Here is a 113,100-nt window from a genome sequence, read left to right as displayed (position 1 = left end):
CCGCCATCGCCAGGATGAAGGCGCGCGCGCGCCACGCGCCACGATCGCTCTTGCGCAACAGCTGGTCGATCTGCGTCAGCGCGAGCTCGCGCTTGCCCGAAATGCCGAGCGACAGCGCATAGCGTCGCTGCGTCTCGTCATTCGCGCCAGCGCGCAGGGCCACGCGGTAGTCGCGCTGCGCGCGCTCCTGCTCGCCGATCAGATCATACGCCAGACCGCGGTCGGCGGCGAAACTGCGCGGATCGGCGCCCAACCGCTCGGCCTCGGCGAAATGGCGCAGCGCGTCGCCGGGCCGCTCGGCTGAGACGAGCAAGCTGCCCTCGCCCGCCTTGACGCGCGCATTGCGGGGATCGATCCGCTCGGCGCGCGCGAAGAAGGCGGCAGCTGCGGTATCATCGTCGAGCCTCAGCGCGAGTTCGCCCGCCCGGATCAGCGCCTGCAAATCCTGCGGATTGGCCGCGAGCAGCCGGATCTGGCTCGCGAGCAGATCGGCATCCGAGAGCGGCTGCACGCTATAAGGCGACGGCGCGTTGGCGTAAGGCGAGCTGCCATAGGGCGAGGGATAGCTCGACTGCGCATTCGCCGCAGACGCGAGCGTCAGCGCAGATACGGAGGCAATAAGACGAACGGCGCGCATGGTCAGTCCTAGAGCGGTTTATCGCGCAGGCGGCAAGCGACCGCCCGGCCGCGCTGCGACCAATCGACACCCAGTGACGGCGAGCGCCCGATCGGGAGCGCTCGCCGTGATCCGCCGCGGATCGTTACTGGTTGTTCTGCCGATGCAGGAAGCGCGGGATATCAAGCGGATCCTTGTCGGCGGCGGGCTCCTCGTCGCGCGCGGCGCCGCGCGAGACGCTCGACATGCGCTCGAACAGCGTGCCGCCAAGCTTGACGCGCGGCGCTGGCGCGGCAGGCGCGGGTTCAGGGGCGGCGGGAGCCGCTTCTGCGGCGGGCGCACCCGGCGACAGCCAGCGGCGGCGCGTCGGCGCTTCCGCGGCCGTGTCGTCGGCAGCGGGTGCCGATGGCGCAGGCACCGTGTCGTCGAAGCTCGTCACCGGTGCGGGCGCAGGGGCCGGAGCGGGTGCCGGCTCGGGGGCGACCACGGTCTCGCTGCCGAGTACCAGCTCGTCGTCCTGCGACGCGGGCTCGGGTGCCGCTTCGTCGGCAGGCGCGGGGTCAGCCGCGGGAGCCGCCGGCGTCTCGGTCTTCTTGGTGCCCGAGAAGCTGAACGCGCGCGACACTGGCGGCGCTGCCGGAACGGGGCGCACTTCGGCCTCGATACCGGTGGCGACCACCGAAACGCGGATCTTGCCCTCGAGATCGGGGTTGAACGCCGAACCCCAGATGATGTTGGCGTCTTCGTCGACCAGCTCACGGATGTGGTTCGCGGCTTCGTCGACTTCGAGCAGGCGCATGTCGTCGCCACCGGTGATCGACACGATAACGCCCTTGGCGCCCTTCATGCTGACGCCGTCGAGCAGCGGGTTGGCGATCGCCTTCGAAGCTGCCTCGATCGCGCGATTGTCGCCCTCGGCTTCGCCGGTGCCCATCATCGCCTTGCCCATTTCCTGCATCACCGAACGGACGTCGGCGAAATCGAGGTTGATGAGGCCGGGCATGACCATCAGATCGGTAATCCCGCGAACGCCCTGCTGCAGGACTTCGTCGGCCATCTGGAACGCTTCCTTGAAGGTCGTGTTCGCATTGGCGACGAGGAACAGGTTCTGGTTGGGGATGACGATCAGCGTGTCGACATACTTCTGCAGTTCCTCGATGCCCGCCTCAGCGCTTTTCGCGCGGCGCGTGCCCTCGAAGGCGAACGGCTTGGTGACGACGCCGACCGTCAGGATGCCCATGTCACGTGCCGCCTTGGCGATGACGGGCGCCGCACCGGTACCAGTACCGCCACCCATGCCGGCGGCGATGAAGCACATGTGCGAGCCTTCGAGCATCTTGGTGACCTGCTCGATCGTCTCTTCGGCCGCCGCACGCCCGATCTCGGGGCGCGAGCCGGCGCCGAGGCCTTGCGTAATCTTCGCGCCGAGCTGGATCTTGTGGCTCGCGGTCGACTGCTTGAGCGCCTGCGAGTCGGTGTTGGCGACGAGGAACTCGACGCCCTGCACGTCGGCCCGCATCATATTGGCGATGGCGTTGCCGCCAGCGCCGCCAACGCCGATCACCGCGATGCGCGGCGTGAGCTCATCGACTTCTGGCGGCAAAAATTCGATGCTCATGTCCGGTCTCCAACGTGCGCCCACACCCCGGCGCCAAACTGATATAGGTGTAGTCTTGCACCATCGCTGGCGGTCCTTCCAGAGCGAACCGCACAATCCAGTAGCAAATCTTTAATAATTCGCGCGGGCTGCCGCCATGAGGCGTCGGAACAGCGCGAAACCCTTCGGGCGATGGACCAATTGCTGCTTGCTCGAGAGCGCGCGCAGATCGACCGGATCGGCCGCCGCGTAGAAAGCGAGCCCGGCGAGCGTCGCGAACGCCGGCCCGGCATGCGCCTCGGGCAACGCGGTCAGCCCGCGCGGACGCCCAATCCGCACCGAGCGGCCGAGGGCCTGCTGCGCATAGTCGGCGATGCCCTTGAGCTCCGCCCCGCCGCCAGTCAGCACGACTTGGCGCCCAACGGGCCCTTCGAACTTCAGCTCGGCAAGCGCCTTGCCGACTTCGCCGATCAGATGGTCGAGCCGCTGGCGGATCACGGCGATCAGCTGCGCCTTGGTGATACGCGTGCCGTCATGCGCGTCGTCCTCGGCCGAGATCGGCGCGACGTCGATCATCTCGTGATTGTCGCGCGGGGACGCATTGGCCGAGCCGTGGACGCACTTCATCCGCTCGGCCTGCGCCCGACGCGTGCCGAAGGCGGAGGCGATGTCGTCGGTGATGTCCTGCGCGCCGATCGGGATCGACATCAGCCCGACGAGCATCCCGCCGGCGAACAGCGAGACGTTGGTGATCCCTGCCCCCAGCTCGACCAGCGCGACGCCGAGCTCGCGCTCCTCGTCGCTAAGGCATGCCATTCCAGTGGCGACCGGCGAGGCAATGATCGACTTCACCTCGAGATGCGCATTCGCGACGCACAGCCCAAGGTTGCGCACCGGCGACCCGTCGGCGGCGACGACATGAATATGGACGCCGAGCCGGTCGGCATGGAGCCCGAGCGGGCGCTTGACCCCAGTCAGCCCGTCGAGCGTGTAGAGCGCAGGCTGCGCGTGCAGTACCATCCGCCCCGCCGGGTCGATCGAATCGCGACCCGCCTGGAGCAGCGCGTCGATGTCGGACTGCTCGACACGGTGGCCGCCGAGCTCGAACTCGATCGACGCGACGTCTGACACGAGGCCACCGGCCGAGAAGCTGACCCACACGTTCTCGATATTGGTGCCCGCAATCCGCTCGGCCTGCTCGACCGCCTCGCGCACCGCGACTTCGGTCGCCGCCGCATCGGCGATATAGCCGCGCTTGACGCCGCGGCTCTCGCGCTGGCCGGTGCCGAGCACGATCAACTCGCCGCCGTCACCCTTCTGCGCGATCATCGCCGACACCTTGGACGACCCGATGTCGAGCGCGGTGATGAGGCCTTCCGGTGCTGTCTTCGCCATCTGCTTGTCCCCTGTTCCGCCCGCTTACGCTATCCTTGGCCTGCTGGCCCCGATTGTTTCGCTTCGATCACGCCCGATTTGTTCGCCGGAGTCGCCTGCCCCGTCACCGGCGTCCCTGCGGGCGTCGTCGCCGTGGGATCGGTGATCGCCTTGTTGTCGACCAACCCAGGCTTGCGCGCCACCAGTCGCGTCGGATCGCGCATGTCGAAGCCGAGCCAGCCCTTGCCGAGCAGCGGCTTGACCCCGTCGAGCTGCGCGAAACGCACCAGCGCCTTGCCCGCCGCCGCGTCGCCCTCGGGCAAAGCGAGCGTCTCGCCGCTTTCGAAGGTCAGCGTCCAGCGGCGGTTGCCGACCCAGGTCGCCGCCTTGACCTGGCCGCGCAACGCCGGCGCGACGTCAAGCAATTGCCGATACGCCGGCTCCTGCTCATTGGCGTGCGCGCCGATCACCAGCGGCAGATCGGGCATCGCCTCGGGATTGACCGGCTCGAGCCACGTTCCGTTCGCCGAGATCAGCGAGAGCTGGCCCTTGTTCTGCCAGATCGCGCTCGGCGTACGCTCGATGACGTTGACCATCAGCGTGTCGGGCAGCCGCCGCGAGACATGCGCATCCTCGATCCAGCCGCTGTGTGCGAGCAGATCCTGGCGGATCTTTTCGAGGCTGACGAGTGGCATCGCCATCGACGGCTGGTTCGCCGCGATCTTGTAGATGACGTTGTGGTCCATCCGCTTGAGACCGGTGATCTGGATATTGGTGACGCGGAACCCCGCATCGCCGATCCCCTCGCCGATCGCGCTGCCGATCGCCGCGGGCACGCCGAGATAGGTCGCGCCGACGAGCACCGCCGCGCCGACCGCGCCCATGATCGACCAGGTCGCGATTCTGTGCAGCGTCGCTTCGCTGACCGGCAGCATCGCGATCAGCTTGTCGATCGTCGACGCCTTGGGCGGCTTGCGCCGCTTGGGCTGGACCGGGCGGCGTGCGGTGCCGCGCTTGATCGTGCCGCTGCTCATGGCGCCTTTTCTTTCAGCGCCCGATCCTTCACCGCCTCGTCGACGATCGCCTGGACGAGCTGCGGATAGGTAATCCCGCAATGCTTGGCTTGCTCAGGCACCAGGCTGAGCGGGGTCATCCCCGGCTGGGTGTTGACCTCGAGCAGGAACAGCCCCTCGACCCCGGCCTCGTCGTCCCAGCGGAAATCGGAGCGCGACGCGCCCTTGCAGCCGAGCAGGCGATGCGCGTCGAGCGCGATCTGCTTGCACGCTTGGGTGATCTCGTCGGGGATCGCGGCGGGGAAGATGTGCTCGGTCTTGCCGTCGGTATATTTCGATTCGTAATCGTACCAGCCGGTGAGCGGCTTGAGCTCGGTGACGCCGAGCGCGGTTTCGCCGAGCACCGCGGTGGTGAGCTCGCGGCCGCGGATATACGGCTCGGCAAGCAATTCGTCGAACTCGCTCCACGGCCCGGGCGTGCTGCGCGCGATCGGGTTGCCATAGTTGCCGTCGGCGGTGACGATCGCTACGCCGACCGACGAGCCTTCGTTGACGGGCTTCAATACATAGGGCCGCGGCAACGGGTCGCCGTCGTACAGCGTCTCGCTCTTGACAATCCGCCCGCCCGGCATCGGGATCCCGGCGGGGACGAGCAGCAGCTTGGTGAGTTGCTTGTCGATCGCGATGACCGAGGCGGCGAGGCCGGAATGCGTATAGGTCAGCCCCATCAGGTCGAGCATGCCTTGCACCGAACCGTCCTCGCCGGGCGTCCCGTGGAGCGCGTTGAAGACGATATCGGGCTTCGCCTCGGCGAGCTTCGCCGCGACGTCGTGCCCCATGTCGATCCGCGTCACGCGGTGCCCGAGCGATTCGAGTGCATCGGCAACGCCAGCGCCCGACATCAGCGACACGTCGCGCTCGGCCGACCAGCCGCCCATCAGGACTGCTACATGAAGTGCGCTCACAGCCCGTCGCCCCGGCGCAGGCCGGGGCCGCCTTGCGATGATAGGGTACGCCCGAAACCGAGCGGCCCCGGCCTGCGCCGGGGCGACGAAAGAGTCCCGTTCACTGCTCGATTCCCACCCGCTGAATTTCCCACTCGAGCGTCACCCCGGACTGTGCCTTCACCCGCGCAATCACATCCTCACCCAAGGCCTCGATATCGGCGCTCGTCGCCGCGCCGAGGTTGAGCAGGAAGTTACAATGCTTCTCGCTGACCTGCGCATCGCCGCGCCGGAGCCCCCGGCAGCCGGCGGCGTCGATCAGCGCCCAGGCCTTGTGGCCAGGCGGATTCTTGAAGGTCGAGCCGCCGGTCTTCGAGCGCAACGGCTGCGACGCCTCGCGCGCGGCGGCGATGCGGTCCATCTCGGCCTGGATGACTGCCGGTTCTTCGGGATGACCGCGGAAGGTCGCGCTCACCACGACCGCGCCCGCAGGTAGCGTCGAATGCCGATAGGTGTAGCCCAGCGCCTCGACCGCGAGCGTCTGCTGCTCGCCCGAGCGCAAAACGATCTCGCACTCGACCAGCACGTCCTTGGTCTCGCGCCCGTACGCGCCGCCATTCATCCGCACGAAGCCGCCGACCGTGCCGGGGATCGAGCGCAGGAACTCGACGCCGCCGATGCCCGCATCGCGCGCGCTCGACGAGACGAGGATCCCGCTCGCACCGCCGCCGCAGCGCAGGGTGGTGGAGTCGAGCGTCTCGACCTTGGCGAAGGGCTTGCCGAGGCGGATCACCACGCCGGGAACGCCGCCGTCACGCACGATCAGGTTCGAGCCGAGACCCAGCGGGAGGACGGGGATGCTGGGGTCGAGCGCGGCGAGGAAGGCGCTGAGGTCGGCGACGTCCTTGGGTTCGAACAGGCACTGCGCCGCGCCGCCGGATTTGAACCAGACCAGCGGGGCGAGTGGCGCATTGTCGGTGACCCTGCCTTCAATCCCCCTCCCGCTTGCGAGTCCGAGGTCGGTCATGCCCCCGGCATGACCTGAACGATGCGGGGCATCGTTCACCTCGGACTGGGTTAGGGGAGGGAATGACCTGGAAGCTTGGGCGACGCCTGAAGAAGAAGGCCCTCCCCCGGCCCCTCCCGCAAGCGGGAGGGGGGAAGAAGAAGCAGGAGAAGACAAAGAAGACTCGCTCACGCTCATCGCGCGCCCTCGATACCAGCCGCCAAACCTGCAGCCCACTTGGTAATATCCCCTGCCCCCAGGCAGACCACCATGTCGCCCGGCTGCACCACCTCCGCCAACCGCGTCGCGAGCGCCTCGGGCCCGGCGATCGTCGCCGCAGAGCGATGCCCGCGCCGCTTCAACCCCTCGACCAACGCCTCGGCATCGACACCCTCGACCGGCGCCTCGCCAGCCGCATAGACCGGCGCCACGAACACCATATCGGCATCGTTGAACGCGCCCTGGAACTCTTCCATCAAATCGCCCAATCGCGAGAAGCGATGCGGCTGCACCACCGCGATCACGCGGTTCTCGACACCCTCGCGCGCTGCCGACAGCACTGCGCGGATCTCGACCGGGTGATGCCCGTAATCGTCGATGATCGTGACGCCACCCGTCTCGCCCACCTTGGTGAAGCGACGCTTCACCCCGCCGAACTTGGCGAACCCCTGCTGGATCGTCGCGTCGTCGATCCCGAGCTCGAGCGCGACACCGATCGCGGCGAGCGCGTTCTGGACGTTGTGGCGCCCCGGCATCGGCATTTCGATCCCCTCGATCGAGCGGGTCGTCCCGTCACGGTGTCGCACGATCACCTCGAAGCGGTTGCCGCCCGGGATCGGCGTCACGTTCACCCCGCGCACGTCGGACTGCGCCGAAAAACCGTAGGTCACGACACGCCGGTCGCGGACACGCGGGATGATGTTCTGCACCTCGGGATGATCGAGGCACAGCAAGGCCGCGCCGTAGAAGGGCACGTTCTCGACGAACTCGACGAACGCGTCCTTGACCGCGTCGAACGAGCCGTAGTGATCGAGATGCTCGGGATCGATATTGGTGACGACCGCGATCGTCCCATCCAAACGCAGGAAGCTGCCGTCGCTCTCGTCGGCCTCGACCACCATCCAGTCGCTCGCGCCCAATCGCGCGTTCGAGCCGTAGGAGTTGATGATCCCGCCATTGATCACGGTCGGATCGACCCCGCCCGCATCGAGCAGCGCCGCGACCATCGACGTCGTCGTCGTCTTGCCGTGCGTTCCCGCGACCGCGACGGTCGATTTCAGCCGCATCAACTCGGCGAGCATCTCCGCGCGCCGCACCACCGGGATGCGCCGTTCGAGCGCGGCCTCGACTTCGGGGTTGCCGCGCTTGATCGCGGTCGACGTCACGATCACCGCGGCGTCGCCGAGATTGTCGGCATGGTGCCCGATCAGCACCTTGATCCCCTTGGCGCGCAGGCCCTCGACGACATAGCCCTCTGCGACGTCCGAGCCCTGCACCGCATAGCCGAGGTTCTTCATCACCTCGGCGATGCCCGACATGCCGATGCCGCCAATGCCGACGAAGTGGATCGTCCCGATGTCGGTTGCGACGCCCCTCATGCGAATGCTGCCTTTACGGGCTGCGGCTTGCCGATCGGCATGTCGCCGAGCGGATCGCCGAGGCTTTCGACGAGGTTGGCAAGGTCGCGCACGGCATCGGGCCGCCCGCACGCGCGCGCACGCCCGGCGGCGTTCTGCAGCGCTTCGGGATCGAGCCCGAGCTTCTGCATCTGCTTGGCAAGCTCGACCGGGGTGAAGTGACGCTGATCGATCGTCCGCGCGCCGCCGGCTTGCGTCATCTCGCGCGCATTGGCGGTCTGGTGGTCGTCGGTCGCCGAGGGGAGCGGCACGAGGATCGCCGGACGCCCGGCACAGGTCAGTTCGGCGAGCGTCGAGGCCCCTGCGCGGGCGATCACGAGATGCGCCCAGGCAAGCTGTTCGGGCATGTCGGGCAGATAGGTGGCAAGGTCAGCGGCAATCGACAGCTCGGCATATTTGGCGCGGCAGGCCTCGATATCCTCGATCCGCGCCTGGTGGGTGACTTGCAGCCGCCGCCGAAAGGCGACGGGCAACATCGAAAGGCCGTCGGGGACGACCTGGCTCAGGACGCTCGCGCCCTGGCTCCCGCCGGTGACGAGGACGCGGAAGATACCGTCCTCCTCGAGCAGCGGATACGGCTTGGAGCGCAAGGCGAGCACCGCGTCGCGCACCGGATTGCCGACGAGATGCGTCTTCGCCAGCAGCTTCGGCTTGAGCCGAGCAACGTCGGCGTAGGAGGTCGCGATCGCATCGACCTTGCCTGCGACGAGCCGGTTGACGCGGCCGAGCACGGCGTTCTGTTCGTGCACCGCAGTCGGGATACCCTGGTTGAACGCACCGAGCAGCGCCGGCAGCGCGGGGTAGCCGCCGAAGCCGATCACCGCATCGGGGCGGAAGCTCTTGTACAGCTCGATCGCCATCGCGCGCCCGTTGAGCATCGCGCGCGCCGCCTTCAGATAGCCGATCGGCCCGCCGGTCAGGCGTCCGGCAGGGAGGATATGCGTCTGGATCCCCTCGAACAGCCCGGGAAAGCGCACGCCGCGCTCATCGCTGACGAGCGCGACATAATGCCCACGCTGGATCAGCTCGGCGGCAAGGGCGGCGGCCGGGACCATGTGCCCGCCGGTGCCGCCTGCTGCCAATACGAAATGCTTTGCCATTATATGCCGCTCCGATGCGCGATATATTTGGATCGCGTAACGAACGGATTGCGCCGGGTAAACGCCAGCAGCAACCCCATCCCGATCGACAGCGCGACAAGCGACGATCCGCCATAGCTGATGAAGGGCAGCGTCATCCCCTTCGACGGCGCGAGCCCGGTGTTGACCGCCATCGAAATCAGCGCCTGCACGCCGAACTGCGTCGCGAGCCCGGCGGCGGCGAACAGGCGGAATTCGTCCTGCTCGTCGAGCAACTTGACGAACACCCGTACGACGATTGCAAGGAACAGAAACGCGATGATCATGCACGCGATCAGCCCGAATTCCTCGCCGATCACCGAGAAGATATAGTCGGTATGCCCCTCGGGCAGCCGGAACTTCATTGCGCCGCCGCCAGGGCCGGTCCCGCGCCAGCCGCCCGCGGTAATCGTGTCGTGCGCGGCATTGGTCTGGAAATGGTCGGCTGCGCCGATGCCGTCTGCATCGGGGAACAGGAATGCGTTGATCCGCGCGCGTGCCGTCCCGTAGAACATATAGGCCGCCCCAAGCCCCAGCGGCACTGCGGCGATCAGCCCGCCGATCACCTTGGGCGACGTGCCCGAGATCATCAGCAACGCCATCCACACCGCGCAGAACACCACGGTCTGCCCGAAATCGGGCTGGAGCATCAGCAACAGCGCGACGAGCGCGGTCATCCCGCCGGTGATCATGACCACCGGCAGCGATTCGTCCTGCGCGCGCATCGACAGCACCCAGGCGGCGGTGACGATGAAGAAGGGTTTGAGGAACTCGGACGGCTGGAGCAGCGACACGCCGAGGTTGAGCCAGCGCGTCGCGCCGTTCTTCTGCACGCCGATCACCGGCACGAGCATCAGCAGTATCAGACACGCGACGGTGCCGATCAGCGCCATCCGTCGCGCGACCGGCACGGGCAGCATCGAGACGACGAGCAGCACCGGCAGCGACACGCCGACCCAGGCGAGCTGCCACCACAGATAGAACAGCGGCGGGACGACATGCTTGCCGTCCGAATAGCGTGTCGCAGCGGCAGGCGACGCCGCACCGACCGCAACGAGCCCGACCGCCACCAGCAGCAGCGTCAGCAGCAGCAGCATCCGGTCGATATCCCAGAACCACATGCCGAGCGCCGAGCGGTCTCCACGACCGCCGCGATGCTTAATGCTCTTCCACAGCTTTGGTGGCGGGGTGCGCTGCTCGGTCACGCCAGCGCCTCGACCGCGGCGCGAAACTGGTCGCCGCGATCCTCGAAATCGCGGAACTGGTCGAACGAGGCGCACGCCGGCGACAGCAGGACGGTGTCGCCCGGCTGCGCGTTGGCGGCGGCCTGCGCGACGGCGGTGGCGAGGTCGCCGCTCACCGTCACGGGGATCTTGCCGTCGAGGATCGCGGCGAACGTCTGTGCGGCGTCGCCGATGGTATAAGCGTGGACGACATGGCTGAACGACGGAGCGCAGGCGTCGAGATCGTCCGACTTGGCCTTGCCGCCGAGGATCCAGTGGATCTGCGTGAACGCCGCGAGCGCGGGCGCGGTCGATTCGGGGTTGGTCGCCTTGCTGTCGTTGACGAACGTGACGCCGCCCCGCACCGCGACGCGCTCCATCCGGTGCGGCAGGCCAGCGAAGCTTTCGAGCCCGCGATCGATCATCGCCTCGGGCACGCCGAGCGCCTGGCATACCGCAATCGCGGCGAGCGCGTTCTGCGCATTGTGCGGCCCCTGCAGGCTCGGCCAGCGCGACTGGTCCATGCACACGCCCGGCGCGATCTTGGTGAGATGCTCGCCACGTCCCGAAAGGCTGCGCGCGATCAGCGCCGAGGGGGTATCGCCGATGCCGATGATGGCGTCGTGTGTCGTGGCCTGCATCGCGAACAGCCCTGCCTTCGACGCGGCGTACGCGGCGAACCCGTCATAACGGTCGAGATGGTCGGGCGTCAGGTTGAGCAGCACCGCGACTTCGCAATCGAGGCTGACGGTAAGGTCGATCTGGTAGCTCGACAGTTCGAGCACATAGACGCCGCCTTCGCGCAACGGCGTCTGTTCGAGGACCGGCAGGCCGATATTGCCGCCCATCAGGCTGGAGATCCCCGCGTTCTGCAGGATGTGGTGGACGAGCGCGGTGGTGGTCGACTTGCCGTTGGTCCCGGTGATGCCGACGACCTTGTGCGCGGGGAGCGCCGGCCGCGCCTGCGCGAACAGTTCGATATCGCCGATGATCGGAATGCCGGCGGCGCGCGCCTTCGCGGCGACGGGATGACGGTTGAGCGGAACGCCGGGGGAGACGATCAACGCGTCGAAATCGGCAAGATCGACCTCGAGCGGGTCGGCCAACACCAGATCTTGCCCGACTGTGCGAGCGCGGATGTGGTCGCGCCGCTGCTCATCCGAATCCCACGCAACGACTCGCGCGCCGCCAGCGAGCAACGCGTGCACGCTCGCTGCGCCCGAGCGTGCGAGCCCCAGCACAGCGAAGCTCTTGCCGCGCCAGAGGGGCGAGACGATCACCGCAATTTCAACGTCGAAAGCCCCGCCAGCGCGAGCACCAGCGCGATGATCCAGAATCGGATCACGACGGTCGGCTCGCTCCAGCCGAGCTGCTCGAAATGATGGTGGATCGGCGCCATCTTGAAGACGCGTTTCCCGGTGCGCTTGTAGAAGAACACCTGGATGATGACCGACATCGCCTCGACGACGAACAACCCGCCGATGATGCCGAGCACGATTTCGTGATGCGCGACGACCGAAATCGCACCGAGCGCGCCGCCGAGCGCAAGGCTCCCGGTATCGCCCATGAAGACCGCGGCAGGCGGCGCATTGAACCACAGGAAGGCAAGCCCCGCCCCGACGATCGCCCCGCAGAAGATCGCGAGGTCGCCGGCGTGCGGCACATGCGGAATGCCGAGATAATGCGCGAAATCGGCGCGCCCGACGAGATAGACGATCGCCATGAAGGCGACGCTCGCGATGATGACGGGCATCGTCGCGAGGCCATCGAGCCCGTCGGTCAAGTTCACCGCATTGCCGAACGCCACGATCGTGAACGCCGCGAACACCACGTAGAAATAGCCGAGATCGATCACCGACCCAGTGTAGAACGGCAGATAGAGATGCGTCCCGTTCTGGTGGACGATCAGCATCGCGGCGATCCCGGCGATGACGAACTCGCCGATCAGCCGCATCCGGCTCGACACGCCCGCCGTGCTCGCCTTGCGGACCTTGTCATAGTCGTCGAGGAACCCGATCGCGCCGAAGCCGAGCGTCACGAAGGTGCACGCCCACACATACGGGCTCGAAAGATCCATCCACAGCAGGATCGAGGCGACCATCGAGGTCAGGATCATCAGCCCGCCCATCGTCGGCGTGCCGCGCTTGGCGAGATGCGATTGCGGGCCGTCGCTGCGAATCGGCTGCCCCTTGCCCTGGCGCAGCCGCAGCCAGCCGATGAAGCGCGGGCCGATCAGCAAGCCGAGGAACAGCGACGTCGCGACCGCGGCGCCGGTACGGAAGCTCTGGTACCGGATGAGATTGAGTAGCCCGGGGAAACCCAAATAATCGGCGATGAAATAGAGCATTAAAGTGTCCCGCCCCGCAGGGTTTCCGGTATCCTGCTTCGCAGGTCGGCGACAATTGCCGAGAGCCCTACGCCGTTCGATCCCTTGATGAGTACCGCATCGCCCGGTGCCAGCAACTTCAAAAGACTGGCGCGCGCCGCGGCGGCGTCGGCGACATGGACGAAATCACCCTTCCCCTCAAGCACGTTTGCCAGCGGCGCCATCGCTTCACCGACAAGAATGCCCGCTTCGACCCCGGCCGCAAGAATCGGCTCGAGCAATGCGGCATGATAGCCGTCCGAACGCTCGCCGAGTTCGCGCATTTCGCCGAGCACGACGATCTTGCGCGTCGCGCGCTCGGCGCCGAGGACGGCGAGCGTCGCGCGCATCGACGACGGATTGGCGTTGTAGCTTTCGTCGATCACCAGCGCGTCACCATCGCCGAGCGGCATCGTGAAACGCGCGCCGCGCCCGGCGAGCCCGCCGAGCTCGGCAAGCGCAAGCCCTGCCGCGGCGAGATCGCCGCCGACCGCGTCGACCGCTGCCAGCACCGCGAGGCTGTTCGACACCCAATGCTGCCCGGGCTGGCTGATCGTGAAGCTCAGCTCGCGCTCGCCCACCACCGCGGTCACGAAGGTCGCGCCGCTTGCCAGCCGCATCGATTCGATCGCGCGGACGTCGGCGCACTTGTCGAGCCCGAAGGTTACGGTCCGCGCGGCATGCGGCGCGGCGGCGGCGACCAGGCGGTCGCGGTGCGGGCTGTCATACGGCACGATCGCGACGCCGCCGGGTTCGAGGCCTTGGAAAATCTCGCCCTTGGCATCGGCGATCGCGGCTTCGTCGCGGAAGAAAGCGGTGTGCGCAGGCGCGATTGTCGTGACGATCGCGACGTGCGGGCGGACGAGCTGGGTGAGTGCGCTGAGTTCGCCAGCGTGGTTCATGCCCATTTCGAACACGCCGAAGCGGGTATCGGCTGGCATCCGCGACAGGCTGAGCGGCACGCCGGTATGGTTGTTGTAGCTCTTGACCGAGCGATGCGCCGCCCCGCGCGCGCCGCGATCGAGCGCTGCGAACAGCGCTTCCTTGGTGCCGGTCTTGCCGACCGATCCGGTAACGCCGATGATTTTTGCGGCGGTGCGGGCGCGGGACGCACGGGCGAGCGCGTCGAGCGCGGCCGTCGTGTCGGCGACGAGCACGTGCGGATGCCCGACCGGGTGCGAGACGATCGCACCCGCCGCGCCTTGGGTGAAGGCTTGCGGCAGGAAACGGTGACCGTCGGTTGCTTCGCCGGTGAGCGCGATGAACAGGTCGCCGGGGCCGACTTCGCGCGAGTCGAAGGTGACGCCGGTGGCGGTGAAGGGTGCCGATGCCTTGCCGCCTGTCGCGGCGGCGATGTCGGCGGAGGTCCAGAGACTCGCGCTCACAACTCCCCTCCCGCTTGCGGGAGGGGCTGGGGGAGGGAAGTGCCGAACATGGAGAGCGCGCCGCTTGAGGCACGCCCCTCCCCTAACCCCTCCCGCAAGCGGGAGGGGGATAAGAAGAAGGAGCCCCTCACGCTGCCATCTCCCGCGCAACACTCACATCGTCGAACGGCAGCACCAGATCGCCGACGATCTGCCCCTGTTCATGCCCCTTGCCCGCGATCAGCACGATGTCCTGCGGCCCCGCCGCGGCGATCGCCGCGGCGATCGCCTCGCGGCGCGAACCGATCTCGGTCGCGCCAGGCGAGCCTTCGAGCACCATCGCGCGGATCGCCGCCGGATCTTCAGAACGTGGATTGTCGTCGGTCACGATCACCTGGTCCGCCATCGCCGCCGCGACCGCACCCATCGCAGAGCGCTTGCCCTGGTCGCGGTCGCCGCCCGCGCCGATCACGACGATCAGCCTGCCCGCCGCGTGCGGCTTGAGCGCCGAGATCGCCGCATCGAGCGCGTCGGGGGTGTGCGCGTAATCGACATAGACCGCCGCCCCGCTCTGCGCGATCACCGCACGCTCGAGCCGTCCGCGCACCGGCTGGAGGCGCGAGAGCGCCGACAGCGTCGTTGCCACATCCCCGCCGGCCGCGATCACCAGCCCGGCGGAGACCAGCGCATTGGCCGCCTGATACGCGCCGATCAGCGGCAGATTGATCTTGTACGTCTTACCCTCGGCTTCGATCGCGAGCCCCTGCCCAAGCAAGGTCGGCACGCGCCCGACGAGCTTGAGCGTCTCGCCCTGCGTCCCGACCGAGATCACCCGGATCCCGCGCGACCGCGCGACCTCGGCGACGCGGGCCGCCATCGGATCATCGGACCACACCACCGCGACGCCGTCCTCGACGAGCACTTCGGAGAACAATCGCAGCTTGGCCTCGAGATACGCCTCCATCGTGCCGTGATAATCGAGATGATCGCGGCTGAGGTTGGTGAACGCCGCCGCCGACACGCGCAGGCCTTCGGTGCGATATTGCGACAAGCCATGCGACGAAGCCTCGAACGCGACATGGCTCACGCCCTCGCGCGCCAGCCCCGCGACGTTCGAGAGGAAGGTCACTACGTCGGGCGTGGTGAGGCCGGTCGAGACCTGGTCGTCGCCCGTCGTCACCCCAAGCGTCCCGATCGAGGCGGCATGGAACCCCGCCATCCGCCACAATTGGCGCACCATCTCGACGGTCGAGGTCTTGCCGTTGGTCCCTGTCACTGCGACCGCCATCCGCGGGAAAGGCGCGAAGAAGCGCGCCGCCAGCTCGGCGAATTTTCGCCGCGGCTCGGCATCGGCGACATGCAGCGCGCCTTCGACCGCCGCCTCGGGCCGCGCCACCACCGCGATCGCGCCACCGGCCACCGCGGCGGGGACGAAATCCTCGCCATTGACGACCGCACCCTGGAACGCACCGAACACCACGCCCGGCGCGACCTTGCGATGGTCGATCGCAAATCCCGTCACCGTCGTATCCGGGGCGCCGGGAACCAGCGCCGAAAGCTTCATTGCTCTTCTCCGCCGGTCGGGGGCTTGGCACCCGCGACGAGGCTCAGCATCGGTTGCAGATCGGCGAGATTCACCTCGCGCCGCGTATCGGGCATCACACCGAGGATCGCCCCCGTGCGCGCGATCACGCGGCCCACCACGGGCGCCGCGTTCCACGCCGCGGTCTTCCAGCCGCCCGTCTCCTTGGTGCCCTGCGGCGAATCGAGCATCGCCAGCACGACGTAGCGCGGCGCATCCATCGGGAAGGCCGCGACGAAGGTCGCGACGTTGCGATGATGGTCGTAACCGCCGTTCGAAGCCGCCTCGGCCGTCCCTGTCTTGCCGCCGACGCGGTAGCCCGGCGCATCGCCCTTGCGCCCGGTGCCGTAAAGGCAGACGAGCCGCAGCAGCTGGCGCATCCGCGCGCTGGTCTGCTCGCTCAACACGCGCCGCCCCGCCGCCGCCTGGCCGGGCGCCACCTTCAGCAAGGTCGTCGGCCGCCAGATGCCGCCATTGACCATCGTCGCATAAGCGTTGGCGAGATGCAGCGGCGTCACCGCGATGCCGTGGCCGTACGCCGTCGTCATCACCGTGGTGCGCCCCCAGTAGCGCGGCCAGATCGGCCCGGCGCGCTCGCGCAGCTCGATCGAGGGGCGCTCGCCAAAGCCCATCGCGGTAAACATCGCCGAAAGCTTGTCCTTGCCGATCTCGTCGGCGATCCGCGCGGTCGCGACGTTTGACGAATAGATCAGCGTCTCGGGGATGTTGAGCCAGCGCTTAGGATCGCCGCGCTCGTCATGGATCGTATAGCTGCCGACCTTGAGCGGCGCGGTCGCATCGAAGCGGCGCGCCATCGAGGTGATCGTGCCGGTCTGGATCGCGGTCGCCATCGTGATCGGCTTGAAGGTCGAGCCGAGCTCGTAGACCGATTGCGTGACGTTGTTGCGCAAAGCGTCGCTGGTGGTGCCGGTCAACTTGTTGGGATTGTACACCGGCAGCGACGCCATCGCGATCACCTCGCCGGTCCGCACGTCGAGCACCAGCCCGGTCGCGGCGCGCGCCTGGAACATCACCATCGCGCGGCTGAGCTCGCTCTCCATCGCGCCCTGCACGCGCGCATCGATCGACAGGTCGATCGCGTCGCCGCGGCGAGTCGGATCGGTGAGGCGCTGCTCGAACGCGCGCTCGACACCGGCGCGACCGAGAATCTTGGGATCGGTGCCGGTCGGCCCGATATAGCCGAGCACGTGCGCCGCCATCGTCGACTGCGGATAGAGCCGCTCGGGCTCGCGCGCAAAGACGATGCCGGGTTCGCCGAGCGCGTGGACCTGGTTCACCATCGCGGGCGACGCGTGCTTGTCGAGATAGGTGAACTTGGCCTTCATCGTCAGCCGGTCGAGATACCAGGCCGAATCATGCTCGGGCATCAGCCCGGCGAGCCGCCCCGCCAGCTCCTGCCGATCGCCGAGCACGTCGCCCGGGCGCACGCCGATCGTCCACGCCTCGATCGTACGCGCGAGCGGCTGGCCGTTGCGGTCGAGAATGTCACCGCGCACCACCGGATTGATCGCGAGCGTCGCCGCACCCGCCGGGCCGCCGAACAGCCCGAGCAACGCGATCCGCCCGATCACCAACAGAAAGCCCGCCGCGATCAGCAGCATCAGCATCATCAACCGCACATGCGCCACCGCGACCAGCGCATGCCGCTGATCGTTCGAGCGACGGGCGGGGACGGGGCGGGCGACCAACGTGCTCATCGAGAGGTCCGTTTTTCAGCGCGCGCGCTGCTGCGCAGATCGCCGATCACGCTATCGTCGAGCAAGGCGCGATCGAGCAAGGCGACCGCGGCACGGGGACGCTCGCGGCTGACCGACGCCATCGCGGTACGGGCCACGGGCGCCGCGACAGCACCCGACACTGGTGCGACCCGCTGCGCCGGCGCGGAGGCGGCGGCGGCGCGTGGCGGGGCCGGTGCAACGGCGGTCGCGACCGCAGGCTGGATCACCGGCTGCTGGCTCATCGCCACGGCAGCGGGAGCGGCTGGAACGAACGAGGCCATTTGCGGCGCCGTGCCACGCTGCGTCGGTTCGATCGACGCCAAAGCGCTCTCGTCGGCGACGAACTGGTCCGCCGCAGGGGCGACCAGCCCCAGCGTCTCGGCATTCCACTTGTCGAGCTGGGCAAGGTTGGCGCGCGTGTCGAACTCAGTCTCGAGCGCGCGGATGTCGCGCTTGGCGCGGACGATGTCGGCGGCGGTGCGGTCGAGTCGCTTGCGCTCGGCGGCAACCTGCAACGGCACCAGCAGGAAGCCGAGCGCCACCGCGACGCCGGCGAGGAACCAACCGAGACTCTTGCCCGCAAGACCCAGCATTACAAACTTCCTTCTGACCATGCGGCGGCACCGGTCCGTCGTGCCGTCCGCAACGTTGCCGACCGCGCGCGGGGGTTGCGCGCGATCTCGTCCTCGCTCGCCTTCACCGGGCGACCGACCTCTTCGAAACTGGGGGCGTGCTTCGCCGCGACCTCGGGCAGATGCCGCGACCCCGACGGCAGCGAGCCCGAGCGTTCGCGCAGGAAGCGCTTGACCATGCGATCTTCCAGGCTGTGGAAGGTCACGATCGCGAGCCGCCCGCCGGGCGCGAGTGCGCGTTCGGCGGCGGCGAGGCCGTCCTCGAGCTCGCCCAGCTCGCGATTGATATGGATGCGGATCGCCTGGAAGGTCCGCGTCGCGGGATCCTTCTTGTCATGCGGCTTGTAGCCGAGCGCCTTGCGCACGATCCGCGCCAGCTCGCCGGTGCGCGCGATCGGGCGGTTGTAGACGATCGCCTGCGCGACGCGGCGCGCGCGCGGCTCCTCGCCATATTCCTTGATGACGTGCGCGATCTCGGCTTCGTCGGCGGTGTTGAGGAAGTCGGCGGCGCTCTCCCCCTCCTGGCTCATCCGCATGTCGAGCGGGCCATCGGACTGGAACGAAAAGCCGCGCTCGGCCTGGTCGAGCTGCATCGACGAAACGCCGATATCCATCGTCACGCCCTGCACCGGCATGGCGTCGCGCACTGCGAGTTCGCTGTCGAGCGCCGAGAAAGTCGCCGGTATCAGCGTCAGCGCGCCGGCGGAGGAATCGACAAGTACGCCCCCCGCCGCGATCGCATCGGGATCGCGGTCGAAGGCGAAGACGCGCGCGCCGCGCGCGAGCATGCCCGACGTGTAGCCGCCCGCACCAAAGGTCGCGTCGACATGGCGTTCACCAGCCTCGATCGCGAGCGCGTCGAGCACTTCGTCGAGCAGCACGGGGATATGCGGGGCATCGGCCTGGATCACGTCGCTCACAGCGCGATCCCCTTGGTCTTGCAATGATAGCGGCACGCCGCCTGCATCGCATCATCGACGCCGACCGCGTCGAGCAGCGTCTTGGGATCCCAGATGTCGATCCAGTCGAACGTACCCCAGAAGAACGCATTCTCGGCGATCCGCGCATAATCGCGCGGGAAGCCGGGCATGATGAAGCGGCCTGATCCATCGAACGGCACGGCTTCACCGCTGGCGTTGCGGCGCTTGAGGTTGAAGTCGGGCTTGCCGTGCTCGGCGATGTGGCGCGCCTGGAGATCCTCGACCTCCGCCTTCAGGATGCGGACATAGCCCGGATCGTACGCGCGCAGGCAGGTCTGCTCGGGATGGACACCGATGATGACGGTGCCGCCGTCCTTGCCGTCGGCGCGTGGGCTGTTGGCGGCGAGCGCCTGACGCAGCGATGCAGGAATCGCGACCCGGCCCTTGTCATCGACAAGTCCCAGTCCCTCCCCCTGATAATCGCTCCGGTCTTCCACGCTTCCCCCGCACACGGCGGACAAGCCTCTCCCGAACCGAAAAGTGCCCAATCGCAAATTTCGGTGCCTGTAGTGTCAGCGCATGACGCGCAGGCGAGATAAGTCTGTCCCTGTAGCGAACAGGTACCATGGGGCCAATCGGGGACACAAGGGGAAATCCGGGGATGTGCCGGGAAATGAGCTCAATCGCTTCGATTCAGCCTCGAAGATTTTTGCGCCATATCAGGTTGTTCTCGCTGTGTTCGAAGATGCGGCGCAAAACGAGGGTGAACACCCGCGCAAAACGCAGGTCGCGGGTGGGTTTCCCGTAAAATCCCCACCTCTCCCACGCTCAATGCTTGGCTGCGGCAGGACGCGTTTCGACGGTATTGCCATCGGGCCTGGCAGCGCTCGGCGCGACGCCGAGTTCGGCAAGCGGCTCCTTGGGCGCGTTGGGATCGACGATGTTCGCCGCGACCATATTGGCGACGACGTCTGGCCGCGCACTGCCGATCGCCGCGACTTGCCGATCGTGGTTGGCAGTCGCGAAAATCGCCGAAGCGAGGCCGATGAGCAGCAAAACGGCGGCGAGACCGATCATGCCGACCTTGGCGCGCTGGCTCGTCTGAGCCGGATCCTGGGCGATGATTTTCATAAGCTGTGGCATAAATGTAACGTGTTAAGGCGCGGTTGTCGATCCCGCGATCAATCGTGCAGTAACCAAGGTGGAACGACCAGCCCCTTGGCCTCTAGCCATGCGCGGTTGTAGAGCGTTGATAGGTAACGGAAACCGCTGTCGCACAGGATCGTCGCGACTCGGCTGCCGGTGCCGATTTGGCGTGCAAGGCGAACCGCGCCGGCGACGTTGATTCCCGAGGAAAGCCCGAGGCACAGCCCTTCTTCGGCGAGCAGCCGTGTGACCCATTCCATCCCCTCGGCATCCGAGATTCGGAACTGCGTGTCGATCGGCGCGCCTTCGAGATTGGCGGTGATTCGCCCCTGCCCGATTCCTTCGGCGACCGACGACCCTTCCGACTTCAATTCGCCATGCGCATAATATTCGTACAGCGCAGCGCCGTGCGGATCACTGAGCGCGATGCAGACCTTCTCGTCCTTGGCCTTCAGGCCAAGGCCAACGCCCGCAATCGTCCCGCCCGTCCCCGCGGCACAGGTAAAGCCGTCGATTCGCCCGTCCATCTGTGCCCAGATCTCTTCGGCGGTGCCGGTGATGTGCGCCTTGCGGTTGGCAATGTTGTCGAACTGGTTGGCCCATACCGCGTTCGGGGTCTCATCGGCGATCCGGCGCGAGGTGTGGACGAAATGGCCAGGGTTCGAATAGGGCGCCGCCGGGACAAGCACGAGCTCGGCGCCGAGCGCGCGCAGCGTGTCCATCTTCTCGCGGCTCTGCGTCTCGGGCATGACGATGATCGTCTTGTAGCCCTTGGCATTGGCGACCAGCGCGAGCCCGATCCCGGTGTTGCCCGCAGTTCCTTCGACGAAGGTGCCACCCGGCGCGATGCTCCCGCGCGCCTCGGCATCCTCGACGATCCCGAGCGCGGCGCGGTCCTTGACCGAGGCGCCAGGGTTGGCGAATTCGCATTTGCCGTAGATTTCGGCACCGGCGGCTTCGCTCGGTCCCTTCAACAGGACGAGCGGGGTGTTGCCGATGAGTGCGAGCGTGTTGGGCGTGGTGTGCATCGCGCAGACATAGCGTGCCTGTCCGCCCCTGCAATGGAGGGCCGCTTTGCTGACGACAAATCCGCCTTTCAGTCCTCGGCCGGACGGAGCGATGACGCGACGCTCCGCTGGAGCGAAAATCTCGCAGACAGAGCAGATAGAAGTGCGCCTACGCCGACATCGTCGCGGCCAGCAACCGCGCTAGGCCACCCCCGCCGCGCGCAGATGCGGCCGCAGCCGTCCACTCAGCCACAGGAAGAACATCCGGTAATCGCTCGCGAGCGACCAGAGCGGATAGGTGAAGGTCGCCGGGCGGTTCTTCTCGACGCCGAAATGCGCGCCCCAGGCAAAACCGTAGCCGGCGATCGGCAGCGCAAGCCACCACCACCCGCCCCATTGCAGCGCAACCGCAAGGAACAGGAACGTCAGCCCAGTACCTGCATAATGCAGCGCGCGCGTCTGCGGCCGCGCATGCTCGCGCAGGTAATACGGCCAGAAGTCGGCGAAGCGGGTGATCGGACGCGCCATGGCGCCGATGCTATCCTTCCTCGCGCCCGTTGCAAGCCCTGCCCGGCGCCCCGTCCGAATTGCTGAACGCGCGATTGTACGAGGAATGGCGCGGCTGATCAGTGAGACCCGCCGCATCAGCGGCAGCCCGCGGTGCGGCTCGGCGGGATCGAGAATGTTGTGGTGGCCATAACGAGAAGACTCTCGCCGATCTCCATGACCGCATCGCCCGGACGATCGCGTGCCTCCCCTGCCCCGTGCGTGCGGGGAGAGCCTATTGCAGCCCCTGTTCCCGGCATGCAGCGCGTGATATGTTCCTGCAATGTTCACAACCGCCCCCGAGTCCGCCGCTCAGCGCGCCGCCGATTCCTACGGAGCGGAAATCGGCCGCGAGCGCGCCGCCGCGCCTCCCTGTGAGGCGCCCCCGGGGCGCGACGCGCACGTTTTTCCGCCGCGGCCGCTGCGCTGGCTGTTCCTCGATCTCAACAGCTATTTCGCCGCAGTCGAGCAACAGCTCGCGCCCGAATTGCGCGGCAAGCCGATCCTCGTCGCGCCCGTCGACAGCGATACCACCGCCGCGATCGCCGCGAGCATCCAGGCCAAGCGCTTCGGCATCCGCACCGGCACGCCCGTCTGGGAAGCGAAGCGGTTGTGCCGCGAGCTGATCGTCGTCCCCGCCCGCCACGACAAATATGTCGAATTCCACGAGGCGATCGTCGCCGAGATCTGGAAGCATTTCCCCGTCACCAAGGTCTGCTCGATCGACGAGGTCGCCTGCCGCCTGCTCGACAATGAAAACAGCGTCGCCGACGCCACCGCGCTCGCACGGCGGATCAAGGCCGGGATCCTAGCGCATGTCGGCGAATGCCTGACGAGCTCGGTCGGCATCGCCCCCAACCGGCTGCTCGCCAAGCTCGCGTCGGACATGCAGAAGCCCGACGGGCTCGTCGTGCTCGAAGCCGCGAGCTTGCCGCAGCGGCTCTACGACCTGCAGCTCCGCGACATCAGCGGCATCGGCGCGAAGATGGAGCGGCGGCTCGCGCAGGATGGGATCAACGACATCCGGCAATATTGCGAACGCCGCCCGCGCGACGCCGGCACCGCGTGCGGCGGCACCAATGGCGATCAGCTGTGGTACCAGCTCCACGGCGTCGACCTACCCGAAAAGGCGACGCAAAGTCGCAGCATCGGCCACAGCCACGTGCTCTCGCCCGGCAAGCGCGGCGTCGTGCCCGTCCGCCTCACCGCACGCCGGCTCGCGTTCAAGGCGACCAGCCGGTTGCGCCGGAAGCAGTGCCGCGCGCGGCTCCTGGTGCTCCACGCGCGCTTCGAGGACGACAAGTCGAGCTGGCGCACTTCGGTCAAACTGCCCGCGACGCAGGACAGCTTCGTCGTGCTGGCAGCGCTCGAGTCGCTGTTCCCGCGGCTGATCGCGGCGGGGCGGACGCGACGCGGCGATTTCCAGATCCGCATGGTCGGTGTGACGCTTGCCGAGATCGAACCTGTCGCTGGCGAACAGGATTCGCTGTTCGGCCTGCTCGACCCCGACGACCCGCTCGCACGCGAAACCCGCACACTCGCGCTCAGCCGCGCGATGGACCGGATCAACGAAAAGTTCGGGCGCAACGCGGTCAGCCTCGGCCCGCAGCACGGCGAGCGAATCGACCGCATCGGAACCAAGATCGCCTTTGGCAGAATCCCGGATCTTGATGAGTTTCATGAATGAAGATGAACCTCGGATGACCGAATTATTGCAACGCAAGAAAGTGTACGTCGCAGTAACACTACCCTCTTGACGCACAATGTTGCGTGCGCGAAGCCGTTGGCATGACCACTCGACTCCTCCCCGCCGCCGCGTTCGCGCTCCTTGCCCTTTCGGCCTGCGACAGCAAGCCGACCGAAGTGACCTCGGTCACGCCCGACCCGATGGCGTCGGTCCTCGCCAACAAGGCGCCGGTCGAGCTGCCGCCCGCGATCAAGTCCGAAGCGACGCTGCGCTGCAAGGACAACAGCCTCGTCTACGTCACCTTCTTCGAAGGCGACAAGCAAGTGCTGGTCAAGTCGAAGCCCGACGCGACCCCGGTCAAGCTCACCGCCGAAAAGGCCGGCGATCCGCTCAAGGCCGATGGCTATGTGCTGACGGGCAACCCCAAGGCCGTCACGCTCACGCAGCCGGGCAAGCCTGCCCAGCTCTGCGACATCTGATCCTTCCTTCTTTCAAAAGCCCCTCCCCTTCAGGGGAGGGGTTGGGGGCGGGGCTTTCCGTCCTCCAAACCTTGCCTCTGCCGCGGCGATTGGCCACGATGGGTCGTTCGATACGATAAGGACCCTTCATGTCGACGATCGCGATCTACAGCCTCAAGGGTGGCGTCGGCAAAACGACGCTGACGGTGAACCTCGCTTGGTGCGCCGCCACGCTGTCGTCGCGCCGGACGCTGTTGTGGGATCTCGACCCGCAAGCCGCTTCGAGCTTTCTCCTGTCGAACCGCGCCGCCGGCACCAAGCCGCGCGAACAGGCGCAATCGGTCTTCGCCAAGGACGTCGAACCCGAAAAGCTGATCGAGCAGACCGCGGTCGCGCGGCTCGACCTGCTCGCCGCCGATGCCTCGCTGCGCGGGCTCGATCTGCTGTTCCACGAACTCGACAAGAAGAAGCGGCTGCAGAAACTGCTCGTCGGCCTGCGCAAGAATTATGACCGCGTGCTGCTCGATTGCCCGCCCGGCCTGACCGAGACGAGCGATCAGGTGATGCGCGCCGCCGATCTGATCGTCGTTCCCGTCATCCCCTCGCCTTTGTCCGAACGCGCGCTTGCCGAAGTGGTCAAGCATCTCGGCGCCAAGGTCGAGGTCATGCCGGTCCATTCGATGGTCGACCGCCGCCGCAAGCTCCACGCCGACGCGATCGCGCGGCATCCCGACTGGCCGGTGATCCCGATGGCGAGCCAGGTCGAGCAAGTCACCGTGCGACGCGAAGCGGTCGGCAGCTTCGCGCCACGTTCGGCGGGGGCGCAGGCGTTTGCCAGTCTGTGGCAGGCGATCGAGCGCCGCCTCGCCGCGTGAGACCGCGCGTCACGCCGCTCGATCCCAATCTCGTGCTCGGCGCCTATTCGGTCGGCGTCTTCCCGATGGCCGATGGGCGCGACATCGACGACGTCTATTGGGTCGAGCCCAACGACCGCGCGATCCTGCCGCTCGACGGTTTCCACCTCTCGAAATCGCTGCGCAAGACGATCGCCGCCGAGCGCTACCGCGTCACCGCCGACCGTGCCTTCCCCGACATCCTGCGCTTGTGCGCCGAATCGGCCGAGGATCGCCCCGACACCTGGATCAACGGGCCGATCGAACAGGTTTTCAACACGCTGCACACGCTCGGCTTCGCGCATTCGATCGAAGTCTGGGACGGCGAGACGCTGGTCGGCGGGCTTTACGGGCTCGCGCTCGGCCACGCGTTCTTCGGCGAGAGCATGGTCAGCCGCGCGCGCGACGCGTCGAAGGTCGCGATCGCGTGGCTCGTCGCGCGGCTGCGCGTCGGCGGGTTCAGCTTGCTCGATTGCCAGTTCATGACCGATCATCTCGCCTCGTTGGGGGCGGTCGAGATCAGCCGCGCGGCCTATCTCGCGTTGCTGTCGCCCGCGGTATCCTCTGCGATCGGCTCATCGGCTTCGTCGGTCTCGGTCGCCGATTTCTTCGCACTCGACCGCGGCTTCGCGCTCGACTCGGCCGGACCGCCGCCGGAAACCGACTCGGGTCCGCCTTCGGGGAAGGTCATCGCGCAGCTCTTGACCCAGACGTCGTAGATCGGGTGCGGCACGACGTTGAGCGCGGGCCGTTCCTTGAACAGCCACCCCGAGAACGGACGGCGCCACACCTTGTCGGTGCCCTGCACGTCGAGCTGGACGAACGCGCCGGTATAATGCTCCTGCTCCCACGGCGCGGTCTGCTCGCACGCGCGCAGCCGGATCACGACATCGCCGACGCGTACTGCAGTACCGGGCTTGAGCGTCACGTCGCGCGCGACGCCGTTGCGCTTGTTGAGCAGTCCGAGCGTCGCGACGCGCTGCGCCATCGGCGTCGCGCCGAAGCTCGGGTCGACGCCGCCACCGACATCGACCGTCACGATATTGGCAGCGCTAGTGTCGGCGTCGAGCGCGGTCTCGGGAGTCGGCTGCTGCGTCGGCGCGGCGGTCTTGGTCGGGCCGCAGGCGGTTACCGCCAGCGACACCAGCACCACGCCCACCAACGCGCGGCGAATCACGCGTCGGGGGTCCAGGCTTCGTAATCGCCCGTCGCGGCGGCGCGCACGCCACCCTTTTCAAGCGCACCGCTCGGCCGATACGCAGCAAGCGTGCCGGTGAGATTGGGCTCGGCGGGGATCTGCCAGGCGCGCGGCGCGGGCAGCGCGCGCGAGGGGACATCGGCGACTTGATGATGCAGCCAGCCAAACCATTCGGGCGGCACGCGGCTGGCATCATTGACGCCGTTATAGATCACCCAGCGCCGCGGGTTGCCCGCGGTGTCGGCGCCGCCCTCGTAATAGACGTTGCCGAGCGCGTCTTCGCCGACACGCGCCTTGCCGCGCAGACCGAATGCCGTGCCCCAGCTCGCGCCGGTCCACCACGTGAAAGGATTGAGATTGATGCCCATGGCGTAGCGCTTAGCGCGGGCTCGCGCCGCCTTCAACCGCGATCACTTCGCCGGGCGCCCTTGCCAGCTGACATGATCGCCCTCGCTGATCCCCAGATCGAGCGCGCGTCCGCCCCGCAACTCGAGCACCGCGCTGACCGGCTCGCCCGAGGGGATCTGCGCTTCGGATTGCGGGACGGTGTTTTCGGCAATCCGCGCGATCGTCCCGTCGGGGCGGATGAACAGGATGTCGAGCGGGCTCGGCGTGTTCTTCATCCAGAAGCTCGCCTCGCGCGGCGGGCCCTTGGGCGGGTACGGCGCGAACAGCATCCCGCCATTGAGCGGAATATCGGTGCGGAACATCAGCCCGCGCTGCTGTGCTTCCTCGGTCTTGGCGAGTTCGACCGCAAAGGCGTGCGTGCCGTTGCTGCTGGCGATCGTCAGCGCGATCGTCCCGGCGGGCGCCTCGGCAGCTTGAGTCGTGGGCGCCGCGCTGCATCCAGCGGTCGCGAGCACCAAAGCGAGCGCCGCCGCGCGCGCGATTGCAACAAACATGGGTACGCTCAGCCTTCCTCTTCGACCGCTACCGCAAGCGGCCCCTTGTCGCCCGCGCTCATCCGCGCGCGCAGCCGTTGGCCGGGCTCGACCTCGGCAAAGCCTGCGCGCCGCAGCGTTTCGACATGGACGAAGATATCGCCCGAATCGCCATCGCGCATCAGGAAACCATAGCCCTTGAGACGATTGAACCATTTCACCGTCACCGGTTCAAACGGCCCGGCCTGATCGAGCAAACCGAGCACATCGTTCCGCAGCGCGTCGCTGCGCGGGCGCTGGAGCGGCTCGATCGCGTTGGAAAGGTCGATCGACAGGATCTCGGTCGCCTGCAAGCCACGGTCGCGCATTCCGGCGAGGCATTCGAGCCGCGCGCCCTCGGGCAGACTGCGGCGGTTATGCGGGCGCAGCAACGAAAAATGGATCAGGATGTCGCCGACCGACGCATCGTCCGCGACGAGAAAGCCGAACCCCCGCGTCATATCGAACCATTTGAGCACGCCAGTATAGACGCGCGCGGAATCCGACGACTCTGCGCCGGAAAACTCCATCTCTTCTTTCCAATCCAGCGCCCCAAGCGCCGGAATCGTTTCGTTGCGCATCGCCACTTCCCCCGGCACAATAATAAGCACGGTCTGAGCGCGAAGCAATATCTTCCGCCCTTCGGTCCGAACCGGTACTTTTATTTGAACTATACAGGATTCATTAGCTGAGCGTATCGAAAACTTCGCCGGGGGCCATCGCGGCAATCCGTCGGGCAAGGGCATAGTCATGGCCGGCGCGAATCATCGCGGCGATATGCTTTTCGCGGAGTGGCCGCTCGGCCTGCGCCAGCGCGAACGGGCCGATCCGCCTGCGGCGCGCAAACGCCAGCGCGGTCTCGAGAGCGCGCTCCTCGACCGCGGGAACGATCGCGGCGCTGTCGGCCTCGTCGATCCCGTCATGGTGGAGCGCGCCGGTCACGCGCCGCTTGCCCAAGCCCCGCCGCCCCATCGCCGCGGCGCGCGCCTCGCCAAAGGCGCGATCGTCGATATAGCCGAGTTCGGCGAGCTTTTCGGCGAGCGCTTCGGGCGCCGCGTGCGCCCCGTCCCAGCCGCGCTCGCGGATCTTGCGGACGAGGTACGCCGTCAACCGGGCACGCGTCGTCGCAAAGCGCTCGACATAGCGTAAAGCGAGCCGTTCGAGCGCCGCCGCATCTAACGGCGGCGCAACGCGTATCTCTTTGCGAGCGGATCGTTTCGGGGCTGGATCGTGCATGACGCCATCATTGTGCCATAGTCGGTCCCGATTTTGAACGCTTGGCATAAGCAGGGGTGCGTGCTGAAGACGAGACATAGAGGCGCGGCCAACGCAGGATGCCGCGATCAAGGGCGCAAAGACCAATGAATTTCAAGACGATAGATACGCAGTCGGACGAGCGGAAGGGTGCAGCCGCTCCGCCTGCCCTGCTCGCGACGCCGACCGAAGACACGCTTTTGCGTCGTTTTGCCGATTTCGAGACGCTGGGGGCAGCGCTCGATTATGCCGCAACCGGCGTCCGCGGCCTGAATTTTCATGATGCCCGCGGCGCGCTCGCGCGGCCCTATCCGTTCGCCGAACTGCGCGAGGATGCGCAGGTGGTCGCGCGTCGCCTTATCGCATCGGGAATCCGGCCCGAGGACCGTATCGCCGTCGTCGCCGAGACCAGCCCCGAATTCGCCGCGCTTTTCTTCGGCGTCATCTATGCTGGCGCGTGGCCCGTCCCGCTGCCGCTGCCGACATCGTTCGGCGGCCGCGATACGTATATCGAGCAATTGCGCGTCCAGCTCACCAGCTGTGATCCCACCCTGCTGATCTACCCGCCCGAGCTCGCGCAGATGGGCGCCGATGCTGCGACGGTCGCGGGCATCACCGGCATCGACTGGTCGGAACTCGCGATGCGCGCCGCGCCCGACGTCGCGCTGCCGCAGGCCAAGGGCGACGACATCGCCTATCTGCAATATTCGAGCGGCTCGACGCGCTTCCCGCACGGCGTCGCGATCACGCACCACGCCTTGCTCAACAATCTCGCGGCGCACGCGCATGGCATGCAGCTCATCGCCGGCGATCGCTGCATCTCGTGGTTGCCCTGGTATCACGACATGGGGCTGGTCGGCTGCTTCCTCTCGCCGGTCGCAAACCAGGTTTCGACCGATTATCTCAAGACCGAGGATTTCGCGCGGCGTCCGCTCGCGTGGCTCGACATGATCAGCCGCAACCCGGGCACCTCGATCAGCTATTCGCCGACCTTCGGCTACGACATTTGCGCACGCCGCATGTCGAGCCAGACCAAGGCGTCCGAGCGCTTCGACCTGTCGCGCTGGCGGCTCGCGGGCAATGGCGCCGACATGATCCGCCCCGACGTGATGCAGAGCTTCGTCGACGCCTTCGCCGATGCCGGCTTCAAGGCGAGCGCTTTCCTGCCGAGCTACGGCCTGGCCGAAGCGACGCTCGCCGTCTCGATCATGCCCCCGACCGAGGGGATCCGCGTCGAGCTGGTCGAGGAAACGCAGCTTTCGGGCGTCGCCGCCGGCGAGGACCGGCCGCAGCGCTACCGCGCGATCGTCAATTGCGGCAAGCCGGTGCGCGACATGAAGGTCGAGATCCGCGAAGAGGACGGCACCCCGCTCCCCGAGCGCGCGATCGGCAAATTGTGGTGCTCGGGCCCCTCGGTGATGGTCGGCTATTTCCGCGACCAGGCTTCGACCGACGCGTGCCTCGTCGACGGCTGGCTCGACACCGGCGACATGGGGTATCTGAGCGACGGCTATGTCTACATCGTGGGTCGCGCCAAGGACATGATCATCATCAACGGCCGCAACCACTGGCCGCAGGACATCGAATGGGCGGTCGAGCAGCTCCCCGGTTTCAAGGCGGGCGACATCGCTGCCTTTGCGATCACCACGCCGGGCGGCGAGGAAACCCCCGCGGTGCTCGTCCAGTGCCGCAGCTCGGACGATGCCGAGCGCGTCCGCCTGCGCGAGGAAATCCGCGAGCGCGTCCGCTCGGTGACGGGCATGAACTGCGTGATCGAACTGATCCCGCCGCGCACGCTGCCGCGCACCAGCTCGGGCAAGCTCAGCCGCGCCAAGGCGCGCAACCTCTATCTCAACGGCGATATCAAGCCGTACGACCTGGCGGCGTAAGCCTCGCTGCTGCGGATAGGGCGCGCGCGGATACGCCGCGCCCCTTCCCCGGCAAACGCCTGCGCCTAACCTTCCGGTAAGGCTCCTTGCGGTATAGCGGGCGCGTGAGCACCGAAAACACATCCCAATTCGCCAAGCCGCATATCGACGCGCGAGCACTGCTTGGGCTGTACGATCCGGCGGACACCACCGATTGGGCGCCGATCCGCGCCGCGCAAGTCCATGCCGGTGGGCAGTTGGCGCTGTTCCTGCTCGCCGCCAACGTGATCGGTGCGGCGATGGTCACGCTGATCCTCCAGCGCAGCGCACCGCTTTGGGCGCTCGCTTGCTGGGGTGCGGTGGTCGCCGCGATTTCGGTCGCGATCACCTTCCGCCGGCTTGCCGCCAAGCAGCGCGGCGCGGCGACGCTCGCCGCCGTGCGCGACACCGTGATCGAGGGCATCGCGCTCGCCACAATCTGGTCGGTCCCGCCGCTCGCGTTCGGGTTCAACCCCGACGTCGGCACGGCGCTCGGGCTGTGGATCGTGCTGTCGGTGCTGATGACCGCATCCGCTGTCGCGATGGCGGCACTTCCGCTCGCGACGTTGAGCTTTCTCGGCATCCTCGGCCTGGCGATTTCGGTCATGGTCCTGCGCATCGCCGGGCCGGTCCTTGCCGCCTCGGTCGCCTTGTTCACCACGCTGCTGATGATCGGCTGCTTCACGCGGGCGCGTTCGCTCGTGCTCATCCGCTCGGGCGAGATCGCGCTTGCCGAGCGCGACGAGACCGTCAGCCTTTTGCTGCGCGAAGCGAAGCAGGACGAGAGCGCCGACTGGCTGTGGGAAACCGATGCTGCGCGCCGCGTCGTGCGCGCATCGCCGCGCTTCGCCTTGTCAGTCGGGCTCGACCCCGTCGGCGTGAACGGCAAGTCGCTGCTCGAAGTGCTCGCCGGGAAGACCTGGGATTCGGGCAGTTTCGCACCCGCGCTGCGCACGCTTGCCGAAAATCTCAAAGGCCGCACGGCGTTTCGCGGGCTCGTGCTGCCGGTCAACGTCGCCGAGCAGGAGCGCTGGTACGAAATCGCCGCCAACCCGCGTTATGACGATCACGGTGCATTCCTCGGCTTTCGCGGCGTCGGCGCCGACGTCACCGAACAGCGCGCCTCGGCCGACAAGATCAACCGCATGGCGCGGTTCGACACGCTCACCGGCTTGCCCAACCGCCTCCACGTCAACGAAGCGCTGTCACACGCGATGGCCGATGCGGAGAAATGGGGCAGTCGCTGCGCCTTCATGATGATCGACCTCGATCGCTTCAAGGCGGTCAACGACACGCTGGGTCACCCGATCGGCGACCGCTTGCTGAGCCGTGTCGCCGAACGCCTCACGACGCTGATGGGCGCGAACGAAGTCATCGGACGGCTCGGCGGCGATGAATTCGCAGTCGTGGTGCGCGACGCGAGCGATACGCAACGACTCGAGACGCTCGCGCAGACGATCGTCGATGCACTCGCCCGCCCCTACGATATCGATCATCACACGCTCTACACCGGCGCGAGCGTCGGCGTCGCGACCGGCCCGCGCGATGGCCGCACCACCGAGATGCTGATTCGCTCGGCCGACCTTGCGCTGTACCGCTCGAAGGACGCCGGCGGCGGCAAATTCCACCATTACGAACCACAGCTCCACGTCGCAGCCGAAGAACGCCGCGTGCTCGAACAAGCGCTGCGCAAGGCGCTGACCAATGACGAGCTGCACCTCACCTACCAGCCGGTCGTCGATGCCGGGAGCGGCCGACTGACGGGGTTCGAGGCGCTGGTGCGCTGGACGCATCCCGAGCTCGGCCCGATCTCGCCGGTCAAGTTCATCCCGCTCGCCGAGGATGCACGACTGATCGCGCCGATCGGCGAATGGGTGCTGCGCTCGGCGTGTGCCGAAGCGGCGAAATGGCCGGGTGACGCGCGCGTCGCGGTCAACGTCTCGCCCGAGCAGCTCCACAATCCGGGGTTCGTCGCGGTGGTCGCCTCGGCGCTGGCGAACAGCGGGCTGCCCGCACGCCGGCTCGAGCTCGAAGTGACCGAAAGCGTGTTCATGCGCGACGATACCGGCGCGGTGAAGTTGCTCGAACGGATCCTCGATCTCGGCGTGCGCTTGAGCCTCGACGATTTCGGGACGGGCTATTCGTCGCTCGGCTATCTCAGCCGTACGCGCTTCTCGACGATCAAGATCGACCGCAGCTTCGTCATCAGCGCATCGAAGAAGGTGCCCGAGGCGATCGCGATCATCCGCGCGGTGGTCGCACTCGCGCAGAGTCTCGGCATGGCGACAACGGCCGAAGGGGTCGAGACCGAGGACGAGCATCTGATGGTCCAGGAATTGGGCTGCACCAAGGTCCAGGGCTATTATTTCGGCCGCCCGCTCCCGGTCGAGGAAGCGCGCGTCCTGGCGGCGCGTGCAGCGCAGAATCGCGAAGCTGCATGAGGGTGCTTGCAGCGGAGGCAACCTCTCGCTAAACGAGCCCACCTGATAGGGGTGTAGCTCAGTTGGTTAGAGCGTCGGTCTCCAAAACCGAAGGCCCTCGGTTCGAGTCCGAGCTCCCCTGCCAGGTTTTCCGCCATTTCTTTAGCCTGTGGCATCCCGCCAAACGCAGCGGATAGCATCAGATAAGCACAGGATAAGCGCCGGGTGACGATTCGCGGTTGTCGTGTCGATCTCGAGCCCAAGTTGCATGGCGTAGCCCTGCCGCCCTCTAAACCGCCCTCTATTTTACTGTAGCAGTCGCGCGCGGGCCGCGGGGCTTTCACCGCGGCGTTGGTCAGCATAGATTTGCTCTCAGGGGTGAGACGCGATGTTTCAGTGGTACATCGACACGATCGGGAAACTCGGCCCCGGGATCATTGCCTTGCTCGTTCTCTTCACGACAAGGGGCCAAAACAGATGGCAGGACACGATCAGCATGCGTGCGGCGATGGTCGAGGATCAGAAGTTCCGCTTGGCACTGCTCGAACGCCGCAACGTGGCGATCGATAAGGTCCGATTTGCGGTACAACACTTCTGGGTTGAAGGTGCTTTGCGTCGGGAGGCCGCTACATCGACGGGGGAGGCGCTTGAGATTGCAGAACTGGTCTTTGACGACGCCGAACGAACAACGATCGAATCTTTTTTGCGGCAAATATGGAAGTGGCAGTCGCTAGACCGCCGTATCACTTCGTTGCAAAACAGCCGCAGCGAGGAAGACGAAGAGCGCTACCTGAAGACCGTCGACGAAATCTCCGATCTCGAGGATACGATTCTTCGTACCGTTGAGCCGTTGATTAAAGGGCTGCGCGAAGCAACGCGCGTAAGCTCAATCCCTGCGCTCTCCCGAAATCCTGTCAGGCTAGGTTGGTCCCTTAGAAGGAAAAAGGGTGATTGATCGTTTCCAGGCACTATGCGCGCGCGCGTATTGGTCGCAAAACCTGCAAGCCTTTTATGACATGACAAAACCCCTGCTGACCTAGTGCCCCCAACAACACGCAAGCGATCGGCAAAAAAACTGCCAGCCGGTTCGACTCGGGTCGGCTAGTGTTCGGGATTGCGCGGAACGCCAAGATTCGAGATATTCGTCGCCCGCATGATCCGGAAATTGTCTATTACGGGCTAGGCAAGGGAGCGTCATGGTTCGAACCGATCTCATCAGACTAATAGCTGCTCAGTGGCCCGATCTACCGGACGGCGACGCTGAAAAGATCGTTAGCGCGTTTTTTGATGCGATTATTCAGCGGTTGGCCGATGGCGGGCGTGTAGAGGTTCGCGGCTTCGGCTCGTTCACGACCCGAGCGCGCGACGCTCGTACTGGTCGCAACCCCCAAACTGGAGATTCCGTCGAATTGGCAGACCGGCGTGTTCCTTGGTTCAAGGCGTACAAAGATTTGTTCGCGGCGATAAACGATGGACGGTCGCCACGGGACACGTCCGCAGGCAACGCGGCTGTAAGCAAGAGGAGCAATCATGGCGGATAATGAGCACACCCAGGCGCTGTATAACGATTGCACGAATTGCGGAGCATCAGGCGAGTATGCGCCACCGCCCGTAGATCGCGGGGGCGGGAGCTGGTCTCAGCAATCTCCGGGGGCTTGCCCGGATTGCAAAGGGGTCGGCGCTATCCCTACATCGGAGGGCAAGAAGATTCTCCATCTTGTTAAGCGTTTCACCAGGGCAGGCAGGATAGAAATTCCTGAATGACTTATGTGCTGAATGGCCAGAAGTAGAAGCCGATCGACGGCTTGCGGATCGACCACAAGGTATTCAGATACGAGGGCTCTGCGCAGCCTATTTTACACCCCACGGGGAGTAGGGCGAGCGTTAGAAACCGCTCGCCCGGACCCTTACCGATGAGTGCCATAGCTGTGGCTACCAACCCGACTGCTGTAGTGTCCGCCACGATGGCTCGACCCACCATAGCTGCCAGAGAAGTGGCCACCGTGGCTTGAAGTGTGATGCCCGCCGCCATAATGCGGCCCACGACTGGCTTGAGCACTACTCGCGGTGAAAAGCGCGACCGCTAGAATTGCTAACTTCATATTTTTTCTCCTGTTCGAGTCGGGCATGTCGCCCGCTCTCAGGAGATCATCGCGTCGCAACGGAAAACGGCAAGTCAGAAGAAGGAGAGAAAGCGCCGGACCGCGGCGGACAAAGCACTACCGACGCAGCCGGGGCCGAACATCTCGCCCTAGCCTCAGAACGAGGGCCGCACGTGCAGCCCGAGCGACACCCTAGACCGCAGTCACTAGGCAGGCCGGGGTGGCAGGCCCATTTGCGCGACGATCTCATAATCCAAGAACACGTCGCTGGCGAAAAAGGCGAGAAGATCAAGATCGTCGTAGGTGAAATGACGAACCTCGGCATGACCGGGATTACCATCGACAGGCGCGTGAACGACCCGGACCGTCTTTTCGTATCCAAGTGCAGCCCGCTTAACCGCGTCGACGCTAGCCCAGGCGAACACGGCTTCGGCGCCCAATTTCTTACTGGCTTGGCTCTCGCGATAGGCGACAGCAGCTTGTCGGCGAGTGTCGGGTGACAGGGGCCCGAAAAACTCCACTTCTGTTACCGAAAGCCCGCCGCCGTCCTCATCACGCATCGCAAACGCCGCAGCCGCCAATCCAAGCGGTAAGGCGGTATCAGGGTCATGAAAGCGCTTTGACTTTGACGCAAAGCGCATGACGTGATGAGCATCCGCTAACGCCCGCCTAGCGACCATCAAACCAACGATCGGCGTTGTATGGCTGCAGAACCTCGCGGAGTCTTTCAATCGGGCTCGTGCCGGTCGCGCGTTCCGGACCGTTAGGGGTAGCGTTCTGAACCAGCCAACGAGTCCGACTGGCCGGTAGGAATTCCACGGTCAATTTGTCTGCATTGTCCTGCCACATTGCCAGCAAATTGCCGTTCGGCATCAGTGCCAGCGCAGGGCGGCTGTTCACCTTGTGGTAGACAACCGCCCGGACAAAGCATTTATAAGATTCGATCGAAACCGGCGCATCGCTGTCGGCCCACTCATCCGCTTCATGTAGGGCATCTATCTGCCGGAAAAGCCTGTCGCGGGTCTCTCGATCGAGGTGCATCGCGACGCGCGACGTCCACACCTTGACCGATGCCGTAGCAGCAAAGAGCACTTCCCCTATCGTTTTGCGCCGCGCCGGAGCGATGCCCAGCCGAACCGCAGGCGGGTCGAAACTGGGCGCTGAAACCGGCTTGAAAGAAAGAGGTAGATCGCTCGTATTCCGAAGGCTTTGCAACACCTTAAGTTTGGACGAGCTGATGCTTGGGCTGGTCTCAAAATTCAGAGCTGCGTGCATTATGCAAATGCCCTTCTAGCGAGCGGAGTTATTCCGGCTTCGAAAATTTCGTTCTTTAGCTGCCGCATTTCGTCCAGCTTCGTTAATATATCGTCATGCTTTTGAGGAACGTCAACATCAGCGCTAACGTCAATGTCGAACGTGAACGCCATGGTCTCAGGTATCTCTGGCTCAATAACGGCAGATTGTACGATCGACACCAAGCCCGCTCGGTCAGCGTGTACTCGCCGCGTTAACCACTGATAGCCATTTTGAGGATCAAGCAGCGGCCCGACCTCCAGCCGGTAATTTAGATAATGCTCGTTATGAAAGAGACTGTCGTCGGAGCGGGGGACATCCAACCGGTTTATGTAACGGAGCCCCAGCCGACTAATCGAGCGAGCGCCCCACCCCTTATGAAGAAGGTCCATTTCGGTGGAGACCCGAGCGCGGATTTCTGCCCAACCCGAGTATGGTGCTAAGCGCGACCAAATGACCGAGCCATTCCTCAAGGCCACAACGTCAACCTGATCAAGCGAGGTGTGCCGGTAAAGCGGGCTAACCTCTCGAAACTCGGCAGACCGCTCTCCGAAATTCATCGTTGCTTCGACTTGTTGCTCTGCGGTCACTGTGTCGTATCGCTTCGCTATCCGATCGCTCGCTTTTGCCACCCGCGATAGATTAGCTTGATCAGCATAACGAATTTCGACCACAGCCTCCAAGATCGGAGGGCGTGAGTAGGCGTGATGTGCCGAATCGGTGGTCATATCGCTCTGTAGGTCGCACCTCGACGGGGATCAATCGTTCGATCGTTCCGCATCCCTGCGTAGTTTTTCACAACTGCGACACCCTGTCATAGCGGGTAGGGCAGTCGCTTCTCGGTTTCAAAACGGCGGCAATGCAAGCTAGGGGTTCACGACCCGAACCTGGCTTCTACTATCCCCTACATCAGCACCCCGCGCGGCACCGGCACAGTCACCACATCGTAGCGCCCATATTTTCCAACCATGAGGCTGACGTCTCATCGCCCAGTATATCGAGTAGGGTTCGATTGCCTTCCCACCCGACCGCCATATCCAGCGATCGATTGCCCCAGCGATCAGCAAATTGTCGAAGCGAACGAAATGCGAATGTCCGCGCGCGCCGCTCGATCTCGTGCGGCTGAACGTCGCCAGTGAGTAGCGCGACGTACATATCGCTAGCAGCGTCATCCGCTATGTCAGGGGCGACCATACGCCCGATCGCACGTCGGATGCGCTGCAAGGTCGGGTCGGTGCGGACATAAGCATGTGGGGGCGGCTCAGGGTTGCGGGGAAGATGATGCTTGGCGCGCCAATTGGATATGCCGCCAACGCTGCGACCGGTCATTTTGGCAATCTGATTGTCGGTCATTCGCTTATCGTAGAGAGCGCGCCTGGCTGTCAGTTCTGCGATCTTTTCGGCGGTCTGGCCGCGGGGGCGATTGGGGAAACGCTCGACGCTGGAAGGCAAATTGTTGGCTTTGCGCCACTCGCCGACTCGCAGACCTTTTTGCCCGACGCGCTCCCCAATCTCCCGATCATTCAAACCCTCGTCGTACGCCTGTTGCCTCGCTGCTCGTCGTTCGGCTGACAGATGCGCGTTCCCATAAGTGCAAGGTATTGCAAGCAGCCCGCGGCATTTACGCCACTGGAAAATGGCAGGCCTTGAGACACCAACGGCCAGAGCTATCTCAACATCGTTTTTTCCGGCTTCGTAAAGCTTCATTCGGTCGTCACGAACCTTCGGCACTCGACGCCTCCACCGAATCGCTCGGTCAGCGCGAACGATGGTAGGCCAAGCAGCGCCAGCGCCGGAGCCTATTCTACTAAGGCGCCCGATAACCCAGCGGATCGGCGATGAAGTCGCTGATGTCGCTCTCGTACCAGGCGACAGCACGGATGCTGAGCTTCTGGCATCGCGGGAATGTGCCTTCTTCCATGCGCCGGTAAACGGTCGAGCTGGCAAGGCTTGTGCGGCGTTTGACCTCGGGAAACCGCAACAAGCAGTCGCGGCGGCGGTCTTTGGCGGGGGTGGCATTGTCGGTCATATCAGTGATCTCCCTTGCGAGGCATCCGGCCGAAGAACAGCGAGAACGACAACCCGAACTCTTCGAACGCGAGACAGTGGCAAGGCCCCTCCCCTTTGGCGTCCCAGCGCTCGAGGCCGTGGGCGTCGTACTGGTAGGAGATAGCCGGGGCCATTTCCTACCAGAACGCGGCGAGCTGCGCACCGATCTGGCGGGCGGTGGCGGCGCTCATGACGGCATCGCCGCGAATGCGAGGGCGCAGATAGGCCAGAAGGCCAGCCCGACTGCCAAGGACGCCGCAGCGCCCCCAACGGTAAGGCCGCTCCCGAGGAACGAGCGGGAAAGCAGCGCCGTCATGCCCTGCCTCCCCGCGCCAAGATCCGTTCGGCATCGGCGCAAATCGTAAGCACCTCGTCAGCTTCGATCTGACAGCCGCGCGACCACACCGCCAAGGCGGCAAGCTTTTCGACGGTCGCGCGCATATCCGGTGCCGGCGTCGCAATCAGCGCGTCGTATGCGTTTCCCGCCGCTTCGGTTGCTGCGTCAAGTTCGTCCTCTCCGCAGCCTGCGGTATCACAGGCACGCACAAAAACGGCATGGGCGCGCTTGAACGCCTCAAGCCGTTCATTGAAGGTTGAGGCCCCCAGGGTCGGCGCGGCATGAACCGAACCGGCAGCGAGCGCGGGGAGTGCGATGGCAGCACCGAGAACGGCGCGGCGCGTGGCGGTGGCGGGATGATTGCCCATCGCTCAACCCTCCATCGCTGCGAGGCGGCGCACGTCGGCCACGTAGGCGGCGATAAAATCCGGGCACCACTGGGGACCGTATTCGCCGTTGTCGGCCGCTTCCCCGAACAGATATTCTGCCTTCCGGCTCAAAGCCGCGTTGTCGGGCGCGGGGGTCGTTACCAGCGCGTGCAGAGCATCGGCGCGCTTGGCGTCGGCGTCATCCCATGCTTCGCTTTCGATAGAGATTGCGTCAACCGTAGCTTGTTCCGCGACGAGCGCGGCAAGGGCGCTATCCCAGGCCGCGCCACCGTTCGCAAGGCGGGCGGCGGTCTTGTCGGTCGCGATGCGCTGTAGATCCTCGATCGCGCCCCAAAGCATGCGGGCGTAAAGGTCAGCCACGCGCAGGCCCTCGGCGAAGGCTGGGGGCCGATCATCAAACACGGCCAAGTCAGACCACGCCTCTTGCGCGCCGCAAGCGAAAGCGCGCCGAAGCTTCATGATCGCGCCCGAAACCGTGCGTGCCGGCTCGGCGTTAAGCGCGTCGTCGGCAACGTCCATCACCGCGAAAAGCTGGTCGCTTTCGCCTTCAGGCAATTTCGCTTCGGGATCGTTCCGCAGCACGCGAGCGGCAGCGCGGTACTGCTCGAAAGCCGCGACCAGAGCAGGGTTTTCGCCGGCCGTGCTGTTCGCGCCAGAGGACGCGAGGCGCAGCACGTCGGCAATGATCGCCGCACAGTCGTCGCCGTCCATATGCTGCCCATCCGGATACTCGGCTTTGACGAGTTCGCACTTCTGCGCGAGCTGCGCGAACGACGCGGCCGGGGTTTTGGTAACAACGGCGAGCGCCGTGCTTGCGCGGTCCACGAGCTTTTCCCATGCGGACTCTTGCGCCGCGTCTTTCCAATCGTTAGGGGCCGCGGCGTCCCGTTCGGATGCTACATTGCGGTATGTCGAAACGGCAGCGTTCCAGTCGTGAGCATTGGCAGAAGCGTGGGGTACGCTAAGAGCGAAATTAGCCATGATTGATCCTTGTTCGATCGTTGTGGTTAGACCGGGCGGAAGGGGCCTAGACCTTCCTCCCGGTCGCCTGCTTTATGGGCAAGACCGTATTAAATTGAGCGCTCTATAGGGTTGCGTCAATACCCAAAGCGTATTAATTCTACGCTATGAGCATGACGCCCCAACAGTCCCGCATGGCACGCGCCGCCCTCGGCATGTCCATTGTTGATCTAGGTAAAGCCGCGAGTGTTCGCGCCGCCACGGTCTCCAATTTCGAAAGCGGCGGGGAAGCTTACGCCTCTACGATCGCGAAGTTACAAACCGCGCTCGAGACGAGGGGCTGCGTCTTTGTCGGCAACGGGGAGGTTTCGCTAAAGGGCGGGCCGGGAGTTCGCCTGCTTTAGAAGGATGGCGCGAACGGAGTCAGCACCGAGTTGAACCCCGTCTGCGATCTGTTCTCACAATGTTCTAGCCGAATCGCGCCGCGATGTGCTTCACCGCGGCCATGGTCGGTCCCATCAAAACCCTGACAGACCTGCGCCGCATCGAAGCCGCGGTGCGCGTGACCTGCAACGAATGCGGCCATGTCCGAATGTGCGATCGCGAGGCGCTAATACATCATCGCACGATGCACCGCGCCGGTCTGGACTGGGCATCGGTGCGCTCGAGCCTGCCGTGCTGGAACGCGCGGTGCGGCAGCGCGAACACCCGCGTCGAGGCCCTGCCTTTCAGCCAGGACCGCGTCGAGCTCCGCCGCAAGCGCGCCGAGACGATCCTGATGAACTTGGCGCTCAGCGTTCTGCACGCGGCGTCCTATCGCGCAAAGGACGCGCCGATCGCCACGCCCGATGTCCGCCTGGCCCTTCGGGTGCTCTATCCATACCTGCGCGACGAGACGCACCTTCGATCCTACTGGGCCGCCGCCGCGGCGCCGCGCGACCATGCGTGGGATAGCTGTCACCGGCCGTACGAGGCAATCGTAGCGGCGCTGCTACAGCGCGGGCTCGCGGTCGAGGCTGAATTGCGCTGATGCCGCCGAGCCGCGCGCTAGGGAGCCTTCATATTTGCTGACACGTTGTTGAAGGTGGTCTTCAGCTTGTTACCTAATCCTTGCATCGCGGCGTCGGCACGGATCAGCATCCTCGTAATCCGGTGCCTGCACTCTGGCGATCCGCACCTTGATGCCGTTGGCGCACAAGAGAGGTCCGTCGCTGTCGTGGACGAATTGACGGCGGTCGTTTGATGTCGACCGATTTGGACGCTTAGGCATTTGGCGACGGCCATTCATGAGTTATGCCCACCGACAGTGGCTGAACCTCGAGGATGAACCCGGATGACGAGCGATGAAGCTGTCCAAATGATTTCAGGTGCCGTCGGCGCCATCTACGACGGCTCCGACACACGTGTGGAGGCCTACAGCCTTCAAGGTCCTCTTGCGAACGCCGTCGGAGCGATTGGTGCTCTTGTCGAGGCGGATCGCCTGACGCTGGGGCCCGACGGAAACTACCATTTCAATCCCATTGGGACCCTTGCCGACCTGGTCAGGTCGACGACCGGGGCGCCACTGGCGCCGGACGCCCATTTCTATGGCCAGCAGCTTGGCCCTGAAGGCACCTGCTTCATCGTTGCCGACGGGGTCTGCGCGACGGCTGCGCACAATCTGTGCGAGCCGGGCACGGATCAGCTGTGGAGCCACAGCAAGTATGCGGTAGTCTTCGACTGGCAACTTGGTCCGGATGGAGAGTTTAGTCTAGTTTTCGACCCCGCCAAGGTGTTCGCGATCTCCGGTGTGTTGGCGTGGTCATATAATTTCGGCCGAACGTCGCCAATCGAGGACTGGGCGATATTCCGTCTTACTCGGTCGACCGGCGCGCGGCCCATTCTTAAGATGGGCGGCCAATTCACAGGACGCTCCGTCAACGTGATTGGGTTTCCGGACAGCTTGCCGATGAAGGGCTGCGGCGGGAATCTTGTAGGTGTGAGCGACATACAGCCCTTGATGACGCTAGCCGTCGACGTTTTCCAGGGAAACTCCGGCAGCCCGGTGCTGAATGCCAATGGCGAGGTGGTAGGCATCATCTCGGATGGACCGGAACGGGAATATGAGGTCGGAAGCGACGGATACGCGCGACCCGCTGAGTTTTCCTCGACGGATGGGCCCTTTATTGGAGCACAGTATGGTGGGACGCCGCCCATCCTGCAGCCAGACGTGGTGGGCAAGGAGGTTCGCTTGAGCTTCGTCCTGGCGGCAGGGGCGTCGATCGAGGATCGTCTGTCATTGGACGTAGTGAACTGGCTCACGAATTATATCCGCATGGATGGGCCATTCCAGGTGGGAGACACCGTATCGTTCTCGCTCACCGGCATCCGGCCGGGCTATCAGATTTGGAGCTTGGACGAAATCGACATCATAGCCCGCACCTTCTGGGCAACAGATGATCTCGTGATCGATGATGTCGCTTTATTCGTCGACGGCGTTCCGATTGAGAAATGGGGAGCAACCAGAGTTAATGTCGGAGACGAGACGAGCCTCACTCTCCCCACTCGCTGGCCGCCTATCAATGCTAGCGGCATCAGACCTGGTTGAATGGCTGCGGGGCGAGATGCGCTGTAGAATGGCGTCCGCTATTGAGCGACTTCTGCCCGACCGCTTTGGCCGGTCACCGCTCCCGACGCGCCGGATGGCTTTGGATAGCTTGGGCAAGCCAACTCACCGGCGTGAGGACAACTATGATCCGCAACATGATGCTCGCAGCTGCCTCGATCGCGCTGCTGTCCACGCCTGCGCTCGCCGCGCCATGCCGCGACGCAAAGGGCAAATTCATCAAGTGCGGCACCGCCGCGCCCGGCAAGTCGAACCGCTGCAAAGCCGCCAACGGCAAGTTCGCGAAATGCGACATGAAGCGTGCGGCGGTGATCGTAACCGGCCCGCCTTTGCGAATGCCGAGCGCTAGGTGACCAGCTTAGAACGCGTGTGCGGTGGGGTCGACCTTCTGGCATTCACCAGAATATGAGCCGACTTTCCCGCCAAGCGACACTGTCCCGGTGCGTCGGTCCAAACGGATGTTGGGGTGATTTATGAGGTTTATCATCACTTTCCCCGTGATGTAATCGTCGCCTACCACCATGTCCTTTACGTTGAACCAACCTCCATCGCCGCCATGGGCAGGCGGCAGAAAGCGACGAGGGACGCGTGCCGTCCCTACTCCGCCGACGAGGTTGAAATCGAATTGATCTTCGAAATCCTTGTGGCTGGTACGCGTGCCGAACGCGCTGAACGTATTACCATTCGAACCGAAGCCGACCGCCGACGCGCCATTGACGACCTTGCGCTCGCCGACCCCCCGGCAAACAAGGTGCAGTTCAAGTCCCGCAACCGGTGGCGAGGCCCCAACGGCGCCAGCCTGTGCTAACAGAAGCATCCAGATCATCATGTCCCCCGAATGTCGCACCAGCCCATGGCTAACGCTATCAGCGTGGAGTGTACGATCACGCACCTGCCACGACAACAGGCGCGCGCTCCTATGATCACCATCGAAACAAAGGGATAAAACGCCCGACCAGACCGATCTCCATCCCTGGGCAAGTTAGGTCGGGCGGCACGGTTGCATCGCGCCACGACGCCGGTCCCCTTTGAATAGGGAAGCTTGCAGGATGGTTGATCAAGCGAGGCACACAGGTACATACGAACCGCACCTGACACTAGCGAAGGCCGCGCTATGTATCTGCTCGCAATGCTTCTTGCAGCCCAAGCGCCAAACGACCCCACGGCTTGGAAACTGGTTTTGCAGTGGGGTAGCAGCGGTGGCGTTACTGTGATCGCCGAGCCAGAACCGTTGCCAGGAGGCCGTCAGGACGCTCGAGGCAGAGGCAGCGCGCCGCATGGAGAACACGCGGCGCAACAATCCACCGGGCGGCATAATCGTCAATTACCACGCCCCGCAGGCGTTCTGCATCCCGGGTTAAGTGGGCACATCTGGCTTAGCCAAGCCGCACGAATCACGCTAAGCGCAACTCATGCGATCTTGGTCTAAAGCATTCTTTGTCGGCCTCGCGCTGTCGTGCGTGCCTCTATCAGTACCCAACGCTATCGACGGAGCTATTGCCGGGTGGAGCCGCTGCGAGCGATGTTGGAATTGAGCCGCTAGCGCCCGAGAAGGCCCCCGAAACGCGCGGGTGCAACTGGATGACCTGAGCGCCCGCTGTCGCCTCTATGCGCGTCAGCCCCGTCAAGCCCTTCTTGACCTCGACCCAGTGGGCGGACGTCGCACGCTTCAACAGCGTGGCAGCAAATTCCGGATCCAAGATCGCCTGGGTAATAAGCCGCTTCACCTCAGCCTCATTGCTCAGCGCCTTAAGCACCTTGCCGAGTAGATGCTTAGCCGCACCCGTCGCGGGCCCCAGTGCCGGCGCCATTTCCATCAGATCGGCGAACGATCGATTGAGCGCCGTCTCAGATCCGGCAGGCTTGGACATCGTTGCAGCGAAATTAGCCGATTGCAGCTCGCGCCCTACCGACTGCAACACAAGCTTTTGCTGCGACGTGAGAGCATCCCCGGCGCGCGCCAGTACGTTGCTGATCGCGGCGCGCGTCTTGTTGATCGAGGGGACCTGATCCCCGCTAGCGGTGAAATTCGGCCCTTTGCCGGCGTCCACGATATAATCCCCCAGCGCACGGCGAAAGCCATTCACCGCGTCGCGATCGATCTTCACTTGCGAATGAAGAAACCGCAGCTGTCGGCCGGCGTCCGATCGCCGTAGAAGCTGCGCGACAAACAAACTTGGATCAACGCTAGGATCTGCCACCTTGGCGAGCGGTGACGCTAGAATCTGATCGTGAAGCGCCGTCCGCTCTTTGAGGCTGGCGGTTTCCTCTGCAGTTGGCCCAGAGCGCGCCGCAGCGGCCTCGCCTACCTTCGCAGCGTCCAAAGCTCCGCTATGCGCCTGTAGGGCCTGCAAATCGGCTTGTACGCGAGGAAAGCGGCGTGCAGCCTCGCCATACTTCACAGCGAGCGCCCTAGCCTGCGCAGCGGTCGTCACGTTGCCTTCATCGACAAGGCGGCGGATTTCCTGTCGCACGATGTTTTCCGCCTGCTCAGGCCCCACCGCAGCCGTAAGCCCTTCGATCGTATCGCCACCCGCAGCGCCAGGCCGAACAAGCTTTGACGAGATCGTATTGTCGCCGGTCACAGGGTTATTGAAACGGTCCCGCGCAAACACCTTTGCCGCGTCGCCAGTTTCGAAGATCCGCCCCTGCTCGAGCCGAGCCGCTCGAGCCGCGGCCAAAGCCTTTGCACGCGCCGGCCCGCCCGCGACAGACGCTTTCGCCCCGATCGCGCGGCCTACCATCTTGATAAATGCAGCCGTCGTGCGATCCGGCGCCCGAGCCGCCATATCATAGGCGCGGCGTTCCCAGCCCTCCAACGTCCGGATTCCCACGGTGTCGGCGTTCATCACGTCATTGAAGAAGGTTTGCGCATCGGGCGGGATGGAGGTTGCGCCATCCCCGAAATACTGATCGCGAATATCTGCCAAGCCCTTTTGGAAAGGCCCCATGACCTTCCCCGGGGTCGGTTCGGTTTCCAGATCCTGCAGCGTGCGGCGCTGGTCGGGCGCTCCCGTCATCGCCTTATGGAAGTCGCGCCAATCCTCATTGGACATTTTCGCAGAGTCGTACCCGTGCTTATCAAGCTCGGATTGCCAATACTCGCGGTTTTTGACGGCGTTGTCATAGTCGTAAGCCGCGTTGGCATCGCGTGGCCGAACCAGCCGGGAAAGCCCCCGGTGTTCCAAGTTAATTTCCTCGGCAAAGTCTGCCAGCGTCGTGCCAGGAGGAACGAACTTTGCTTCAATCGCCGCCTCTAGCTGGCGATCGAGCGGCAACCCGCGCGAATTGATGAAGCCCGGTTCGGCGTTGTGGATCAACCCCGAGTGCCGCAGATCGTCCGCGCCCATGCCATCCGACTTTACGCCCCCGTTGGCGCGGATGAACTGCATCAGGCTTTGAGGCTTTTCCGGCAGCGCCGCGCGCGTCGCCTTTATCGCTTCCTTGCGGAAAGAGCTAAGGCCGGCGTCACCCAACTGCCCGCCCAGGTAATGGTCCACCAGCTCGGCAGGACGCAAAACCACCGGCTCGTTATCGGTAAGATGCGGATGATTATAGGCGTCCGCGGTTTTCTGACGCGCCGCGGCATATCCATTTTCAAAGCGGGTACGCGCCGCCGCGCCCGTAGCATCGCGGTCGGCTTCGGGGCCGATCGTTGAGCGGGCTTGCGTGAGGTTCGTCTCTGCGGCCTGTCGAGCATCGGTGGCGCCGACGTTCTCGAGGCGGATACGGTCGGCAATCGCGGCCTCGCGCATTGCGCGCTGCGCGGCGGTCCCGGTTTCAGCCGCCGAGAGCTGAGCGCCCGCAAAATCCTGCACCGCCTGCGGGTTGCCACCATCGAGAGCGCCCGAGATGGCGCCGGTACGTGCAAGCGCGTTTTCGGCGTGCCGCTCCCCGATCGCGGAAGCGGTCGCGAGGTCGGTGTTGGCGTGCCCGCGCTGAAAGCCCGCAATGCCGGCATCGTTCGCGACTTCTGCCAGGGTCGGACGCGCCCCGCTAAGCGTCGGGGCCGCGTTGTCGATCGCTGACAGAACATCGGCGGTGGAGCCCGTCCCAGCGTTCTGGATAAGGTCCGCTGCACGCGTCTGAGCACCGCGGGTAGTAACCGAGGATACGGCGCCCCGAACGGCGCTGGAGGCCCGCTGTAGCAGGGGATCGAGACGCCTGCCCGCTTCGCCCAGGCCAAACGCCGTACCAGCCCCTAGAAGGGCCTCCACGGGGGCATTTAGAAGCGCTTCTTGCGGCGATCTGGCGTCAAGCGCACCATGCGCGCCGCCATAGATCGCGCCGGCCTTGGTACCCTGATTACGCAGCGCGACCAGCACGGCCGAGCGCGCTTCGGTAGCGGTGGCGCCAGCGGCGAGCGCATTGGCTTCGACCCTAGCGGCCAAGCCTTCAAGTCCGGTCGGAATAGCGAGGCCGGCGATAAGCTGCGCGCCATGATAGAGGACCGGGCTATTATCGGAATTGCTGGCAGCGAGCGACGACAGGTTGTCGCGCGCGGCCTCGTAATCCTGCGAGAGCGTCTGTGTCGAGTTACCCTCGATATGCTTGTCTAGCGCGTCGATCCCCGCAAGGAGCGCGTCACCGCCTGGAATGACGCTGTGCGCACCGTCGAGTGCCGCGACATAGCCGGGTTGCTTGGCAACCTTCGGAAAGTCATAGGTCACGCCGTAATTGATCTGGTTTCCGCGCCCCTCGCGAATTGCCTTGTCCCGAGCGGCGACAAATCCCTGGATACCCTGGCGCGGCGCATATTGGCGGGCGATCAAAAACCCGTTGATTGCTCGAGCGTCGCCAGTCCGCAGCAAATGCCCATAGGCCGCTTCATCTTCGGGCGACAGCTTCGCGCCGGGTTGGTTGAGCTGGTCAGCAAACCCGCCTACCATCTGGTCCGGAGCTTCCGATGGCGCCGCAGCAGCAGCCGGCGCACCGCGCGCTTGGATTGCCGCCTGGATGTCCGGGTGCGACTCGAGCTGTTCGGCGGTCAGACCGGCAGGCGCTTCAATGTCCATGACTTCGCCGCCCCCGGCGTCGATCGTGTAAATCTGGGCTTGCCCGTCTGGCGCTGGCGGGCCGAGATGCTGTTGCTGTGCCGGTGCGATCATTTCGCGCGAACTCCTAGGATTTTGATTTGGAACGGAGCGGCGGAGGCACCGGGTTTGTAATTCCCGCCGACATTGTTGCGCAGATCGTTACGCACATCGCGGGGCGCAGCTCTGGCGGCGGCGATTTCCTTCATCATCTGCTGGACGACGACATGGTAGGAAGCTTGGTCCTGCGCTGTGTTCAGAATCTCGCGCGCGTGATTCTGCGCGTCCACGGTCGGCACGCCGGTGGGGCTGACTGCCCGCGCGTAGGTGTTGACCAGCGCATTGTTGGCCGTGACGAACCGGCGCAACCGCACGTCGTTCGTTCCGCTCTGGACCGACTGAACCGCTCGGGCAACAGGCGTCCAGCCCGCACGCGGGAGCGCGTCAGAAGCCGCCAGCGCCAGAGGGGCCAAGCGTTGCGCCTCGGTGGCGGCAAGCTCGACTTGCGCCGTTCGCGTGCCCGTCGCCCGCTCGCTCGCCACAACGCCGCTGAAATCGGCCATCTGTGCGGCGATGTCGCGGCCTGTCATGCCCTGCGCGAGCGCCTGCTTGGTAATCGCGGCGCGGACTTGAGCGATAGCAGCGCCGCCCTGCTTGCCACGGCCGAGCCCCTGCAGAACGGTCTTGTCCCCAGCAAGATACTGTTGCGCCATCATCTGGGCAGATTCTGGCGTTAGCTGCGTCGCGTCGGACGGCCCACCGGGGATAGGTTCGAGTGTGCCGTTCCCCTTGAAACGATAGCCCGAAGGAGCCGGCCCGCTAGCACCGCCTGGGCGCCCCTTTGACGTGTATAGAACCTTTGTCCCGCTCTCGTTGAAATGCGCCTGCGAGGTCGCAGGAGCGGCGTTCGGGCTCGCACCCTGAATATGGAAATGGTCCCCGGTCGAATGCGGATCACCCGCGTTTTCGTGGATCACTTGGACGCTGGCGCCCTGCTGCGCGTAATAGTCCTTTACCTGTTGCGTCGTGACGCCCTTAGGGAAAACAACGTCGATCGCAGTGCCGGCGACGTGCTGTGAATTAGGGACACCACCAACCGCGGCATTGTGCTGCGCAGAACGAACGCCCGACGTGACAGTGCCGCCGAAAGGGACCGATTGCGCAAGCTGCGCGCTCGTCCAGCGGGGGGAAGGGTTGGCAGACGTTCCGGGGCCGGTGCCCTCCGACACGCCCGAGCTACCGCCTCCGCCGCCGCCTACCTGTACGATCGATTCGGAGCCGTCCCCGTTCGCCACCTTCTCATAGGTCGGCTTTTCAATGCCCCGCGCGACCACGGCGTTATTGCCATCAAAGCGAGTGTCGCCAGCGCCGAGCGTGTAGCCGTCCGGACCAGCCAACGCTTTCTGCGCTTTAGCCAGACTCTCTGCGAACTTGCCGTCAGTGTCGACCGCGGCAAGATGCATCATCATCGTACCTTTGACGGCGTTGATTGCATCTTTGTCGCCCGACTTTAGAGCGGCAATCTCCTGGTCGTAATCGTCGGTTGGCTGTCCCGCCTTAGCGCTCGCATCCCGCAGCCCCTGTAGCGAGGTAATCGCGAGATCCGGCCGATTGTTGTGCAGCGCACTGACGATCGGGGCGACAGCAGCGATGTGGCTTTGCCTGACTTCCGGGTCTTTGATCGCCCAGAATTCCTTTACCGCTTCGGTATGCGACGGATACTTGACCGCGATCTGGGCTAGGCCGTCCGTCGTCGGGTTCTTGAGATACGTCCCCCAATCATTTTGAAAGCTCGCGTCGGCAACGGCCTGCTGTTTCATCTGGTTAAGCTTGGCCGCGTTGAGCGCGATATTCTGGTCGTCAACCTGCTGCTTGCGTGCGTCGTTCTGCCCCTGCTGGAAGAACTGACCAGCAAGGCCCGAGTTAGACGCGAGCATACTCATTAGCTGTGTGGGATCGGTTGCCATGATTACCAGATCCCCGTCTGAGCGGTGTCGCCAAAGCCGCTTGCCTTGAGCTGCGAAGGCAACTGCAACGTAGATTGCGGGTTGAAGTACTTGCCCGCGATCTGGCTGAGACTGTTAAGCGTATTCTGGAAGGAATTTGCCCCACCCAGAATACCGCTAGCAGCGGTGTTGCCGCCTTGCGTCAGGATGGAAGAAACTGCGTTACCAGTATTGGACGCGGCGGCATTCGTGCCAGATGCGCCAGCCTGCCCGACATTCACCAGCGCCCCGAGGTTGCCTAGCTGCTGCTGGATCACGCTGGCGAGAAGGTTCGAGCGGTTATTGTATAGGCTGTTCTGCGTATTACCGCCTCGCAGCCCGCCCGTTGCCGCTGCGTTCTGCAAAATGGCATCGGTCCCGGTCTGATCGAGCGCCGTAAAAGTCGGAGAGGCCTTGAGCGCGTCAATCGCGCCCTGTTGACCTGTCGCACCGCCAGCCCCCAAGCCTAGCAGGTTCAACATGCTGGCAAGGCTCGACGTGCCCGCCTGCGTATACGGCTGGTTGTTCGCCTGGATCGTGTTGAACTCGTTGCGCTGCTCACCGATGGCGGCTTGCTGCGCCTGCGCCTGGGCTTTCGCCGCCGCCTGCGCCCCCTTGCCGCCCGTGATTCCGCCCAAGATCGAACCGGCCGCGCCGATTCCTGCTGCTGCTAACGGCACGCCAATTCCTTCCTGAAACGTTCGACCGGGCCGAACTGATCGCTGTTTGAGATGCCGAGGGACGCCATCCCGAGCTGTCGGCAGAACCAGCGAACGGGAAGATTATTGACCGGGCAGGTTCCGAGCAGGACGCGGGCGCCTGTTGCGCTCGTCAACCAATCGAACATGGCAAGCGCCGCGGTGATAGATTTGCGGCCCCGGCACGATCGGCGGAACATGCTGTGAAATTCCCAGCCTTCCGCGGTGTGATCGAAACAGATCATTGCGCCGCTTCCGTCCGTCACGAACAGGAGCGCCGGATTGTCGATCCGATCGCGCATATCGACGCGCTTAATGCCAGCGGGGAAACCGCAGAACGGCAGAATATCCGGATCGTTCGCAAAGCTGTTGACCAGATCCAGGTCGCGGGTGGCGAAAACATCGACCATCAGCGCGCGAGACCGTCTAGGCGGCATTCGAAGACAATGTCTGTGGCGTCCGAAGACGGCATGACCCGCCCACCGATGAGCCGGCCGAAGATTCCCACCTTGCGGTTAGCTCGGGGGGCGGCGCCCCAAACGATGGTAGCGCCATTGTCGAACATCCACTTGAGCATTGCTCGCGCGGTGTCGATCGCCTTGCGACCGCGGCAGGTTTTCGCGAAGAGCAAATGTGCCTGGAAAATGCTAGGAGCGGTGTAAGTGAACGCCGCGACGGCATCGGCGCCATTCGTCAACACAACCGCGCCGGTCTCTTCAAAAGGACGCGCGATAAGCGGCGTCCAATCCATAAGCCGATCGTCCGCGGCGACGAACTCGCGCACGCCGTCACTGTTCGCGATCCGGTTGATTAGCGCAGCGTCACGGGTGGCGGTGATCGTCATCAGTGCGTGACCACCGGGAACGGCGCTTCGTCGTTAAGCCGCAGATCGTGCGCGAGCTGTTTCCAGCCGGCAGCGCTCAGCACCTGCCCGACAGCGTGCGCGGGATAGTCTAGCAGGATCTCCCAAAACTCGGTTTCAGCGCGGCCAGTATGTGCAGCGGCAGCACGCGCGAATGCACGCCCGCTCATATCCAAGATAAATTCTGCCGCGTTAAACACGTCGCGATCGGTGCGAACCGGGGCGGCGTCCGGAATACTCGGAGGCCCACCGAAGCCTTTGAACACGCTTTCGCCTGGACCGGCAATTAGCCAGTCCATCCCCCCGGCTGTCGGATCATATGTCATTAGCTGTGCAGCTCCCGGCGAATTGCAGCCCGAATGAATTCGGAAAGCGTCATGCCATTCGAGCGTGCCCGGTGTGCGGCCGAATTGATCAGCGCATCATTTACCCGAAACTGGGCAAGTGTGTTGTGGACTTCAACGCGCATACTGCCTCCATGGCTTGTCAAGACAGTATTACGACAAAGCGCGCCGAACGGCTTGTTATGGTTTCACGGGGTTGCCTGATCAGAGGCGTGCCATCCGCGCGCGGAGACATTGCAAAACCCCCGCCGAGCAGGTCCGTAAATCGACCCTATTTTACGGCTCGAGAGCAATGTTGCTTACAAGGTTAGGCTTTGCACGCGCACGCACGCGCGATGTGTCCGGAAATGCGGCCCCACAGATCGCTGCCTAGCTAAATTTCCGCTGACCTCGCGCGCGTGCGCGTACTGGTCGCGAAACTCCCCCCGGCTAAGCCTGTCTCGCACAATGGCGGGGCATCCGTGCCTTTTTGGGGAATCCAATAATTCCGGGTATTTTCTCGGGTCTTCGCGCGCGCGCGCATATTGGTCGCGGAATGCCCAATCACCCCCACCTTTAAGGGGTACGGAAATGCAGGGTTGCCCGCATCAACTTGCCCGCCCCCGGATTCTCTAAATCTCCTGCAGTTTACAGGCTTCGGAACGGCTCAGGCGTCGTCGGGATCGTATCCCCCAGGCGCACGGGTGGCAGCGATGCGCGCGGCACGCTCGACTAGAACCGGATCCAGCTCGATCGCGACCATGAGAACGCGAAATGCCGCCGAGGGCGAGAAGCGCGCTTGCTCTTGATCGCGGATGCTCGAGTGCGAAAGGCCGAAGCGTTCCGCGAATGCCTTTTGCGATAGGCGTAGGCGGCGGAAGCGTAGGCGCAGGAGGTCGCGAGCGTATCCGGTTTTGCCAAAGTCAGGGTCGAACGTCATCGGTCAGCGCCTCTCTGTTGATGGATGCCCAGCAGCGCTGCGGGGGCGCGCGATCGCGGCTTTCGAAGCGATCGGATAAGCTGGCGGCGAGAGCTATTGGCACTGTTGGCACTGTTGGCATGCGGCCATCAGCGCTCCCTCGCTCTTTTCCGAGATAGATAGATATAACCTTTTTTAGCCTACGCCGCGTGAGGGGGCTGGCGGGGGGATTGAGAGCGATAGACCCCGTGCCAATAGTGCCAATAGTGCCAATAGGTCCGATCATCGGCCGAAATCCCACAGCATCACGGGGACAACCACCGGCATACGCCCACGACATGGCCCGCCCCGCTCGAATATGTCCCAAGGCCGAACTTCGCCGGCCAGACAGATCCGCTCATCAAGCGCCACGATGCGCCGCCCGCGCAGCCACGCTGCCAGCCCCTCGAAATCCCAGCTATCGCGCTCGCCGACGCCGTAGAGGTCGGCAACTGTCCACCCCAGCGAAAGAGCGGTTGCGGCCCATCCTTCGCGTGCGATCCGCAGCGCGTCTTGAACCACCTCCCGCCAATTCGAGTCCGCGGAAAGCTTGGCCGGTGGCGATAAATTGGCGAGCCGCGAGAGGTTCCGGTGCAGATCAGCTTCGAGCCCGTACCGATCAACCGCGGGGGCCGCTTCCCCCTGCTCTGCCAGCGCCCTAGCGGCGACTTCGCGCCAGTTACCCACGGCGGGCTCCATGCACCGCAGGATTAACGAGATAGTCCTTACGGGGCTTGCCTGGCGTGCCTCCCTCGCGTTCCTGCAACGGTCGAAGCCACCCCGCTTCCGCTAGCGCCTCGGTGGCGGCGTCCACGTCCTGAGCCTGCTTAAGCGTCGCTATCCCGCTGGTCCGCCGAATATCGCGGGCGTTGATCCGCTGCGCACTCGTTTTGAGGATATAGCGGGCGAGCGCCGCGGCGTTCCGTTCTTCTTCTGGCAATGCCGCGTCGCCGAACACGCGCAGCGCGCTAGGCTTGGCGTAATCGTCCACAAACTTTAGGACCGCGGCGAGCGTGGCGACACTGATCGTATCGGGCTCGGCTCCTCCTTCGGACGCCCAAGCCATCAACTCAGCCACCAGCGCCAGACGTAGGACCATGCCGCGCAGCTTGCCCACGAATCCCTTGTACAGCGAGGATGCTTCGCGCACCGCCTCGTCGTTCTCCTGTACCCATTGTTCGAACACGTCGGCCGCGCTGGACGAGAGCAACAGAACGCGTGGTGCAATCTTGCCGCCGTCTGTTCGATCTGCCTCTAGTTGGTGCAAGCGCCGATAAAGCCGCTCGAGCTGGCTGGCATCTGCCACTTGCCGCGGGCGTCGATATTGGATTGGGTCGGGCCACACCCACAGGAAGCGCGGCACTAGGCCATCGTCCGCGGTCTTAAGCAGGCACTCGCGCAGCTTTTCGGGCTGGATACCGCCAAGCACCGTCACCCCATTAAACGGGATAAGGACAGGCCCCGCCTTATTCCCTTTGCGGTCAATGACATGCTCGCGCCCGCCATTGGCTTCTAGCCAAAACTCGCGACCCCCAGGCGAATAGCGCTCGAAGCTCATAAGCCACGCTGCCAGCTCGTCGCGAAGGTGAAGCACCCCGTTCGGATTCCCCGCCAGAATGTCGCCCATCGCTTCCGGCGTGGCATCTTGCACCACCAACCGCGGACGTTGCGGCTCGTCGGGTTCCTGTGCGGCATCCGGCATATGCGGCGTTGCGAGATTGTCCTTGGTCGCCGTCTTGACCTGAGCCTGCCATTCGGCCTTCTCTTGCCGCGCGCGTTCGGCCACGGTCTGCCAGCTAATCAGCCGCGTTTTGTGATGCTCGGCTAACTCGGTTTCCATTGCTCTTAAAGGGCCGGTGGCGGCGTCGATCGCGGGCGACTTGTTGGACGACGGATCACCCACAGGGGCAACCCAAAGCACACACGGTTCCTGCCACTGCGGCGTTGTCACATACGGCTGCACCCGTCGCTTAGCCCCGATCAAGGACGCACAGACCGCCAGCACGCCCACAGCGACGTAATCGACCGGAGAGCCCGCACCGGCTGCCAGATCGCTGATAAGCGGCCACAGCTTGCCGAACATCCCTTGAGGCATAACCGGGGGCGTGGTGCGGCCACCGGCTAGGATCGACATATCGGGGGCCTCCCAACTCGTCACCGGTTCGGCCGTGTCCATGCGGCTCTTGAATGCTGCGGCGTTCATGCGGCACGCTCCCGCACGATGCCGCGCAGTTCATCGTTCCAATCGGCAAAGGCTGGCGCCGGATACATTGCCCGAACCGACAACCCCCGACTTTCGAAGGCGTGCGTTGCCGCCGCCACGGCGATCCGGCCGGGCTCGTCACTGTCCCCGGCTAGAACGACCGAGCGGACAGCGGTGGGCAGGCTTAGGCGCGGCATCAAGTCTGCCCCGCACGCTACATAGACCAAGGCGTCGGGGAGCCCCTGCGCGAGCGTAAGGCCATTCTCGGGACCCTCGCAAACCACCACCTCGGCACAAGCTGCGCGCGACGCCATGCCGCTCGCCAGGAAGGCGGAACCGATGATTGCGCCATAGCTCAGCTTGGCCTTTGCCTTGGTGCCATCCTGCCGCGGGCGATCGTATTTGCGGCGCCCGCCGTCCGTCAGAAAGACGCATTGCACCCCGACAACCTCCCCGGTGGCGTCGTGGAGCGCGCAGGCCATCGCCGGATAGTCGCGCCCTACTTCGCCGGTCTCAGCGTCCCGCCAGCGCGGCGTCATCACAAAGCGCACGGTATCCGGAAGCGGCGCTACAATGCCCCTCGAGCGCGCATAGACTTCGGCCGGCGTGCCGATCGGATCGACCGAGCGCGCCCAAATCTCCCGCCCGATCGCAATGCGCTGCGCGATAATCGCCGCATCTTCGGCTTTCCGCTTGGCGCGTTCCTCGTCCGAGACGATCGGGAAAGCGTCACCAGTGAGGGCGCGATAGGCTTCCATGAATGACAGGCCATCTGCCCGCATCAGGAACGACATAGCGTCGCCGCCACCGCACCCGCCCCAGCAATGCCACGTCCCCTTGCCGTCGTTCACTTCGAAGCTTGGTGACTTCTCAGCATGGAAGGGACAGAGCCCGACCATTTCACGCGCTCCCCGGCGCTTAAGGGCGGTATGGCGCCCGACAATATCGGACAGATTGTGGCTTGCCTTGGCTTCATCGACCAAGCGGCGGAAGTCGTCGCCCGTCACACGGCTATCACGCCGGCGCGGTTGCTGTGCGGCACTCATTAGAATGCCTCCTGATCTGGGTTCGCGTCTCGAGCGGCGGCGGTGTGTACTTCTACGCCACAGGTCCCCCCGTACTGATCGCGGTTAAGGGCGTGGGCCGCGCCGATCGCTTCGATTGCGGTCGAAAACGGGCCGTCAAAGCTGCCCCAGCTATTGCCCGACGCACTTTCGTGGCCGATTTCAAAGCCGGTGGCGCGCTCGCCCATTACGTGAACGGTCCCGCAGTGGGCGCGACGGTTCGGCAGGAAAAGAATACGCGCGGTCATGCTGCGTTCTCCGCCGGTTCGTTCCGGCCAAAGAGAAAAGGGCGAAGGTGGGTCTCGTCCGAGTAGGACCAGAAAACCGGCAGGCGGTATTGCTGCCAAGCTTGCAGCGTGACGCCGTGCGCTTCATCGAACGGCACCGACTGGCATAGCCATTCGGGCTTCTTCCATTTGCCAAAGCGCCACTCACATACCGCCACGGCCCACGATCCACTTGACGCTTGCCGCATCACGATCGAGCGCCGAACGGCGAGGCGTGGAGCCTTGCCAGTCAGTGCCCGTTGATTGCGAGCGCGCCACCACGACGACGCCGGGAAAATCTGCGCTGTCATCGCAGGCCCTCCCATTCCGAAGGCCCGCTAAGGCCTAGGATCTCATCCAGCGTCGGGCGGCGGTTGAACGGCGCGCGCGCGGTGTAGGGCGCGACGTGTTGCACCTCGCACAAAGCGCGGCGCGGCTCCCCGTAGGCAGCGACCAGCACGGGAAGGCCTGTGACGTCAGCCACCGACAGCGCGCAAGACACAGCTTCCGCGTAATCGCAGACGCCCGAGCCCCGGCTTCCTATCGCGCCCTCTGGCAGTCCCAGGCCTTGCGGCGTGGTGTGCCACTGGTCGGGGTTGAGCTGCTCGACCACAAGCGCGCGGGCAATGCTCGGCTTGAGCATGGCAACGGCGCTCACGACGCACCGTCCGTCACGACCCAGACGATTGCGCTTTTGCCGTTGGCATTGCGCCTGCGTTGGCCGCTATCTGCGATCATGTGCTGCCGCCGAAGCTCAGACGTGCGCGGCTGTACCGTCCCGCGATCGATCCCGAGGCGTTCGGCTAATTCGTTCGTAGTGGCACCGTTCGCGCCCGCGTCCCGAACCGCGCAAAACACGGTACGTTGAAGCCGGCCGAGCGAGGCCGCGACAGTATCGGCGGCGGCGATCGACGTATCTACGCCGCGGTGTCCCGGCGCTTCCGGATAAATGGAGCTGTGCATATTCATGCGCCCTCCCCCTCAAGCCCATGCTTCCGCAGCAGGATCGCAAGCCAGTTCGCTTGCTTTTCCGACAGCGGGTTAGCGTCGAATGCGATGCCGCCAAGGAATTGACCTTCGCGAGGTTTGAGCGCGGCTCCCGACATAAGCAGAGCCATCGCTTGGCGTTGATGCTCAACCATGCTGCAGATCCCCCCAGGCGAGGGCCGCGAGCAAATGAGCGCGCTGCCCGACGATGCCGAGCAACCGAAGACGTTGCATCCGGAGAGCCGAGGCGCTATCTGCGTAATTGCTGTTGTTGATCAAATTCGTGGTAGCCCGTCCCTTTGCCGAGGGGCGGGTTGCTTCGTTATAGGGCCGAAGCGCGACCCGTGCTGTTGTTGCCACCGCCCTTCACGCTGCCGCTTTTTCGGAAGTCGAAGAAACGACGCGGTCGGCAATATATGCCTCGAGGTCGGCGATACGATAGCGCACCACGCGGCCCAGCTTCACGAAGCGCGGGCCATTCCCCTGAGTGCGCATCTTCTCGAGCGTATTCGGCTTTAGGCTAAGGTGCCGTGCGGCTTCCTCTGTATCGACGGTCAAAGCGTTCATTATCTGCCTCCACCATGCCGTCGCACAATTGCAACGCCACTTGAGGAAGCTTGAAGCAGGTTGGACCCCGCTAAATCTCTGACCGGAAATGCCCGGAAATAGCGATTAATTAGGCGACAGGTCGGGGCGCAGCTTTCTGACTTTTTCAGTTATGCGCCTGATCTTGGACGCATCTGCCATAGCCCCCCCCTCAATCTCACGAACGAGGGACGCGGTAGCCTTCCGGACGCGACTAGGACCGACGTAATCATGGCTATCGCAAAGGGCGATGACACGGGCGACAATCGCAGGATCTCCCGCATATTGATCGCTGCCGGAAGGGCGACCGCGGCCACGTTGCGTTAGTTCGCCTTCTTCGCTTGTGGGTGCGGCTTCCGGAACGTCTTTAGGAGCGGTGGCGACGGGACCGACCAGCGTCAGAACTTCCGCTCGCCCAACCATCGCCCCTTGTATTAGCGCATGGTACGGGATCGCCTCGCGCAGATCGGTCCAACGCAATTCGCCTGTCTCCCAGACGATAGAGAGGCCGCGTTGACCATTCGCCCGCAACATTTGCTCGCCGAGCTGCGCTCCAGCATCAGGCCAACGCAATTTCGTAAGGACACCCGTTCCTGCCGGCCGCTCGTAAGTCACAAGCTCCGCCGACACCGGCAATAGGTCTGTAAAAATGCGCCGCGCTAACTCGGTACGGGCCACAGCGTCGCTAAACCCGGCGCCCACCATCGTACGGACAGCTTCGGCTAGAGGCATAAATTGCGCAGCGTCAACCGCGCCAACAGGTGCAACCGGCCACAGCGACTTCACCACGGAAACGGGCGTCGTGCCGCTAAGTATGGAGTCCGCGTCAGGGGGCGGCGGGCGCCTACGCCGAGCGACAAAAAGCGGCTGCTTGCGATCGTCTGTCACGCGCGCTTGCCGATCGGCAGCACATTGGATCCGCCTAGCTCGCCCTCCACAACCGCCATGACGTGACGCGCCCAAGCTTCCAACGCGCTGCGTTTCTCAGCCTCATACCGGTACGTCTGGTACACCCCGACAATCCCCGCCCGCGTGCCGCTGACGTGGTTTATAACGGCCTCTGTAATCTCGGTGGCAAAGCCCAGGCGCTGGCATCCGGTGGCGAGCGTGCGGCGCAGATCGTGCAGCGTCCACGGCGCAACGGCCAATTTCTCAATCTCGGCTTCGCTTTGTCCAGCCTCCCGCGCTTCCTTTCGGATCAGCTCGAGAATGGTTGCATCAAGCCGCGCCTTGACCTTGGAAAATCCCGAAACGGCGGTTTCGCCCGTCGTCGTGAACAATAGACCCGCCTTGCTTTTGATGACGGGAAGGTCAGTCAGCGCCACCAGCGCCGAGGGGGCGAGCGGCACAAGGTTAGGATAGCCGTTCTTCGAGCGCTCCCCCGGCAGGAGCCATTGGCGCTTGTCTTTGTCCAGTTCGCCCCATGCCATGCCAGCAACCTCGTCGCGGCGCTGCCCGGTCAAGATCAGCAAGCGCACGATCGGGCCGAACGGCCAGCCGAGCCCGCCCGCAGCCATCCACACTAGCCGCAACTCTGCGTCGCTTAGCGTGCGCTCGCGCTTGCCAGCCTTCGAGGGGGGCTTGATCCCGAGCATAGGCGATCGGCTAGGCGGAAGGTGCCGGCGTTCCTTGTCGCACGCATAATTGAAGATGCTGCGCAGTGTTTTGTATGCCTTGAGCGCGGCAGAACGGCTGCGCTCCCCGATTTCATCCAGGCGCTCGGCAATGTCTGCGTCTGTGATCTCGGTAAGCGGCGTTTCGCCGAACGCGGGCTTGAGGTCCCGTGCAATGATGCCGTCGGTTTCCTTCCAGCTCCGGGGCTGCTCGATCTGGGCATATTTCTCAACATAGCGCGTCGCGAACGTCGAGAACCCCAGCCGCGCCGCGATATGCTGTTGGGCCGCATCCAGGGCCTTCGCAGTGCCAGCAGCCGCTAGCATGGCCCTATCGGCCTCCACGGGGTCAATCTTGCGGCGTATCTGCTCTAGCAGTTCCTCTGCCCGCTCCCGCGCCCGCTCGGCAGTCCAAGGCGAGCCGTGTTGTCCGATCGTGTAGCGGCGGGTTGGCGCCCCTCTACCGCCAATCCGGTATTGGACGAGATAGGAGCGCGCAGCCTTGTGCGTCACCATCACGCCAAAGCCCTTTAGCGTCTCGTCCCATAGGTACGATCGCGCGCCGATCACCGGCAGCGGGATTGCATCGACTGAGCGTTTTGTAATGCGTCCCGTAGCCATGCCTGGACAATAACCGGATAAGCACGCTCAATCAAGCCCCATACAGTTGGAGCATGTGTCAGGGAAACCAAGCCCCAGGCTTACCGGGCCTTAGCCCAAGCCGGGGTAGCTCAAAGGAAGCTCGGTGCAGGGGGTAGCTTAGAACTCCAAAACCGAAGGCCCTCGGTTCGAGTCCGAGCTCCCCTGCCAGCCACCGCGCGCACGAGATTAGCGAAGCTAATTCCGAGACGCGCAAGGCCGGCCGGCGGGTCGCTACAGCGACCCCGTCCGACGAGTCACCGGATTTACTCCGGTGACCGCCCCCGCCCCCCGCTTGATTTCGTACCGCACACGCGCTACGCCGCTATCATTCCGAAATTGGGAATTCTCGTCATCGGGCCTTGGCAGGTCCGGACGGCGGGCCCATGTCCGTTTCGGCTAAAAAGAACATGAGTGCACAGACCGTGGCGAAGACGACCCCCCTCGAATTCATCCGACAGGTCCAGGCCGAGACCAAGAAGGTCGTGTGGCCGACCCGGCGCGAGACGATCATGACCGGCGTGATGGTCGTCATCATGACGACGCTGCTCGGCCTGTTCTTCTTCATCGTCGACACCGGCTTCGAGGCGATCGTCCACCTGCTGCTCAGCCTCGCCAAATAATCTAGGTAAAAGACACATGGCACGCTGGTACATCATTCACGCGTATTCGGGTTTCGAGGGCAAGGTCCGCGATTCGATCATGGCCGAGGCGACCCGCATGGGCCTCGAGCAGCTCGTCGAGCAGATCGAAGTCCCGACCGAGACGATCACCGAGGCGCGCCGCGGCAAGAAGATCCTCGTCGAGCGCAAGTTCATGCCGGGCTATGTGCTCGCCAAGCTCAACATGAACGACGACGTCTATCACCTCGTCAAGAACACCCCGAAGGTCACCGGCTTCCTCGGGCCGAACGGCAAGCCGCAGGCGATCCCGGAATCGGAAGCTGCGCGGATGCTCAGCACCAAGGACGAAGCCGCCGCTGCTGCGCCCAAGCAGAAGGTCAAGGTCGACTTCGAGATCGGCGATTCGGTCAAGGTGCTCGACGGTCCGTTCGCAAGCTTCAACGGCATCGTCGAAGAGCTCGATTTCGATCGCAGCCGCGTCAAGGTGTCGGTGTCGATCTTCGGGCGTGCGACGCCGGTCGAGCTGGAATTCGAGCAGGTCGAACGTAGCAAGTCGTAAGTCGGAAGGCCGCACGCAGATAGCGCAAGCTATCTGCGAGACGGCCCCGACCGGCCGGCGGGTCGCGGCACGCGAACCCGTCCGACGCCAGACGCGGGATTTACTCCCGCGTCCCTGCCCCCAAGGCTCCCCCTATTCCCAAACTGTCACCCCGGGCTCGTTCCGGGGTCCACCGGGATACGCGCACCACGACCGCAGCACGCGCGGCACGGTAGGCCCCGGCACAAGGCCGGGGTGACGGTGGAGGGTAATTATGGGCCGAGACGCGCGACCCCGGCTCAATCCTCCAGCAAGTTCAAATGCAGATAGGCCGATTGAAAATCGGCCACTGAGCGCAGCCGCACCGCGTCGAGTATCACGATCGTCCGCGCGCGCCGCGCGATCAGCCCGTCCTGCTCGAGCAGCTTGAGCATCCGGTTGACGTGCACCGGGGTCAGCCCGAGCGCATCGCCGATCTGTTCCTGCGTCATTGGCAGCGTGTCGCTGTCGCCGCTTGCCGCATTGACCACTTCGAGCCGCACCGCGCATTCGCACAACAGATGCGCCAGCCGCATCTGCGCGTCGCGCCGTCCGATATTGGCGATCCATTCCCATGCAATCGACCCGTCGACCAGCGTGTCGAGCCAGAAGGCGTGCGCGATGGCGGGGTATCTTGCCGCGATATCAAGCAAGTCGACGCGCGGGATCCGCGCCATCGTGATCGCGGTCAGCGCCTGGACGCTGTGATCGGCGATCTTGAGCAGCGAGTTCTGCAGATCGACCGCGTCGCCCGGCACTTGCAGCGCGATGATCTGCCGCCCGCCGTCGCCGACGATCTTCTGGCGATAGGCGAAGCCCTCGAGCAGCACGCAGGTGAAGTCTGCGCGCTCACCCTGACGGACGAGATAGTGGCCCGGCTCGAGCGTCTTGACGGTGAAGGGCAGCCCCAGCAACGCCGCCTCGTCAGCAGCGTCGAACCGACTGCGTCGCTTCAGCTTGACCAGCAATCGCTGGAGGGTGTCTGTCATGGATCGTTCCCGGTCACGGCGGGAGCGCAAAACTCTCAGTCATCGGACGCCAAGAAGCTCGATGATCGCGCGTCATAACACAGATTGCGGCATCGGCGGCGTACAATTGTCGTGCCGCCACGTCCCGAGCGCGCGCTTCCGATTTGCCTCGGGCACCGCTTTCGGCTATGCGCGCCGCCTTCCCCGGCAGCATGCCAGAGAATCGCGGGAGGCGGAGCTATGGCCCCGCCGTCAGGACCGCTAAACTTGAAAGAGAGTGAGACCGCCACATGGCAAAAAAGATTACCGGCTATATCAAGCTGCAGGTTCCTGCAGGCAAGGCCAACCCCTCCCCGCCGATCGGCCCTGCGCTGGGTCAGCGCGGCGTCAACATCATGGAATTCTGCAAGGCGTTCAACGCATCGACCGGCGACCAGGAAGTCGGCACGCCGCTGCCGACCGTGATCACCGTCTATGCCGACCGTTCGTTCTCGTTCGAGACCAAGACGCCGCCGGCATCGTACCTCATCAAGAAGGCCGCCAACATCAAGTCGGGCTCGAAGGAGCCGGGCAAGGTTTCGGGTGGCAAGATCTCGCGCGCCCAGCTCGCCGACATCGCGACCGCGAAGATGAAGGATCTCAACGCCAACGATCTCGAAGCCGCGACGCGGATCATCGAAGGCAGCGCCCGCGCGATGGGCCTCGAAGTGGTGGAGGGCTGAGCTCATGGCATTCGTAAGCAAGAAGCAGAAGGCCATCACGCTCGATCGTGAGAAGCTCCACGGCATCGACGAAGCGATCGCCCTCGCCAAGTCGGGTGCGACCTCGAAGTTCGACGAGACGATCGAAGTCGCGCTCAACCTCGGCGTCGATCCGCGTCACGCCGACCAGATGGTCCGCGGTGTCGTCACGCTGCCCAAGGGCACCGGCAAGACCGTCCGCGTTGGCGTGTTCGCCAAGGGCGCGAAGGCCGACGAAGCCCGTGCCGCTGGCGCCGACGTCGTCGGTGCGGAAGACCTGATGGAGCTCGTCCAGGGCGGCACGATCGATTTCGATCGCTGCATCGCGACCCCGGACATGATGGGCATCGTCGGTCGTCTCGGTAAGATCCTGGGTCCCAAGGGCCTGATGCCGAACCCGAAGCTCGGCACGGTCACGATGAACGTCGCCGCTGCGGTCGAAGCTGCCAAGGGCGGCCAGATCGAATACCGCGTCGAGAAGGCCGGCATCATCCACTCGGGCATCGGCAAGGCGTCGTTCCCGGCGGAAGACCTGCGCGCGAACTTCGACGCACTGGTCGACGCGATCGTCAAGGCCAAGCCGACCGGCGCCAAGGGCAAGTATGTCAAGAAGGTCGCCGTCAGCTCGACGATGGGCGCCGGCATCAAGGTCGACATCGCCGAGGTTTCGGCGGCGTAAGCCTTCCGACTTTCGGTAAAGAATTGAGGGCCGGGGGAAACCCCGGCCCTTTTTTTATCTAAGCCCCCCGTGCAGGAGGAGGGACGCGCATGATTTCGAGCGCGATTTGCAATTCCCCGCCACCTGCCCTACATAGGCGTTGCTACAGTTCGCAAATCGACGGTCTAGGGCGCTTTGCGGCACCATCTTCCTTCTTTCTCTGCTGATTTCGGCAACCGCTGACGCGGCTCTTCGCGTCGGCCCCACAAGAAGGATCATGTTATGACCATCGGAACCGTAAAGTTTTTCAACGCAGACAAGGGCTATGGCTTCATCGCGCCTGAAGGCGGCGGTGAAGACGCGTTCGTGCACATCACGGCCGTCGAGCGCGCCGGCATGGCGACGCTCGATAAGGACCAGCGCGTCCAGTACGAGCTCGAGCAGGACAAGCGCGGCAAGATGTCGGCTGTGAACCTGCAGCACGCCTAATAGCGTCTGCTAAAAGAAAGGGCGGTCCGGTTCTCCGGGCCGCCCTTTTTTGTGCCTAGCGCAGCGCCGCCGTAACCGCCGCCTGGCAATCGAAGCGCTGCGGCGTCGACCCGCCCGCGCTCGGATCGATCTTGGTGATGCCGAGCGCCTGGCCAAGCGAGCGCCCGAGCACCTTGAACACGCCCCCGGCGCTCGGCTTGTCGCTCGCTCCGACACCGGCGACCGAGATGCTCGGCGCGCTCAGCGTGCCACCGACTTGGATCGGGTCGGCGATCCGCAACAACGCGCGGCTCTTGGTCGTACCCGCAAGCGTGAGCGCGATCCGTTCGCCGTCGAGCACGATCCGCCCCGTCCCGCGCCCGACCGAACTGCCCGTGTCGATCTCGAGCGGGCGCGGCACGAGCACACCGTTCGAACCGCGGAAGTCGGCGATCAGGCATTGCAGCGGGACGGTCTCGCTCGGCCCGCTGATCGCGTGCGCGACGGCGCCGCTCAGGCTTTGCCCGAGCACATCGGCGATCATCCGCTGGACATGCCCCTGCGTCGCGACGATCGCCGCCTTGCCGCTGCCGTGCGCAAGCGCCTCGCGCACCGTCTCGCCCTGCCCGCTGAGCACGATATGCCCGCGGACCTGTCCGCCGATCATGTCGGGCTTGCCGACGAGGCGCTCGAGCGTCAGCCCGGCGAGCCGCAGGTCGATCGCGAGCTTGGGCAAGCCGCTGCGATGATCGACGCGCACCGTGCCCGTCATCCGCCCGTTCGCGAGGGTCGCGACGACTTCGCTGACGGTCAGCATCCGATTGTCGAGGTTGAGCGTGCCCGACAGGCTTTCGAACACCGTGCCGCCCTTCGACAGCACATGATCGGCCGCGAAGCGGATCGTCCCGTCGGTCTTCCACAGCTTCGACAGGTCGATCCGCGTGGGCGGGATCACGCGCGGGCCGATCCGCGCGAGCCGGGCTGCGGCTTCGGCGCGCCCCTGGGTGTCGGCAAGATCGTCGAAATCGAATTGCAACGCGTGGATCCGCGCGTCGATCGCGGTGCGGATGCCGTATTTGTGGACGGTCGCACGCGCAGTGAGGCGCGAGCGGCCGATCGTGCCGGCGAGCCGGTCGATATACCAGTCGCGCGCGTCGTGGCGGATCGTGCCGGCGAGGTCGATCGGCTGCGTCCCGAACAGCCCCGCCTCGATCAGATAATCGAGGTTCTTGAGCGTCGGTGCCTGCGCACGCAGCGTCGCGCTGAAGTGGCGCGTGTCGAGCACGCCCCGCATCGTCCCCTGCGCCGCGAAATCGAGCGCCGACGAGGAAAGCTTCACCGCAAACGGGTATGGCGCGGTCGGGTCGATCCCGGCGATCCGACCGCCGCTCAGCGCGAGCGTCGCGGGGGTCTCGCGGAAGCTGCCCTTCGCCGAAAGCCGCAATCCGTGCGCCGCATCGACCGACAGCGGGCCTGCAACGACGAGCTGGCGCTTGGCATCGCGCAGCACGATCTGCGTGTTGGTGACGCTGAGGTCGGAAAGGCTCGGGCGGCTCGTTCCGCCTTGCTTTGGCTTGCTGCCGTCGGGCTCCCAGTTTGCGCGCCCGCTCGCGTCGCGGACCAGCGCGATCCGCGCGCCGTCGATCGCGATGCGATCGGGCCGGAACCGCCCGGTGAGAAGCGCCAGCACCGGCACGCGCACGCGCAGCGCCGACACGCGGACGAAATCGCCCTGCCCGGCCCAGGCCGGCTGCGCGATCCGCACATCGCGCAGCGCGACGACCGGCGTGTAGGAGAAGACACCGTCGCGCGTGACCGAGCCGACCGCGACCTTGGTGTGGAGCGCGGCAGACACGCGGTTCTCGACCACGCCGCGCAAGAGCCCGACTGGGAACGCGCCGAGCGCGAGCACGAGCACGCCGATCGCAGCAGCCAGGGCGGCGCCGATCGCGAGCGCCGGGCGGTGCCAGCCTTTGGCGGGTTGGATGGATGGCGGCAGGGGGTCTGAAGGTGTCGTCACGCGTCTGAAACCCAGACGCCGCCGGATTGTTGCACGCCCGACATGATTTCGTGGGGCCGGCCTGCGGCGCGCGCAATCGCCGCGCAGACCACCCTCCCCGCGGCCGCAAAATCACGCTAGCGGCGGAGCCGACACCGCCGCAGCACGTTGGCTGCGGAAAGGAGAAACCACCGCGATGCCGCATGCCAGCCAGATCGTCGAATGTACCGGCCCCGAATCCCCGCACGCCTTCGACATCATCCCGCTCCAGCCCCGCAACGGCGCGCTCGATGCGGCGTGCCCGGTGTGCAAGGGGCACGGCCAGTGGAACCTCGAGATCGACCTGGTCAGCTTCCGCAGCAAGCGCGCGATCTGCAACCACTGCCAGGGCGCGGGCTGGGTCGAGACGGGAGACGACCCGCACGGCGTCCCCGATATCGAACGCGACGCGGCGGGCCATCCGCGCTGGTACACGCGGATCGTGTCCGACGTGCCGGAGGAATCGTAGACGCCCCCCAACCGTCACCCCGGCCCCGTGCCGGGGCCCACCGGGATGCACGCACCCCGACCCCAGCGCGCGCGTCACGGTAGACCGCGGGACAAGCCCGGGGGTGACGGTTAGGCGGTCAGATTACGCGATGACCTTGTCGAGCGCAGTGCAGAATGCCTTCATCTCGGCGCTCGAACCGACGGTGACGCGGCTGACCGTCGGCCAGATCGGCCACGACCGCCCGATCTCGACGCTCTGCTTGCGGAACGCCGCCTGCATGTCCTTGGCAGCCCGCGTCTTCCAGTCGATCATGAACATGTTGGCGTTGGTCGGAAACACGCTCACGCCGCGCGCCTTGAGATGATCGAGCGTCAGCACGCGCGCGCCCTGCATCTCGGCGCGGCGTGCGGCGATCAGCGGGGCGGCGGTGAGGCTGGCGGTCGCGCACGCCAGGCTGGTGACGGGCAGCGCGCCCGACTGCATCCCGCCGTCATAGCGCATCATCTTGGTGAGATTGGCGGGGTTGGTGATGACATAGCCCATCCGCAGCCCGGCCATGCCGAACAGCTTGGAGAAGGTGCGCATCACGATCACGTCGGGATGCTTTACCGCGAGCGACGAGGCGACGGGCACGCCGGCGAAGTGCGTATACGCCTCGTCGATCAGCACCATCGATCCCGCCGGCTTGTTGGCGATCAACCACTCGATATCGGCGAGCGGGGTGATCGTGCCGGTCGGGTTGTTGGGCGTACAGATGTAATAGAGCCCGGCATCGGGGTTGGCGGCGAGCATCGCCTTGACGTCGTGCGTATACTCGGCAGTCAGCGGCACCGCCTTGACCGGCGCGCCGAGCCACGCGGCGGTGCGCCCGGCGAGTTCGAAGGTCGGGTCGGCGGTGACGAGGCCCTTGGTCGGCGAACAATAGGTCACGACCGCGCGGCAGAGCGGATCGCTCGAGCCTGGCCAGGGCGCGACATGGTCGAACGGTACACCCTCGACCGACATGACAGCCTTGATGAAATCGCTGCGCTCGTCATGCGGGGAATAGCGGTTGCCCATCGCGATCATTGCAGCGGCAGCCTTTTGGCCGGGGGCAAGCGGGCCGGTCCAGCATTCGTTCGCCCCGATGCGGACCTTGGCGGTTGGCGCCGGATCGGGCACGCCGCCCGAGGCGAACGCCGGTCGCCCGACCGACGCGGCCAGCGCGCCGACGCCGAACACCGCGGCAATCCGCGCCAGATCGCGCCGCGCAAAGCCGCGGGTGAGCAGATCGTCCTGCGCCTCGGCGCCGAGCGTTGCGGTGGTGGTGATGGTAGCTTCGGTCATTGAATCGGCCCCCTGCTTAAAGCGGTTTTCGATTCCGTCCTGCATGGACTCGTGCGGTCCTTGACGCCGAGTGTTCCGCAGTTTCGATGCAAAAGCTACAGGCAGTCGAAGAAAAACCGCAGTCCGCCACCCCGGCGAAAGCGGGTGTGACGATCAACCGGGCGTTGACTTTCCCACGATGTCAGCTAAAGGCCGCGCTCTCCCGTCACGCCTCGGCGCGGCGGGACCGTCCAAGACAGTAGGTGATCGGGATTTGCCCGGTCTTAATTTCCTGCCGAGACGGGGACCAGGATTACAACCGCTCTCGGCCCAGCCGCGACCGGTCTGCCGCCCTCCATCAAACGGGGCGACGCTCCCATTCCCCATCGCTGGACAATTCCGGGTGCAACAGCGCCCGGTTTGTAACCGGTCGTGCCGCGCAAGCGACACGGCCAAACGTGGAGAATGGCATGGATCGCGCTCAAAAGACCGAGCTCGTCGCCGAGCTGAACCACAATTTTGCCGAAGTCGGCGTGGTGGTCGTCACCCGCAACCTCGGCATGACGGTGGCTCAGTCGACCAAGCTGCGTAACGCAATGCGTGACGCAGGGGCGAGCTATAAGGTCTCGAAGAACAAGCTTGCCAAGATCGCACTGGCCGACACCGACTATGCTTCGTTGAGCGAAATGCTCACCGGGCCGGTCGGTCTGGCCACCTCCATCGACCCCGTCGCGGCCGCCAAGGTGGCCGTCGACTTCGCGAAGACGAACGACAAGTTCGAAATCGTTGGTGGTGCGATGGGTGCGACCGTCCTCGACGTAGAAGGTGTCAAGTCCCTCGCGACGATGCCGTCGCTGGATGAACTGCGTGCGAAGATCGTGGGCCTCCTGGTTGCTCCTGCAACCAAGCTCGCGACGATCACGCAGGCGCCAGCTGCCCAGCTCGCGCGCGTGCTTGCCGCCTATGCGGAAAAGGACACGGCGGACGCCTGATTTCAGGCCTTCGAGATTTCAAACCCGAACTGATTTTACTGGAGAATACACATGGCAGACCTGAACGCGCTGGTTGACCAGCTTTCCGCCCTGACCGTCATCGAAGCAGCTGATCTCTCGAAGCTGCTCGAAGAGAAGTGGGGCGTCTCGGCCGCTGCTGCTGTTGCAGCGGCTCCTGCTGCTGGCGGCGGCGCTGCAGCACCGGCTGCTGAAGAGCAGACCGAATTCGACGTCATCCTCACCGGCGACGGCGGCAAGAAGATCAACGTCATCAAGGAAGTCCGTGCGATCACCGCGCTTGGCCTGACCGAAGCCAAGACGCTGGTCGAGTCGGCTCCGAAGGCGATCAAGGAAGGCGTGTCGAAGGACGAAGCCGCCAAGATCAAGGCGCAGCTGGAAGCAGCCGGCGCGACCGTCGAGGTCAAGTAAGCTGAAGCGGGAGAGACGATTTAGCCTCGGCTAAATCGCACTCCCGCGAAGCCGGCCGGCGCGGCTTGCCGCGTCCGACGTCATGGGCTTTGCCCATGACGGCTTGCCCAAGAAAAAGGGGCGACACCATGCGGTGTCGCCCCTTTTTTCGTTCCGACCCGTACCGCACCCCCCAGACGCGGGAGCGGAAATCCTAAGCTGACACGGTGTATTCGATCGCGCTCACCGTATCGTACATCCGCGCAGCGCTATCGATGCGGAACGGCGCGAGCTTGCCCCCTGCCCCGCGATCGATGCCGATGACATAGGAGCGCGCGGTCTGGCCGCTGCCGCCGCCCGCCCAAGCATAGTGCGCGTTGATCGTCAGCACGGGGACGAACAGCGCCTTGCCGCCGACGTCCATCACCTCGAGCGTCGCCTTGGGATGCATCGCCATGCCGCCGAGTTCGACAGAGACGCCAGCCGGCAGATCGAACGGGGTCGTGATCGGCTGCGCGATCGGCGCAGCGAACAGCGCCTCGATCACCGCATCCTGCCGCTGTCCCGCGCTGAGCAAGCGAATGTCGAGACGAACCCCCGTCGCGGCGACATCGCCGGTGTTGCGCAGCACGATCAGATATTCGACCGCGGCGCTCAGCAAATTCGTGCCGGCGCGCTTCGGGGTCAGCTCGAACACAATCGACGCGCGATCGGCCGGGGCGGCATCGGGCACGACCGCGACTGCGGGAGGATCCTCCGCAACCGTGCTTGCTGCTGGCACCGCCGGAGGAACCGCTTGGGGCGCGACGGCTGCGAATTCGACACCCGCTGGCGGAACGACTTCGGCCACGAGCTCGTCCTCATAGGCCACGGCGTCCTGCGGGCCACGCCGGCGCCACCACAGTCCCAGACCAATCGCGACGATCAGCGCGAGCCCGCCCCCGACAGCAGGCCATAGCCACGCGCTTGCGCCGTCCGCTGGCGCGATCGCTGCCGCCGCTGCCGCGCTCGACTGCGGCGTCGTCGCTGGGGTCGGGGCTGGGGTCGGCGGTATCGCGGCGACAGGCGACGGCACGACGGTCGGCACGGCGACCGGAGCCGCCGGAATAATTGGCGTTGGCGTCGCGCTGGCACGCGGTGCTGGCGTTCGCTCGGGCGCTGGCGTCGCGCGCACCGTGGGCGTGGCGCGCGCCGGCGTCGCGGTCGCGCGCGGCGTCGTGGTCGCGCGGACCGTCGGCGCCACGGCGGGCGGCGCGACGGTCTGGGTCTCGACCGGACGCGGGTTGGTCGTCGGCTCGGGCGTCGGCGAGATCCGCGGCGCCGGCCGGTTCGACGGCAGGCTGAACGAATCGAGCCCCTGCAAGGGTTGCGCAGGCACGCTGTTTTGCGCGAGCGCGGGGCTGCCAAACGCCGTCAGGCTGGTGGCGACGAGGAGGGATACAAAGACAAAGGGTTTCACAGCGCCGGGCATAGCGATAAAACCCCGCCTGCCAAGGATTGCTGCGCCGAGCGGTTCGCCGCAGCGCGACCGCCGCCGTGTGACTGCGTTGACACGCTCGCGCCGTCGACCTATATCGCACTCTCAATCCAAACCTTCGGGAAATGATGTGCCGTCGCGCAGTGCATCGATCGTATTGATGGTTAGGGTTTCTCGAGACGCATGAAAGCTGCTGTTTTCCGCTTGCGCGGACAACACGCGGCTTTTTGTCGTTTCCGATTTGCACGCCCGCCCGGTGGATTCCGGGCCGAATTTCAGGCTTGAGGGCAGAAAACTCCATGGCAACCAAGGCAATCGACGGTAGCACGCCCACGCGGCGCGCCGAGAGCGGCACGGCAAAGCGCCGGATCCGCAAGGTGTTCGGCAACATCCACGAAGTGGTGCAGATGCCGAACCTGATCGAGGTTCAGCGCGAATCCTACGAACAGTTCCTCCGCTCCGATCCGTCGATCGGCTATGTCTCGGGTCTCGAGAAGACGCTGCGCAGCGTTTTCCCGATCCGCGATTTCGCCGGCACCGCCGAACTCGACTTCGTCAATTACGAACTCGAGCCCCCCAAGTTCGACACCGACGAGTGCCGTCAGCGCGGCATTACCTATGCAGCCCCGATGCGCGTCACGCTGCGCTTGATCGTGTTCGAGGTCGATGCCGATACCGATTCGCGCTCGGTCCTCGATATCAAGGAGCAGGACGTCTACATGGGCGACATGCCCCTGATGACGGGCAACGGCACCTTCATCATCAACGGCACCGAGCGTGTCATCGTCTCGCAGATGCACCGGTCGCCGGGCGTGCTGTTCGACCATGACCGCGGCAAGACGCACGCATCGGGCAAGTACCTCTTCGCCGCGCGCGTGATCCCGTATCGCGGTTCGTGGCTCGATTTCGAGTTCGACGCTAAGGACATCGTCAACGTCCGCATCGATCGCAAGCGCAAGCTGCCGGTGACGGCGCTGCTCTACGCGCTCGGCATGACCGGCGAGGAAATCCTCAACCAGTTCTACAACCGCGTGACCTTCGTTCGCGGCCAGGGTGGCTGGATCATCCCGTTCCAGGCCGAGAACTGGCGTGGCCAAAAGCCGATGTACGACATCATCGACGCCAAGACCGGCGAAGTGGTGTTCCCCAACGGCCAGAAGATTTCGCCGCGCGCTGCCAACAAGTCGGCCAAGGACGGTCTCACCGACCTGCTGATCCCGACCGAGGAAATCTTCGGCCGCTACAGCGCCTATGATCTCATCAACGAGACCACTGGCCAGATCTACATCGAAGCCGGCGACGAAGTCTCGGCCGAGAATCTCGAACTGCTCGACCAGGCCGGCATCGACCGGATCGAACTGCTCGACATCGATCACATCGCGACCGGCGCGTGGATCCGCAACACGCTCAAGGTCGACAAGGCCGAAGAGCGCGAGCAGGCGCTGTCCGACATCTACCGCGTGATGCGCCCCGGCGAGCCGCCGACGCTCGAGACCGCAGAGTCGCTGTTCAGCGGCCTGTTCTTCGATCCCGACCGCTACGACCTGTCGGCCGTCGGCCGTGTGAAGTTGAACATGCGCCTCGACCTCGACGCCGAGGACACGGTCACCACGCTGCGGACCGAGGACATCCTCGCGGTCATCAAGACGCTGGTCGATCTGAAGGACGGCAAGGGCGACATCGACGATATCGATAACCTCGGTAACCGTCGTGTCCGTTCGGTCGGCGAGCTGCTCGAGAACCAGTATCGCGTCGGCCTGCTTCGCATGGAGCGCGCCGTTAAGGAGCGTATGTCGTCGGTCGACGTGTCGACGGTGATGCCGAACGACCTGATCAACGCCAAGCCGGCGGTTGCCGCGGTCCGCGAATTCTTCGGCTCGTCGCAGCTGTCGCAGTTCATGGATCAGACCAACCCGCTGTCGGAAGTCACCCACAAGCGTCGCGTGTCGGCCCTTGGACCGGGTGGTCTGACGCGTGAGCGCGCCGGCTTCGAAGTCCGCGACGTTCACCCGACGCACTATGGCCGCATCTGCCCGATCGAGACGCCGGAAGGCCCGAACATCGGCCTGATCAACTCGCTCGCGAGCTTCAGCCGTGTGAACAAGTACGGCTTCATCGAAACGCCGTATCGGAAAGTCGTCGATCACAAGGTCACCGACGACGTCGTCTATCTGTCGGCGATGGAAGAGGCCAAGCACACGATCGCGCAGGCCAATGCCGAGCTCGATTCGTCGAACGGCTTCGTCGAGGAACTGGTCTCGTCGCGTCAGGCGGGCGAATTCCTGATGGCGATCCCCAACAACATCACGTTGATGGACGTCAGCCCCAAGCAGCTCGTCTCGGTCGCCGCATCGCTCATTCCGTTCCTGGAAAACGATGACGCCAACCGCGCGCTGATGGGCTCGAACATGCAGCGTCAGGCCGTGCCGCTCGTCCAGGCCGAGGCGCCGTTCGTCGGCACCGGCATGGAAGAGACCGTCGCGCGTGACTCTGGTGCTGCCATCTCCGCACGGCGTGCGGGCGTGGTCGACCAGGTCGACGCGGCGCGTATCGTCATTCGCGCAACCGGCGAGATCGATGCCGGCCAGTCGGGCGTCGACATCTACACGCTGATGAAGTTCCAGCGCTCGAACCAGAACACCTGCATCAACCAGCGTCCGCTGGTGAAGGTGGGCGATGTGGTCACCGCTGGCGACGTGCTCGCCGACGGTCCGTCGACCGAGTTCGGCGAGCTCGCGCTCGGCCGGAACACGCTCGTCGCGTTCATGCCGTGGAACGGCTACAACTATGAGGATTCGATCCTCATCTCCGAGCGCATCGTGAAGGACGACGTGTTCACGTCGATCCACATCGAAGAGTTCGAAGTGATGGCGCGCGACACCAAGCTCGGGCCGGAAGACATCACGCGCGACATTCCCAACGTCGGCGAGGAAGCGCTTCGCAACCTCGACGAAGCGGGCATCGTGTACATTGGTGCCGAGGTCGAGCCGGGCGATATTCTCGCGGGCAAGATCACGCCGAAGGGCGAAAGCCCGATGACGCCGGAGGAAAAGCTCCTGCGCGCCATCTTCGGTGAAAAGGCGTCGGACGTGCGCGATACCTCGCTCCGCCTGCCGCCGGGCGTTGCCGGTACCGTCGTCGAAGTCCGGGTGTTCAACCGCCACGGCATCGACAAGGACGAGCGCGCGATGGCGATCGAGCGCGAGGAAATCGAGCGCCTGAAGAAGGACTCGGACGACGAGCGCACGATCCTCAACCGTGCGACCTGGTCGCGCCTCAAGGAAATGCTGCTCGGCCAGACCGCGACCGCCGTTCCCAAGAACGGCCCGAAGAAGGGCGTGGTCATCGACCAGGACGTGCTCGACTCGGTCGACCGTCATGAGTGGTGGAAGTTCGCTGTCGCCGACGACAAGACCCAGAGCGATCTGGAAGCGGTCAAGGTGCAGTATGACGACGCCGTCAAGGTGATCGTGGACAAGTTCCAGGATCGTCGCGACAAGCTCGAGCGTGGCGACGAGCTGCCGCCAGGCGTACTCAAGATGGTCAAGGTCTTCGTCGCGGTGAAGCGCAAGCTGCAGCCGGGCGACAAGATGGCCGGCCGTCACGGCAACAAGGGCGTGATCTCGCGGATCCTGCCGGCGGAGGACATGCCGTTCCTCGCCGACGGTACCCCGGTCGACATCGTGCTCAACCCGCTGGGCGTGCCGTCGCGCATGAACGTCGGTCAGATCTTCGAGACGCATCTCGGCTGGGCTGCCCGTAACCTCGGTCAGCAGATCTACACGCAGCTCGAAGAGTGGCGTGAGGCCAACCCCGAACCCGCAGCGGGCGACATGCCCGACGCGGTCAAGGCACGGCTGCTCGAAGTGTACGGCGAGCATTACGCCGCGGACATCGAGGCACGCGATGCGAGCCAGATCATCGAACTCGCGCAGAACCTGCGGACCGGCGTGCCGATGGGCACCCCCGTGTTCGACGGCGCGCGCGAAGCCGATGTGTCCGACATGCTCGAGCTGGCGGGTCTGCACTCGTCGGGTCAGTCGGAACTGTTCGACGGTCGCACCGGCGACATGTTCGATCGGCGCGTGACGGTGGGCATCATCTACATGCTCAAGCTCCACCATCTGGTCGACGACAAGATCCACGCCCGGTCGATCGGGCCGTACTCGCTCGTCACGCAGCAGCCGCTGGGTGGTAAGGCGCAGTTCGGTGGTCAGCGCTTCGGCGAGATGGAGGTCTGGGCCCTCCAGGCCTACGGCGCGGCGTACACCTTGCAGGAAATGCTCACGGTGAAGTCGGACGACGTGGTCGGGCGCACCAAGGTCTACGAGGCGATCGTCAAGGGTGACGACACGTTCGAGGCCGGCATCCCTGAGAGCTTCAACGTGCTCGTCAAGGAAATGCGCTCGCTGGGTCTGAACATCGAGCTCACCACCACCGAGCAGTTCGACACCGACGGCGTCGCGATCGCGGCGGAGTAATATGCCGGCCTAGCCCTCTTCCGCCTTCGCGGGAGAGGGTTGGGTGAGGCTTCGACTAGGGCCGCGGGAAGACCGCGACCCAAGTCTGCGCAGCCTCTCCCGCGAAAGCGGGCGAGGGCAAAGAATTTCTAGGAAGGCTGTTCATCCATGAACGAACTGACCAATTTCGCGAACCCGGTCGTCAAGGCCGAGACCTTCGACCAGATCCAGATCGGCATCGCCAGCCCGGACAAGATCCGCAGCTGGTCGTTCGGCGAGATCAAGAAGCCCGAGACCATCAACTATCGCACGTTCAAGCCCGAGCGTGACGGCCTGTTCTGCGCGCGCATCTTCGGTCCGATCAAGGATTACGAGTGCCTGTGCGGCAAGTACAAGCGCATGAAGTATAAGGGCATCGTCTGCGAGAAGTGCGGCGTCGAGGTCACCGTCTCGAAGGTCCGCCGTGAGCGCATGGGCCATATCGAGCTCGCTGCCCCGGTCGCGCACATCTGGTTCCTCAAGTCACTGCCGTCGCGCATCGGCCTGCTGCTCGACATGCAGCTCAAGCAGCTCGAGCGCGTGCTGTACTTCGAAGCGTATATCGTGATCGAGCCGGGCATTACCCCGCTCGAAAAGTATCAGCTGATGACCGAGGACGAGCTCCTCGACGCGCAGGACGAGTATGGCGAAGACGCCTTCTCGGCCGGCATCGGCGCGGAAGCCGTACGCATCATGCTGCAGGACTTGGATCTCGAGGGCGAGCGCAAGGAGCTCCTTGAGGAGCTCGCGGTCACCAAGTCCGAGCTCAAGCCCAAGAAGATCATCAAGCGCCTCAAGGTCGTCGAGAGCTTCATCGATTCGGGCAACCGCCCAGAGTGGATGATCCTCGAAGTCGTTCCGGTCATCCCGCCCGAGCTGCGCCCGCTGGTGCCGCTCGACGGCGGCCGCTTCGCGACGTCGGATCTGAACGATCTGTATCGCCGCGTGATCAACCGCAATAATCGTCTGAAGCGTTTGATGGAGCTCCGCGCGCCGGACATCATCGTCCGCAACGAGAAGCGCATGCTGCAGGAGGCCGTCGACGCATTGTTCGACAATGGTCGCCGCGGTCGCACGATCACGGGCGCCAACAAGCGTCCGCTCAAGTCGCTGTCCGACATGCTCAAGGGCAAGCAAGGCCGCTTCCGCCAGAACCTGCTCGGCAAGCGCGTCGATTATTCGGGTCGTTCGGTCATCGTGACCGGTCCGGAACTCAAGCTGCACCAGTGCGGCCTGCCTAAGAAGATGGCGCTCGAGCTGTTCAAGCCGTTCATCTACGCCCGTCTCGATGCCAAGGGTCTTTCGATGACCCTCAAGCAGGCGAAGAAGTGGGTCGAGAAGGAGCGCAAGGAAGTCTGGGACATCCTCGACGAGGTGATCCGCGAGCATCCGGTCATGCTCAACCGTGCGCCGACGCTTCACCGTCTCGGCATCCAGGCGTTCGAGCCCGTGCTGATCGAGGGCAAGGCGATCCAGCTGCACCCGCTCGTCTGCTCGGCCTTCAACGCCGATTTCGACGGCGATCAGATGGCGGTCCACGTGCCGCTGTCGCTGGAAGCACAGCTCGAAGCGCGCGTGCTGATGATGTCGACCAACAACATCCTCTCGCCCGCCAACGGCAAGCCGATCATCGTGCCGTCGCAGGACATGGTGCTCGGGCTGTATTACCTCTCGATGCTCAAGGAGAATGAGCCGGGCCAGGGCATGATGATTTCCGACATGTCGGAAGTCCATCAGGCGCTCGAAGCCGGCGCAGTGACCTTGCACACCAAGATCATCAGCCGCGTTCCGCAGACCGATGAGAAGGGCAACCAGTACCTCAAGCGCTATGAGACCACCCCTGGTCGCATGCTGCTCGGCGAGTGCCTGCCGCAGTCGTCGAAGGTGCCGTTCGATACCGTCAACCGCCTCCTCACCAAGAAGGACGTGGGCGACGTGATCGACGAGGTCTATCGTCACACCGGCCAGAAGGACACGGTGCTGTTCGCCGACGCGATCATGAGCCTCGGCTTCAAGCACGCGTTCAAGGCCGGCATCTCGTTCGGCATGGACGACATGATCATTCCGGATGCCAAGATCGCATTGGTCGACGAGACCAAAGGCCTGGTGAAGGACTTCGAGCAGCAATATCAGGACGGCCTGATCACGCAGCAGGAGAAGTACAACAAGGTGATCGACGCATGGAGCCGTTGCGGCGACCAGGTGGCGAACGCCATGATGGACGAGATCAAGGCGGTTAAGCACTACGAGGACGGCCCCAACAAGGGTCGCGAGAAGCCGATCAACTCGATTTACATGATGGCCCACTCGGGTGCGCGTGGTTCGCAGGCGCAGATCAAGCAGCTTGCCGGCATGCGCGGCCTGATGGCCAAGCCGTCGGGCGAGATCATCGAGACGCCGATCATCTCGAACTTCAAGGAAGGTCTGACCGTCCTCGAATACTTCAACTCGACCCACGGTGCTCGTAAGGGCCTCGCGGATACGGCGTTGAAGACGGCGAACTCGGGCTACCTCACGCGTCGTCTGGTCGACGTGTCGCAGGATTGCGTGATCATGGAGCTCGACTGCGGCACGACCCGCGCGCTGGAAATGCGCGCGATCGTCCAGGGCGGCTCGACGATCGCGTCGCTCGGCGAGCGCATCCTCGGTCGTACGACCGCGGAGGACATCATCGACAGCAAGACCGGCGAGGTCGTCATCCCCTCGGGCACGCTGCTCGACGAGCCGATGATCCTGCAGATCGAGGCGATCGGCACGCAATCGTGCAAGATCCGCTCGCCGCTCGTCTGCGAGACCAAGATCGGCGTGTGCGGCAAGTGCTACGGGCGCGATCTCGCCCGCGGTACCCCGGTCAACATCGGTGAAGCGGTCGGCGTCATCGCCGCCCAGTCTATCGGTGAGCCGGGCACGCAGCTGACGATGCGTACCTTCCACATCGGTGGTGCGGCACAGCTCAACGAGCAGTCGAACCTCGAGGCGCTCTCGGACGGCACAATGGAATATCGCGACCTGCGCACCATCACCGACCAGCGCGGCCGTCGCGTCGTGCTGTCGCGCTCGGGCGAAGTCGCGATCATGGACATGGATGGCCGCGAGCGCGCGGTGCATCGTCTCCCGTACGGCGCATACGTGCTGTTCGACGACGGTCACATCGTGTCGAAGGGCGATCGTCTGGCCGAGTGGGATCCGTTCACCATGCCGGTGATCACCGAGAATGGCGGCATCGTGAAGTATGTCGATCTGATCGAGGGCAAGACGCTAACCGAGCAGGCCGACGAAGCGACCGGCATCTCGCAGCGGGTCGTGACCGAAAACCGCGGCATCGCCAGCAAGAAGGAGGATCTTCGTCCGCGCCTGACCCTCACGGGTGAAAGCGCCGAGGAATCCGGCCGGTACATGCTGGTCGCGGGCGCAACGCTCTCGGTCGAGGATGGTGCGATGGTTCAGGGCGGCGACGTCCTGGCGCGTGTCAGCCGCGAAAGCGCCAAGACGCGCGACATCACCGGCGGTCTGCCGCGTGTTGCCGAGCTGTTCGAAGCGCGCAAGCCGAAGGAAAATGCGATCATCGCAAAGGTCTCGGGCCGTGTCGTGTTCGGCAAGGACTATAAGGCTAAGCGCAAGATCGGCATTCAGCCCGAGGACGGCAGCGAGGTCGTCGAGTATCTGGTGCCCAAGTCGAAGGTCATCGACGTGCAGGAAGGCGATTACGTCAAGCGCGGCGACAATTTGATCGGCGGTTCGCCCGATCCGCACGACATTCTCGAAGTGCTCGGCATCGAGCCCTTGGCTGAATATCTCGTGTCGGAAATCCAGGAAGTTTACCGACTTCAGGGCGTGAAGATCAACGACAAGCACATCGAGACGATCGTTCGCCAGATGCTGCAGAAGGTCGAGATCACCGACGGTGGCGACACCACGCTGCTCGCCGGCGAGCAGGTCGATCGCGACGAGATGGACGAGATGAACGCCAAGATCGGCAAGAAGGAGCGTCCGGCTCAGGGCAAGCCCGTCCTGCTCGGCATCACCAAGGCGTCGCTGCAGACCCGCAGCTTCATCTCGGCGGCATCGTTCCAGGAAACGACGCGCGTGCTCACCGAGGCTTCGGTGCAGGGCAAGAAGGACACGCTCACGGGTCTCAAGGAGAACGTGATCGTGGGTCGTCTGATCCCGGCCGGCACGGGTGCGGGCATGGGTCGCCTGCGCGTCACCGCCTCGTCGCGCGATGCGGCGATGCGCGTCTCGCAGCGTCGCATGGCCGAAGTCTCGATCGTCGCCCCGAACTCGGCGAAGGAAGAGCATGACGCCGAGCTCGCGCGCTCGACGCGCGATGCTGGCGGCACGGGTGACGATGCGCTCGGCGCGGTCGTGACGAGCGGCACCGGCACCGATGCCGACGCCGGCGAGTATCTGAACAAGGAGTGATCCTCCGGGTTCGGGTTACCACCTGATGCATTGAGAGCCGCCGTCCGGGGAAACCCGGGCGGCGGTTTTCGTTTGGAGCATCGCGTCACCCGGCTTCGGCAGGCCGTGTCACGAGTCTGACGCACGACGGCAATGAAACTGCTGGAAAACTGCCGTCCAACCGTCACAGCCATCCCGTAGGGCGCCCTCAAGTGCAGCGGCACATCAGGGGGCCTTCCATGATCAAATCCTACGTCTCGACCTTCGCGCTTGCCGCGAGCCTGGCCGCTGGCCTGCCACTCACCGCCGCGCACGCCGAGACCGCGCCGCCGGCGCCGGCGGCTCCGATCGCCGACCCCGCGCCCGCCCCCGCTGGAGATGATGCGGCGGAGGCAATCGTCGTCACCGCCAAGGCGACCCGCTCGGCCACCGCGCTGCCGGGCAGCGAAATGCAGAAGATCCTGCCTGGCATCTCGCCACTGAAAGCGATCCAGACGCTGCCGGGCGTGCTCTACATCACCGCCGATCCGTGGGGCTATAACGAGCAGAACGCGCAGATCTTCATCCACGGTTTCAGCGGGCAGCAGCTCGGCTATACGATGGACGGCCTGCCGCTCGGCGACCAGAGCTATGGCAATTACAACGGCCTGTCGCCGCAGCGCGCAGTGATTTCGGAGAATGTCGGCCGCGTCATCGTCTCGACGGGCGCAGGCGATCTCGCGACCGCCTCGAACAGCAACCTCGGCGGCACGGTCGAGACCTATTCGTCGGATCCGCTCAAGACATTCGGCATTCAGGCCGCGCAGACCGTCGGCAGCTATTCGACCTCGCGCAGCTTCGTGCGGATCGACAGCGGCACGTTCGGCAACGGCAACGCGGCCTATGTCTCGGCGGCGCGCCAGGACGCACGCGCGTGGGACTTCAACGGCAAGCAGGGCGGCTATCAGGTCAACGCCAAGTTCGTCCACGACGACGGCATCGGCAAGCTGACCGCCTATTTCGACTATAACGACATGACGCAGCCGAACGAGGATTCGACCGTCTTCTTCAAGCCGTCGGCCGGCGGCACCGCCACCGCGGTGCAGCTCTACACGCCGTACACCAAGCCGTTCTTCTACCCCGACTTCACCACCTATCGGACGTCGTATCTCAGTGCGCAGGGCAATTCGCCGGCGGCGGTCGGCAGCAATTACCGCAATTATTATTCGGATGCGCAGCGCACCGATTTCCTCGGCTATCTACGCTACGACGCGCATCTCTCGTCGAACGTGACTTGGTCGACGACGGGCTATTACCATCACAATGACGGCGCGGGCGTCGTCGCGGGGCCGCTCGGGCAGTCGATCACGACGATCCAGCCCTATCTCGACCCGGGCTATGCCAGCTTGCCGACCAACTGCCGCTTCGGCGCGAACAGCAACGGCGTCGCACCCGCAGCCTGCACCGCACGCACGACCGCACAGCAGAGTGCCGCCGGCGCCGCCTTGGTCGCGGCGACCGGCGGGTCCGGCCTGGTCACGCGCACCACCGAATATCGCATTGATCGCGGCGGCGTGATCTCGGCGATCACCGCCAAGCTCGGCGCGCATACGATCGAGTTCGGCGGCTGGTTCGAACGCAACAGCACGACGCAGTGGCGCCGCTGGTACGGCGTCAGCGTCACCAACCCCGATTCGAGCACGCCCTATATCCGTCCGCTCGACGTGGCGCAGCCGCTCTTCACGCAATATCAGGGCGAGGCGCGGATCAACCAGCTGCAGTTGCATCTGCAGGACACCTGGCAGGCGACCGATCGCCTGCTGCTCCAGGCCGGGTTCAAGACCAGCGCGCAATGGGCCGATGGCCGCTTCCCCGTGCAGCCCGTCCTCGGGTCGCTCTCGGGCCTCACCGGCGGCCTTCCGCAAGGCCGGATCAACACGCTGCGCTGGTTCCTCCCCTCGGCGGGCGCGACCTATGATCTGACGCGCAACGAGCAGCTCTATTTCAACGTCCAGAAGAATTTGCGCCAGTATCAGGCGTATCTCGCGGGCGGTGGCGGGCCGTGGTTCACCGGCAGCCAGGCGGCGTTCGATGCGTTCGCACGCGAAGGCAAGCCCGAGAGCAGCTGGACGTATGAAGGCGGCGTGCGCAGCCATCGCAGCTTCGATGGCGTGCTCAGCGGGTTGGAAGCGCAGGTCAATTACTACCACGTCGTGTTCAACAATCGCCTGCTTGCGATCTCGACCAATCCGGGCGGCATCGCCGGCGGCGGCATCACCGGCGGGACCTCGATCCTGGTCAATGTCGGCGCGGTGCATACCGACGGTGTCGACGCGGCTTTTACGCTGCACTTCGGCCGCGTTTTCTCGCTGTACAATGCGGCGTCGTACAATCTGTCGAAATACCAGAGCGACTATACCTCGACCGCGACTGGAATCGGCGCTGCGACGGGCACGTGCATCGGCGGCTATCTCGTCACGGCGGGCGTCGTGCCGACCTGCGGCAAACAGCTGCCGGGCACGCCGAAATGGATGAACAAGACCGTCGCCACGCTCGATCTGGGGCCGATCGAAGTGCAGATGATCGGCGATTACGTCGGTCGGCGCTTCGCCACCTTCACCAACGACGCGAGCGTGTCGTCCTACTTCCTGACCTCGCTGCGGCTCGCGGCGAAGGTGCCGGACGGCGCCACCCCGCTGCGCAAGCTCGAGGTCTCGCTCAACGTCACCAACCTGTTCGACAAGACGGGCGTCTCGACGCTGTCGATCGGATCGGCGACCAACAGCTACTCGGCCTATCCGATCGCGCCGCGACAGTGGTTCCTGACGGTGTCGGCCGCCTATTGAGCACCTGTCGGAGCGGCGGTGTCACCCGCACAGGGCGACGCCGCCGCCGCGCTGCACGGGTGGGCAGGACGGCGTGGTCTCGCGCTTGCCCCAAAGGCTCCCAAAAAGCCCCCCGCCCCTTGCGCCACCGCTGCGCCACGCCCATTTCCTGAGGGCACGGAAACGACCACGGCGGTGCGGGATATGGGCGAACACGTCCGCCCGGCACGTTCGCCGCGTCCGTGCACTGGATCCGCGATCAGAAAGCAGCCGACATGAAGATTTTGATGGTACTGACGTCGCACGACCAATTGGGCGACACCGGCAAGAAGACGGGCTTCTGGCTCGAAGAGCTCGCCGCGCCGTATTACGTGTTCAAGGATGCGGGTGCGGAGATCACGCTCGCCTCGCCCGCCGGCGGGAAGCCGCCGCTCGACCCCAAGAGCAACGAGCCCGACAGCCAGACCGACGCGACGCGTCGTTTCGAGGCTGATGCCGCCGCAACCGCGCAACTCGCGGACACCGTCCGGCTCGATTCGGTCGACCAGGCCGATTACGACACCGTCTTCTATCCCGGCGGCCACGGGCCGCTCTGGGATCTGGCCGAGGATGCGACGTCGATCGGCTTGATCGAAGCGTTCGTCGCGGCCGACAAGCCCGTCGCCCTGGTCTGCCACGCACCGGGCGCACTGCGCCGGGTAAAGGCCGCCGATGGCACGCCGCTCGTCCAGGGCAAGCGCGTGACCGGCTTCACCAATGGCGAGGAGGAAGCCGTCGGTCTAACCAAGATCGTGCCGTTCCTCGTCGAGGACGAACTCATCGCGCTCGGCGGCAAGTATGAGAAGACGAGCGACTGGGGCGTCCACGTCGTGCAGGACGGCTTGCTGATCACCGGCCAGAACCCGGCCTCGTCGGCGGCTGCAGCGCACAAGCTGCTCGACGCGCTCGCAAAGTAAGCGACACGGGGGAGGCGCGACCAAGGCGCCTCCCCCTCTCTTACAACGTAATCGCGCCCTTCAACCCCAGCACCACGACCTCGTCGGCGCTGCGCACGCCACCGGGGTGGTGGATCCACTGGACGTTGGGCTGCAGTTCGAGCCACGGCAGCGGCGTCACGCTGTAATAGAGCTCGGCGGCATATTCGGCGTCGCGCACCGGCTTCCCGGGGTCAGCCGGTCGGCATCGGCCGCGCGCCCATTGACGTTGGTCCGGCCGAACGCGACGCCGAGCACGTCGCCGGGCAGCCACGTCGCCAGCCCCTTGTAGAACATTCCGACCACCGCCTGATCGTCGGTCACCGCGGTCGCGCGGTCGGTCTGCGTGAAATTGGCGAACACGCCGAGCCCGTCGAGCGACTTGCCGTCCTTCGACGTGCCGGTGATCTGCTGCTGCACGCTGACATAGCCGCCATAGCGCCCCGAATGTTCGAGCGGGGCCAGCCCGGTGATCGCGATCGGCCGCCGGTTGATGTCGCGATATACGTCGGTGCCGTTTGCGGTCGTGTACCAGCCGCCGACCTTGTACGATCCGACATGGCCGCCATCGCCGCCATGCGTCCACCCCGCCTCGAACGGGATCAGCACCCCCGTCGCGCCATGCCAGCGCGCGACGAAGAAGTTGTTCTTCAGGTTGAGCGGATTGACCTCATAGACGCCCGCCTGGACATACACGCCGCGCCGCACATCGACGTGGAGGCGCGCGCCCCACTGCCCGACCGGCCAGTTCTGCCAGTAATCGCCGACCAGATTGCCCGGCTGCGCGCCGCAAAAGGTCAGGTTTTGGAAGTGGCACGAGAAGACCGCGAAATCCGACCCCGGATTGGTGCGGCCAAGCTTCACTTCGACCGCATCGCCGAGCTTCTGTTCGTACCACAATTCGGTGACGCGGACGGTCTGCCCGCGGCCATAGACCTCCTGCACTTGCTGGAGCGTGCCCAGCGCGGCGACATCGGACAGATTGTCGCCGCGCCGCCACGTCAGCGTCGCCTGCAGCGTCCCGCCCTCGAGCCCGACGAGCTTGCCCATGTCGACCTTGGCACCCATGTCGAACTGGCCGGTCTCGGTGATCGCCTGACGCCGCCCGCCGGTCGGGTTGTACGCCGTCTCCGACGCGTAGCGCGCCGATACGTCGACACCGCGCGCACCGAGCCAGGTGCGGCTGTTGCGCCAGTCGCCGAACAGGCCGGGCGGTGCCGCGCTCTGCGTATCGCCGATCTGCGAACCGGGCGAGGTATCGCGCGGGTGCGCAAGATGGTTCGGCCGGTAGCGCGCGGGCGTCGGTGCTGCCGCAGGCGCTTCGGTCGCGGGTTTCTTGGTATCGTTCGCCGCGGGCGCCTCGGGGGCAGTCGGCGGCGGTGCGGGTGCGCCGATATCGACCTGTTGCGCCATCGCGCCCGCCGGCAGCAGCAGCGCGGCGAGCACACCCGCCGCCGCACTTGCTTGGAATGTCCGCACGATCATCGCTTTGCCTTACACCGAACCCGTCACTCGGCGTGCGATGCAACCTGCGGCGCGCGAAGGATAGCGGCCATCGCCTTAAGCTGCGCCAGTTGTTTGATTTCGGTTTAGAATGTCGCGCTTATGTCACAGGCGGATGGGCGCGTTTACCGCGCCTGCACCCGCCCGGTCCGCACCAGCTTGCCCCAGCCGACGCTGCGCCCGCGCAACGCCTGCGTGATCGCCTTCAGCACGACATAATACATGATCTGGCGATAGCCGATCCGCTGCGGGATCAGCAGCCACAGCAAGCGCCACTGCTCGCGCCGCTCGAGCGCGAAGGCGACCGTCGCCGCGAGCAGATCGATCGCGGTGAACACCAGCCAGTAGAGCAGCATCTTGTCTACGTCGTGCTGCGTCTGCGCCCAGCCATGCGCCTGCACCGCGATATAGGTCATCACGAAGCTGACGATCAGCGCCAGATCGATGATCGGCGAGATCGCCGCAAAGACGATCTGGAACAGGATCGCCTGCGGCAAGCCGACGCGCGCGAGGCCCGCCGGGCGGCCGGTCGCCATGATGCTGCCATGCTTCCACAGGCATTGCAGCGTGCCGAATGCCCAGCGGAAGCGCTGCTTGGCGAGGCCCTTGATCGTCTCGGGCGATTCGGTCCAGGCGATGGCGTATTGGTCGTAGGTCACCGCCCAGCCCGCGCGCTGGATCGCGATCGTCAGATCCTGATCCTCGGCGAGTGTATCGTCCGGATAGCCGCCGACCTGCTGGATCGCCGCCAGCCGCCACGCGCCGACCGCGCCCGGCACCACCGTCATCGCGTTCATCCGCGCAAGCGCGCGCCGCTCGAGATTCTGCGCGGTGATATATTCGACCGCCTGGAACTTGGTGAGCAGATTGACGCGATTGCCGACCTTGGCGTTGCCCGCGACCGCGCCGATCTTGGGATCGTCGAACCAGCGCGCAAGCCGTGCGATCGTCGTCGGCTCGAACTGCGTATCGGCGTCGAGCGCAATGACGATCTCGCCCGTCGCAAGCGCCAGCGCCTGGTTGAGCGCGCGCGCCTTGCCGCCATTCTCCAGCGTCAGCAACCGTACGCGCGGATCTCCCGCGAACGCCGAGGTCACGACTTCGCTCGTATCATCGCTCGATCCATCATCGATCACGATCACCTCGATCCGCACGTCGGTCGAAGCGAGCACGCCGCGCACCGCGCGTTCGATCACCAGTTCCTCGTTGAACGCCGGGATCATCACCGTGACGAAGCAGTTCGGGTCGATCGCCGGGAACACCGTCTTGCTCTCGCGCCGCGCCTGGATCAGCGCGAGCAGCGACAGGATCACCGCGCGCGCGATGCCGATGCTGATCGCGAAGAAGAAGATCCAGCCGAGCGCTACGACGCCGCCGCCGAGCACCGAGAAGATGAACAGATCGGTCTCCGCCGCCGCGCGGTCGGACGGCGAGAGCGTCGGCATCGCGACCGACTTGGGAATCCCCGCAAGCGCCGACACCGCCACGAAGGTGTACCCCTTGGCGCGCAGCTGGTCGATGATCTGCGGCAGCGCGGCGACGGTTTCCGAGCGGTCGCCACCGGCATCGTGGAGCAGCACGATGTTGCGGCTGCACTGCGGGTCGGGATTGGCCGCATCGCATTTGCCGTTGGGATCGGTCACTTCGTCGACCGTCGCGTCGATGATCGACTGGACGCCCGGCCGTTTCCAGTCGCCCGGATCGACGTGCAGGCCGACCGAGATGTACCCCCGGTCCTGCGCCATCAGCGCCGGGTCGATTTCGTCTGCGGTGCTTGGCTCGGCATCGCCGAAATAGGGCGCGCGGAACAGCCGCAGCGTGTGCCCGGTGAACGCCTGGAACAGTCGCTGCGTCGTGTTGAGCTGGAAGGTCGTCTCGGACTGCGAGGCGCCCGCCAGATTGGGATGGGTATAGGTATGGCTGCCGATCTCATGCCCCTCGGCGACCATGCGGTTGATCAGGCTGCGCTGCGTCAGCACGTTCTCGCCGATCACGAAGAAGGTGCCGGGCACCTTCTTTTGCTTGAGGATGTCGAGGATCTTGGGCGTCCAGGTCGGATCGGGCCCATCGTCGAAGGTCAGCGCGACGAGCCCCGGCTTGTAGCCGGTCCGCGCGACGACATAGGGCGATGGCAACGTCTGGAAGGTGACGTTGCCGATCGCGCCGTCCTTGGTCACTTGCGCGCGCCGCACGCCTTTGACGGGAACGCCCGCGATCTTGAGGATCTCTCCGCTGCCGTCGATATCGACATCGGTACCCGCCGGAATGTTCTCGATCGCCGAGGCTGCAGGCAAGGTGCGATGCGCCCGCCCGAAGATCGACCACAGCCCTGGATCTTCCGACCCGAGCCGCCACAGCCCGATCCCGCTCAGGCCGACTTTCTGCAGCCAGCGCATCTGGTTGTACGCCGATGGCGCATCGAGCATCCACACGACGTGGCGGCTGCCCGCTTCCTCATAGGCAAAGCCGCTATTGCCGCTCTGCCGGTCGAAGGTCGGCATGGCGCTCGATTCGCGCGCGGCTTCCCAGGCTTCGTCGATCGCGAGCGGTTCGCCCGTGCCGTCGTGCCAGTTATAGGCGTAATTGCCGATCGCGACGACGATCTTGTCGCGCGGCACGTCGCGCACCGCGCGCGACACCGATTGCTCGAACCAGCTTTGCGATGCGATCGGCCCGGCCTCGCCGCTGATCTCGTGCTGGTCGTAGGCCATCAGTACGACGCGATCGACGACCTTGGCGAACGCGCCGATGTTCCAGCCGGGCTCGCCGCCCGCTTCGTCCTCCGCCGCGCCGACCGGCACCGCGATCCCGATCACCCAATTGCGCTTGGCGAAGCGCGCCTTGGTCTCGCGCAGGAAGGCGAGGAAATCCTGCTGTCCCTTGGGCGAAAGCTCCTCGAAATCGAAGAACGCGCCGCCTGCCCCGTTCGCGGCGAGCCACGGCTCGAGCGTATCGAGGAACTTCTTGCGCAGCTTGGGGTCGCGCAGCAGCGCTTCCATGCCGGCCGCATCCCATTTCCCGTCGATCGCATTCTGGATCATCGGCAGGATCAGCGGGCGTGGGCTCGCGCGGTTGATGATCTCGCGGCCCGCGGTGTCGCGGAACACGGTGATGTGATGGTTGGGGCCCGACACCGACACCCAGCCCGGCACGAGCCAGTCGAGCTCGCCGATATGGCGGCGCAGCGACGCGGTCGAGGACGGATCCCACGGCACATGGAAGGCGATCGCAAGCGGCTGATCGACCCCGACGCCGCGCGCGGGTGCACCGAGCAGCCGCGCATAGCCGCTAAGCCCGTGGCGCGCGCGGCGCAGCAGCGGCTCGTGCGGCGGCGGCAATTTGGTGATCGCCGCGTGCTCGGCCTCGACCGGGAGCAAGGGCGCGCGCGGCACCGCACCGATCGAAATCGCGAGCGCTGCCACCGCCATCACCACCAGCAGCACGAACGCCGCGACCGCCATGGCGAACCGCCGGCGCCGCCGTCCCGAAGCATCGTAGAAAACGGGCGAGCGGCTCATGCGATCGGTGTCCTCAGGGTGAAAAGATTAGGCTCGCATCGGTGCTTTGGCATGGCGCAATCGCGACGCCAAGGTGACAAACGCTTCATCTGGCCGAACACGGTTTGCCACGGCGCCCCATTCGGGCGCGCTGACGTTCGACATTGGAGGTGTCTGCGCAGGTGTCTGCCGGAGACGCGCTCACGGCTATTCGGGGCTAATGCTGCAATGGTCGGGGCGATAGGATTCGAACCTACGACCCCTGGACCCCGAGACCAGTGCGCTACCAGACTGCGCCACGCCCCGACACATTGCAGGGCGCAGCGCGTAGACCGCCGCATCGTGACTATCAAGCGGAAAATCGCCGCGCGTGCGCGCAATGCTTGACGCTGGGCTCGACGCTGGCGCGATCGCGCTGCTACGCGGGCGACATGACCACGCTCGAAATCCTGGCGTTCGGGCTCGGGCTCGCCAATGTCGCGCTCGTCGTGCTGCGCAGCATCTGGAACTACGTCTTCGGGCTGGCGATGGTCGCGCTGTATGCAGTCATGTTCGTCCATACCAAGCTTTATAGCGACGCGCTGCTGCAAGTGTTCTTCTTCGTCGTGCAAATCTACGGCTGGTGGAACTGGGCGCGCGTCAAAGCCGAAACCGGCGAGATCGCGGTCGGCACCCTGCCGGACCGCGAGCGCCTCCTGTGGCTGGCGGCGGCGGCGGTGGGCAGCGCGGGCTGGGGCTATGCGATGTTCCGCTTCACCGATGCGTCCTTCCCCTGGCTCGATGCGACGCTCGCGATCGTCAGCGTCGTCGCACAGATCCTGCAGTCGCGGCGCAAGCTCGAAAGCTGGTGGCTGTGGATCGCGGTCGATATCGGCTCGGTCGCGCTTTACGCGGCCAAGGGATTGAAGCTGACGATGCTGCTTTATGCGATCTTCCTCGCGCTCGCGATCTGGGGGCTGATCGATTGGCGCCGCGTCGCGCGACGGACGGCGGTCGTCGCATGAGCACGATCTGCCTGCACGGCCCTGAGAGCACGGGCAAATCGACGCTGATTCCGCAACTGGCGGCGCACTTCGGAACGATCTTCGTGCCCGAATACGGCCGCACCTTCGCCGAGACGCACGGAACCGAGTTCACGATGGCCGATCTGGTCGAGATCGCGCGAACGCACGACGCACAGACTCGCGCGGCGCTGGCGACGGGGGTCGACCCACTGCTGCTCGATACCGATCCGTTGATGACTGCGGTGTGGGCCGACATGCTGTTCGGTCGTCGCGATCCGTGGTTCGACGCGTGGCACGGCAGTGCCGACCTGTATCTGCTGCTCGATATCGATTTGCCGTGGATCGACGACGGTACGCGGATGTTCGGCAGCGTGGCCGAGCGCCAGCTCTTCTTCGATCTGTCGCGCGCCGAGCTCGACCGGCGCGGCCTGCGCTATACGATCGTCGGCGGCCAGGGCCCCGCGCGCCTCGCCGCCGCGCTGGCGGCGATCGCGGCGGCGGGACTGGGCTGACGCCGGGACGGCGATCCGCTTGGGCGCTCCCCAGCGAAGGCCGAGGCCCAGGAGCGGAACGACCGAGGCGCGCGGCCTCGCGAGATCGTCGTGGCCTTCCCGTGGGCCCCGGCCTTCGCCGGGGAGCCCATTTCAATGCTGTGAGGGTAGCCGGATCAGCCCTTCTTGGCTTTCAGCGCCTTCACCGCGGCGAGCGTGCCGGTGATGTGCCCGGCCGGCGCCATGTCGGACAGGACATAGGCGATCTTGCCGTTCTTGCCGATCACGTACGAGGTGCGGTTGGTCCAGCCGACCTTTTGCGGCAGCGCGACGTCATAGCCCGAGATCGTCGCCGGGGTCGCGAGACCGACCGGGAACTTGTCGCGGCATTCGACCGACGAGAATTCCTTGATCCGCTCGGCATTGCCCGCGGTCAGGCCGATCAGCGTCGCGCCCTGCTTGGTGAAGTCGTCGGCGGCCTCGGCAAAGGCATGCGCCTCGGCGGTGCAGCCCGAGGTGAAGGCGGCGGGGAAGAAGTAGAGCACGACCGGCCCCTTCTTGAGCGCTGCCGCCAGCGAGAAGGGATGCGTCTTGCCGGCAAGCGCCGCCTCGGTCGAGAAGTTAGGCGCGGCATCGCCAACCTTGAGCGCAGCGCAGGCGGGCGCGGCGGCGAGGAGGGCGGCAGTGGCAGCGGCGATAAGCGGAACAGCGAACTTCATGGCATCGTCTCCTGGATAGTGCCGCATCCTACCGCGCCGGCTGGCGGTCCGCCAGCACGATCGGCACATCTGCGCCCCCCTCCAACCGTCACCCCGGCCTTGTGCCGGGGTCTACCGGGATGCCCAACGTGCCAGCGCAGAACGCGCGGCACGGTGGCCCCCGGCACCAGGCCGGGGCGACGAAGAAAAGCTCGCCCCCAAACCGTTCGGGCTGAGCCTGTCGAAGCCTCCCCTCGCCCAACGCGCCGTTCGCGTTTGCAGGGCAGCCCTTCGACACGCTCAGGGCGACCAGGGAGAGTAGCGGCGCCCTACCGCGACGGCGCGAGCTTGGAGTTGAGCACCCACCCCACGTTGTCGTTCTCGTCGGCGACCTCCCACCACATGCCGTCCTTGTTGCCGGTCGGGTAAACGATCGCGCCCGGCGGCAGCGTGCGCACCACTTTGCCCGCCGCATTCGCCGCGCTGCGCAGCGCGACCGGGCCTTGCGTCGTGAAGGTCTTGGCGGGCGCGGCCTCGGCCGTCCCGGTGTCGCCGGGGTTGGTATAGCCAAGCCCCGTGACGAGCTTCGCATACGCCTGGATGAAGGCAAGCGTCACGATCCGCCCGATATCGGTATTGTCATACCCCCCGCCGACCACGCCGCCGCCGGCAAAGCCGCCGAACACGCCGCCGCCGCCGCCGAAGCTCAGGCTGTTCTTGGCGGCATAGCCATCCTCGGTCGCGAGCGTCTCGGTCGTGCGGACGTTGGTGATCGACAGCACGACATTGGCTTCCATCTTGCGGCTGCGTAAGCCTCCGACGAGCCCACCGAACGGCCCGCCGATCAGCCCGCCGACGCCCGCCGCGACGCCGCTGCCGCTTGCGTTGCTGTTGGCGCCCTGCACTTCGGCCTGGAGCACGTAATCGGCCGCCTTGATCTGCCCCTGCCCGACATTGGCGCCGCGCTGGAGCCCGAGATCGCCACCGATGTCGCGCTCGCGCTGCGCCGCTTGCAGCCCGCTGCCGCGATCGACGATGTTGAAGCAGCCCGAACGCTGCACGAGCACCTTGAGCAGCTTCTGCGGAGGGGCAAGGCTGTACTGCGTCCAGCCGCGCGGATCGTCGCCATCGACGATCGAGATCGTGCCGTGCTTGCGCGCGCAGCGCGGCACGTCGTTCATCGTCGCCTCCTGCAGCTTCTGCGTGCCCGACGGCTTGGCCATCCGCTGCGTCCCCGCCTGCATCGGTACGCCGCTCAACACCGCCACGATCGCCATTCCGGCCGTCAGTTTCGCCATGCCACCCCCGCTGAGAATCGTTACGCCTCCAATATCGAAAAGAGACCCGACGGCATAGGCGTATTGCGCCCTCGCGCGACGGGCTTTGTGCCCGGCCGCATGCGATGCTATGGGCCGCCTTTCCCTTTCCGCAGCACTCATCCGGGCGAATTCGTGACCCCTCTCCACACCATCCGCAATTTCTCGATCATCGCGCATATCGATCATGGCAAATCGACGCTCGCCGACCGCCTGATCCAGGCGACCGGCGGCCTCACCGACCGCGAAATGTCCGAGCAAGTCCTTGATAACATGGACATCGAGAAAGAACGCGGGATCACCATCAAGGCGCAGACGGTGCGGCTTCGCTACACCGCGAAGGACGGCGTCGACTATACGCTCAACCTGATGGACACGCCGGGGCATGTCGACTTCGCCTATGAAGTCAGCCGCTCGCTCGCCGCATGCGAAGGCGCGCTTCTTGTCGTCGATGCCGCGCAGGGTGTCGAAGCGCAGACGCTCGCCAACGTCTATCAGTCGATCGAGCATGATCACGAGATCATCCCGGTCATCAACAAGATCGATCTCCCCGCCGCCGACGTCGACAAGGTCAAGGCCGAGATCGAGGAAGTGATCGGCCTCGACGCGAGCCAGGCCGTGCTCACCAGCGCCAAGGCCGGGATCGGCATCGCCGAAGTGCTCGAGGCGATCGTCACGCGCATCCCGCCGCCCAAGGGCGATGCCGATGCGCCGCTCAAGGCGATGCTCGTCGACAGCTGGTACGACCCGTATCTCGGCGTCGTCATCCTCGTGCGCGTGGTCGCGGGCGTCCTCAAGAAGGGCCAGCAGATCAAGTTCATGCAGGCGGGCACGCTGCATCTGGTCGACCGCGTGGGCTGCTTCCGCCCCAAGATCGAGCAATTGACCGATCTCGGTCCGGGCGAAATCGGCTTCATTACAGCCCAGATCAAGGAAGTCGCGCAGACCCGCGTCGGCGACACGATCACCGACGCCAAGCGCCCTGCGCAGGAAGCACTGCCGGGCTTCAAGGAAGTCCAGCCGGTGGTCTTCTGCGGCCTGTTCCCGGTCGACGCCGCCGATTTCGAGAAATTGCGCGAGAGCATCAGCAAGCTGCGCCTCAACGACGCGAGCTTCTCGTTCGAGATGGAAACCAGCGCGGCGCTCGGCTTCGGCTTCCGCTGCGGCTTCCTCGGCCTGCTCCACTTGGAAATCATCCAGGAGCGCCTGACGCGCGAATACGATCTCGACCTCATCACCACCGCACCGTCGGTGGTCTATGACATCGAGCTGACGCACAATGGCGGGACGATCGAGCTCCACAACCCCGCCGACATGCCCGATCCCAACAAGATCCTGAGCATTTCCGAGCCGTGGATCCAGGCGGTGATCTACGTCCCCGACGAATATCTCGGCAGCGTGCTGAAGCTTTGCCAGGACCGCCGCGGGATCCAGAAGGACCTCACCTATGTCGGCGGCCGCGCGCAGGCGACCTACGAGCTGCCGCTCAACGAAGTCGTGTTTGATTTCTACGACCGGCTGAAGTCGCTGTCGAAGGGCTATGCCAGCTTCGACTACACCCAGATCGGCAAGCGCGAGGGCGACCTCGTCAAGATGAGCATCCTCGTCAACGAGGAGCCGGTCGACGCGCTGTCGATGATCGTCCACCGCGGCACCGCCGAGACGCGCGGGCGCGGCATGGTCGAGCGGCTCAAGGACCTCATCCCGCGGCATCTGTTCAAGATCCCGATCCAGGCGGCGATCGGCGGCAAGGTGATCGCGCGCGAGACGATCAGCGCGATGCGCAAGGACGTCACCGCGAAATGCTATGGCGGCGATGCTTCGCGCAAGCGCAAGCTGCTCGACAAGCAGAAGAAGGGCAAGTTGAAGATGCGCGAATACGGGAGCGTGAGCATCCCGCAGGAGGCGTTTATTGCCGCGCTGAGGATGGGGGAAGAGTGAGGCCCAAGCCTAACGACCCGATTGCGCAGCAATGGGGTCGTTAGGCGAGGATCAGCCGAACTCCGGCCGGCGGCGCCAGCAGCGCCGTCCGACGACGCGGCTTTGCCGCGGCGCGCTCCACACCCCGCGCTCCAACCGTCACCCCGGGTCCACCGCCCCACATGCGCAACGCCCGCGGCACGGTAGGCCACGCCAGGTCAGCTTGGAATGACTGGGTTTTAGATCAAGTTCCCAAAGCGCTGTGTGACGTACGAACCCCAAGCCATAAATCTGGCTACTCAGTCACCAGCGAAATTGGCCCCTGAAAATCGCATTAGATCTAGCCATATCACGAAAAAGGCCGGACGCTTTCGCGCCCGGCCCCTTAAACTCAACCTACAAAACCAGCCTCAGCTAAGCTTCGCCCGGCTAGCCCGCTTGCGCTCGTTCGCATCGAGGAAGCGCTTGCGCAGCCGGATCGACTTCGGCGTAACCTCGACCATCTCGTCATCGTCGATGTAGGCGATCGCCTGCTCGAGCGTCGCGCGCTTCGGGGGCGACAGGCGAACCTGGTCGTCCTTGCCGCCGCTGGCGCGGAAGTTGGTCAGCGCCTTGGTCTTCATCGGGTTGACTTCGAGATCGTCGGGCTTGGCGTTCTCGCCGACGATCATGCCCTCGTACAGCGCCTCGCCGTGGCCGACGAACAGGATGCCGCGCTCTTCGAGCGGACCGAGCGCGTAGTTATTGGCTTCGCCCGACCCGTTCGAGATCAGCACGCCGTTCTTGCGGCCTTCGATGTTGCCCTTGTGCGGGCCGTACTTCTCGAACAGCCGGTTCATGATGCCGGTGCCGCGCGTGTCCGACAAAAATTCACCATGGTAGCCGATCATGCCGCGCGACGGCGCGGAGAAGGTGATGCGCGTCTTGCCGCCGGTCGAGGGCCGCATGTCGGTCATCTCGGCCTTGCGCAGGTTCATCTTCTCGACGACCGTGCCCGAATATTCCTCGTCGACGTCGATGATGACGGTCTCGTACGGCTCGGTCTTGTTGCCCTGCTCGTCTTCGCTGAACAGCACGCGCGGGCGGCTGATGCCGAGCTCGAAGCCTTCGCGGCGCATCGTCTCGATCAGGACGCCGAGCTGAAGCTCGCCGCGGCCGGCGACTTCGAAGCTGTCCTTGTCCGAGGCTTCGGTCACCTTGACGGCGACGTTCGACTCGGCTTCGCGGAACAGCCGCTCGCGGATCATGCGGCTCGTCACCTTGGTGCCCTCGCGGCCCGCCATCGGCGAATCGTTGACGGCAAAGCGCATCGACAGCGTGGGCGGATCGATCGGCTGCGCGTGGAGCGGCTCGCTGACGCTGACGTCGGCGATCGTATCGGCGACGGTCGCGATCGACAGGCCGGCGAGGCTGATGATGTCGCCAGCCTTGGCTTCGTCGACGGGAACGCGGTCGAGCCCGCGGAACGACATGATCTTCGACGCGCGGCCGGTCTCGACGATCTTGCCGTCGTTATCGAGCGCGTGGATCGGCTGGTTGAGCTTGACGACGCCCGAGTTGACGCGGCCGGTGAGGATGCGGCCGAGGAACGGATCGCGATCGAGCAGCGTGACGAGGAAGGTGAAGGGCACGCCGGCGACTTCGACCTTCGGTGCGGGGACGTGCTTCACGATCGTCTCGAACATCGGGATCAGCGTGCCTTCGCGCGCGTCCATGTCGGTCGAGGCATAGCCGTTGCGGCCCGAGGCATAGAGCACGGGGAAATCGAGCTGCTCGTCGTTGGCGTCGAGCGACACGAAGAGGTCGAACACTTCGTCGAGCACTTCCTGGATGCGCGCGTCGTTACGATCGACCTTGTTGACGACGACGATCGGCTTGAGGCCGAGCGCCAGCGCCTTGCCGGTGACGAACTTGGTCTGCGGCATCGCGCCTTCCGACGAATCGACCAGCAGGACGACGCCGTCGACCATGCTCAGGATCCGCTCGACCTCGCCGCCGAAATCGGCGTGACCGGGGGTGTCGACGATGTTGATGCGGATGCTCTCGGATTCGCCCGGAGGGGTCCAGTCGACCGAGGTCGGCTTGGCGAGAATCGTGATGCCACGCTCTTTTTCGAGGTCGTTCGAATCCATCGCACGCTCTTCGACGCGCTGGTTGTCGCGGAAGGTGCCGGACTGGCGGAACAGCTGGTCGACGAGGGTTGTCTTACCATGATCGACGTGTGCGATGATGGCCACATTGCGGAGGCTCATGAATATAGCTCGATGAAGTGAGGAATGATTGCGTTGGGCCCCTAGCGCAAATGGTGCGTCGCGGAAAGGGGGGGTGGTTTTTCGGGGAGCTCGGGTGGAATGAGGCCGGGCGTAGCACGCGGGGCGCTTGCCGGTTTAAAGCGCATGCCCCCACGCCCCGTCACCCTCGCGAATGCGAGGGCGCCGCTTCTGCTGCTGGCTTTGGCAGAAGAAGCGGGATCCCCGCGTGCGCGGGGATGACGGGCGGTGGGCTAGTCTTGGATCAGAACTTGCCGGCGACTTCGACGCCGTAAACGCGCGGTTCGCCGCGGATGTAGGTCGGGATGCCGAAGCCGCCACCGGTGTTGCCCGCGTCGATCAGATACTTCTTGTCGAACGCGTTGCGGGCAAAGCCGCCGATCCGGTATTTCCCCTGCGCAATCTCGACGCCCGCGCGGACGTTGACGAGCGTGTAGCCGCCCTGGCTGATCGCTTCCGAGTTCGGCAGTTCGAAATACTGCTTGCTCTGATACGTCGCCGACGGCGTCGCATAAAAGGTCAGGTCGCCCGCCGGAACGCGCAGCGTCGCGCCGCCCGAGGCGCTGTATTTCGGCTGCAAGCGGAACTGGTCGCCGGCATAGACGCCGTACGACGCATTGTTGGCGATCTTGCCGTCGACATAGGCGAACGCGCCGAACACCTGAAGGAAGCGGCCGAGCTTGAGATTGCCCTCGAACTCGACGCCCGGGTTTTTCGCCTTGCCGGCACTCTGCGTGGTGGTGACGCCGTTGTTCGTCACCGACACCTGGAAGCCGTTATACGCTTGATAGAACACGCCGAGCGATCCGGTGAACGGCCCGACCTTGCCCTTGATGCCGCCTTCGTAGTTCCACACGACTTCGTCGGGCACGACTTGCAGGTTCGGCACGACCACCCCGCCAACCGTCGTCGCGGCGAGCTGTACCACCGGCGAGCGACGACCCTTGCTGATCGTTGCGTACAGGTTGATCGAATCGCTGACGCGGTAGAGCGCGTTGAAGCGCGGCAGCACCGCGGTGAAGCTGCGCTGCGCGTTGAAGATCGTGCCGTTGGTGTTCGCGGTGCCGAGCAAGCTGCTGCGTACCCCGAGCGAGGCCAGGAGCGTCGAATTGGGCTGGACCGAACTGTAGCCCGACTTGCGCTGCTCGATCAGCAACCGCGCGCCAGCGGTCAGCTCGAGCCGTGGCGTCGGGATATAGGTGCCGTCGGCGAACACCGAATAGGTGTCGTTGGTGCCGTAATTGGTGAACACCGATTGATACGGAATCTGCGTCGCCGCGCCGCGCGTCAGCACCGCGGTCGCGCGCGCGGCGGTCACGGTGCCGTTCGGCGCGACACAGCCCGAAACGCCGCTTGCCGCGAGCGACGCGCGAACGCCGGCATAGGCCGCCGAGACCGAGCAGCCGAGATAGGTCCCCTCTTCGGTCGAGAAGGGCACGCGCTGGAGGTTGTTCTCGAAGAAGCCGTTCCAGCCGAACGAGGCGCGATATTTGTCGCCCGAGAAGTTGAAGCGGCCCTCATGGCTCCACTGGTCGCCGCGCGCATCCTCGGCGAATTCGAGATACCAGGCCGGACCGCCATCGGCATCGAACACTTCGTTGCTGTTGAACTTGCGATAGCCGTTGACGGTGGTGAAGGTGACACCCGGCGCCAGTTCCCAGGCGAGCGTGAAGTTGGCGTCATACACGTCGCGCTTGAGGCCGAGCTTGGCGGCGCCGAGCACCGATGCGCTGTACGGCGAACCCGACAGTTCGGCATAGCTGTAATCGCCGCCGTTGCCGCCGGTCGGCGCCAGGGCGCGCGAGCGGAACGCGGTGCCCGGGTTGCGCTGGCCGTCATAGGTCAGCACCAGGCTTGCGGTGATCGCATCGGTCGGCGTCCAGCGCAGCGAACCGCGAATGCCGCGCTGGTCCTGGCCGTTGAGATCGTCCTGATCGATCTTGCCCTGATTCTGGTTGGCCACCTTGGGGTCGCCCGCGATGTTGCGGACGAAGCCGTCATGATATTTGTACGCGAAGGCGAGCCGCCCCGAGAGCGTGTCGTTGCCGAGGTTGACGAAGCCCGACACCTGGCCGCGATGGTAATTGCCGTACGATCCCTGGAGCCCCGCCGAGGTCCCAGCATGCGGCTGTGCCGAGATCAAATTGACCGCGCCGACCGCCGAGGCAGTGCCGAACAGCGTCGCCTGCGGTCCCTTGACGACTTCGATGCGCTCGAGATCGTACAGATCCTGATAGGCGCCGCGCGTCCGCGAGATGTCGATGCCGTTATAATAGATCGATACGCGCGCGCCCTGCTGCGCCGAGCCGCTGTCCGAGGTGATCCCGCGGATCACGAAGCCGGGATTGTTGTCGCTCTGCTCCTGGATGCGCAGGCCGGGGATGTACATCGCGACTTCGGCGAGCGAATTGACGCCGAGCTCCTGCATCTTCGCGCCGGTCACCGCGGTGACGGTGATCGGCACGTCCTGAATCTTCTGCTCGCGCTTCTGCGCGGTGACGACGATGTCGCCGCCTTCTTCGGGCGCGCTCGGCTGGAGCGTAGATTGCGCAAGCGCGGCGGTGGAAGTGCAGCCGAGCAAAATGCCGGCAAACCCAAAAGAGACGGAACGACGCATCACAGAACCCCTGTTTTTTTATCTTGCTGCAGCGCGGTACGGGCAAGCTGCGTCGGATTCGCGTCAATTTCGTTACGGTTGTGTTACGATGTGCGTATTACCACAATGACACACTTGAACCGCAACGCGATCCCCTTCATCTAGAGAGCGATATTACCTGGAGGGAAGACATGGCGACCGCTGCCGACACCGACGCGACCGCGCTGGTCCTGACGCCGCCCGACCCCGTTCCCGTGGTCGCGCCCGAAAAGGCGATCGGCCTGGTGCCGGTCGACGACGCCGTCCGTACCCAATTGCAGACCAAGGTCGCAGGTTTCGTCGACGATCTGGTCGCGCAGGACGTCAACAGCCCCGAATTCGGCAAGCGCGTCGATGCGATCGCGGCGATGGGCCAGAAGGAAATTCGCGCCGCGGCCGACCAGTCGAACCGCTTTCTCGATCGCCCGGTCAAGGCGATGGACGGCGAGAGCGGCGTTGGCGCCGACCTCACCGAACTGCGCCGCACGATCGAGAAGCTCGATCCGTCGGTGAACAGCAAATTGCTCTCGGGCCGCGGCATGTTGAGCAAGGTGTTCGGCGGCGGGATCAATACCTATTTCGACAAATACCGCTCCTCGCAATCGCACATCTCGGCGATCCTCAAGACGCTCGCGCGCGGCAAGGACGAGTTGCTGATGGACAATGCCGCGATCGACACCGAGCGCGCCAATCTATGGGCGGCGATGGGCCGGCTCGAACAGATGATCGTGCTGTCGAAGGAAATGGACGCCCGGCTCGAAGACAAGGCCAACGACCTCGACCATAGCGATCCGGCCAAGGCCAAGGCGTTGCGGGAAAGCGCGCTGTTCTACGTCCGCCAGCGCACGCAGGATCTGCTGACGCAAATGGCGGTGACGGTGCAGGGCTATCTCGCGCTCGATCTGGTCAAGAAGAACAATGTCGAGCTGGTGAAGGGCGTCGATCGCGCGTCGACCACCACGGTCTCGGCTCTACGCACCGCAGTCACGGTGGCGCAGGCGCTGGCGAACCAAAAGCTCGTGCTCGACCAGATCACCGCTCTCAACTCGACCACCGCCAATATCATCGATGCGACCGGCAAGCTGCTCAAGTCGCAGACCGCGACGATCCACGAACAGGCCGCCGCCGCGACGATCCCGGTCGAGACGCTGCAGCGCGCCTTCCAGAACATCTATGATACGATGGATGCGATCGACACGTTCAAGCTGAAGGCGCTCGATTCGATGAAGAGCACGGTCGGAACGCTGTCGAACGAAGTCGAGAAATCGAAGGGCTATATCGCGCGAGCGCAGGGCGCGATCGAGAATAAGGGCGCCGGGGGCGACGCGTTCAAGCTGGAGGCGCTGTAAGGCCATGACCGACGTCGACCGCCAGATCGCACGCGCCGGAGACTTGCTCGACCGCACCCGCGCCGAGCGCCAGGCGCTCACCGCTCGCCGCCGCCAGGGGGTGAGCGTTACACGCCGCCTCGCGCTGGCGGGCACGGCCGATCTCGCGATCATCGTCGCGGCGATCGCGGTCGGCTGGTTCGTGCCGATCGGCATGGGTGGCGCGCTGCTCGTCGCTGCGCTGCTCGCGGTGGTGACGGCGTTCCTGTTGTTCGCAACGCTGACCCCGGCGGTCCGCGTCGAGCAACTGACGCAAGTCCCGCTCAAGGCGCTGCCGGCCAAGACCGAACAGTGGCTCGACACGCAGCGCAAGCTGCTCCCCGCGCCTGCACAGACGCTGGTCGATGGCATCGGCGTGCGGCTCGAGACGCTGTCGCCGCAACTCGCGAGCCTCGACGAAGGCGAGCCCGTCGCGATCGAAGTGCGCAAGCTGATCGGCGAGCAATTGCCCGAATTGCTCAAGGGCTATGCCAAGGTCCCGGCTCCGCTGCGCGGCGTCGCGCGCAACGGCAAGAGCCCCGACGCCCAGCTCTCCGATGCGCTCAGGCTGATCGATGAAGAGATCGGCCAAATGTCGGCGCAGATTGCGCAAGGCGATCTCGACTCGCTCGAAACGCGCGGGCGCTTCCTCGAGATCAAATATCGCGACGAGGTCTGACGCGCGGACCTAGCCGACGCTTCGGCGCCGCTCCGACGCGGCCGCATTCGGGCCCCGGCACCGGGATCCGCTCACTCCGGCAAAGCCAACCACGCTCGCGCCGGGGCGACCGCCAGGAACACGCGCAACCGCGGGTGGACCAGCGTGCGCTCCGCCTGCGCCTTGTTGAGCTGGCTTCCCACCACGACGGCAGCGCGGCCGGTGGTCATCGCCATCCCGCCCCGCATGATCTGCGTCAGCAGGTCGGCGACATCCATCGCCTGGACGGGAAAATCGAGTGATTCGACACAGACGTTGAAATCGCTGCGGACCGCCTTGGCGGCCAGCACCTTGAGTCCGACGTCGCGCGCAAAGTCGGTAACGTCCTCGGGCTTCCAGAACCCGGCGACGCGCAAGGTAAGACAGTTGGCGTTTCGATCATAGTCTACGTGAAACATGGGCCCTCGATTGGCGGCCCCAACGCACCCGGCACACCGCACTGCGCGCGCCCTACGCCAGCGCGACGCGCACGCAAAGCCTGGCATGAAATCCGCTCTGCCTGCGCGCCGCATGATTGACAGCGTCCCACTCCTCCCGGATTACTCGACCAATACAGCGCACAGCGCGTCAAAGGGGGTCGCATGAAGCGTATCGGTTGGACCATGGTGGCGCTTGCCACGTTGCTCGCAAGCTGTGCAAGCGATGGCGAGCGCCCGGCGAGCGCATCGACCAAGCGGAGCAAGAGCGGCCCCGGCGCTGGTAAGGGCTATGCGCATGATCCCTTCCCCTCGACCTACAAGGCCTATCCCGGCACGCCGACGCTGGTCACGCATGTGACGATCTTCGACGGCGAAGGCGCGCGGATCGATGATGGCTCGGTGCTGTTCGCCGACGGCAAGATCGAGCGCATCGGCCAGAGCATCGCCGCTCCTGCCGGTGCCACGGTGATCGACGGTACCGGCAAGACGCTCACCCCCGGCATCATCGATATCCACAGCCACCTCGGCGATTACCCTTCGCCCGCGGTCGAGGCCAATTCGGACGGCAACGAAGCGACCGGTCCGGTCACCGCCGACGTATGGGCCGAGCATAGCGTCTGGCCGCAGGATCCCGGCTTCAGCCGCGCGCTCGTCAATGGCGGCGTCACCACGCTGCAGATCCTGCCCGGCTCGGCCAATCTGATGGGCGGCCGGTCGGTCGTCCTCAAGAACGTCTATGCGCGCACCGAGCAGGGGATGAAATTCCCCGGCGCGCCCTACGGCCTCAAGATGGCGTGCGGCGAGAACCCCAAGCGCGTCTATGGCAGCAAGGGGCGCGAACCCTCGACGCGAATGGGCAATATCGCGGTCGACCGCCAGACCTGGGCCAAGGCGGTCGAGTACAAGCGCAAATGGGACAAATACGAAAAGGACGGCGGCGATCCCCCCGCCCGCGACATCGCGATGGATACGCTCGCGGGCGTGCTCGGCGGCGAGATCCTCGTCCAGAACCATTGCTACCGCGCCGACGAAATGGCCATCGTCATGGATATGGCCAAGGAGTTTGGCTACCATGTCAGCGCGTTCCACCATGCGGTCGAGGCGTACAAGATCGCCGATCTGCTGAAGGAAAACGGCACCTGCGCGGCCGTGTGGTCCGACTGGTGGGGCTTCAAGATGGAGTCGTACGACGCGATCAGCGAGAATCTCGCGCTGCTGCAGGCAAACGGCGCGTGCGCGATGATCCACTCGGACGATCCCAACGGCATCCAACGCTTGAACCAGGAAGTCGCCAAGGCGCTCGCCGCCGGTCGCCATGCCGGGATCGACATCTCCGATGCAGTCGCGTGGGAGTGGCTGACCTATAACCCCGCCAAGGCGCTCGGCATCGCCGACAAGACCGGCAGCCTCAAGCCCGGCAAGATGGCCGATGTCGTGCTGTGGAACGGCAATCCGTTCAGCGTCTACACCCGCCCCGAAAAGGTGTGGATCGACGGCGCGCTGCTCTACGACGCCAACGATCCGAAACGCCGCCCCGTTTCCGATTTCGAACTCGGCCAGCCCGGTGCGGGAGATACCAAGTGAAGCGCCTCCTGCTCCTCAGCGCGGCCTTCCTCGCCGCGCCCGCCGCGGCGCAAAGCGTCGCGATCACCAACGCCAAGCTCGTCATCGGCGATGGCTCCGCACCGATCGAGGGCGGCACCGTGATCGTCCGCGACGGCCGGGTCGTCGCTGCGGGCCGCTCGGTCGCGGTGCCCGCGGGGACTGCCACGGTCGATGCCGGCGGACGCTGGGTCACGCCGGGGATCGTTGCAGGCTTCACGCGGATGGGGATCGTCGAATCCGACGGAGTCGAGGAAACCAATGACACCGCCGCGCGCGGCAGCCCGTTCCACGCGGCGATCGATGTCGCCCCTGCGGTCAACCCGGCGACCTCCTCGATCCCGCTCAACCGCGCCGAAGGCATCACCCGCGCGATCGTCGCGCCCGACACTGACGGGTCGATCTTCGCCGGCCTGGGCGCAGTGATCGATCTCGGCACGGACCGATCGCCGATCACCAAGCCGCGCGCCTTCCAGTTCATGGAATATGGCGGCGGCGGGTCGCGTCGCGGCAACAGCCGCCCGGCGATGGTCGCGATGTTCCGCAACGCGCTGGCGCAAGTGAAGGACTATGTCCGCGCGCCTGCCGCCTATTCCGATCAGGGCAAGGATGCGTTGCTGACGCGTGCCGATGCGGCCGCGCTGGTCCCCGTCGCGTCGGGGGCGATGCCGTTGCTCGTCCATGTCGAGCGCGCCTCCGACATGCTCGCGCTGATCGATTTGAAACGCGACTATCCTGCGCTCAAACTCGTCTTCGTCGGCGCAGCGGAAGGCTGGCTCGTCGCCAACCAGATCGCCGCTGCGCGCATCCCCGTCATCGCCTCGGCACTGACCGATTTGCCCGCGTCGTTCGATCAGCTCGGCGCGACGCAGTCGAATGTCGGGCGGTTGAAGGCGGCGGGCGTGCTCGTCGGGATCGGCACGATCAATGACGACGAGGCGCGGCAGGCGCGGCTCGAAAAGCAATATGCCGGCAACCTCGTCGCGCTGACCAAGGTGCCGGGCGCGACCGGCCTCGACTGGAACGCCGCGTTCGCCGCGATCAGCTCGGTGCCGGCCGAGGCGATTGGCATGGGCGACGAGATCGGCTCGCTACGCGCCGGACGACGCGGCGACGTGGTGATCTGGGACGGCGATCCACTCGAGCTCGGCAGTGCGGTGGCGGCGGTCTATATCGACGGCGTCAAGCAACCGCTGCGGACGCGACAGGATGCGTTGCGCGAGCGCTACAGGGTGCCACAAGAAGGTACGCTGCCCAAGGCGTATGAGCGCTAACAGAGCTCAACGCTCTATTTAAACAAGCCACGCTTCGAACGTAGGTATATTACTGATAATAAGAGGTTTTCTATCCTGATCCGTTGATTTTTCATCCGAATCGGCCCAATTTCACAACGGGGCGTGAGGGGAAAAGCGATGGGGGTTCTGGCCAACCAAGTCGTGGCGAAGTTCGCCCCGAACGCGAAGCCTGGCTATGTCGCCGCTTTTGCAGACCCCGCCGGTCTGCTGGCGGCGGCGGGGATCACCACCCCGCTGCGGCTCGCGCATTTCATGGCGCAAGCGCTGCATGAGACCGGGGGGTTGACGATCCTCGTCGAAAGCGGCCGCTATTCGGCCAAGAACCTTGGCGCGATGTGGGATTCGGGCAATTGGCACCGCTATTTCCCCGATCGCGCCGCCTGCGTCGCGATGGCCGATCAATGCGCGATCGATGGCGGCATCGCGCTGTTCAGCCTGGTGTACGGGAACCGCATGGGGAATGGCCCGCGCGAAACGCAGGACGGCTGGCGCTATCGCGGACGGGGTGTGCTTCAGACCACCGGCCGCGAGGCCTATGCTCGCTTCGGCGCGCGCTGCCACGTCGATTTCGAGGGCCACCCCGATCTGGTCGTCGACGCAGCGCATGCACTCAAGCCCGCCTTGCTCGAATGGAACGCGAAGCACCTCAATGCCGCGGCGGACAATAATGACATCGAGACAATCACGCTCGGCATCAATGGCGGGCTGATCGGCATGGCGCAGCGGCGCGCGTGGTTCGCACGGATCTGGCCGTTCATCATCGGCGCGGCGCCGCTCGAACACAGCACCGAATGGAAGGTGCAGAGCGCGCTGGTCGCAGCGGGCTATCATCTTGGCCTGCCCGACGGCGTGGTCGGGCCGGCGACTCGCCTCGCGATCCTTGCCTATCGCGCTGCCAAGGGGCTTGCCCCCTCCCCGCAGGTCACACCCGATCTGGTCCACGCGCTGGGCGTCTAGCGCTCGTCGATCCGCACCGCGGCGCGCGGCGCAGCACAGTTGAACGGGGGAGATCGGGATGGACATGGAACGCTTCTGGCGGTGGGTACGCGGCGACGTTCCTCCGGTGCGCGCGTGCGATCAGGCCGTGGCGCGTCAGGCCTATGCCGATTATCTCCACGCGCAGATCGTCGGCTTCGCACCGACCAATGCCGACGTTCTGCTGGAGAAGCTGACCACGTCGAGCGACGCCGACTCCCCTTGCGTGACCGCGCCCTTTCCAGAGCTGATGGGTGTCGAGACCAAGCTGGTCGAAGCGATTAGCGACGATCTGATCGACCGCACCTATTGGATCGTGCGCGAACGCTTCAATCGCGTCGTCGGTCCAGCGGCGATCGCGCAGCATCTCGCTTGGTCGCCGGCAGCGCTGGCCGAGCCTGCCAAGGCGCCGGTCGCTGAAACCATTCCATCCCGGGATACGCTATCACCCGCTATCAGCGACGACCCTGCCACCGTCGACCCCGATACGCTTGCCAGCGATGCCGCCGACCGCGAGGCGGCGCTCCGGCGCGACCAATCGGCCGAGATCGCAGCGCACGAAGCACAGGGCGGCGCGGCCGATGCCGCGACGTCCGACGACACGGCGCAGGCACCAGCATCCGACGTCGCCCAGCAGGAGAAGCCCTGATGCCCGATCCCAGCCCCAGCGAGATCGCGCTCAAACGTCGCGACATGCAGGCGATGCTCAGCTTCATCCAGGGCGCGCGGATCGTCAGCATGGCGCGCGAAACCGCGGTGAGCCAGATTCAGGCATGGCTGCTCGGGCGCTTTTGGTGGAGCTTGGTCAGCACGGCGATCGCGATCACGACCATCTGCGCCGCGAGCGCGCTGTGGACCGCGATCGCGGCAAATCGGGGGTTCCTGTGCGGGATCGTCTTGCTGTTGCTGATGGCGCGCGTCGGCGCTCTGATCAGCATCGGGCGCCGCATCAAGGACGAGGATATCGGGCAAAGCGTCGGCGCCGATGCGATCTATGCGCTGGCGACGCTCGGATCGGGGATCAACGGACTCGCGATCGCATTGATGTCGTCGAATGCGTTCGGCCTCGTCATGTATGCGCTGTTCGCGTCGGGACTGCCCTCGGCAGTCGGCCTTACGGGTGGGATCGCTCCAACCTTCCGGCTAACGCTCGAGGCGCTGCGCACCAAGATGCACGTCGATCAAGCTGCCGCAGACGATCAGCAACAGCGGGCACGCGCGTGTGATGCGACGCTTGGCAACCCGCCTGCCCCAGAAGAGAAGGCTGCACAGACGGCCGCTGCAGCGACTACCAGCAGCGTCGAACCGCCCGTCGAAAATGCCGCAGAAAGCAACGCCACCACCGCCGATGGTGACAGCGCCGCACCAGATAACGCGGCGGCATCCCCCACGCCGACGTCTGCTGTGTCGGCTACGCCCGACCCAGCCGCGGACTGCGCGCGCCAGAAGCGTTTGGCCGATCTTTCAACCATCGACGCGCGCAGTTCCGAAAATGCCTACCTCACCGCCAGCGCAATGCCGCCCCGTACGGGCAGCACTGGTGATGCCGGCCAGCAACCGATCCTGAGCGCGCTGAAAAATGGCCTCGGCCTCGCCGAGCAATCCGATCTGTTCAAGCTGTTCATCTGGGCGTTCATCGCGGGGTTTGCCGAGACGCTCGTCCCCGACATGCTCGATGCGCTCGCCAAGCGCGGCGAGAAGAGCAAGGAGAAGAGCTGACTCGGCAGGCATTCCGACCCTGATCTTGACGGATCGCGGGTTGCTCGCTATATGCGCCCCATCGAAGCGTCATGCAGCGTGATGGGTCCTTGATAGGTCCGGCTCCGCCTCGGTCGTTACCACAACGGACCTCCCTTTTCACGCGGGGTGTCACATCTCCCCCCGCCATTCGCGCGTCGATGATGCGCGTCCATGGCCTATGCAATGGACTAAAATACCCATGACTTTCGCTCAACTCGGCCTTGCCGAGCCGCTCGTCCGCGCGCTCGAGGCCAAAGGCTATACCACCCCCACCCCGATCCAGAAGCAGTCGATCCCGATCCTGCTCCAGGGCGGCGATCTGCTCGGCATCGCGCAGACCGGCACCGGCAAGACCGCAGCCTTCGTGCTGCCGTCGATCCAGCATCTGGTGAACAACGAAAAGCGCGTGCTGCCGACGCATTGCCGCATGCTCGTGCTCGCGCCGACGCGCGAACTCGCCAGCCAGATCGCCGAGAGCGCGCGTGACTACGGCAAGTTCTCGAAGATGTCGGTCGCGACCGTGTTCGGCGGCACCAGCATCAACAAGAACCGCCAGGACATGGCGCGCGGCGTCGACATTCTCGTCGCCACGCCGGGCCGTCTGCTCGACCTGATCGAGCAGCGTTTCGTCAGCCTCGCGATGCTCGAGATCCTCGTGCTCGACGAAGCCGACCAGATGCTCGACCTCGGCTTCATCCATGCGCTGCGCAAGATCGTCCGCATGCTGCCGAAGCAGCGCCAGACGCTGTTCTTCTCGGCGACGATGCCGAACGCGATCCGCGAGCTCGCCAACCAGTTCCTCAACGATCCGCAGACCGTCAAGGTCGCGCCGACGTCGAGCACGGCCGAGCGCGTCGACCAGTTCGTCACCTTCCTCAACCAGGGCGAAAAGCAGGCACTGCTGACGATCCTGCTGCGCGACGAGAAGGTCGAGCGCGCGCTCGTCTTCACGCGCACCAAGCATGGCGCCGACCGCGTCGTGAAGCTGCTCGCCGCCAATGGCGTGGATTCGAATGCGATCCACGGCAACAAGAGCCAGCCGCAGCGCGAGCGCGCGCTCGCCGAGTTCAAGTCGGGCAAGGCCAAGGTTCTGGTCGCGACCGACATCGCGGCGCGCGGGATCGACGTTTCGGGCGTTTCCCACGTCTTCAACTTCGAACTGCCCAACGTTCCCGAACAGTATGTCCACCGCATCGGCCGCACCGCGCGCGCCGGCGCATCGGGCACCGCGATCAGCTTCGTGGCGGATGATGAGCGGACGTACCTGCGCGACATCGAGAAGCTGACCAAGGTCAAGCCCGAGATGATGCAGCTTCCCGAAGGCTTCACCGCCGAGGCGGCACGGATCAAGGCGGCGCGTCCGGCCGGTTCCGACACGTTCGAGCGTCGTGATGACTCGGGTCGTCACCGTGCGCCGCCCAAGGCGACGCATTCGGCGCGTCCGACCGGGGATCGCGCAGCGGGTGCCGGTCGCCCGATGGGCGCGCGTCCCGAGGGTGCTGGTCGTCCGGCTGGTGCCGGGCGTCCGGCCGGCGGTGGCCGTCCCGGTGGCCAGGGTCGCCCCGGCGGCCAGGGCCGTCCCGGTGGCGGTCGTCCCGGTGGCGCCGGTGGGCGCTCGGGTGCCGGTGGCGGCGGCGGCGGCCGTCGTTCGCCTGCGGCCGGCTGATCCTCCTGTCCCTCTCCCCTTGGGGGAGGGCGTTTAGGCGTGCAGCGTCAGCCACTCGTCTTCCGGAGCCCGTGCACTGCGTAAGCGGTTCGCGGGCTCTGTCGTATCTTCCACCCCGATCGCCATGCCGCAGAACAGCATCCGTTCGGCCGGCAGCGCGATCGCCTCGCCCACCGTCTCGGGATACATCGCCCAGCATTCCTGCGCGCAACTTCCCAGCCCCGCCTCGACCGCGAGCAGCATCACGTTCTGCAGATACATGCCGAGATCGGCCCATTGCGGCGGCCCCATCCGCCGGTCGACGCTACAGAACAAAGCCGCGGGCGCCCCGAAAAATTGGAAGTTGCGCGCGAACCATAGCCGCCGCGCCGCCTTGTCCTCGCGCGGGATGCCGATCTCGCGATACATCGCCTCGCCCACCGCAAAGCGCCGGTCGCGATACGGCGCGACGAGTTCGCTCGGATAGATATCATACGCCGCCGTCTCGGGCTGGCCCCATTGGATCTTGTGCAGCACCGCTGCCTTCAGCCGTTCCAGCGGCGCGCCGGTCAGCACGTCGACATGCCACGGCTGGAGGTTGCCGCCGGTTGCTGCGCGTGCCGCCTTGGTGACGATGCCGTGGAGCACCGCCGGGTCGACCGGATCGCTCAGGAAACCGCGTACCGATCGGCGCGCTGCAATCGCTTCGCTCACATCCATATGCTTGGCCTTTCGATCATCGGGTACGTCGTTCCACCTTGCCCAAGCGCCTGGAGTACGGCAATAGAGGTTGCAAACAGAAACCGATTATGGAGAGTCGAGCATGGCCGAAGCCTATATCGTTGATGCAGTGCGCACCGCGGGCGGCAAGCGCGGCGGGAAACTCGCTGGCTGGCACCCCGTCGACATGGCGGCGTCGGTGCTCGACGCGATCGTCGAGCGCACCGGGATCGACGGCGCCGCGGTCGACGACGTGATCATGGGCTGCGTCATGCAGGGCGGGCAGCAGGCCGGACAAGTCGGCCGCAACGCCGTGCTCGCCGCCAAGAACCTTCCCGACAGCGTGCCCGCCGTGTCGATCGACCGGCAGTGCGGATCGTCGCAGCAGGCGCTGCAGTTCGCCGCGCAGGCGGTGATGTCGGGAACGCAGGACATCGTCATCGCCGCGGGCGTCGAGAGCATGACGCGCGTGCCGATGGGCACCACCGCGACGCTGTTCATGAAAGAGGGCCTGGGCAACTACAAGTCGCCGCGGCTCGAGGAAAAATACCCCGGCATCATGTTCAGCCAGTTCATGGGCGCCGAGATGATCGTCAAGAAGCACGGCTTCGACCGCGCGATGCTCGACGCCTTCGCGCTCGAGAGCCACCGCCGCGCGCAGGCGGCGACCGAGCGCGGCGACTTTGCCGACGAGATCATTGCGCTGGAGATCGAGACGCCCGAGGGGGTTGTCCAGCACAGCACCGACGAGGGCATCCGCTACGGCGCGACGCTCGAGAGCATCGGTTCGGTCAAATTGCTCCAGGAAGGCGGCAGCATTAGCGCGGCCAATGCCAGCCAGATCTGCGACGGCGCCTCCGCGGTGATGATCGTCAGCGAGGCGGCGCTCAAGGCGCACAACCTCACGCCGATCGCGCGGATCGTCAACCTGACCGTGACGGGCGGCGACCCCGTCATCATGCTCGAGGAGCCGCTGTTCGCGACCGACCGCGCACTGCAACGCTCTGGCATGAAGATCGAGGAGATCGACCTGTATGAGGTCAACGAGGCGTTCGCGCCCGTCCCGCTCGCGTGGTTGAAGCATACCGGTGGCGATCCGGCGAAGCTTAACGTCAATGGCGGCGCGATCGCGCTCGGGCATCCGCTTGGCGCTTCGGGCACCAAGCTGATGGCGACGTTGGTGCACGCGCTGCAGAAATCGGGCGGGCGGTATGGCCTGCAGACGATGTGCGAAGGCGGCGGCGTCGCTAACGTGACCATCATCGAACGGGTCTGATCCCCGTCGCCCCGGCGGAGGCCGGGGCCGTCCCGTTGCGACGCGCAACGGTGGCACCGCACCCAACAGACCGGCCCCGGCCTCCGCCGGGGCGACGAATTTAGGGGGACCTCACATGAATCTCGACTCCACCACCGCTGCAGTCGTTACCGGCGGCGCATCGGGCCTCGGCGCCGCCACCGCCCGCGCGCTCGCCGCCAAGGGCGTCAAGGTCGCAATCTTCGATCTGCAGGCCGAAAAAGGCGAGGCGCTCGCTGCCGAGATCGGTGGCGTGTTCTGCGAAGTGAACGTGACGTCGGACGAGTCGGTCGACGCCGGCTTCGCCAAGGCGCGCGCGGCCAACGGCCAGGAAGCCGTGCTCGTCTGCTGCGCGGGGACCGGCAATGCGGTCAAGACCGCGAGCCGCTCGAAGGAAGACGGCAGCATCAAGCATTTCCCGCTCGCCGCGTTCGACTGGCTCATTCAGATCAACCTGATCGGTACCTTCCGCTGCGTCGCCAAATCGGCGGCGGGGATGCTGACGCTGACGCCCGGCGAAGACGGCGAGCGCGGCGCGATCGTGATGACCGCGAGCGTCGCCGCTGAGGACGGGCAGATCGGCCAGGCGGCCTATTCCGCGTCGAAGGGCGGCGTCGTCGGCATGACGCTGCCGATCGCGCGCGACCTGATGGGCGAAGGCATCCGCATCAACACGATCCTGCCCGGCATCTTCGAGACCCCGCTGATGCAGGGCGCGCCGCAGGCGGTGAAGGACAATCTCGCGGCGAGCGTCCCCTTCCCCAAGCGGCTGGGCATTCCCACGGAATATGCGCATCTCGCGCTGACGATGCTCGAGAACAGCTATTTCAACGGCGAGGACGTCCGCCTCGACGGCGCGATCCGCATGGCGCCGCGCTGACGTAAACTCCCCTCCCCTTCAGGGGAGGGGTCGGGGGTGGGGCGGGGTCTCACCGAGACCGGGTCGTCGAATTCGCGGCACGGCCCCACCCCAACCCCTCCCCTGAAGGGGAGGGGCTTTTGGAGAATTTCATGCCCCGTCCCGATCCCGCGCGCCTCGACCCCGCGACCTACCCCCATACCGTCACGATCCAGACGCGTTTCCAGGATCTCGACGTGCTCGGCCATATCAACAATGTCGCGATGGCGGCGCTGTTCGAAAGCGGGCGGGTGCGCTTCAACCAGGCGATCAAGCTGCACGGCTGGGCGGGGCATCGCTGGCTCGTCGCGCGGGTCGAGATCAATTATCTTGGCGAGGGCTTCTTCCCCGCCGATGTCGAGATCGCGAGCGGGATCGGCGAGATCGGCACCCGCAGCTGGAACATCCTCTCGGCCGCCTTCCAGAACGGCGCTTGCATCGCGACGTGCGATGTCGTGCTGGTGATGAGCGCGAGTGGCGGGCTCACCGCACTCCCTGACGAATTCCGTGCAGGACTGGAGGCCAACCGCCTGCGGCTATGATGCGGTGGCGGGCATCCGCCGCGACCCGAAGTGCCAGACGAGCAGTACCGGTTCGATCAGCGCCATGCCGATGAAGATGCTCGTCAGCCGCTCGAGCGCCGGGCGGATCGCCACCTCGGCATAGCTGTCGGGCACTAAGGTCACCAGGATCGCCAGCGTGAATTGCAGCCCGAGATAGGGCACGCGCCCGCCGGCATTTTCGATATGCCGCCCGATCGCGACGCCGAGGCATGTCCCCGCGATCAGCACCGGCGCCGATCCGTGCGCGACGACCAGCACGGCGGCGGCCAGCGCGCCACCGCCGATGCAGCCGAGCGCGCGGTGCCACAGCCGCTTGCTCACCGGTGCCAGACCGCTGCGCCCGAGCCGCGCCACCGGTACGATCATCACCGTCATCACGGTCACGCTTGCCTGCGCCAATTGCGGGATCCCGAACAGCGCATGGAGCGGCGGCAGCAGCGCGAGCGTCACGCCCGCTTGCGCGGCGTGGCGCGCGGCGTCGCGATGCCAGCCGATCCGCTGCGCCGGCACCGCAGGCGGCGCAGGCCAGCGCCGCCGAACGGTCAGCGTCGAGATCAGGCTGACCGCGACGCACGCCGCCGTGCCCGCAAGCACTTCGAGCAAACGCGTCTGCGCAAACGCCAGCGTGTCGAGCGCAGGATGCTCGAGCGTGTCGAGCAGGATCAGCTCGAAGGTCAGGCCGAGCAGCAGCCACGCATAGGCACGCTTGGCGGTGAGCATCCCGTACAGGCCGATCGCCCCCATCACCGCCGCCGCGAGCGATGCCATCGGGAGCGAGCGCACCGCATAGGGCACGATCAGCAATGCCGCCCCCGCCCCGACCGCGGTGCCGACGATCCGCAGCAACCCGCGCAACAACGTCTGCGCGACATGGCCGCGCATCAGCACGAAACCGGTGAACGCCGCCCAGGCGACGCTCTTCGCGCCGATCGTGTGCGCGAGCAGGATCGCCAGCGCGACCGAGGCCACGCATTCGAGCTCGTCGATCATCCGCGGGCCGGGCGTGAAGAAGGTCGAGAGGGCGCGGCCGACGCGGGATTGGAAGAACTGGGTGAGCCGGCGCTGCATCGCGGTGGCTATGGCGCAAAGCGGGCGGCGCTTAAAGGCCACTTCCCGTCGCCCCGGCCTTGTGCCGGGGCCCACCGTGACAACGAAATGCATGCCGCAGGATACGCGGCACGGTGGACCCCGGCACAAGGCCGGGGTGACGAAGAGAGGCGGGGTCGCGGCAGCCAGCGGTGCAGACGGTGCAAGGCGGAGGCTAGACGTCCAGCGGGAGTGCCCGCTTAATCCGCGTCCCCGAACCGCGCCGGGCGCTTCTGGATGTTGGCCGCGACTTGCTCCATCATCGGCGGCTGGCCGATCACCTTGACCTGCTCGTAGGTCTCGGCCTCGAGCATAGCGCGCGGGTCGGCGTCGAACGCCATGGAGCACAGCCGCTTGGCACCGCGGATCGCGTTGGGGCTCTTGGCGGCGATGTCGTGCGCCAGCGCCAGCGCCGCGGCATGCGGATCCTCGGCGATGCGCGTGATGAAGCCGTGGTGGAGCGCTTCTTCGGCACCGAATTCGCGCGAGGTATAGACGAGCTCGCGCAGCACGTCGTCGCGCACCAGCCCGCGCCAGATCGGGA

Annotated in this window: 101 protein-coding genes, 2 tRNA genes and 2 pseudogenes (2 of these 105 running past the window's edge); 40 read left to right on the top strand and 65 right to left on the bottom strand. The window is 65.2% G+C overall.

The window, feature by feature from the left end; all coding sequences use genetic code 11:
• The 20 genes from ACP7C5_RS02170 to ACP7C5_RS02075 form a co-directional block, all read right to left on the bottom strand.
• Positions 1–637, bottom strand: the 5' end (the start) of a protein-coding gene (locus ACP7C5_RS02170; protein ID WP_426263034.1) for an SPOR domain-containing protein. It extends 1,775 nt beyond the left edge of the window; 637 of the gene's 2,412 nt are visible here — the first part of the coding sequence; its start codon is at positions 635–637; the stop codon falls past the left edge of the window.
• Positions 638–761: 124 nt separating this feature from the next.
• Complete coding sequence (gene ftsZ / locus ACP7C5_RS02165; protein ID WP_426263033.1) at positions 762–2,234, bottom strand: cell division protein FtsZ; 1,473 nt, start codon at positions 2,232–2,234, stop codon at positions 762–764.
• 111 nt (positions 2,235–2,345) lie between these two features.
• Positions 2,346–3,608: a cell division protein FtsA gene (ftsA, locus tag ACP7C5_RS02160; protein WP_133190002.1), complete on the bottom strand. Its 1,263-nt coding sequence runs from the start codon at positions 3,606–3,608 to the stop codon at positions 2,346–2,348.
• A gap of 29 nt (positions 3,609–3,637) precedes the next feature.
• The gene (locus ACP7C5_RS02155) at positions 3,638–4,621 is read right to left on the bottom strand and encodes a cell division protein FtsQ/DivIB (RefSeq protein ID WP_426263032.1); all 984 of its coding nucleotides are present in this window, start codon (positions 4,619–4,621) and stop codon (positions 3,638–3,640) included.
• A complete protein-coding gene (locus ACP7C5_RS02150) occupies positions 4,618–5,565 on the bottom strand; it encodes a D-alanine--D-alanine ligase (protein ID WP_426263031.1) in 948 nt (315 codons plus the stop codon). The genes ACP7C5_RS02155 and ACP7C5_RS02150 overlap by 4 nt, the downstream gene beginning before the upstream one ends.
• A 100-nt stretch (positions 5,566–5,665) precedes the next feature.
• A complete protein-coding gene (murB, locus tag ACP7C5_RS02145; protein ID WP_426263030.1) occupies positions 5,666–6,571 on the bottom strand; it encodes a UDP-N-acetylmuramate dehydrogenase in 906 nt (301 codons plus the stop codon).
• 173 nt (positions 6,572–6,744) lie between these two features.
• Positions 6,745–8,148: a UDP-N-acetylmuramate--L-alanine ligase gene (gene murC, locus ACP7C5_RS02140; RefSeq protein ID WP_426263029.1), complete on the bottom strand. Its 1,404-nt coding sequence runs from the start codon at positions 8,146–8,148 to the stop codon at positions 6,745–6,747.
• Positions 8,145–9,287 carry an undecaprenyldiphospho-muramoylpentapeptide beta-N-acetylglucosaminyltransferase gene (gene murG, locus ACP7C5_RS02135; RefSeq protein ID WP_189675483.1) on the bottom strand — a complete coding sequence of 381 codons (1,143 nt, stop codon included), beginning with the start codon at positions 9,285–9,287 and terminating at the stop codon, positions 8,145–8,147. The genes murC and murG overlap by 4 nt, the downstream gene beginning before the upstream one ends.
• Entirely contained in the window at positions 9,287–10,510 is a 1,224-nt protein-coding gene (locus tag ACP7C5_RS02130; protein WP_426263028.1) for an FtsW/RodA/SpoVE family cell cycle protein, read from the bottom strand. Before ACP7C5_RS02130 ends, murG begins: the two co-directional genes overlap by 1 nt.
• The gene (gene murD, locus ACP7C5_RS02125) at positions 10,507–11,808 is read right to left on the bottom strand and encodes a UDP-N-acetylmuramoyl-L-alanine--D-glutamate ligase (protein WP_426263027.1); all 1,302 of its coding nucleotides are present in this window, start codon (positions 11,806–11,808) and stop codon (positions 10,507–10,509) included. The genes ACP7C5_RS02130 and murD overlap by 4 nt, the downstream gene beginning before the upstream one ends.
• Positions 11,805–12,875: a phospho-N-acetylmuramoyl-pentapeptide-transferase gene (mraY, locus tag ACP7C5_RS02120; RefSeq protein WP_133190014.1), complete on the bottom strand. Its 1,071-nt coding sequence runs from the start codon at positions 12,873–12,875 to the stop codon at positions 11,805–11,807. The genes murD and mraY overlap by 4 nt, the downstream gene beginning before the upstream one ends.
• A complete protein-coding gene (locus ACP7C5_RS02115) occupies positions 12,875–14,278 on the bottom strand; it encodes a UDP-N-acetylmuramoyl-tripeptide--D-alanyl-D-alanine ligase (protein ID WP_426263026.1) in 1,404 nt (467 codons plus the stop codon). The genes mraY and ACP7C5_RS02115 overlap by 1 nt, the downstream gene beginning before the upstream one ends.
• A 127-nt stretch (positions 14,279–14,405) precedes the next feature.
• Positions 14,406–15,821: a UDP-N-acetylmuramoyl-L-alanyl-D-glutamate--2,6-diaminopimelate ligase gene (locus ACP7C5_RS02110; protein ID WP_426263025.1), complete on the bottom strand. Its 1,416-nt coding sequence runs from the start codon at positions 15,819–15,821 to the stop codon at positions 14,406–14,408.
• A complete protein-coding gene (locus tag ACP7C5_RS02105; protein WP_133190020.1) occupies positions 15,818–17,557 on the bottom strand; it encodes a peptidoglycan D,D-transpeptidase FtsI family protein in 1,740 nt (579 codons plus the stop codon). Before ACP7C5_RS02105 ends, ACP7C5_RS02110 begins: the two co-directional genes overlap by 4 nt.
• Complete coding sequence (locus ACP7C5_RS02100) at positions 17,554–18,171, bottom strand: hypothetical protein (protein WP_426263024.1); 618 nt, start codon at positions 18,169–18,171, stop codon at positions 17,554–17,556. The genes ACP7C5_RS02105 and ACP7C5_RS02100 overlap by 4 nt, the downstream gene beginning before the upstream one ends.
• Complete coding sequence (rsmH, locus tag ACP7C5_RS02095; protein ID WP_426263023.1) at positions 18,171–19,130, bottom strand: 16S rRNA (cytosine(1402)-N(4))-methyltransferase RsmH; 960 nt, start codon at positions 19,128–19,130, stop codon at positions 18,171–18,173. The genes ACP7C5_RS02100 and rsmH overlap by 1 nt, the downstream gene beginning before the upstream one ends.
• Complete coding sequence (locus ACP7C5_RS02090; protein WP_133190026.1) at positions 19,127–19,627, bottom strand: division/cell wall cluster transcriptional repressor MraZ; 501 nt, start codon at positions 19,625–19,627, stop codon at positions 19,127–19,129. The genes rsmH and ACP7C5_RS02090 overlap by 4 nt, the downstream gene beginning before the upstream one ends.
• A gap of 331 nt (positions 19,628–19,958) precedes the next feature.
• Positions 19,959–20,261 carry a hypothetical protein gene (locus ACP7C5_RS02085; protein WP_426263022.1) on the bottom strand — a complete coding sequence of 101 codons (303 nt, stop codon included), beginning with the start codon at positions 20,259–20,261 and terminating at the stop codon, positions 19,959–19,961.
• Positions 20,262–20,311: 50 nt separating this feature from the next.
• Complete coding sequence (locus ACP7C5_RS02080) at positions 20,312–21,304, bottom strand: cysteine synthase A (protein WP_133190030.1); 993 nt, start codon at positions 21,302–21,304, stop codon at positions 20,312–20,314.
• Positions 21,305–21,484: 180 nt separating this feature from the next.
• A complete protein-coding gene (locus ACP7C5_RS02075) occupies positions 21,485–21,811 on the bottom strand; it encodes an Mpo1-like protein (protein WP_426263021.1) in 327 nt (108 codons plus the stop codon).
• Between the two features lie 301 nt (positions 21,812–22,112).
• On the opposite strand from ACP7C5_RS02075, the gene ACP7C5_RS02070 reads away from it, so the two are divergent.
• The 4 genes from ACP7C5_RS02070 (at position 22,113) to aat (ending at position 25,586) form a co-directional block, all read left to right on the top strand.
• The gene (locus tag ACP7C5_RS02070) at positions 22,113–23,516 is read left to right on the top strand and encodes a type VI secretion protein ImpB (protein ID WP_426263020.1); all 1,404 of its coding nucleotides are present in this window, start codon (positions 22,113–22,115) and stop codon (positions 23,514–23,516) included.
• Positions 23,517–23,617: 101 nt separating this feature from the next.
• On the top strand, positions 23,618–23,995 hold the full coding sequence (locus tag ACP7C5_RS02065) for a hypothetical protein (RefSeq protein WP_133190034.1): 378 nt from the start codon (positions 23,618–23,620) through the stop codon (positions 23,993–23,995).
• A gap of 128 nt (positions 23,996–24,123) precedes the next feature.
• The gene (locus tag ACP7C5_RS02060; protein ID WP_189675492.1) at positions 24,124–24,849 is read left to right on the top strand and encodes a ParA family protein; all 726 of its coding nucleotides are present in this window, start codon (positions 24,124–24,126) and stop codon (positions 24,847–24,849) included.
• A 65-nt stretch (positions 24,850–24,914) separates the two neighbouring features.
• Positions 24,915–25,586, top strand: a complete 672-nt coding sequence (gene aat, locus ACP7C5_RS02055) for a leucyl/phenylalanyl-tRNA--protein transferase (RefSeq protein WP_426263377.1) — start codon at positions 24,915–24,917, stop codon at positions 25,584–25,586.
• Positions 25,587–25,621: 35 nt separating this feature from the next.
• On the opposite strand, the pseudogene ACP7C5_RS02050 reads toward aat, so the two are convergent.
• The 5 genes and pseudogenes from ACP7C5_RS02050 to ACP7C5_RS02030 form a co-directional block, all read right to left on the bottom strand.
• Positions 25,622–25,855 (bottom strand): annotated as a pseudogene (locus ACP7C5_RS02050) (DUF2155 domain-containing protein); the annotation flags it as partial.
• Positions 25,856–26,040: 185 nt separating this feature from the next.
• Positions 26,041–26,433 (bottom strand): NADH:ubiquinone oxidoreductase subunit NDUFA12, encoded by a 393-nt coding sequence (locus ACP7C5_RS02045; protein WP_133190040.1) that lies wholly within the window; start codon positions 26,431–26,433, stop codon positions 26,041–26,043.
• A 42-nt stretch (positions 26,434–26,475) separates the two neighbouring features.
• The gene (locus tag ACP7C5_RS02040) at positions 26,476–26,967 is read right to left on the bottom strand and encodes a DUF192 domain-containing protein (protein WP_426263019.1); all 492 of its coding nucleotides are present in this window, start codon (positions 26,965–26,967) and stop codon (positions 26,476–26,478) included.
• A gap of 8 nt (positions 26,968–26,975) precedes the next feature.
• Entirely contained in the window at positions 26,976–27,566 is a 591-nt protein-coding gene (locus ACP7C5_RS02035; protein WP_426263018.1) for a cold-shock protein, read from the bottom strand.
• A gap of 103 nt (positions 27,567–27,669) precedes the next feature.
• Positions 27,670–28,221, bottom strand: a complete 552-nt coding sequence (locus ACP7C5_RS02030; protein WP_426263017.1) for a regulatory protein RecX — start codon at positions 28,219–28,221, stop codon at positions 27,670–27,672.
• A gap of 125 nt (positions 28,222–28,346) precedes the next feature.
• Here ACP7C5_RS02030 and ACP7C5_RS02025 point away from each other — a divergent pair, with 125 nt between their 5' ends.
• The 6 genes from ACP7C5_RS02025 (at position 28,347) to ACP7C5_RS02000 (ending at position 34,330) form a co-directional block, all read left to right on the top strand.
• Positions 28,347–30,128 carry a fatty acyl-AMP ligase gene (locus ACP7C5_RS02025; protein ID WP_426263016.1) on the top strand — a complete coding sequence of 594 codons (1,782 nt, stop codon included), beginning with the start codon at positions 28,347–28,349 and terminating at the stop codon, positions 30,126–30,128.
• Positions 30,129–30,232: 104 nt separating this feature from the next.
• Entirely contained in the window at positions 30,233–32,587 is a 2,355-nt protein-coding gene (locus ACP7C5_RS02020) for a putative bifunctional diguanylate cyclase/phosphodiesterase (RefSeq protein ID WP_426263015.1), read from the top strand.
• A gap of 47 nt (positions 32,588–32,634) precedes the next feature.
• A tRNA-Trp gene (locus ACP7C5_RS02015) sits at positions 32,635–32,711 on the top strand.
• 243 nt (positions 32,712–32,954) lie between these two features.
• The gene (locus tag ACP7C5_RS02010) at positions 32,955–33,521 is read left to right on the top strand and encodes a hypothetical protein (RefSeq protein WP_426263014.1); all 567 of its coding nucleotides are present in this window, start codon (positions 32,955–32,957) and stop codon (positions 33,519–33,521) included.
• A gap of 241 nt (positions 33,522–33,762) precedes the next feature.
• A complete protein-coding gene (locus ACP7C5_RS02005) occupies positions 33,763–34,107 on the top strand; it encodes an HU family DNA-binding protein (RefSeq protein WP_426263013.1) in 345 nt (114 codons plus the stop codon).
• Positions 34,097–34,330 carry a hypothetical protein gene (locus tag ACP7C5_RS02000; RefSeq protein ID WP_426263012.1) on the top strand — a complete coding sequence of 78 codons (234 nt, stop codon included), beginning with the start codon at positions 34,097–34,099 and terminating at the stop codon, positions 34,328–34,330. The genes ACP7C5_RS02005 and ACP7C5_RS02000 overlap by 11 nt, the downstream gene beginning before the upstream one ends.
• 544 nt (positions 34,331–34,874) lie before the next feature.
• Here the strand turns inward: ACP7C5_RS02000 and ACP7C5_RS01995 are convergent.
• From ACP7C5_RS01995 to ACP7C5_RS01965, 7 genes are all read right to left on the bottom strand, one after another.
• A complete protein-coding gene (locus ACP7C5_RS01995) occupies positions 34,875–35,228 on the bottom strand; it encodes a hypothetical protein (RefSeq protein WP_426263011.1) in 354 nt (117 codons plus the stop codon).
• Positions 35,229–35,337: 109 nt separating this feature from the next.
• Positions 35,338–35,943, bottom strand: coding sequence for a hypothetical protein (locus ACP7C5_RS01990; protein WP_426263010.1), 606 nt, complete (start codon positions 35,941–35,943; stop codon positions 35,338–35,340).
• Positions 35,943–36,689, bottom strand: a complete 747-nt coding sequence (locus ACP7C5_RS01985; protein WP_426263009.1) for a TIGR04255 family protein — start codon at positions 36,687–36,689, stop codon at positions 35,943–35,945. The genes ACP7C5_RS01990 and ACP7C5_RS01985 overlap by 1 nt, the downstream gene beginning before the upstream one ends.
• Before the next feature lie 208 nt (positions 36,690–36,897).
• A complete protein-coding gene (locus tag ACP7C5_RS01980) occupies positions 36,898–37,692 on the bottom strand; it encodes a hypothetical protein (RefSeq protein WP_426263008.1) in 795 nt (264 codons plus the stop codon).
• Between the two features lie 76 nt (positions 37,693–37,768).
• A complete protein-coding gene (locus ACP7C5_RS01975) occupies positions 37,769–37,990 on the bottom strand; it encodes a helix-turn-helix transcriptional regulator (RefSeq protein ID WP_426263007.1) in 222 nt (73 codons plus the stop codon).
• 332 nt (positions 37,991–38,322) lie between these two features.
• Positions 38,323–38,715 carry a hypothetical protein gene (locus ACP7C5_RS01970; RefSeq protein WP_426263006.1) on the bottom strand — a complete coding sequence of 131 codons (393 nt, stop codon included), beginning with the start codon at positions 38,713–38,715 and terminating at the stop codon, positions 38,323–38,325.
• A 3-nt stretch (positions 38,716–38,718) separates the two neighbouring features.
• The gene (locus tag ACP7C5_RS01965; RefSeq protein ID WP_426263005.1) at positions 38,719–39,717 is read right to left on the bottom strand and encodes a hypothetical protein; all 999 of its coding nucleotides are present in this window, start codon (positions 39,715–39,717) and stop codon (positions 38,719–38,721) included.
• Between the two features lie 173 nt (positions 39,718–39,890).
• Here ACP7C5_RS01965 and ACP7C5_RS01960 point away from each other — a divergent pair, with 173 nt between their 5' ends.
• The 4 genes from ACP7C5_RS01960 to ACP7C5_RS01945 all read left to right on the top strand — a co-directional run bounded on the left by ACP7C5_RS01960 (position 39,891) and on the right by ACP7C5_RS01945 (position 42,654).
• Entirely contained in the window at positions 39,891–40,100 is a 210-nt protein-coding gene (locus tag ACP7C5_RS01960; protein ID WP_426263004.1) for an XRE family transcriptional regulator, read from the top strand.
• Positions 40,101–40,183: 83 nt separating this feature from the next.
• Positions 40,184–40,726, top strand: a complete 543-nt coding sequence (locus tag ACP7C5_RS01955) for a hypothetical protein (protein WP_426263003.1) — start codon at positions 40,184–40,186, stop codon at positions 40,724–40,726.
• Positions 40,727–41,029: 303 nt separating this feature from the next.
• Positions 41,030–42,283 (top strand): trypsin-like serine peptidase, encoded by a 1,254-nt coding sequence (locus tag ACP7C5_RS01950; RefSeq protein WP_426263002.1) that lies wholly within the window; start codon positions 41,030–41,032, stop codon positions 42,281–42,283.
• Between the two features lie 155 nt (positions 42,284–42,438).
• Positions 42,439–42,654, top strand: coding sequence for a hypothetical protein (locus ACP7C5_RS01945; RefSeq protein ID WP_426263001.1), 216 nt, complete (start codon positions 42,439–42,441; stop codon positions 42,652–42,654).
• A gap of 5 nt (positions 42,655–42,659) precedes the next feature.
• On the opposite strand, the gene ACP7C5_RS01940 is transcribed toward ACP7C5_RS01945, so the two are convergent.
• The 18 genes from ACP7C5_RS01940 to ACP7C5_RS01855 all read right to left on the bottom strand — a co-directional run bounded on the left by ACP7C5_RS01940 (position 42,660) and on the right by ACP7C5_RS01855 (position 59,499).
• Positions 42,660–43,130, bottom strand: coding sequence for a hypothetical protein (locus ACP7C5_RS01940; RefSeq protein WP_426263000.1), 471 nt, complete (start codon positions 43,128–43,130; stop codon positions 42,660–42,662).
• Between the two features lie 640 nt (positions 43,131–43,770).
• Entirely contained in the window at positions 43,771–47,409 is a 3,639-nt protein-coding gene (locus tag ACP7C5_RS01935; RefSeq protein ID WP_426262999.1) for a hypothetical protein, read from the bottom strand.
• Positions 47,406–49,301 (bottom strand): D-Ala-D-Ala carboxypeptidase family metallohydrolase, encoded by a 1,896-nt coding sequence (locus ACP7C5_RS01930; protein ID WP_426262998.1) that lies wholly within the window; start codon positions 49,299–49,301, stop codon positions 47,406–47,408. The genes ACP7C5_RS01935 and ACP7C5_RS01930 overlap by 4 nt, the downstream gene beginning before the upstream one ends.
• 2 nt (positions 49,302–49,303) lie before the next feature.
• Positions 49,304–49,999, bottom strand: coding sequence for a hypothetical protein (locus ACP7C5_RS01925; RefSeq protein ID WP_426262997.1), 696 nt, complete (start codon positions 49,997–49,999; stop codon positions 49,304–49,306).
• The gene (locus tag ACP7C5_RS01920; RefSeq protein ID WP_426262996.1) at positions 49,990–50,427 is read right to left on the bottom strand and encodes a hypothetical protein; all 438 of its coding nucleotides are present in this window, start codon (positions 50,425–50,427) and stop codon (positions 49,990–49,992) included. The genes ACP7C5_RS01925 and ACP7C5_RS01920 overlap by 10 nt, the downstream gene beginning before the upstream one ends.
• Positions 50,427–50,861: a hypothetical protein gene (locus ACP7C5_RS01915; RefSeq protein ID WP_426262995.1), complete on the bottom strand. Its 435-nt coding sequence runs from the start codon at positions 50,859–50,861 to the stop codon at positions 50,427–50,429. Before ACP7C5_RS01915 ends, ACP7C5_RS01920 begins: the two co-directional genes overlap by 1 nt.
• Entirely contained in the window at positions 50,861–51,178 is a 318-nt protein-coding gene (locus ACP7C5_RS01910; protein ID WP_426262994.1) for a hypothetical protein, read from the bottom strand. The genes ACP7C5_RS01915 and ACP7C5_RS01910 overlap by 1 nt, the downstream gene beginning before the upstream one ends.
• Before the next feature lie 691 nt (positions 51,179–51,869).
• Positions 51,870–52,142, bottom strand: a complete 273-nt coding sequence (locus tag ACP7C5_RS01905; RefSeq protein WP_426262993.1) for a helix-turn-helix domain-containing protein — start codon at positions 52,140–52,142, stop codon at positions 51,870–51,872.
• Between the two features lie 261 nt (positions 52,143–52,403).
• Positions 52,404–52,847, bottom strand: coding sequence for a hypothetical protein (locus ACP7C5_RS01900; protein WP_426262992.1), 444 nt, complete (start codon positions 52,845–52,847; stop codon positions 52,404–52,406).
• On the bottom strand, positions 52,840–54,363 hold the full coding sequence (locus ACP7C5_RS01895; protein WP_426262991.1) for a DUF3987 domain-containing protein: 1,524 nt from the start codon (positions 54,361–54,363) through the stop codon (positions 52,840–52,842). The genes ACP7C5_RS01900 and ACP7C5_RS01895 overlap by 8 nt, the downstream gene beginning before the upstream one ends.
• Positions 54,360–55,409, bottom strand: coding sequence for a CHC2 zinc finger domain-containing protein (locus ACP7C5_RS01890; RefSeq protein WP_426262990.1), 1,050 nt, complete (start codon positions 55,407–55,409; stop codon positions 54,360–54,362). The genes ACP7C5_RS01895 and ACP7C5_RS01890 overlap by 4 nt, the downstream gene beginning before the upstream one ends.
• A complete protein-coding gene (locus ACP7C5_RS01885; protein ID WP_426262989.1) occupies positions 55,409–55,675 on the bottom strand; it encodes a hypothetical protein in 267 nt (88 codons plus the stop codon). The genes ACP7C5_RS01890 and ACP7C5_RS01885 overlap by 1 nt, the downstream gene beginning before the upstream one ends.
• Complete coding sequence (locus ACP7C5_RS01880; RefSeq protein ID WP_426262988.1) at positions 55,672–56,004, bottom strand: hypothetical protein; 333 nt, start codon at positions 56,002–56,004, stop codon at positions 55,672–55,674. Before ACP7C5_RS01880 ends, ACP7C5_RS01885 begins: the two co-directional genes overlap by 4 nt.
• Positions 56,001–56,351: a hypothetical protein gene (locus tag ACP7C5_RS01875; protein ID WP_426262987.1), complete on the bottom strand. Its 351-nt coding sequence runs from the start codon at positions 56,349–56,351 to the stop codon at positions 56,001–56,003. The genes ACP7C5_RS01880 and ACP7C5_RS01875 overlap by 4 nt, the downstream gene beginning before the upstream one ends.
• Positions 56,348–56,662, bottom strand: coding sequence for a hypothetical protein (locus ACP7C5_RS01870; protein WP_426262986.1), 315 nt, complete (start codon positions 56,660–56,662; stop codon positions 56,348–56,350). Before ACP7C5_RS01870 ends, ACP7C5_RS01875 begins: the two co-directional genes overlap by 4 nt.
• Positions 56,659–56,835, bottom strand: coding sequence for a hypothetical protein (locus ACP7C5_RS01865; protein WP_426262985.1), 177 nt, complete (start codon positions 56,833–56,835; stop codon positions 56,659–56,661). Before ACP7C5_RS01865 ends, ACP7C5_RS01870 begins: the two co-directional genes overlap by 4 nt.
• 211 nt (positions 56,836–57,046) lie before the next feature.
• Complete coding sequence (locus ACP7C5_RS01860) at positions 57,047–57,247, bottom strand: helix-turn-helix domain-containing protein (RefSeq protein WP_426262984.1); 201 nt, start codon at positions 57,245–57,247, stop codon at positions 57,047–57,049.
• Positions 57,248–58,149: 902 nt separating this feature from the next.
• Positions 58,150–59,499 (bottom strand): tyrosine-type recombinase/integrase, encoded by a 1,350-nt coding sequence (locus ACP7C5_RS01855; protein WP_426262983.1) that lies wholly within the window; start codon positions 59,497–59,499, stop codon positions 58,150–58,152.
• A 443-nt stretch (positions 59,500–59,942) separates the two neighbouring features.
• Here ACP7C5_RS01855 and secE point away from each other — a divergent pair, with 443 nt between their 5' ends.
• On the top strand, positions 59,943–60,140 hold the full coding sequence (gene secE / locus ACP7C5_RS01850) for a preprotein translocase subunit SecE (protein ID WP_029625164.1): 198 nt from the start codon (positions 59,943–59,945) through the stop codon (positions 60,138–60,140).
• 16 nt (positions 60,141–60,156) lie between these two features.
• A complete protein-coding gene (gene nusG, locus ACP7C5_RS01845; protein WP_010185156.1) occupies positions 60,157–60,699 on the top strand; it encodes a transcription termination/antitermination protein NusG in 543 nt (180 codons plus the stop codon).
• A gap of 278 nt (positions 60,700–60,977) precedes the next feature.
• Here nusG and ACP7C5_RS01840 read toward each other — a convergent pair whose 3' ends face one another.
• Positions 60,978–61,706 carry a Crp/Fnr family transcriptional regulator gene (locus tag ACP7C5_RS01840; RefSeq protein WP_133190048.1) on the bottom strand — a complete coding sequence of 243 codons (729 nt, stop codon included), beginning with the start codon at positions 61,704–61,706 and terminating at the stop codon, positions 60,978–60,980.
• Positions 61,707–61,975: 269 nt separating this feature from the next.
• On the opposite strand from ACP7C5_RS01840, the gene rplK reads away from it, so the two are divergent.
• The 3 genes from rplK to ACP7C5_RS01825 all read left to right on the top strand — a co-directional run bounded on the left by rplK (position 61,976) and on the right by ACP7C5_RS01825 (position 63,572).
• Positions 61,976–62,407: a 50S ribosomal protein L11 gene (gene rplK, locus ACP7C5_RS01835; RefSeq protein ID WP_133190050.1), complete on the top strand. Its 432-nt coding sequence runs from the start codon at positions 61,976–61,978 to the stop codon at positions 62,405–62,407.
• A 4-nt stretch (positions 62,408–62,411) separates the two neighbouring features.
• Positions 62,412–63,104: a 50S ribosomal protein L1 gene (gene rplA / locus ACP7C5_RS01830; protein WP_426262982.1), complete on the top strand. Its 693-nt coding sequence runs from the start codon at positions 62,412–62,414 to the stop codon at positions 63,102–63,104.
• Between the two features lie 261 nt (positions 63,105–63,365).
• Complete coding sequence (locus ACP7C5_RS01825; RefSeq protein ID WP_133190054.1) at positions 63,366–63,572, top strand: cold-shock protein; 207 nt, start codon at positions 63,366–63,368, stop codon at positions 63,570–63,572.
• Between the two features lie 55 nt (positions 63,573–63,627).
• Here the strand turns inward: ACP7C5_RS01825 and ACP7C5_RS01820 are convergent, their stop codons facing one another.
• Positions 63,628–65,571: an AsmA family protein gene (locus tag ACP7C5_RS01820; protein ID WP_426262981.1), complete on the bottom strand. Its 1,944-nt coding sequence runs from the start codon at positions 65,569–65,571 to the stop codon at positions 63,628–63,630.
• Between the two features lie 175 nt (positions 65,572–65,746).
• Between ACP7C5_RS01820 and ACP7C5_RS01815 the strand changes: the two genes are divergently transcribed.
• Complete coding sequence (locus tag ACP7C5_RS01815) at positions 65,747–66,058, top strand: hypothetical protein (protein ID WP_426262980.1); 312 nt, start codon at positions 65,747–65,749, stop codon at positions 66,056–66,058.
• A gap of 123 nt (positions 66,059–66,181) precedes the next feature.
• On the opposite strand, the gene ACP7C5_RS01810 is transcribed toward ACP7C5_RS01815, so the two are convergent.
• Complete coding sequence (locus ACP7C5_RS01810) at positions 66,182–67,366, bottom strand: pyridoxal phosphate-dependent aminotransferase (RefSeq protein ID WP_426262979.1); 1,185 nt, start codon at positions 67,364–67,366, stop codon at positions 66,182–66,184.
• 449 nt (positions 67,367–67,815) lie between these two features.
• Between ACP7C5_RS01810 and rplJ the strand changes: the two genes are divergently transcribed.
• Together rplJ and rplL are read left to right on the top strand one after the other, a co-directional pair.
• Positions 67,816–68,337, top strand: a complete 522-nt coding sequence (gene rplJ / locus ACP7C5_RS01805; protein WP_133190062.1) for a 50S ribosomal protein L10 — start codon at positions 67,816–67,818, stop codon at positions 68,335–68,337.
• A 51-nt stretch (positions 68,338–68,388) separates the two neighbouring features.
• Complete coding sequence (gene rplL, locus ACP7C5_RS01800; RefSeq protein WP_010183774.1) at positions 68,389–68,766, top strand: 50S ribosomal protein L7/L12; 378 nt, start codon at positions 68,389–68,391, stop codon at positions 68,764–68,766.
• 193 nt (positions 68,767–68,959) lie between these two features.
• Here the strand turns inward: rplL and ACP7C5_RS01795 are convergent, their stop codons facing one another.
• Positions 68,960–70,204 (bottom strand): hypothetical protein, encoded by a 1,245-nt coding sequence (locus ACP7C5_RS01795; protein WP_426262978.1) that lies wholly within the window; start codon positions 70,202–70,204, stop codon positions 68,960–68,962.
• A 317-nt stretch (positions 70,205–70,521) separates the two neighbouring features.
• Between ACP7C5_RS01795 and rpoB the strand changes: the two genes are divergently transcribed.
• The 4 genes from rpoB to ACP7C5_RS01775 all read left to right on the top strand — a co-directional run bounded on the left by rpoB (position 70,522) and on the right by ACP7C5_RS01775 (position 82,882).
• Entirely contained in the window at positions 70,522–74,703 is a 4,182-nt protein-coding gene (gene rpoB, locus ACP7C5_RS01790) for a DNA-directed RNA polymerase subunit beta (RefSeq protein ID WP_133190064.1), read from the top strand.
• A 147-nt stretch (positions 74,704–74,850) separates the two neighbouring features.
• Entirely contained in the window at positions 74,851–79,143 is a 4,293-nt protein-coding gene (gene rpoC, locus ACP7C5_RS01785) for a DNA-directed RNA polymerase subunit beta' (RefSeq protein WP_189675499.1), read from the top strand.
• 218 nt (positions 79,144–79,361) lie between these two features.
• The gene (locus ACP7C5_RS01780; RefSeq protein WP_426262977.1) at positions 79,362–81,947 is read left to right on the top strand and encodes a TonB-dependent receptor; all 2,586 of its coding nucleotides are present in this window, start codon (positions 79,362–79,364) and stop codon (positions 81,945–81,947) included.
• 254 nt (positions 81,948–82,201) lie between these two features.
• Positions 82,202–82,882 carry a type 1 glutamine amidotransferase domain-containing protein gene (locus ACP7C5_RS01775; RefSeq protein WP_133190070.1) on the top strand — a complete coding sequence of 227 codons (681 nt, stop codon included), beginning with the start codon at positions 82,202–82,204 and terminating at the stop codon, positions 82,880–82,882.
• A 40-nt stretch (positions 82,883–82,922) separates the two neighbouring features.
• Here ACP7C5_RS01775 and ACP7C5_RS01770 read toward each other — a convergent pair.
• The 3 genes and pseudogenes from ACP7C5_RS01770 to ACP7C5_RS01760 form a co-directional block, all read right to left on the bottom strand.
• Positions 82,923–83,950 (bottom strand): annotated as a pseudogene (locus ACP7C5_RS01770) (carbohydrate porin).
• Between the two features lie 578 nt (positions 83,951–84,528).
• On the bottom strand, positions 84,529–87,921 hold the full coding sequence (locus ACP7C5_RS01765; RefSeq protein WP_426262976.1) for a polysaccharide deacetylase family protein: 3,393 nt from the start codon (positions 87,919–87,921) through the stop codon (positions 84,529–84,531).
• A 208-nt stretch (positions 87,922–88,129) separates the two neighbouring features.
• A tRNA-Pro gene (locus ACP7C5_RS01760) sits at positions 88,130–88,206 on the bottom strand.
• A gap of 125 nt (positions 88,207–88,331) precedes the next feature.
• Here ACP7C5_RS01760 and pnuC point away from each other — a divergent pair.
• Positions 88,332–88,904: a nicotinamide riboside transporter PnuC gene (gene pnuC / locus ACP7C5_RS01755; protein ID WP_426262975.1), complete on the top strand. Its 573-nt coding sequence runs from the start codon at positions 88,332–88,334 to the stop codon at positions 88,902–88,904.
• On the top strand, positions 88,901–89,416 hold the full coding sequence (locus ACP7C5_RS01750; RefSeq protein WP_322160533.1) for an AAA family ATPase: 516 nt from the start codon (positions 88,901–88,903) through the stop codon (positions 89,414–89,416). Before pnuC ends, ACP7C5_RS01750 begins: the two co-directional genes overlap by 4 nt.
• Positions 89,417–89,571: 155 nt before the next feature.
• Here ACP7C5_RS01750 and ACP7C5_RS01745 read toward each other — a convergent pair whose 3' ends face one another.
• Both ACP7C5_RS01745 and ACP7C5_RS01740 read right to left on the bottom strand, forming a co-directional pair.
• On the bottom strand, positions 89,572–90,114 hold the full coding sequence (locus tag ACP7C5_RS01745) for a peroxiredoxin (protein WP_426262974.1): 543 nt from the start codon (positions 90,112–90,114) through the stop codon (positions 89,572–89,574).
• A gap of 308 nt (positions 90,115–90,422) precedes the next feature.
• The gene (locus ACP7C5_RS01740; protein WP_426263376.1) at positions 90,423–91,337 is read right to left on the bottom strand and encodes a CsgG/HfaB family protein; all 915 of its coding nucleotides are present in this window, start codon (positions 91,335–91,337) and stop codon (positions 90,423–90,425) included.
• 153 nt (positions 91,338–91,490) lie between these two features.
• On the opposite strand from ACP7C5_RS01740, the gene lepA reads away from it, so the two are divergent.
• Entirely contained in the window at positions 91,491–93,350 is a 1,860-nt protein-coding gene (gene lepA, locus ACP7C5_RS01735; RefSeq protein ID WP_426262973.1) for a translation elongation factor 4, read from the top strand.
• Between the two features lie 389 nt (positions 93,351–93,739).
• On the opposite strand, the gene typA is transcribed toward lepA, so the two are convergent.
• The gene (gene typA, locus ACP7C5_RS01730; RefSeq protein WP_133190084.1) at positions 93,740–95,581 is read right to left on the bottom strand and encodes a translational GTPase TypA; all 1,842 of its coding nucleotides are present in this window, start codon (positions 95,579–95,581) and stop codon (positions 93,740–93,742) included.
• Between the two features lie 262 nt (positions 95,582–95,843).
• Positions 95,844–98,216, bottom strand: a complete 2,373-nt coding sequence (locus ACP7C5_RS01725; protein WP_133190086.1) for a TonB-dependent receptor — start codon at positions 98,214–98,216, stop codon at positions 95,844–95,846.
• A 170-nt stretch (positions 98,217–98,386) separates the two neighbouring features.
• On the opposite strand from ACP7C5_RS01725, the gene ACP7C5_RS01720 reads away from it, so the two are divergent.
• Together ACP7C5_RS01720 and ACP7C5_RS01715 are read left to right on the top strand one after the other, a co-directional pair.
• The gene (locus ACP7C5_RS01720) at positions 98,387–99,583 is read left to right on the top strand and encodes a toxic anion resistance protein (protein ID WP_189675514.1); all 1,197 of its coding nucleotides are present in this window, start codon (positions 98,387–98,389) and stop codon (positions 99,581–99,583) included.
• A 4-nt stretch (positions 99,584–99,587) separates the two neighbouring features.
• Entirely contained in the window at positions 99,588–100,280 is a 693-nt protein-coding gene (locus ACP7C5_RS01715; RefSeq protein ID WP_426262972.1) for a hypothetical protein, read from the top strand.
• Positions 100,281–100,351: 71 nt separating this feature from the next.
• Here ACP7C5_RS01715 and ACP7C5_RS01710 read toward each other — a convergent pair whose 3' ends face one another.
• The gene (locus tag ACP7C5_RS01710) at positions 100,352–100,717 is read right to left on the bottom strand and encodes a hypothetical protein (protein ID WP_426262971.1); all 366 of its coding nucleotides are present in this window, start codon (positions 100,715–100,717) and stop codon (positions 100,352–100,354) included.
• 183 nt (positions 100,718–100,900) lie between these two features.
• Here ACP7C5_RS01710 and ACP7C5_RS01705 point away from each other — a divergent pair, with 183 nt between their 5' ends.
• The 6 genes from ACP7C5_RS01705 (at position 100,901) to ACP7C5_RS01680 (ending at position 108,016) form a co-directional block, all read left to right on the top strand.
• A complete protein-coding gene (locus ACP7C5_RS01705) occupies positions 100,901–102,322 on the top strand; it encodes an amidohydrolase (protein WP_426262970.1) in 1,422 nt (473 codons plus the stop codon).
• The gene (locus ACP7C5_RS01700; protein WP_426262969.1) at positions 102,319–103,614 is read left to right on the top strand and encodes an amidohydrolase family protein; all 1,296 of its coding nucleotides are present in this window, start codon (positions 102,319–102,321) and stop codon (positions 103,612–103,614) included. Before ACP7C5_RS01705 ends, ACP7C5_RS01700 begins: the two co-directional genes overlap by 4 nt.
• A gap of 138 nt (positions 103,615–103,752) precedes the next feature.
• A complete protein-coding gene (locus ACP7C5_RS01695) occupies positions 103,753–104,592 on the top strand; it encodes a hypothetical protein (protein WP_426262968.1) in 840 nt (279 codons plus the stop codon).
• 58 nt (positions 104,593–104,650) lie between these two features.
• On the top strand, positions 104,651–105,259 hold the full coding sequence (locus ACP7C5_RS01690; RefSeq protein WP_426262967.1) for a hypothetical protein: 609 nt from the start codon (positions 104,651–104,653) through the stop codon (positions 105,257–105,259).
• Complete coding sequence (locus ACP7C5_RS01685; RefSeq protein WP_426262966.1) at positions 105,259–106,329, top strand: hypothetical protein; 1,071 nt, start codon at positions 105,259–105,261, stop codon at positions 106,327–106,329. Before ACP7C5_RS01690 ends, ACP7C5_RS01685 begins: the two co-directional genes overlap by 1 nt.
• Positions 106,330–106,549: 220 nt before the next feature.
• Entirely contained in the window at positions 106,550–108,016 is a 1,467-nt protein-coding gene (locus tag ACP7C5_RS01680; RefSeq protein WP_426262965.1) for a DEAD/DEAH box helicase, read from the top strand.
• Positions 108,017–108,049: 33 nt separating this feature from the next.
• On the opposite strand, the gene ACP7C5_RS01675 is transcribed toward ACP7C5_RS01680, so the two are convergent.
• Positions 108,050–108,715: a nitroreductase gene (locus ACP7C5_RS01675; protein WP_189675520.1), complete on the bottom strand. Its 666-nt coding sequence runs from the start codon at positions 108,713–108,715 to the stop codon at positions 108,050–108,052.
• A 103-nt stretch (positions 108,716–108,818) separates the two neighbouring features.
• On the opposite strand from ACP7C5_RS01675, the gene ACP7C5_RS01670 reads away from it, so the two are divergent.
• The 3 genes from ACP7C5_RS01670 to ACP7C5_RS01660 all read left to right on the top strand — a co-directional run bounded on the left by ACP7C5_RS01670 (position 108,819) and on the right by ACP7C5_RS01660 (position 111,449).
• Positions 108,819–109,991: an acetyl-CoA C-acetyltransferase gene (locus ACP7C5_RS01670; protein WP_426262964.1), complete on the top strand. Its 1,173-nt coding sequence runs from the start codon at positions 108,819–108,821 to the stop codon at positions 109,989–109,991.
• 115 nt (positions 109,992–110,106) lie between these two features.
• Positions 110,107–110,889, top strand: coding sequence for an SDR family NAD(P)-dependent oxidoreductase (locus ACP7C5_RS01665; RefSeq protein WP_426262963.1), 783 nt, complete (start codon positions 110,107–110,109; stop codon positions 110,887–110,889).
• 131 nt (positions 110,890–111,020) lie between these two features.
• The gene (locus ACP7C5_RS01660; protein WP_133190112.1) at positions 111,021–111,449 is read left to right on the top strand and encodes an acyl-CoA thioesterase; all 429 of its coding nucleotides are present in this window, start codon (positions 111,021–111,023) and stop codon (positions 111,447–111,449) included.
• Here ACP7C5_RS01660 and ACP7C5_RS01655 read toward each other — a convergent pair.
• Complete coding sequence (locus ACP7C5_RS01655) at positions 111,444–112,538, bottom strand: FUSC family protein (protein ID WP_426262962.1); 1,095 nt, start codon at positions 112,536–112,538, stop codon at positions 111,444–111,446. The two genes, ACP7C5_RS01660 and ACP7C5_RS01655, sit on opposite strands and share 6 nt — an antisense overlap.
• Positions 112,539–112,756: 218 nt before the next feature.
• Positions 112,757–113,100 carry the 3' end of a crotonase/enoyl-CoA hydratase family protein gene (locus tag ACP7C5_RS01650; protein WP_426262961.1) on the bottom strand. Its footprint extends 445 nt past the window's final position, so 344 of the gene's 789 nt are visible here — the last part of the coding sequence; its start codon lies off the right edge, out of view — the gene reads right to left on this strand; the stop codon is at positions 112,757–112,759.

The sequence above is a fragment of the Sphingomonas sp. PWP1-2 genome, from assembly GCF_049898305.1.
In the GTDB taxonomy this organism is placed as follows: domain Bacteria; phylum Pseudomonadota; class Alphaproteobacteria; order Sphingomonadales; family Sphingomonadaceae; genus Sphingomonas; species Sphingomonas glacialis.
This window is presented reverse-complemented; position numbering and strand designations above follow the sequence as displayed.

What these genes read in the sequence shown, in the direction of transcription:
- ACP7C5_RS02040 (WP_426263019.1), bottom strand. Translation starts at nt 26,967, where the DNA reads ATGTTTGTTGCAATCGCGCGCGCGGCGGCGCTCGCTTTGGTGCTCGCG.
- ACP7C5_RS01775 (WP_133190070.1), top strand. Translation starts at nt 82,202, where the DNA reads ATGAAGATTTTGATGGTACTGACGTCGCACGACCAATTGGGCGACACC.
- rplA (WP_426262982.1), top strand. Translation starts at nt 62,412, where the DNA reads ATGGCATTCGTAAGCAAGAAGCAGAAGGCCATCACGCTCGATCGTGAG.
- ACP7C5_RS02025 (WP_426263016.1), top strand. Translation starts at nt 28,347, where the DNA reads ATGAATTTCAAGACGATAGATACGCAGTCGGACGAGCGGAAGGGTGCA.
- ACP7C5_RS01705 (WP_426262970.1), top strand. Translation starts at nt 100,901, where the DNA reads ATGAAGCGTATCGGTTGGACCATGGTGGCGCTTGCCACGTTGCTCGCA.
- ACP7C5_RS02085 (WP_426263022.1), bottom strand. Translation starts at nt 20,261, where the DNA reads ATGAAAATCATCGCCCAGGATCCGGCTCAGACGAGCCAGCGCGCCAAG.
- ACP7C5_RS01720 (WP_189675514.1), top strand. Translation starts at nt 98,387, where the DNA reads ATGGCGACCGCTGCCGACACCGACGCGACCGCGCTGGTCCTGACGCCG.
- ftsZ (WP_426263033.1), bottom strand. Translation starts at nt 2,234, where the DNA reads ATGAGCATCGAATTTTTGCCGCCAGAAGTCGATGAGCTCACGCCGCGC.
- ACP7C5_RS01870 (WP_426262986.1), bottom strand. Translation starts at nt 56,662, where the DNA reads ATGAATATGCACAGCTCCATTTATCCGGAAGCGCCGGGACACCGCGGC.
- ACP7C5_RS01960 (WP_426263004.1), top strand. Translation starts at nt 39,891, where the DNA reads ATGGCACGCGCCGCCCTCGGCATGTCCATTGTTGATCTAGGTAAAGCC.
- ACP7C5_RS01910 (WP_426262994.1), bottom strand. Translation starts at nt 51,178, where the DNA reads ATGGACTGGCTAATTGCCGGTCCAGGCGAAAGCGTGTTCAAAGGCTTC.
- ACP7C5_RS01890 (WP_426262990.1), bottom strand. Translation starts at nt 55,409, where the DNA reads ATGAGTGCCGCACAGCAACCGCGCCGGCGTGATAGCCGTGTGACGGGC.
- ACP7C5_RS01990 (WP_426263010.1), bottom strand. Translation starts at nt 35,943, where the DNA reads ATGCACGCAGCTCTGAATTTTGAGACCAGCCCAAGCATCAGCTCGTCC.
- rplK (WP_133190050.1), top strand. Translation starts at nt 61,976, where the DNA reads ATGGCAAAAAAGATTACCGGCTATATCAAGCTGCAGGTTCCTGCAGGC.
- ACP7C5_RS01940 (WP_426263000.1), bottom strand. Translation starts at nt 43,130, where the DNA reads ATGATGATCTGGATGCTTCTGTTAGCACAGGCTGGCGCCGTTGGGGCC.
- rpoB (WP_133190064.1), top strand. Translation starts at nt 70,522, where the DNA reads ATGGCAACCAAGGCAATCGACGGTAGCACGCCCACGCGGCGCGCCGAG.
- ACP7C5_RS01725 (WP_133190086.1), bottom strand. Translation starts at nt 98,216, where the DNA reads ATGCGTCGTTCCGTCTCTTTTGGGTTTGCCGGCATTTTGCTCGGCTGC.
- ACP7C5_RS01905 (WP_426262993.1), bottom strand. Translation starts at nt 52,142, where the DNA reads ATGACGTTCGACCCTGACTTTGGCAAAACCGGATACGCTCGCGACCTC.
- ACP7C5_RS02065 (WP_133190034.1), top strand. Translation starts at nt 23,618, where the DNA reads ATGACCACTCGACTCCTCCCCGCCGCCGCGTTCGCGCTCCTTGCCCTT.
- murG (WP_189675483.1), bottom strand. Translation starts at nt 9,287, where the DNA reads ATGGCAAAGCATTTCGTATTGGCAGCAGGCGGCACCGGCGGGCACATG.
- ACP7C5_RS01935 (WP_426262999.1), bottom strand. Translation starts at nt 47,409, where the DNA reads ATGATCGCACCGGCACAGCAACAGCATCTCGGCCCGCCAGCGCCAGAC.
- ACP7C5_RS01750 (WP_322160533.1), top strand. Translation starts at nt 88,901, where the DNA reads ATGAGCACGATCTGCCTGCACGGCCCTGAGAGCACGGGCAAATCGACG.
- ACP7C5_RS01880 (WP_426262988.1), bottom strand. Translation starts at nt 56,004, where the DNA reads ATGACAGCGCAGATTTTCCCGGCGTCGTCGTGGTGGCGCGCTCGCAAT.
- ACP7C5_RS02060 (WP_189675492.1), top strand. Translation starts at nt 24,124, where the DNA reads ATGTCGACGATCGCGATCTACAGCCTCAAGGGTGGCGTCGGCAAAACG.
- ACP7C5_RS01865 (WP_426262985.1), bottom strand. Translation starts at nt 56,835, where the DNA reads ATGGTTGAGCATCAACGCCAAGCGATGGCTCTGCTTATGTCGGGAGCC.
- nusG (WP_010185156.1), top strand. Translation starts at nt 60,157, where the DNA reads ATGGCACGCTGGTACATCATTCACGCGTATTCGGGTTTCGAGGGCAAG.
- typA (WP_133190084.1), bottom strand. Translation starts at nt 95,581, where the DNA reads ATGAGCCTCCGCAATGTGGCCATCATCGCACACGTCGATCATGGTAAG.
- murB (WP_426263030.1), bottom strand. Translation starts at nt 6,571, where the DNA reads ATGACCGACCTCGGACTCGCAAGCGGGAGGGGGATTGAAGGCAGGGTC.
- rplL (WP_010183774.1), top strand. Translation starts at nt 68,389, where the DNA reads ATGGCAGACCTGAACGCGCTGGTTGACCAGCTTTCCGCCCTGACCGTC.
- ACP7C5_RS01955 (WP_426263003.1), top strand. Translation starts at nt 40,184, where the DNA reads ATGTGCTTCACCGCGGCCATGGTCGGTCCCATCAAAACCCTGACAGAC.
- ACP7C5_RS02080 (WP_133190030.1), bottom strand. Translation starts at nt 21,304, where the DNA reads ATGCACACCACGCCCAACACGCTCGCACTCATCGGCAACACCCCGCTC.
- ACP7C5_RS01655 (WP_426262962.1), bottom strand. Translation starts at nt 112,538, where the DNA reads ATGCAGCGCCGGCTCACCCAGTTCTTCCAATCCCGCGTCGGCCGCGCC.
- ACP7C5_RS01695 (WP_426262968.1), top strand. Translation starts at nt 103,753, where the DNA reads ATGGGGGTTCTGGCCAACCAAGTCGTGGCGAAGTTCGCCCCGAACGCG.
- ftsA (WP_133190002.1), bottom strand. Translation starts at nt 3,608, where the DNA reads ATGGCGAAGACAGCACCGGAAGGCCTCATCACCGCGCTCGACATCGGG.
- ACP7C5_RS01745 (WP_426262974.1), bottom strand. Translation starts at nt 90,114, where the DNA reads ATGAAGTTCGCTGTTCCGCTTATCGCCGCTGCCACTGCCGCCCTCCTC.
- ACP7C5_RS01660 (WP_133190112.1), top strand. Translation starts at nt 111,021, where the DNA reads ATGCCCCGTCCCGATCCCGCGCGCCTCGACCCCGCGACCTACCCCCAT.
- ACP7C5_RS01945 (WP_426263001.1), top strand. Translation starts at nt 42,439, where the DNA reads ATGATGCTCGCAGCTGCCTCGATCGCGCTGCTGTCCACGCCTGCGCTC.
- ACP7C5_RS01670 (WP_426262964.1), top strand. Translation starts at nt 108,819, where the DNA reads ATGGCCGAAGCCTATATCGTTGATGCAGTGCGCACCGCGGGCGGCAAG.
- ACP7C5_RS01685 (WP_426262966.1), top strand. Translation starts at nt 105,259, where the DNA reads ATGCCCGATCCCAGCCCCAGCGAGATCGCGCTCAAACGTCGCGACATG.
- ACP7C5_RS01675 (WP_189675520.1), bottom strand. Translation starts at nt 108,715, where the DNA reads ATGGATGTGAGCGAAGCGATTGCAGCGCGCCGATCGGTACGCGGTTTC.
- mraY (WP_133190014.1), bottom strand. Translation starts at nt 12,875, where the DNA reads ATGCTCTATTTCATCGCCGATTATTTGGGTTTCCCCGGGCTACTCAAT.
- ACP7C5_RS01860 (WP_426262984.1), bottom strand. Translation starts at nt 57,247, where the DNA reads ATGAACGCTTTGACCGTCGATACAGAGGAAGCCGCACGGCACCTTAGC.
- rpoC (WP_189675499.1), top strand. Translation starts at nt 74,851, where the DNA reads ATGAACGAACTGACCAATTTCGCGAACCCGGTCGTCAAGGCCGAGACC.
- ACP7C5_RS02075 (WP_426263021.1), bottom strand. Translation starts at nt 21,811, where the DNA reads ATGGCGCGTCCGATCACCCGCTTCGCCGACTTCTGGCCGTATTACCTG.
- ACP7C5_RS01975 (WP_426263007.1), bottom strand. Translation starts at nt 37,990, where the DNA reads ATGACCGACAATGCCACCCCCGCCAAAGACCGCCGCCGCGACTGCTTG.
- ACP7C5_RS02010 (WP_426263014.1), top strand. Translation starts at nt 32,955, where the DNA reads ATGTTTCAGTGGTACATCGACACGATCGGGAAACTCGGCCCCGGGATC.
- ACP7C5_RS02110 (WP_426263025.1), bottom strand. Translation starts at nt 15,821, where the DNA reads ATGAAGCTTTCGGCGCTGGTTCCCGGCGCCCCGGATACGACGGTGACG.
- ACP7C5_RS01915 (WP_426262995.1), bottom strand. Translation starts at nt 50,861, where the DNA reads ATGACGATCACCGCCACCCGTGACGCTGCGCTAATCAACCGGATCGCG.
- ACP7C5_RS01665 (WP_426262963.1), top strand. Translation starts at nt 110,107, where the DNA reads ATGAATCTCGACTCCACCACCGCTGCAGTCGTTACCGGCGGCGCATCG.
- ACP7C5_RS01920 (WP_426262996.1), bottom strand. Translation starts at nt 50,427, where the DNA reads ATGGTCGATGTTTTCGCCACCCGCGACCTGGATCTGGTCAACAGCTTT.
- aat (WP_426263377.1), top strand. Translation starts at nt 24,915, where the DNA reads ATGGCCGATGGGCGCGACATCGACGACGTCTATTGGGTCGAGCCCAAC.
- ACP7C5_RS01995 (WP_426263011.1), bottom strand. Translation starts at nt 35,228, where the DNA reads ATGCGTGATGAGGACGGCGGCGGGCTTTCGGTAACAGAAGTGGAGTTT.
- ACP7C5_RS02035 (WP_426263018.1), bottom strand. Translation starts at nt 27,566, where the DNA reads ATGCGCAACGAAACGATTCCGGCGCTTGGGGCGCTGGATTGGAAAGAA.
- ACP7C5_RS01840 (WP_133190048.1), bottom strand. Translation starts at nt 61,706, where the DNA reads ATGACAGACACCCTCCAGCGATTGCTGGTCAAGCTGAAGCGACGCAGT.
- ACP7C5_RS02005 (WP_426263013.1), top strand. Translation starts at nt 33,763, where the DNA reads ATGGTTCGAACCGATCTCATCAGACTAATAGCTGCTCAGTGGCCCGAT.
- ACP7C5_RS01895 (WP_426262991.1), bottom strand. Translation starts at nt 54,363, where the DNA reads ATGAACGCCGCAGCATTCAAGAGCCGCATGGACACGGCCGAACCGGTG.
- ACP7C5_RS01855 (WP_426262983.1), bottom strand. Translation starts at nt 59,499, where the DNA reads ATGGCTACGGGACGCATTACAAAACGCTCAGTCGATGCAATCCCGCTG.
- lepA (WP_426262973.1), top strand. Translation starts at nt 91,491, where the DNA reads ATGCGATGCTATGGGCCGCCTTTCCCTTTCCGCAGCACTCATCCGGGC.
- ACP7C5_RS01810 (WP_426262979.1), bottom strand. Translation starts at nt 67,366, where the DNA reads ATGACCGAAGCTACCATCACCACCACCGCAACGCTCGGCGCCGAGGCG.
- ACP7C5_RS02000 (WP_426263012.1), top strand. Translation starts at nt 34,097, where the DNA reads ATGGCGGATAATGAGCACACCCAGGCGCTGTATAACGATTGCACGAAT.
- ACP7C5_RS01765 (WP_426262976.1), bottom strand. Translation starts at nt 87,921, where the DNA reads ATGAGCCGCTCGCCCGTTTTCTACGATGCTTCGGGACGGCGGCGCCGG.
- ACP7C5_RS02105 (WP_133190020.1), bottom strand. Translation starts at nt 17,557, where the DNA reads ATGAGCACGTTGGTCGCCCGCCCCGTCCCCGCCCGTCGCTCGAACGAT.
- ACP7C5_RS01950 (WP_426263002.1), top strand. Translation starts at nt 41,030, where the DNA reads ATGACGAGCGATGAAGCTGTCCAAATGATTTCAGGTGCCGTCGGCGCC.
- murC (WP_426263029.1), bottom strand. Translation starts at nt 8,148, where the DNA reads ATGAGGGGCGTCGCAACCGACATCGGGACGATCCACTTCGTCGGCATT.
- ACP7C5_RS01780 (WP_426262977.1), top strand. Translation starts at nt 79,362, where the DNA reads ATGATCAAATCCTACGTCTCGACCTTCGCGCTTGCCGCGAGCCTGGCC.
- ACP7C5_RS01965 (WP_426263005.1), bottom strand. Translation starts at nt 39,717, where the DNA reads ATGGCTAATTTCGCTCTTAGCGTACCCCACGCTTCTGCCAATGCTCAC.
- ACP7C5_RS01740 (WP_426263376.1), bottom strand. Translation starts at nt 91,337, where the DNA reads ATGCAGGCGGGGACGCAGCGGATGGCCAAGCCGTCGGGCACGCAGAAG.
- ACP7C5_RS02100 (WP_426263024.1), bottom strand. Translation starts at nt 18,171, where the DNA reads ATGCTGGGTCTTGCGGGCAAGAGTCTCGGTTGGTTCCTCGCCGGCGTC.
- ACP7C5_RS01930 (WP_426262998.1), bottom strand. Translation starts at nt 49,301, where the DNA reads ATGGCAACCGATCCCACACAGCTAATGAGTATGCTCGCGTCTAACTCG.
- ACP7C5_RS01710 (WP_426262971.1), bottom strand. Translation starts at nt 100,717, where the DNA reads ATGTTTCACGTAGACTATGATCGAAACGCCAACTGTCTTACCTTGCGC.
- ACP7C5_RS01680 (WP_426262965.1), top strand. Translation starts at nt 106,550, where the DNA reads ATGACTTTCGCTCAACTCGGCCTTGCCGAGCCGCTCGTCCGCGCGCTC.
- ACP7C5_RS02030 (WP_426263017.1), bottom strand. Translation starts at nt 28,221, where the DNA reads ATGCACGATCCAGCCCCGAAACGATCCGCTCGCAAAGAGATACGCGTT.
- ACP7C5_RS01815 (WP_426262980.1), top strand. Translation starts at nt 65,747, where the DNA reads ATGCCGCATGCCAGCCAGATCGTCGAATGTACCGGCCCCGAATCCCCG.
- pnuC (WP_426262975.1), top strand. Translation starts at nt 88,332, where the DNA reads ATGACCACGCTCGAAATCCTGGCGTTCGGGCTCGGGCTCGCCAATGTC.
- ACP7C5_RS02045 (WP_133190040.1), bottom strand. Translation starts at nt 26,433, where the DNA reads ATGGGCATCAATCTCAATCCTTTCACGTGGTGGACCGGCGCGAGCTGG.
- ACP7C5_RS01885 (WP_426262989.1), bottom strand. Translation starts at nt 55,675, where the DNA reads ATGACCGCGCGTATTCTTTTCCTGCCGAACCGTCGCGCCCACTGCGGG.
- ACP7C5_RS01970 (WP_426263006.1), bottom strand. Translation starts at nt 38,715, where the DNA reads ATGGGCAATCATCCCGCCACCGCCACGCGCCGCGCCGTTCTCGGTGCT.
- ACP7C5_RS01985 (WP_426263009.1), bottom strand. Translation starts at nt 36,689, where the DNA reads ATGACCACCGATTCGGCACATCACGCCTACTCACGCCCTCCGATCTTG.
- ACP7C5_RS01690 (WP_426262967.1), top strand. Translation starts at nt 104,651, where the DNA reads ATGGACATGGAACGCTTCTGGCGGTGGGTACGCGGCGACGTTCCTCCG.
- rplJ (WP_133190062.1), top strand. Translation starts at nt 67,816, where the DNA reads ATGGATCGCGCTCAAAAGACCGAGCTCGTCGCCGAGCTGAACCACAAT.
- ACP7C5_RS01715 (WP_426262972.1), top strand. Translation starts at nt 99,588, where the DNA reads ATGACCGACGTCGACCGCCAGATCGCACGCGCCGGAGACTTGCTCGAC.
- ACP7C5_RS01825 (WP_133190054.1), top strand. Translation starts at nt 63,366, where the DNA reads ATGACCATCGGAACCGTAAAGTTTTTCAACGCAGACAAGGGCTATGGC.
- ACP7C5_RS02070 (WP_426263020.1), top strand. Translation starts at nt 22,113, where the DNA reads ATGTTCACAACCGCCCCCGAGTCCGCCGCTCAGCGCGCCGCCGATTCC.
- ACP7C5_RS02155 (WP_426263032.1), bottom strand. Translation starts at nt 4,621, where the DNA reads ATGAGCAGCGGCACGATCAAGCGCGGCACCGCACGCCGCCCGGTCCAG.